108 protein-coding genes, 1 tRNA gene and 1 other annotated feature (1 of these 110 running past the window's edge) are annotated in these 115,343 nt (G+C 37.1%); of the genes, 47 read left to right on the top strand and 62 right to left on the bottom strand.

Features of this window, described 5'->3' with window-relative positions:
• Together hypD and hypE are read left to right on the top strand one after the other, a co-directional pair.
• Positions 1–728 carry the 3' portion of a hydrogenase formation protein HypD gene (gene hypD, locus I6751_RS01780; RefSeq protein WP_231037761.1) on the top strand. 370 nt of this gene lie to the left of the window's left edge, so the window shows 728 of its 1,098 coding nt (coding positions 371–1,098); the start codon falls outside the window, past its left edge; it ends in the stop codon at positions 726–728.
• Positions 718–1,725 (top strand): hydrogenase expression/formation protein HypE, encoded by a 1,008-nt coding sequence (hypE, locus tag I6751_RS01775; RefSeq protein WP_196590141.1) that lies wholly within the window; start codon positions 718–720, stop codon positions 1,723–1,725. Before hypD ends, hypE begins: the two co-directional genes overlap by 11 nt.
• Positions 1,726–1,796: 71 nt before the next feature.
• Here the strand turns inward: hypE and I6751_RS01770 are convergent, their stop codons facing one another.
• The 4 genes from I6751_RS01770 to alsS all read right to left on the bottom strand — a co-directional run bounded on the left by I6751_RS01770 (position 1,797) and on the right by alsS (position 7,519).
• Positions 1,797–3,683 carry a type I glutamate--ammonia ligase gene (locus I6751_RS01770; RefSeq protein ID WP_196590142.1) on the bottom strand — a complete coding sequence of 629 codons (1,887 nt, stop codon included), beginning with the start codon at positions 3,681–3,683 and terminating at the stop codon, positions 1,797–1,799.
• A gap of 456 nt (positions 3,684–4,139) precedes the next feature.
• Complete coding sequence (locus I6751_RS01765; RefSeq protein ID WP_196598971.1) at positions 4,140–4,910, bottom strand: SDR family NAD(P)-dependent oxidoreductase; 771 nt, start codon at positions 4,908–4,910, stop codon at positions 4,140–4,142.
• A 139-nt stretch (positions 4,911–5,049) separates the two neighbouring features.
• Positions 5,050–5,775 (bottom strand): acetolactate decarboxylase, encoded by a 726-nt coding sequence (budA, locus tag I6751_RS01760; protein WP_182187872.1) that lies wholly within the window; start codon positions 5,773–5,775, stop codon positions 5,050–5,052.
• 31 nt (positions 5,776–5,806) lie between these two features.
• Positions 5,807–7,519: an acetolactate synthase AlsS gene (gene alsS / locus I6751_RS01755; protein ID WP_231037762.1), complete on the bottom strand. Its 1,713-nt coding sequence runs from the start codon at positions 7,517–7,519 to the stop codon at positions 5,807–5,809.
• A gap of 222 nt (positions 7,520–7,741) precedes the next feature.
• Between alsS and I6751_RS01750 the strand changes: the two genes are divergently transcribed.
• The 5 genes from I6751_RS01750 (at position 7,742) to I6751_RS13975 (ending at position 14,648) form a co-directional block, all read left to right on the top strand.
• Positions 7,742–8,623 (top strand): LysR family transcriptional regulator, encoded by an 882-nt coding sequence (locus tag I6751_RS01750; protein ID WP_196590144.1) that lies wholly within the window; start codon positions 7,742–7,744, stop codon positions 8,621–8,623.
• A 131-nt stretch (positions 8,624–8,754) separates the two neighbouring features.
• Entirely contained in the window at positions 8,755–10,131 is a 1,377-nt protein-coding gene (locus I6751_RS01745; protein ID WP_196590145.1) for an amino acid permease, read from the top strand.
• A 518-nt stretch (positions 10,132–10,649) separates the two neighbouring features.
• A complete protein-coding gene (locus I6751_RS01740; protein ID WP_196590146.1) occupies positions 10,650–13,502 on the top strand; it encodes an FAD-binding and (Fe-S)-binding domain-containing protein in 2,853 nt (950 codons plus the stop codon).
• 265 nt (positions 13,503–13,767) lie between these two features.
• Positions 13,768–14,469 carry a type 1 glutamine amidotransferase gene (locus I6751_RS01735; protein WP_196590147.1) on the top strand — a complete coding sequence of 234 codons (702 nt, stop codon included), beginning with the start codon at positions 13,768–13,770 and terminating at the stop codon, positions 14,467–14,469.
• Between the two features lie 47 nt (positions 14,470–14,516).
• Complete coding sequence (locus I6751_RS13975; protein ID WP_269140826.1) at positions 14,517–14,648, top strand: hypothetical protein; 132 nt, start codon at positions 14,517–14,519, stop codon at positions 14,646–14,648.
• Between the two features lie 92 nt (positions 14,649–14,740).
• Here I6751_RS13975 and I6751_RS01730 read toward each other — a convergent pair whose 3' ends face one another.
• A complete protein-coding gene (locus tag I6751_RS01730) occupies positions 14,741–15,634 on the bottom strand; it encodes a LysR family transcriptional regulator (RefSeq protein ID WP_196590148.1) in 894 nt (297 codons plus the stop codon).
• Positions 15,635–15,764: 130 nt separating this feature from the next.
• Here I6751_RS01730 and I6751_RS01725 point away from each other — a divergent pair, with 130 nt between their 5' ends.
• Positions 15,765–15,953, top strand: coding sequence for a hypothetical protein (locus I6751_RS01725; RefSeq protein WP_196590149.1), 189 nt, complete (start codon positions 15,765–15,767; stop codon positions 15,951–15,953).
• Positions 15,954–15,967: 14 nt separating this feature from the next.
• Positions 15,968–16,429, top strand: a complete 462-nt coding sequence (locus I6751_RS01720; RefSeq protein ID WP_231037763.1) for a DUF441 domain-containing protein — start codon at positions 15,968–15,970, stop codon at positions 16,427–16,429.
• A gap of 106 nt (positions 16,430–16,535) precedes the next feature.
• Here I6751_RS01720 and I6751_RS01715 read toward each other — a convergent pair whose 3' ends face one another.
• Positions 16,536–17,132 (bottom strand): TetR/AcrR family transcriptional regulator, encoded by a 597-nt coding sequence (locus tag I6751_RS01715; protein WP_196590150.1) that lies wholly within the window; start codon positions 17,130–17,132, stop codon positions 16,536–16,538.
• 106 nt (positions 17,133–17,238) lie between these two features.
• Between I6751_RS01715 and I6751_RS01710 the strand changes: the two genes are divergently transcribed.
• Positions 17,239–17,823: a cysteine hydrolase family protein gene (locus tag I6751_RS01710; RefSeq protein ID WP_196590151.1), complete on the top strand. Its 585-nt coding sequence runs from the start codon at positions 17,239–17,241 to the stop codon at positions 17,821–17,823.
• On the top strand, positions 17,823–19,199 hold the full coding sequence (locus tag I6751_RS01705) for an MFS transporter (RefSeq protein WP_196590152.1): 1,377 nt from the start codon (positions 17,823–17,825) through the stop codon (positions 19,197–19,199). The genes I6751_RS01710 and I6751_RS01705 overlap by 1 nt, the downstream gene beginning before the upstream one ends.
• 34 nt (positions 19,200–19,233) lie before the next feature.
• On the opposite strand, the gene I6751_RS01700 is transcribed toward I6751_RS01705, so the two are convergent.
• The 10 genes from I6751_RS01700 to I6751_RS01655 form a co-directional block, all read right to left on the bottom strand.
• Positions 19,234–19,833, bottom strand: coding sequence for a hypothetical protein (locus I6751_RS01700; protein ID WP_196590153.1), 600 nt, complete (start codon positions 19,831–19,833; stop codon positions 19,234–19,236).
• Between the two features lie 268 nt (positions 19,834–20,101).
• Complete coding sequence (gene folP, locus I6751_RS01695; RefSeq protein WP_414153167.1) at positions 20,102–20,893, bottom strand: dihydropteroate synthase; 792 nt, start codon at positions 20,891–20,893, stop codon at positions 20,102–20,104.
• A 298-nt stretch (positions 20,894–21,191) separates the two neighbouring features.
• Positions 21,192–22,910: a polysaccharide deacetylase family protein gene (locus tag I6751_RS01690; RefSeq protein ID WP_196590155.1), complete on the bottom strand. Its 1,719-nt coding sequence runs from the start codon at positions 22,908–22,910 to the stop codon at positions 21,192–21,194.
• 23 nt (positions 22,911–22,933) lie between these two features.
• On the bottom strand, positions 22,934–24,301 hold the full coding sequence (locus I6751_RS01685; RefSeq protein ID WP_196590156.1) for a hypothetical protein: 1,368 nt from the start codon (positions 24,299–24,301) through the stop codon (positions 22,934–22,936).
• Positions 24,302–24,321: 20 nt separating this feature from the next.
• The gene (locus tag I6751_RS01680) at positions 24,322–25,329 is read right to left on the bottom strand and encodes a glycosyl hydrolase family 18 protein (protein ID WP_196590157.1); all 1,008 of its coding nucleotides are present in this window, start codon (positions 25,327–25,329) and stop codon (positions 24,322–24,324) included.
• 42 nt (positions 25,330–25,371) lie between these two features.
• Entirely contained in the window at positions 25,372–27,234 is a 1,863-nt protein-coding gene (locus I6751_RS01675) for a polysaccharide deacetylase family protein (RefSeq protein WP_196590257.1), read from the bottom strand.
• Complete coding sequence (locus I6751_RS01670) at positions 27,209–29,059, bottom strand: glycosyltransferase family 2 protein (RefSeq protein ID WP_330998611.1); 1,851 nt, start codon at positions 29,057–29,059, stop codon at positions 27,209–27,211. The genes I6751_RS01675 and I6751_RS01670 overlap by 26 nt, the downstream gene beginning before the upstream one ends.
• 99 nt (positions 29,060–29,158) lie before the next feature.
• Positions 29,159–30,916 carry a polysaccharide deacetylase family protein gene (locus I6751_RS01665; protein ID WP_196590159.1) on the bottom strand — a complete coding sequence of 586 codons (1,758 nt, stop codon included), beginning with the start codon at positions 30,914–30,916 and terminating at the stop codon, positions 29,159–29,161.
• A gap of 26 nt (positions 30,917–30,942) precedes the next feature.
• Positions 30,943–31,410 (bottom strand): hypothetical protein, encoded by a 468-nt coding sequence (locus I6751_RS01660; protein ID WP_196590160.1) that lies wholly within the window; start codon positions 31,408–31,410, stop codon positions 30,943–30,945.
• Between the two features lie 141 nt (positions 31,411–31,551).
• On the bottom strand, positions 31,552–32,868 hold the full coding sequence (locus tag I6751_RS01655) for a nucleotide sugar dehydrogenase (protein WP_231037764.1): 1,317 nt from the start codon (positions 32,866–32,868) through the stop codon (positions 31,552–31,554).
• A 790-nt stretch (positions 32,869–33,658) separates the two neighbouring features.
• On the opposite strand from I6751_RS01655, the gene I6751_RS01650 reads away from it, so the two are divergent.
• A complete protein-coding gene (locus tag I6751_RS01650; RefSeq protein WP_196590161.1) occupies positions 33,659–33,844 on the top strand; it encodes a hypothetical protein in 186 nt (61 codons plus the stop codon).
• A gap of 141 nt (positions 33,845–33,985) precedes the next feature.
• Here the strand turns inward: I6751_RS01650 and I6751_RS01645 are convergent.
• Together I6751_RS01645 and I6751_RS01640 are read right to left on the bottom strand one after the other, a co-directional pair.
• Positions 33,986–34,060 (bottom strand) — tRNA-Arg (locus tag I6751_RS01645).
• 347 nt (positions 34,061–34,407) lie between these two features.
• Entirely contained in the window at positions 34,408–35,685 is a 1,278-nt protein-coding gene (locus I6751_RS01640; protein ID WP_182187888.1) for a dicarboxylate/amino acid:cation symporter, read from the bottom strand.
• A 721-nt stretch (positions 35,686–36,406) separates the two neighbouring features.
• Between I6751_RS01640 and I6751_RS01635 the strand changes: the two genes are divergently transcribed.
• From I6751_RS01635 to I6751_RS01610, 6 genes are all read left to right on the top strand, one after another.
• Positions 36,407–38,107, top strand: a complete 1,701-nt coding sequence (locus I6751_RS01635; RefSeq protein ID WP_182187889.1) for a solute:sodium symporter family transporter — start codon at positions 36,407–36,409, stop codon at positions 38,105–38,107.
• Between the two features lie 52 nt (positions 38,108–38,159).
• Positions 38,160–38,774 (top strand): cytidylate kinase-like family protein, encoded by a 615-nt coding sequence (locus I6751_RS01630; RefSeq protein WP_182187890.1) that lies wholly within the window; start codon positions 38,160–38,162, stop codon positions 38,772–38,774.
• A gap of 82 nt (positions 38,775–38,856) precedes the next feature.
• A complete protein-coding gene (locus tag I6751_RS01625; RefSeq protein WP_196590162.1) occupies positions 38,857–40,026 on the top strand; it encodes a galactokinase in 1,170 nt (389 codons plus the stop codon).
• 156 nt (positions 40,027–40,182) lie between these two features.
• Positions 40,183–41,172 carry a UDP-glucose 4-epimerase GalE gene (gene galE / locus I6751_RS01620; RefSeq protein WP_196590259.1) on the top strand — a complete coding sequence of 330 codons (990 nt, stop codon included), beginning with the start codon at positions 40,183–40,185 and terminating at the stop codon, positions 41,170–41,172.
• Positions 41,173–41,191: 19 nt separating this feature from the next.
• Positions 41,192–42,691 carry a UDP-glucose--hexose-1-phosphate uridylyltransferase gene (locus tag I6751_RS01615; RefSeq protein ID WP_196590163.1) on the top strand — a complete coding sequence of 500 codons (1,500 nt, stop codon included), beginning with the start codon at positions 41,192–41,194 and terminating at the stop codon, positions 42,689–42,691.
• Positions 42,692–42,714: 23 nt separating this feature from the next.
• Positions 42,715–43,734, top strand: coding sequence for a LacI family DNA-binding transcriptional regulator (locus tag I6751_RS01610; protein WP_182187893.1), 1,020 nt, complete (start codon positions 42,715–42,717; stop codon positions 43,732–43,734).
• A gap of 138 nt (positions 43,735–43,872) precedes the next feature.
• On the opposite strand, the gene scpB is transcribed toward I6751_RS01610, so the two are convergent.
• The 21 genes from scpB to I6751_RS01505 all read right to left on the bottom strand — a co-directional run bounded on the left by scpB (position 43,873) and on the right by I6751_RS01505 (position 62,006).
• Positions 43,873–44,379, bottom strand: a complete 507-nt coding sequence (gene scpB, locus I6751_RS01605) for an SMC-Scp complex subunit ScpB (RefSeq protein ID WP_182187894.1) — start codon at positions 44,377–44,379, stop codon at positions 43,873–43,875.
• Positions 44,369–45,106: a segregation and condensation protein A gene (locus I6751_RS01600; RefSeq protein ID WP_196590164.1), complete on the bottom strand. Its 738-nt coding sequence runs from the start codon at positions 45,104–45,106 to the stop codon at positions 44,369–44,371. Before I6751_RS01600 ends, scpB begins: the two co-directional genes overlap by 11 nt.
• 56 nt (positions 45,107–45,162) lie before the next feature.
• Positions 45,163–45,798 (bottom strand): site-2 protease family protein, encoded by a 636-nt coding sequence (locus I6751_RS01595; protein WP_182187896.1) that lies wholly within the window; start codon positions 45,796–45,798, stop codon positions 45,163–45,165.
• Between the two features lie 23 nt (positions 45,799–45,821).
• On the bottom strand, positions 45,822–46,373 hold the full coding sequence (locus I6751_RS01590; protein ID WP_196590165.1) for an NUDIX domain-containing protein: 552 nt from the start codon (positions 46,371–46,373) through the stop codon (positions 45,822–45,824).
• A gap of 36 nt (positions 46,374–46,409) precedes the next feature.
• Positions 46,410–48,104, bottom strand: a complete 1,695-nt coding sequence (gene recN / locus I6751_RS01585; protein ID WP_196590166.1) for a DNA repair protein RecN — start codon at positions 48,102–48,104, stop codon at positions 46,410–46,412.
• Between the two features lie 59 nt (positions 48,105–48,163).
• Positions 48,164–48,616: an arginine repressor gene (argR, locus tag I6751_RS01580; protein ID WP_196590167.1), complete on the bottom strand. Its 453-nt coding sequence runs from the start codon at positions 48,614–48,616 to the stop codon at positions 48,164–48,166.
• A gap of 4 nt (positions 48,617–48,620) precedes the next feature.
• Positions 48,621–49,178 (bottom strand): tRNA 5-(aminomethyl)-2-thiouridylate-methyltransferase MnmM, encoded by a 558-nt coding sequence (gene mnmM / locus I6751_RS01575; protein ID WP_196590168.1) that lies wholly within the window; start codon positions 49,176–49,178, stop codon positions 48,621–48,623.
• Complete coding sequence (locus I6751_RS01570; RefSeq protein ID WP_196590170.1) at positions 49,162–50,028, bottom strand: NAD(+)/NADH kinase; 867 nt, start codon at positions 50,026–50,028, stop codon at positions 49,162–49,164. Before I6751_RS01570 ends, mnmM begins: the two co-directional genes overlap by 17 nt.
• Positions 50,029–50,066: 38 nt before the next feature.
• Positions 50,067–50,888, bottom strand: a complete 822-nt coding sequence (locus tag I6751_RS01565) for a TlyA family RNA methyltransferase (RefSeq protein WP_196590172.1) — start codon at positions 50,886–50,888, stop codon at positions 50,067–50,069.
• Between the two features lie 29 nt (positions 50,889–50,917).
• Positions 50,918–52,792: a 1-deoxy-D-xylulose-5-phosphate synthase gene (dxs, locus tag I6751_RS01560; protein ID WP_196590174.1), complete on the bottom strand. Its 1,875-nt coding sequence runs from the start codon at positions 52,790–52,792 to the stop codon at positions 50,918–50,920.
• A gap of 13 nt (positions 52,793–52,805) precedes the next feature.
• Positions 52,806–53,681, bottom strand: a complete 876-nt coding sequence (locus I6751_RS01555; RefSeq protein ID WP_182187904.1) for a polyprenyl synthetase family protein — start codon at positions 53,679–53,681, stop codon at positions 52,806–52,808.
• Positions 53,674–53,925: an exodeoxyribonuclease VII small subunit gene (gene xseB, locus I6751_RS01550; protein ID WP_182187905.1), complete on the bottom strand. Its 252-nt coding sequence runs from the start codon at positions 53,923–53,925 to the stop codon at positions 53,674–53,676. Before xseB ends, I6751_RS01555 begins: the two co-directional genes overlap by 8 nt.
• On the bottom strand, positions 53,900–55,132 hold the full coding sequence (xseA, locus tag I6751_RS01545) for an exodeoxyribonuclease VII large subunit (protein ID WP_196590176.1): 1,233 nt from the start codon (positions 55,130–55,132) through the stop codon (positions 53,900–53,902). The genes xseB and xseA overlap by 26 nt, the downstream gene beginning before the upstream one ends.
• A 48-nt stretch (positions 55,133–55,180) precedes the next feature.
• Positions 55,181–55,585: a transcription antitermination factor NusB gene (nusB, locus tag I6751_RS01540; RefSeq protein ID WP_182187907.1), complete on the bottom strand. Its 405-nt coding sequence runs from the start codon at positions 55,583–55,585 to the stop codon at positions 55,181–55,183.
• A gap of 19 nt (positions 55,586–55,604) precedes the next feature.
• Entirely contained in the window at positions 55,605–55,865 is a 261-nt protein-coding gene (locus I6751_RS01535; protein WP_196590178.1) for a DUF2273 domain-containing protein, read from the bottom strand.
• 25 nt (positions 55,866–55,890) lie between these two features.
• Positions 55,891–56,463: an alkaline shock response membrane anchor protein AmaP gene (amaP, locus tag I6751_RS01530; protein ID WP_196590179.1), complete on the bottom strand. Its 573-nt coding sequence runs from the start codon at positions 56,461–56,463 to the stop codon at positions 55,891–55,893.
• A 15-nt stretch (positions 56,464–56,478) separates the two neighbouring features.
• Positions 56,479–56,880 (bottom strand): Asp23/Gls24 family envelope stress response protein, encoded by a 402-nt coding sequence (locus I6751_RS01525; RefSeq protein WP_182187910.1) that lies wholly within the window; start codon positions 56,878–56,880, stop codon positions 56,479–56,481.
• Positions 56,881–57,158: 278 nt separating this feature from the next.
• A complete protein-coding gene (thrS, locus tag I6751_RS01520) occupies positions 57,159–59,069 on the bottom strand; it encodes a threonine--tRNA ligase (RefSeq protein ID WP_196590181.1) in 1,911 nt (636 codons plus the stop codon).
• Between the two features lie 61 nt (positions 59,070–59,130).
• Positions 59,131–59,349, bottom strand: a binding site (T-box leader).
• 43 nt (positions 59,350–59,392) lie between these two features.
• Positions 59,393–60,424 carry an aspartate-semialdehyde dehydrogenase gene (locus tag I6751_RS01515; protein ID WP_196590182.1) on the bottom strand — a complete coding sequence of 344 codons (1,032 nt, stop codon included), beginning with the start codon at positions 60,422–60,424 and terminating at the stop codon, positions 59,393–59,395.
• Positions 60,425–60,437: 13 nt separating this feature from the next.
• Positions 60,438–61,226 carry a 4-hydroxy-tetrahydrodipicolinate reductase gene (gene dapB / locus I6751_RS01510; protein WP_182187913.1) on the bottom strand — a complete coding sequence of 263 codons (789 nt, stop codon included), beginning with the start codon at positions 61,224–61,226 and terminating at the stop codon, positions 60,438–60,440.
• A gap of 93 nt (positions 61,227–61,319) precedes the next feature.
• Positions 61,320–62,006 carry a TVP38/TMEM64 family protein gene (locus I6751_RS01505; RefSeq protein WP_182187914.1) on the bottom strand — a complete coding sequence of 229 codons (687 nt, stop codon included), beginning with the start codon at positions 62,004–62,006 and terminating at the stop codon, positions 61,320–61,322.
• Positions 62,007–62,491: 485 nt separating this feature from the next.
• Here I6751_RS01505 and I6751_RS01500 point away from each other — a divergent pair, with 485 nt between their 5' ends.
• Entirely contained in the window at positions 62,492–63,382 is an 891-nt protein-coding gene (locus tag I6751_RS01500) for a Rossmann-like and DUF2520 domain-containing protein (protein WP_196590184.1), read from the top strand.
• Positions 63,375–64,211, top strand: a complete 837-nt coding sequence (gene panB / locus I6751_RS01495; RefSeq protein WP_196590260.1) for a 3-methyl-2-oxobutanoate hydroxymethyltransferase — start codon at positions 63,375–63,377, stop codon at positions 64,209–64,211. The genes I6751_RS01500 and panB overlap by 8 nt, the downstream gene beginning before the upstream one ends.
• Here the strand turns inward: panB and I6751_RS01490 are convergent.
• Positions 64,203–65,999 carry a sensor domain-containing diguanylate cyclase gene (locus tag I6751_RS01490; RefSeq protein WP_196590185.1) on the bottom strand — a complete coding sequence of 599 codons (1,797 nt, stop codon included), beginning with the start codon at positions 65,997–65,999 and terminating at the stop codon, positions 64,203–64,205. The two genes, panB and I6751_RS01490, sit on opposite strands and share 9 nt — an antisense overlap.
• A 453-nt stretch (positions 66,000–66,452) precedes the next feature.
• On the opposite strand from I6751_RS01490, the gene alr reads away from it, so the two are divergent.
• Positions 66,453–67,631 carry an alanine racemase gene (gene alr / locus I6751_RS01485; protein ID WP_268233956.1) on the top strand — a complete coding sequence of 393 codons (1,179 nt, stop codon included), beginning with the start codon at positions 66,453–66,455 and terminating at the stop codon, positions 67,629–67,631.
• A 419-nt stretch (positions 67,632–68,050) separates the two neighbouring features.
• Here alr and I6751_RS01480 read toward each other — a convergent pair whose 3' ends face one another.
• Positions 68,051–69,217, bottom strand: a complete 1,167-nt coding sequence (locus I6751_RS01480; protein ID WP_196598970.1) for an MFS transporter — start codon at positions 69,215–69,217, stop codon at positions 68,051–68,053.
• Positions 69,218–69,431: 214 nt separating this feature from the next.
• Between I6751_RS01480 and I6751_RS01475 the strand changes: the two genes are divergently transcribed.
• Complete coding sequence (locus I6751_RS01475; RefSeq protein ID WP_196590188.1) at positions 69,432–69,839, top strand: Lrp/AsnC family transcriptional regulator; 408 nt, start codon at positions 69,432–69,434, stop codon at positions 69,837–69,839.
• A gap of 142 nt (positions 69,840–69,981) precedes the next feature.
• On the opposite strand, the gene I6751_RS01470 is transcribed toward I6751_RS01475, so the two are convergent.
• Positions 69,982–71,073 carry an MGDG synthase family glycosyltransferase gene (locus I6751_RS01470; RefSeq protein WP_196590190.1) on the bottom strand — a complete coding sequence of 364 codons (1,092 nt, stop codon included), beginning with the start codon at positions 71,071–71,073 and terminating at the stop codon, positions 69,982–69,984.
• Positions 71,074–71,421: 348 nt separating this feature from the next.
• On the opposite strand from I6751_RS01470, the gene I6751_RS01465 reads away from it, so the two are divergent.
• Positions 71,422–72,102 carry a hypothetical protein gene (locus tag I6751_RS01465; protein WP_196590191.1) on the top strand — a complete coding sequence of 227 codons (681 nt, stop codon included), beginning with the start codon at positions 71,422–71,424 and terminating at the stop codon, positions 72,100–72,102.
• Between the two features lie 220 nt (positions 72,103–72,322).
• On the opposite strand, the gene I6751_RS01460 is transcribed toward I6751_RS01465, so the two are convergent.
• From I6751_RS01460 to thiM, 4 genes are all read right to left on the bottom strand, one after another.
• Positions 72,323–73,531 carry a multidrug effflux MFS transporter gene (locus I6751_RS01460; protein ID WP_196590193.1) on the bottom strand — a complete coding sequence of 403 codons (1,209 nt, stop codon included), beginning with the start codon at positions 73,529–73,531 and terminating at the stop codon, positions 72,323–72,325.
• Positions 73,532–73,758: 227 nt separating this feature from the next.
• Positions 73,759–74,463, bottom strand: a complete 705-nt coding sequence (locus tag I6751_RS01455) for a thiamine phosphate synthase (RefSeq protein WP_196590194.1) — start codon at positions 74,461–74,463, stop codon at positions 73,759–73,761.
• Complete coding sequence (locus I6751_RS01450) at positions 74,460–74,765, bottom strand: thiamine-binding protein (protein ID WP_182187923.1); 306 nt, start codon at positions 74,763–74,765, stop codon at positions 74,460–74,462. The genes I6751_RS01455 and I6751_RS01450 overlap by 4 nt, the downstream gene beginning before the upstream one ends.
• A gap of 3 nt (positions 74,766–74,768) precedes the next feature.
• Entirely contained in the window at positions 74,769–75,605 is an 837-nt protein-coding gene (gene thiM, locus I6751_RS01445; RefSeq protein WP_231037766.1) for a hydroxyethylthiazole kinase, read from the bottom strand.
• A gap of 525 nt (positions 75,606–76,130) precedes the next feature.
• On the opposite strand from thiM, the gene I6751_RS01440 reads away from it, so the two are divergent.
• From I6751_RS01440 to fosX, 3 genes are all read left to right on the top strand, one after another.
• A complete protein-coding gene (locus tag I6751_RS01440) occupies positions 76,131–77,459 on the top strand; it encodes an NCS2 family permease (protein WP_196590196.1) in 1,329 nt (442 codons plus the stop codon).
• A gap of 15 nt (positions 77,460–77,474) precedes the next feature.
• Positions 77,475–79,184, top strand: a complete 1,710-nt coding sequence (locus I6751_RS01435) for an adenine deaminase C-terminal domain-containing protein (protein ID WP_196590198.1) — start codon at positions 77,475–77,477, stop codon at positions 79,182–79,184.
• Between the two features lie 182 nt (positions 79,185–79,366).
• Positions 79,367–79,771: a FosX/FosE/FosI family fosfomycin resistance hydrolase gene (fosX, locus tag I6751_RS01430; protein ID WP_330998185.1), complete on the top strand. Its 405-nt coding sequence runs from the start codon at positions 79,367–79,369 to the stop codon at positions 79,769–79,771.
• Positions 79,772–80,178: 407 nt separating this feature from the next.
• Here the strand turns inward: fosX and I6751_RS01425 are convergent, their stop codons facing one another.
• From I6751_RS01425 to I6751_RS01415, 3 genes are read right to left on the bottom strand one after another with little or no spacing between them, the layout of a single operon-like run.
• Positions 80,179–80,916, bottom strand: coding sequence for an amino acid ABC transporter ATP-binding protein (locus tag I6751_RS01425; RefSeq protein ID WP_231037770.1), 738 nt, complete (start codon positions 80,914–80,916; stop codon positions 80,179–80,181).
• Position 80,917: 1 nt separating this feature from the next.
• On the bottom strand, positions 80,918–81,580 hold the full coding sequence (locus I6751_RS01420) for an amino acid ABC transporter permease (protein ID WP_196590199.1): 663 nt from the start codon (positions 81,578–81,580) through the stop codon (positions 80,918–80,920).
• An 11-nt stretch (positions 81,581–81,591) separates the two neighbouring features.
• A complete protein-coding gene (locus I6751_RS01415; RefSeq protein WP_196590201.1) occupies positions 81,592–82,419 on the bottom strand; it encodes an amino acid ABC transporter substrate-binding protein in 828 nt (275 codons plus the stop codon).
• A 563-nt stretch (positions 82,420–82,982) separates the two neighbouring features.
• Here I6751_RS01415 and I6751_RS14020 point away from each other — a divergent pair.
• From I6751_RS14020 to I6751_RS01360, 11 genes are all read left to right on the top strand, one after another.
• Positions 82,983–83,807, top strand: a complete 825-nt coding sequence (locus I6751_RS14020) for a methyl-accepting chemotaxis protein (RefSeq protein ID WP_196590203.1) — start codon at positions 82,983–82,985, stop codon at positions 83,805–83,807.
• A gap of 365 nt (positions 83,808–84,172) precedes the next feature.
• Positions 84,173–85,216, top strand: coding sequence for a mechanosensitive ion channel family protein (locus tag I6751_RS01405; protein ID WP_196590204.1), 1,044 nt, complete (start codon positions 84,173–84,175; stop codon positions 85,214–85,216).
• Between the two features lie 102 nt (positions 85,217–85,318).
• Positions 85,319–85,696, top strand: a complete 378-nt coding sequence (locus I6751_RS01400; RefSeq protein WP_196590206.1) for a hypothetical protein — start codon at positions 85,319–85,321, stop codon at positions 85,694–85,696.
• 145 nt (positions 85,697–85,841) lie between these two features.
• Positions 85,842–86,516: a F0F1 ATP synthase subunit A gene (atpB, locus tag I6751_RS01395; protein ID WP_196590208.1), complete on the top strand. Its 675-nt coding sequence runs from the start codon at positions 85,842–85,844 to the stop codon at positions 86,514–86,516.
• Positions 86,517–86,584: 68 nt separating this feature from the next.
• Positions 86,585–86,833, top strand: coding sequence for a F0F1 ATP synthase subunit C (gene atpE / locus I6751_RS01390; protein WP_196590210.1), 249 nt, complete (start codon positions 86,585–86,587; stop codon positions 86,831–86,833).
• A gap of 44 nt (positions 86,834–86,877) precedes the next feature.
• On the top strand, positions 86,878–87,381 hold the full coding sequence (atpF, locus tag I6751_RS01385; RefSeq protein WP_196590212.1) for a F0F1 ATP synthase subunit B: 504 nt from the start codon (positions 86,878–86,880) through the stop codon (positions 87,379–87,381).
• On the top strand, positions 87,375–87,917 hold the full coding sequence (gene atpH / locus I6751_RS01380) for an ATP synthase F1 subunit delta (RefSeq protein WP_196590214.1): 543 nt from the start codon (positions 87,375–87,377) through the stop codon (positions 87,915–87,917). The genes atpF and atpH overlap by 7 nt, the downstream gene beginning before the upstream one ends.
• Positions 87,918–87,936: 19 nt before the next feature.
• Positions 87,937–89,445 (top strand): F0F1 ATP synthase subunit alpha, encoded by a 1,509-nt coding sequence (gene atpA / locus I6751_RS01375; RefSeq protein ID WP_196590216.1) that lies wholly within the window; start codon positions 87,937–87,939, stop codon positions 89,443–89,445.
• 59 nt (positions 89,446–89,504) lie between these two features.
• A complete protein-coding gene (atpG, locus tag I6751_RS01370) occupies positions 89,505–90,476 on the top strand; it encodes an ATP synthase F1 subunit gamma (protein ID WP_196590218.1) in 972 nt (323 codons plus the stop codon).
• A 15-nt stretch (positions 90,477–90,491) separates the two neighbouring features.
• On the top strand, positions 90,492–91,904 hold the full coding sequence (atpD, locus tag I6751_RS01365; protein WP_196590220.1) for a F0F1 ATP synthase subunit beta: 1,413 nt from the start codon (positions 90,492–90,494) through the stop codon (positions 91,902–91,904).
• A 3-nt stretch (positions 91,905–91,907) separates the two neighbouring features.
• Positions 91,908–92,336 carry a F0F1 ATP synthase subunit epsilon gene (locus tag I6751_RS01360; protein ID WP_196590222.1) on the top strand — a complete coding sequence of 143 codons (429 nt, stop codon included), beginning with the start codon at positions 91,908–91,910 and terminating at the stop codon, positions 92,334–92,336.
• Positions 92,337–92,567: 231 nt separating this feature from the next.
• Here the strand turns inward: I6751_RS01360 and I6751_RS01355 are convergent, their stop codons facing one another.
• From I6751_RS01355 to I6751_RS01340, 4 genes are all read right to left on the bottom strand, one after another.
• On the bottom strand, positions 92,568–93,719 hold the full coding sequence (locus tag I6751_RS01355) for an ABC transporter permease (RefSeq protein ID WP_196590224.1): 1,152 nt from the start codon (positions 93,717–93,719) through the stop codon (positions 92,568–92,570).
• 1 nt (position 93,720) lies between these two features.
• Complete coding sequence (locus I6751_RS01350; protein WP_196590226.1) at positions 93,721–94,872, bottom strand: ABC transporter permease; 1,152 nt, start codon at positions 94,870–94,872, stop codon at positions 93,721–93,723.
• Positions 94,873–95,050: 178 nt separating this feature from the next.
• Positions 95,051–95,722 carry a TetR/AcrR family transcriptional regulator gene (locus I6751_RS01345; protein WP_196590228.1) on the bottom strand — a complete coding sequence of 224 codons (672 nt, stop codon included), beginning with the start codon at positions 95,720–95,722 and terminating at the stop codon, positions 95,051–95,053.
• 218 nt (positions 95,723–95,940) lie between these two features.
• A complete protein-coding gene (locus tag I6751_RS01340; RefSeq protein WP_196590230.1) occupies positions 95,941–96,525 on the bottom strand; it encodes a helix-turn-helix domain-containing protein in 585 nt (194 codons plus the stop codon).
• A 212-nt stretch (positions 96,526–96,737) separates the two neighbouring features.
• Between I6751_RS01340 and I6751_RS01335 the strand changes: the two genes are divergently transcribed.
• The gene (locus I6751_RS01335) at positions 96,738–97,016 is read left to right on the top strand and encodes a glutaredoxin family protein (RefSeq protein ID WP_196590232.1); all 279 of its coding nucleotides are present in this window, start codon (positions 96,738–96,740) and stop codon (positions 97,014–97,016) included.
• Positions 97,017–97,201: 185 nt separating this feature from the next.
• Here I6751_RS01335 and I6751_RS01330 read toward each other — a convergent pair whose 3' ends face one another.
• The 5 genes from I6751_RS01330 to I6751_RS01310 all read right to left on the bottom strand — a co-directional run bounded on the left by I6751_RS01330 (position 97,202) and on the right by I6751_RS01310 (position 100,956).
• Positions 97,202–97,558, bottom strand: coding sequence for a molecular chaperone Hsp90 (locus I6751_RS01330; protein ID WP_196590234.1), 357 nt, complete (start codon positions 97,556–97,558; stop codon positions 97,202–97,204).
• 210 nt (positions 97,559–97,768) lie between these two features.
• Positions 97,769–98,575 carry a TrmH family RNA methyltransferase gene (locus I6751_RS01325; RefSeq protein WP_196590235.1) on the bottom strand — a complete coding sequence of 269 codons (807 nt, stop codon included), beginning with the start codon at positions 98,573–98,575 and terminating at the stop codon, positions 97,769–97,771.
• Positions 98,576–98,621: 46 nt separating this feature from the next.
• Positions 98,622–98,813, bottom strand: a complete 192-nt coding sequence (locus I6751_RS01320) for a YwbE family protein (protein ID WP_196590236.1) — start codon at positions 98,811–98,813, stop codon at positions 98,622–98,624.
• An 80-nt stretch (positions 98,814–98,893) separates the two neighbouring features.
• Complete coding sequence (locus I6751_RS01315) at positions 98,894–99,664, bottom strand: HAD-IIB family hydrolase (protein ID WP_196590237.1); 771 nt, start codon at positions 99,662–99,664, stop codon at positions 98,894–98,896.
• Positions 99,665–99,726: 62 nt separating this feature from the next.
• Entirely contained in the window at positions 99,727–100,956 is a 1,230-nt protein-coding gene (locus tag I6751_RS01310; RefSeq protein ID WP_196590238.1) for a M20 family metallo-hydrolase, read from the bottom strand.
• A 616-nt stretch (positions 100,957–101,572) separates the two neighbouring features.
• Here I6751_RS01310 and I6751_RS01305 point away from each other — a divergent pair.
• Entirely contained in the window at positions 101,573–103,294 is a 1,722-nt protein-coding gene (locus I6751_RS01305) for a methyl-accepting chemotaxis protein (protein WP_196590239.1), read from the top strand.
• A 199-nt stretch (positions 103,295–103,493) separates the two neighbouring features.
• Here the strand turns inward: I6751_RS01305 and I6751_RS01300 are convergent, their stop codons facing one another.
• Positions 103,494–104,903, bottom strand: a complete 1,410-nt coding sequence (locus tag I6751_RS01300) for an MFS transporter (RefSeq protein WP_196598969.1) — start codon at positions 104,901–104,903, stop codon at positions 103,494–103,496.
• A gap of 137 nt (positions 104,904–105,040) precedes the next feature.
• On the opposite strand from I6751_RS01300, the gene I6751_RS01295 reads away from it, so the two are divergent.
• Entirely contained in the window at positions 105,041–105,922 is an 882-nt protein-coding gene (locus I6751_RS01295; RefSeq protein ID WP_196590241.1) for a LysR family transcriptional regulator, read from the top strand.
• A gap of 86 nt (positions 105,923–106,008) precedes the next feature.
• Here the strand turns inward: I6751_RS01295 and I6751_RS01290 are convergent, their stop codons facing one another.
• From I6751_RS01290 to I6751_RS01280, 3 genes are all read right to left on the bottom strand, one after another.
• Positions 106,009–106,749, bottom strand: a complete 741-nt coding sequence (locus I6751_RS01290) for an HAD-IIB family hydrolase (protein WP_196590242.1) — start codon at positions 106,747–106,749, stop codon at positions 106,009–106,011.
• 144 nt (positions 106,750–106,893) lie between these two features.
• Entirely contained in the window at positions 106,894–107,478 is a 585-nt protein-coding gene (locus I6751_RS01285) for a dienelactone hydrolase family protein (protein ID WP_196590243.1), read from the bottom strand.
• A 68-nt stretch (positions 107,479–107,546) separates the two neighbouring features.
• Positions 107,547–108,374, bottom strand: a complete 828-nt coding sequence (locus tag I6751_RS01280; protein ID WP_196590244.1) for an MBL fold metallo-hydrolase — start codon at positions 108,372–108,374, stop codon at positions 107,547–107,549.
• Between the two features lie 166 nt (positions 108,375–108,540).
• Here I6751_RS01280 and I6751_RS01275 point away from each other — a divergent pair, with 166 nt between their 5' ends.
• From I6751_RS01275 to I6751_RS01245, 7 genes are all read left to right on the top strand, one after another.
• Complete coding sequence (locus tag I6751_RS01275) at positions 108,541–108,735, top strand: helix-turn-helix transcriptional regulator (protein ID WP_196590245.1); 195 nt, start codon at positions 108,541–108,543, stop codon at positions 108,733–108,735.
• Between the two features lie 115 nt (positions 108,736–108,850).
• The gene (locus tag I6751_RS01270) at positions 108,851–109,849 is read left to right on the top strand and encodes an ROK family protein (protein WP_196590246.1); all 999 of its coding nucleotides are present in this window, start codon (positions 108,851–108,853) and stop codon (positions 109,847–109,849) included.
• A gap of 16 nt (positions 109,850–109,865) precedes the next feature.
• Positions 109,866–110,777: a PHP domain-containing protein gene (locus I6751_RS01265; protein WP_196590247.1), complete on the top strand. Its 912-nt coding sequence runs from the start codon at positions 109,866–109,868 to the stop codon at positions 110,775–110,777.
• 197 nt (positions 110,778–110,974) lie between these two features.
• Complete coding sequence (locus tag I6751_RS01260) at positions 110,975–111,424, top strand: hypothetical protein (RefSeq protein WP_196590248.1); 450 nt, start codon at positions 110,975–110,977, stop codon at positions 111,422–111,424.
• Positions 111,421–112,776: a 4Fe-4S binding protein gene (locus I6751_RS01255; RefSeq protein WP_196590249.1), complete on the top strand. Its 1,356-nt coding sequence runs from the start codon at positions 111,421–111,423 to the stop codon at positions 112,774–112,776. The genes I6751_RS01260 and I6751_RS01255 overlap by 4 nt, the downstream gene beginning before the upstream one ends.
• Before the next feature lie 231 nt (positions 112,777–113,007).
• Positions 113,008–113,694 (top strand): response regulator transcription factor, encoded by a 687-nt coding sequence (locus I6751_RS01250; RefSeq protein ID WP_196590250.1) that lies wholly within the window; start codon positions 113,008–113,010, stop codon positions 113,692–113,694.
• A 2-nt stretch (positions 113,695–113,696) separates the two neighbouring features.
• A complete protein-coding gene (locus tag I6751_RS01245; RefSeq protein ID WP_196590251.1) occupies positions 113,697–114,833 on the top strand; it encodes a sensor histidine kinase in 1,137 nt (378 codons plus the stop codon).
• Positions 114,834–115,343: the final 510 nt, after the last annotated feature.

The raw sequence follows: 115,343 nt of genomic DNA, 5'->3' as shown, positions 1-115,343 counted from the left end.
AGGAAAATCCACAAAAACAAATCATATTTCTTGCAGTGGGATTTGAAACAACGGCACCACTTACGGCGGTGACAGTACAAACAGCCATGGCACAGCATATCAATAATTTTTTTATTCTATCATCACATAAATGGACGAATGCTCCTATTGATGCACTGCTTAGTGACCCGCGGATAAAAGTCGATGGATTTTTATTACCCGGACATGTATGTGTAATAACCGGAGAAAAACCATTTGATTTTGTTGCTGATAAATATAGGAAACCGGCTGTTGTGACAGGTTTTGAAGCGTTGGATATTTTACAGGCTGTGTATATGCTGGCAAGGCAGGTCAATACTGGACAGATACAAATAGAAAATGCGTATAAACAGGTGGTTAAACCAGAAGGAAATCGCGTGGCCCAGTCAGTTATCAAAGAAGTTTTTGATAGTGTACCGGCAAAGTGGCGCGGTTTTGGTACAATAGAAGCATCAGGAATGATACTTAAGGATAAGTATGCTCAATATGATGCCTTGCAGCAAATACCGGTAGAAAAAGAAATATCACGAGAAAATCCGGTTTGTCGCTGTGGTGAAATATTAAAAGGGTTGATAAAACCGACACAGTGTCCGCTGTTTAAAAAAACCTGCACTCCGGATAAACCGGCCGGTGCATGTATGGTTTCTGTTGAAGGAACTTGTCATGCATGGTATAAATATGGACAAGGAAGGTATCATTATGGACGATAGTTTTATTACAATGGCACATGGTGCAGGCGGTTTGAAGAGCCGTGAACTGGTAGAAAAAATGATGCTGCCGGCATTTGATAATAAATATTTGCGCCAGATGCATGATGGGGCAAAGCTTTTGTTAAAAAATAATATTGCTTTTACAACCGATTCGTATGTCGTAAAACCACTATTTTTTCGTGGCGGAAATATTGGTAAGTTAGCTATTTGCGGGACGGTCAATGATTTATCAATGACCGGAGCAATACCTCGTTATTTGTCGGTCGGTATGATAATTGAAGAGGGTTTTCCTCTGTCTGATTTGCAGACTATTGTTAATACAATGCGAGAAGCGGCTCAGGAAGCGGGAATATATATTGTGACTGGTGATACTAAGGTAGTTGATAAGAACAGTGGTGATGGCATTTTTATTAATACAGCCGGTGTTGGTGAATTAATTGAAGGCAGTGATATTGCCCCGCAGAATGTACGTCCGAATATGGATATAATAGTCAGCGGCTATCTAGGAGATCATGCTGCGTCAGTAATGGCAGTAAGGCATGGTTTGGAACTGCCGGAAAATATTAAGAGTGATTGTGCCCCGCTTAATGGATTAGTGAAAGAAGTACTTCAAGCAGCCCCACAAGTCGCCGTGATGCGTGATGCTACTCGTGGCGGAGCAGCAGCAGTGCTTAATGAAATAGCCGAACAGGCGCGGGTGGGGATTATAATTGATGAAGAAAAAATCCCGGTCAGGAAAGAAGTTAAGGGCTTTTGTGATATATTGGGATTTGATCCATTGTATTTAGCTAATGAAGGGAAAATGATTGTTTTTGTCAACCCCAAAGATACTGCTGCAGTGTTGCAGGTTATGCATGAAAATAGATATGGTAAAAATGCCTGTATGATAGGAACGACCAATGATAAAAGTTGTGGAGAAGTCGGTCTGCGGACAATTATCGGTGGAATAAGAATTGTTGACATGCCGGCTGGCGAACAAATACCAAGAATATGCTGAGATTGAATTCAATAAAAAAGACAAAAGTAACAGGTTTTATCCTGTTGCTTTTGTCTTTTTTATTTATAAAATTAAATCATGTTCATTTTGTAAGCGGCATAAAGTGCTTTTAATTCTTCCATTTTATCATACATTTCAATTTGCAGACCGGAAGCCGTAGCAAAATCATTTTCATTTAATGCTTTGATCAAAAGGGTAAACAATGATTTTTCATCAATGCTGTCCTTGGCAAGATAACAACGGATGTCATTGATTTTATTCCAGTTATAAGCATCTTGGTCAGTTACATAATTGGAGGCAATTTCCTTACAGGTACTCACAATTGCCCGGTTTTCCGGAATTATACGACTGATGAGTTCAGTTTTCCAGCGAACGAGTTCACCGGCAACGAAAGCATCAACAATCTGGTCACATAATGCATTGGCTGAAGTGACAACAGAGCGTTTTTCAGGATAATTTTTAAGAGCCTGCATATTTTCCCAGACAGTAGCAGGGGGAACAGAGAATAAATGATCACGTTCTTCTTGACTGTAGTCTTCAAATACATCTTCTTCACTGCGATAAGCACGATCTTTTTCTAAATAACCGGCAGCTTCACCTGCTTCTTTGGACAATTCGGTGAGCAATGCATCAGTGGTTTTATTTACAGCGTATTTTACGCCGTCTAAGATGGCTGAGTAAATAGCAGCCAAAGCAATATAAGTGTTAGTATAAGGATTGCAGGCACGCAATTCAAAACGTGTAGCCATCGGACTGTTGATGTCACGTACAAGGCCTGCTAAAATTGTGCGGTTACGTGAAGGAATAGCCGGATTGTGCCCCAGTGAGGTGACTATGCAGACCGGTGCTTCAAAACCGGGTTTTAAACGATTTAAAGAATCATTGGTGGATGATACAAATGGATTTATTACTTCATAGTTTTTCAAAAGGCCCATGATGGCACCATAGCCGATAGAACTCATAAAGTCTTTTGTCATTTCTTTAGGGGAGAAAAGATTGATAACTTTACCGCTTTTTAATTTTGCAGCCATACCGATATGAGTGTGTTCACCATTACCGGCAAGTCCAATCATTGGTTTTGCTTTGAAATTTACTTCCAGACCATTGGCGCGGAATACTTCTTTAGCTAATGTACGGACTAATAATTCATTGTCGGCTGCTTGTACGGCATTTGCAAATTTCCAGTCAATTTCAATCTGTTCGCAAACATGGCTAAGGTTGCCGTTGGAGTCCATCTGGCCTTTCATGCCGCCGACTTCCTTATGTCCCATTTCTGGTTCCAGACCATAGTATTGCATAGCGAGGATTGTCTGTTCCAAAGCTGAACGAACTGCACCGCGTGTACGTTGCCAGTATTGTTCCTGCATGACCTGAGAAGCGCTCATTTCAGGGATGTCTGCTTCCTCAAGCGGTGTCTTGACCCAAAATTCAAGTTCAGTTGCAGAAGTGAAGATAATATCTTCAACATCGCTGCCTTTGATATGTTCAAGGCCGGATATAGTATCATGAGCAGCAAATAGTGCCATAATTTCTTTTTTTGCAAATGCTAAAGTATCAGTTAGTACAGCGCGTGAATCTACACGTTTGCCTTCATGAATGAGAAAAGCCGGAATGCGCAATGTACCGATTGGTTTTTCTGCTTCTTCATCAAAGTTTTCCATGTTATAGTCGATAAACCAGTTTACAGATGGATCAATGGGCATATCAACTTTAGCATTGTTCAAAGTTGCGATATTAGTCAATACCACCGAAGAACCATCAGTCTGGACTGCTGAACCTTCATAGAATTTATCTATGTCGTCCAGGAAAATTTGTACAGGAATTTTTTCATCGGTATCATTACCTGCCAAATCAATCCCAACTAATGAAACAAATTTGATTTCTGGGTGTTCTTTTAATTTGCTGAGAATGTCCTCTTTTTTAGAATTAGCGGGGATAACAAAAAGTAAATCATCCATAAGAAAACCACCTTTAAATTTTAAAAATTTAAGCAATAAAAAAACCACATGAATAAACCAATCCCTCATGATACATGTAGAAATTAGGTAATCATATGGCTCCATTGCCTTGTTAACATCTTTACGTTCATATATTAGCATATCTGCATACTTTTGTCTAGGGGGTTATCATATATTTTAAACGTAATTGCTAAAAAGTCATAATAATATAAGAAAAAATATAAAATATACTAATTATATTAAAAAAATAAATTGCTGTACCGATAAACATTATAAAATTGACACTTTTAATGATATAAACCATGTTAATTATTTATTGAATCTGTGGTTGAGTATTTTAATAAAAAATCTATCATATAATGGTATACAGTCTGGAATCTAAAATTTTTTTAAAGTAGAACTAAACGTTTTTGTATTGTATTATATGGAAGGTATTATAAATTTGCTTTGTAATGATTATAACTTCCTGACAATGTTCCAACCATGCATCATTATACTAAAAGGAATGAATTTGGCGATAAAATGATGTATTGTACAAATAATACCTGGTGTGGAAACGCTGTGATCTCTTTTAGCGTCATGCAAAGCTTTAATCGCAATTTTTTGACAGCGTGAAGCAAAGATAAATCGTTTTATATAAGTATTGTCGGCAGTTTTTTGGGCAGTGTCAATAAAATTAGTATCTTTTATCCAGTAAGGACATACGGCTGTGACCGATATGTGACGTGTAGTAAGTTCAATTTGTAACGCCCGGCTGTAATAATAAAGAAAAACTTTACTTGCAGCATAAATATTGAAATAAGGAAGTGGCTGGAAAGCTGCGGTTGAACAAATTTGAAGTATATGGCTGTGAGGATGCATAAAGGGCAATGCAGCTTGAGTGAGCAGCATTGCTGCCCGACAGTTTAAATCAACGATAGTTGAACAATCTGATAGGGAAATGTCATTATAGCTGCCAATTTTACCAATACCGGCAGCGTTGATCAAACATTTGATATTGGGTTTTTCTTTATTTAAGGCAGTTTGTATTGAATCAATAGAATTTTTGTCGGTAAGGTCGAGAAAAAACAACTGCAACGGCATGGTCAGTGATTTTTTCATAGCAAGCAATTTTGGTTGAGAGCGGGCTATGCACCAAATGGCGTCAAGAGAACCTTCTTGCGAAAGCAATTTGACAAATTCACATCCTAAACCGCTGGATGCACCACTTATTAAAGCAATATTCATAATATTCACCCCTGAATAATTGATATTAATCTTCATATTTTAAGCATAGGCTTATTGTTGTCCGCTGTCAAACAAAAAGACTGTCACACGCGGTATATTCATATGTTGCGTGTGACAGTCTTTTTTATTTATTACAGCGTTATCCTTCAGCAATTTTTATTTCATTCATTAAATCATTGCGTGATAGTTTTGCATTGAGAAAGGATTTTATATCAGGTGTATATAGATTCATATGAGTTTTTTGATCAATGGAAATTTTCACGTCATCTACTGTATAGTCAAATACATGACCGCCTTTTTGTAAAGCATCATCAATAAAATGAAAATGGTAGCCAGAAACGGCAATTCCCTGGGCATAGAAGGGTGTCCAGAATCCGACAATTTTTCCTTTTACATTTTTGAAATTGATTGTCTGTTGTGAATTTACTGCTTCAGTCATCGGAATATATTTTTCCTGATAGCTGACAGTACGGGTATTTACTTCCTTAAAGATACCATCGATACATACAGCATAAAATAGATTTTCGCTTGGTACAAGTTTCTTCAATAATTTTTCGAAGGTAATTTTATTCATTGGTTTATCAACTGTATAGGTAATTTGCGGATTAAAATAAGTCACGGTACAAAATGGCGTACGGTCCTGTGATACCATTGGAACTGCACAACCACCGCGCAACCGATAAAAGTTGCCATCGAAACCAATTAACTCACCATCCAGGTGAGAAAAAGTACCAATACCAAAATTACCATGTTGTTTTATCTGATCGTAATTGAGAACACCATCATAGACACCGTCTAATAGTGCCGTCATGGTCGATACCTGATATATTTCACCAGGTTTGTATAAACGAGATTTTACGTCCATTTATAACACCTCTTTCAAAATGAACAATTGATTAATTAAGTTGATTTGGCAATATTTGCATGCCAAGTTTAATATTATCGCGATAATCTATCGGGACATCGACAACTACAGGACAATCGTTATAAGACAATGCTTTATTTAAAACGGTATTCAGTTCATCAGGTGAATTGACACGTAATCCCTTAGCGCCAAATGCAGCAGCATACTTTACCACGTCAACAGAACCAAAATTTATACCCGAGGTCCTATTGTACTTCATCATTTGTTGAAAAGCAACCATATTGTAAGTTCCATCCCTCCAAACGAAATGGACAATCGGCAGTTTCAAACGGACGGCTGTTTCCAATTCCATGGCAGAAAATAAGAAGCCACCGTCACCGGAAATAGCAATAGTTTTAGCTTTGTTGTTGACAAGGCTGGCAGCTATTGCCCAAGGCAGGGCAACGCCAAGTGTCTGCATACCATTGCTGAACAACAGTGTTTTTGGTTCATAAGTCCGAAAATGACGGGCCATCCAGATATAATGCGAACCAACATCGCAGGTTACTGTCGTGCTGTCACTGATTGCACTGCGTAGTTCATGGATGAATTGCAGAGGATGAACTAAGTTGGTAGAATTATTTCTTGGAGGGATATCATTGGCAGATAATTCATCACGCATGATATCTAAAAAGTGCAGATTTTCCGGGGCAATACTTACTTTATCCAAGCGTTTGGTAATTTCGTTGACAGTTGCTTCAATGTTGCCGATAAGTTCTATATTGGGTTGGTAGCAGTTGTCGATAGCAGGAGAGTTCTCATCTAAATGAATGATGATACGGTCTGTATTATCATTCCAATATTTGGGATCATATTCTACAGGGTCGTAGCCTATAGTAAGTAATACATCGGCTTTTTCAAGAACATGGTCACCGGGCTGATTGCGGAATAATCCGACTCGGCCAAGAAAATTTTCTTCTAAATTCCGAGAGATAAGACCGGATGCCTGAAATGTTTCGATCACGGGGATACTGCATTTTTTTAATAAAGTTCGTACCGCTCTCACCACAGAAAAACGATTTGCCCGTATACCTGCCAATATTACAGGCATTTTAGCATATTTTAAAGCGGCTATCGCTCTTTCGACAGCATTTTCCGGAGCACTGCCAAGTTCTGATCTGGTAAAATTATTTAGCGGTCTTGCCGATGTAGTTTCACCCAGCACATCCTGTGGAAAACTTACTACAGCAGCACCTTGTTTAGAAGATTCGGCTGCACGGAAAGCATTCATCATAACTTCAGGAACAGTACTGGGATGAATTACTTCCGCACTATATTTGGTGATAGGCTTGAATACTGCAATATTATCAAGTGCCTGGTGGGTTTGTTTTAGTTTGTCATCACGGCTGACATTGCCGACTAATGCGACTACCGGATCATTTTCTGCGTTTGCAGTAGCAAGTCCTGTAACCAGATTAGTGGCACCTGGTCCCGACGTGGCAAGACATACACCGGGTTTACAGGTTAGGCGTCCAACTGCTGCTGCCATAAAAGCGGCATTTTGTTCGTGACGGCAGACGATGAGTTTTGGACCGTGGTCCTGCAGAACATCAAATACCTTATCAATTTTGGCGCCAGGGATACCGAAAATGTATTTTACGTCTTGTTTTTCCAGACTTTTTATTACTAATTCTGCACCGGTAAGCTGTTTCGGAGCAGAATCTGTTTTTACGTCAACAGTTTTTTTCATTTCTAATTGTTGCATGACTATACCTTCTTTAATAAAGCATATATTTTTATAGGCTGTCTTTCATTAACAAATTTTTCCGGCCGAAAAAATACAAGAAATGAAAAAGCAAAAATTACTATAAATGATATTAATTGATTTAGTGCCTTTCCATAAACACAATATAACACAAAGAAAATGATTGTTCAATTAATATTTTTCGATTATTATAATAGGTATAAACTATAATGGAGGTTAAAAATGGAAATAAGACATTTACAATATTTTATGGCAGTGTGTAAATATCGTCATTTTACAAAAGCGGCAGAAAGCCTTAATATAGCACAACCCACATTGAGCCAGCAAATACAAGTACTTGAACAGGAAATAGGGGCTAAGTTATTTGACAGAGTCGGTAAAACGGTTTTGATTACGCCTGCAGGGGAAATATTATTTAAACACAGCATGAGGATTTTTGATACAATTGAACAGGCCAGGACAGAGATAAGCCAGCTTAACGGATTGGCATTGGGGAGAATAAAGGTAGCATGCCTGGGGACTTATTTGATGATGGAAACAATAATTGAGTTCCATAAAGAATATCCTAAAATCCATATTGAACTGCAGCAATTGTCAACAGAGCAGATATGTCATAGACTGGTACAAAATGAATTAGATTTTGGTGTGGTATTTTTACCAATTGTCAACAAGGAGTTGACTAGTGTTCCGCTATACCAAGAAGAAATGGTTGTGATGACGGCCCAAAATCATCCATTTGCAGGGAAAAAACAAGTAAAGTTCAAAGAGCTTGGCGATGTTCCGCTTATATTGATGTCGGAAAATTTTATAATAAGACGAATTTTTGATGAAGCTTGCAAAATAAAGGGTTGTCCGTTTTCACCAATACTGGAACTTAGTCAAATGGATGATTTACGTGAAATGGTAGAGCAAAACATTGGGGTGAGTGTACTACCGCATCTTTATGTACGCAGTATGTGTAATCGGCGCAGTATTAAAGCAATACCGTTTGCAGATACGGCAATAAAAAGGACTATTGGTATAGTTTATCGTAAGGGCCGCCATATGTCGGCGGCATCGCTTAAGCTCATTGAAAGTCTGCAGCAGTTTTTTAAAAAAATTTAAATTTCGCAATAAATTTGCGGAGAAAATTAAAAAAACTAATATTAATCTATATGCTATGCAGAAAAATTAAAGTATAATTGTAAAGATGCAGAAAACTAAAGTCATAATATACTAGGAGAATGTGATGCGCTATGAATTTTTTTCGGACAAAAGATATTGAACAAATGAAGCAGATGGCCTTGGCATCGGGGATGGTCAAAAATCTGGGAGTTATAGACCTTATTTTATTGGGAATAGGGGGCGTGATAGGAACAGGAATATTCGTCCTGACCGGTGTGGCAGCGGCTAAATATGCAGGTCCTGCAGTCATGTTGTCATTTATTATTTCCGGTTTTGCCTGCGGGATGGCAGGACTGGCTTATGCCGAATTTTCTTCAATTGTACCGATTTCAGGGAGCGCTTATACATACTCGTATGCTTCATTGGGTGAAATTGTAGCTTTTATTGTCGGGTGGAATCTGGTGCTGGAGTATACTGTTACATCAAGTGCTGTTGCCGCTGGCTGGTCCGGGTACGTTACCGGGCTTTTTCAGTCGGCGGGTGTGCAGCTTCCATTTGCTTTCACGCATGTTCCGGCAGATGGGGGATTAATAAATATACCGGCAATTTTAATAACACTATTATTATCATTTTTTCTTGTACGTGGTACCAAAGAAAGTACAAAATTGAATCGTATTTTGGTAGGAGTTAAGCTGCTTGCTATTTTTATATTTTTGTTTTTGGCAGGACCTAAAGTTGATACAATGAACTGGCATCCATTTATGCCATTTGGTTTTTCGGGAGTAGCCGGTGGAGCCGCTATTGTGTTTTTTGCATATATTGGATTTGATGCTGTAGCCACTACTGCTGAGGAATGTAAGAATCCGGCCCGTGATTTACCGCGGGGAATGATCGGTTCATTAATAATTTGCACATTGCTTTATGTCGCAGTAGCAGGTGTTCTCACTGGAGTAGTACCATATACTTCACTCAATAATCCGGAACCGGTTGCCTATGCTCTGCGTTATATTGGTTATAATATCGGATCGGCATTAGTAGGAGTGGGGGCAATCTGCGGTATTACCACAGTGCTTTTGGTTTTATTATATGGACAAGCGCGTATTTTCTTTGCTATGAGTCGCGACGGTATGATTCCAGCCCAAATCTGCAAAATACATTCGAAATATAGGACTCCGTATATAGTTACCACAGTCGGCTGCATCGTAGTATCGGTTATTGCCGGATTTGCACCCATTGGAGTTATCGCTGAGATGGCCAATATCGGTACTTTGTCGGCATTTTTTGTTGCAGCGGTGGGAGTAATGGTATTGCGGCTGAGAAAACCCGATTTACCAAGAAAATTTCGCTGCCCGGCAGTATGGGCAGTGGGACCGCTGGCCGTATTTTCCTGTGGTTATTTAATGTATAATTTACCGATTGAAACATGGATACGATTTATAGTTTGGTGTACTATAGGATTATTTATATACTTTGGCTATAGTTGTAAACACAGTCTGCTAAATAAATAATATAAAGTGATACGAATAAAGAAGCATGATTGCCTGCAGTTGATTATATGATTTTTATTGCAGACAATCATGCTTTTTTATTCATAAAATCGGCCATGTTTTTATATTAAGCGGGAGTAAATACTTAATAATAGCCGTAATTCAAAAAGAATCAATAAAAATATGAATATATTATAAATATAATTGCAGATAGCTTATATATAAGGCTTTTGGAAATATTGGAAAAGTTGAAAAATAATTGCTGGGTATTCAAGAAAATGTCAAATAAGGAAAACTGTAAAGCATATACTTATAAAAACAAATTTATTGATTATTCAAGGCAATTTGCATAGGTGTTGACGTGTTTTGATAATAAGTTATCATATAAATTGTATAAGATTGCTGACGGCACGGTAAAAATGTTTAAGCTTAGATTGCAGATGTTTAGGACAGAGTTTTATGGTGGGGCGGTTTGCTGCAATAAATTAATTATACATTTTATGGATGCCGGAAGGTCAAATAAGGAGGGTGATCATCTTATGGCACTAAAATATAGAAATAACGATAATGATTTGCCTGTACCATACCAAGAGTTTTATCACAATATTCGGCGATATATACCGCAGAATCGTATTTTTACAGATATTGTCAGAAGATATGCTTATGGTGTAGATGCCAGTCTGTATCGGATAACGCCTAAAATTGTGGTACAAGTGAGAGATATTACAGAAGTTTCTTCTTTGATCAAGGAAGCGGCTATACAGAAAATACCGCTTACGTTTAGGGCAGCCGGAACAAGTTTATGTGGACAGGCTTTGACTGATTCGGTGCTGGTAGTTATATCTGAAGGCTGGCAAAGTTATTCAATAGATGATGATGGCAGTCGAATTACTCTTCAACCGGGAATAATCGGTTCAGCGGCTAATTTATATCTGAAACCATATTCGCGCAAAATTGGTCCGGATCCTGCTTCTATTGATCATGCAATGATTGGTGGAATGGCAGCTAATAACGCCAGCGGTATGTGCTGCGGAACCTCAGATAACAGCTACAAAACAGTGGAGGATATGAAAGTAGTCTTTGCTGATGGATCAGTATTGGATACAGCCAATGCACAGTCGCGAAAATCATGGGAAAGTGAACATAGTAAATTAGTTGAAGAATTGCAGACTATGCGAGATGAAGTTCAGTCAGATGATAAGCTTAGGGAATTAATAAAGCATAAGTTTAAGATAAAAAATACCACAGGTTATAGTTTGAACGCATTTGTTGATTATCATGATCCGATCGACATTTTAAAACATCTGTTGATAGGATCAGAAGGAACACTGGCGCTTATCGCCGAGATAACGTATAGAACTGTATTAGACAATAAATATAAGGCATCTTCGTTAATGATTTTTCCTGATATGAATACTGCTTGTCTGGCAGTCATGAAACTATACAGACCACTGGTGTCGGCAGCAGAACTCTTGGACAGGGTATCATTGCGCTCCGTTGAAGATGAACCCGGAGTGCCGTCTTATATAAAAACATTACCAGAGCAGGCTGCTGCTTTGTTAGTGGAGATACGGGCTGAAGATAATGAGACGCTTTATGAACAAATAGGGCAGGTAAAAGAAAAATTATCGGATATTAAAGTGCTCGAACCAATTGAATTTACTGATGTAAGAAAAGAATATGAACAACTTTGGAAAATTAGGGCGGGAATATTTCCGGCTGTCGGCGGAATACGGGAAATCGGCACAACAGTTATAATTGAAGACATTGCTTTTCCAAAAGAAAAATTGGCAGATGGAGTAATGACATTACGTAAATGTATGGATGAACATGGCTATGGTGATGGAATCATTTATGGTCATGCTCTGGATGGAAATGTCCATTTTGTATTCACACAGTCATTTAGTTCAAAAGAGGATAAACAAAGATATAAAGTGTTCATCGAAGATATCTGTTCATTCGTTGTAGGAACATATAATGGTTCGTTAAAAGCTGAACATGGTACGGGCCGCAATATGGCACCATTTGTCGAAATGGAATGGGGTAAAAAGGCCTATAAACTAATGAAACAATTAAAAACTGCCTTTGATGCGGACGATATATTGAATCCAGATGTAATTATTACGGAAAATGGTAATTTATTTGTTGAAAATATTAAAGCAATGCTGCCAACAGATGGGATAATTGATAAATGTATAGAGTGTGGTTACTGTGAAGTCAACTGCCCATCGCATAATCTGACTTTTTCACCGCGGCAGCGAATTGCTACACAAAGGGAAATTACCCGCCTGACCGTCACAGGGAAAAGTCCGAATTTGCTGAACCAATTTAAAAAAGCTTATGAATATCTCGGTGAAGCAACCTGTGCAGCAGATGGATTATGTCAGCTGTCTTGTCCTGTTTCAATCAATACGGGTGATTTTACTAAACATGAACGTTCATTGGCGGCTACTGACAGTGCTAAAAATACGGCAGATTTTATAACTAATCATTTTGCTGGTGTAAGTAGTTTTATGAAATTTGGATTAACTGGAGCCAATGCAGCTCATTCGGTATTGGGAACGACTGCTATGGAATATATTGCAAAAAAAGTCAGAGATGCCAGCGGTGGGAAAATTCCCCGCTGGACAAAATGGATGCCGAAAAAAGGTGCTACACCACAACAAACGATATCGGAAAACGATACGCAGAAACCAAAAGTGGTTTATTATCCTAGTTGTGTAACACGAATGATGGGGCCTTCTAAATTGGATGATGATAAACGCCAGGTTAGTGATGTAATGCTATCTTTGCTGAAAAAAGCAGGCTACGCAGTAATACTGCCGGATAATATGGATAAATATTGCTGCGGTATGCCGTTTGAAAGTGAAGGCTTTTTTGAAGCGGCAGATCGTATGAGTGCTGAACTGGAGAAACTGTTACTTGGCTGTAGTAACAATGGAGAATATCCTATTTTATGTGATACCAGTCCCTGTGTTTATCGTATGAAAAAAGTCATGGGGAAAAATCTTCAGATTTATGATACAGTGGATTTTATTCATGATTTTCTTTTACCTAAGTTGAATATAAAAAAATCGTCAGAAACTATTATGCTCCATGTTACATGCAGTTCCAGAAAGATGGGGATGTTTGAAAAATTTAAGGATGTTGCTGAAGCGTGCGCCGACAAAGTAATCATTCCGGAAAAAGTTCATTGCTGTGGCTTTGCCGGTGATAAGGGATTTAAAATTCCTGAACTGAATGAATCGGCTTTAGAACATTTGAATGAAGCAATTCCGGCTGGCTGTAAACATGGCTATTCAAATAGTCGAACCTGTGAAGTGGGACTTGCAGCGAAAAGTGGCATTTGTTACCAATCCATTGCCTATTTGGTTGACGAGTGCGCAAAATAATAAATGATTAACAAAAGTGCCTGTTGCTCTGCTTTTAAATAGTAAGTGACAGGTGCTCTTATTATTTTTCGATGAATAGTCGGTTTAATGAATGATGGGGAAATGTGTTTTTATTGTTCGTTAAATTTAGCTATGCTATAATTTCATTATGATAAAATATGTTGGCATATGTTTTATCAGGTAAGGCAGTCGGCATTTTATCAGCGATTATGGTAAAATAATTTAAACTTTGCCGTCTGAAAAAAAGATGAGAGGTAGGGAAAATATGAGAATACACTATTTGCAGCATGTACCATTTGAAAATCCCGGCAGTATTCTTACGTGGGCAGAAGAAAACAATTGCTTTGTGAGCAGTACACAATTATATCAAAGTGACTCTTTGCCAAGGCAAAAAGATTTTGACTGGCTCGTGATCATGGGTGGTCCGATGAATATTTATGACGAAAAAAATTATCCTTGGCTTGCTAAGGAAAAAGTATTTATCAAGGAAAGTATTGCAGCAGGTAAGATTGTCATAGGACTTTGCCTTGGCGGCCAGTTACTGGCTGACGCGATTGGTGGTAAGGTGACTGCTAATCCTTGTAAGGAAATTGGTTGGTTTCCGATACGGTTGAGCGAAAGGGCAAGACAGTCTCCTTTGTTTTCTTTTTTCCCGGAAAATCCAATTGTTTTTCAATGGCATGGCGATACCTTTAGTGAACTTCCTCAAAAAGCAGAGTGCATAGCATCAAGTGCTGCTTGTGAACACCAGGCTTTCGTTTACAAAAAACGGGTGTTTGGTTTTCAATATCATTTGGAAAATACGGCTGAAATCGTCAATGGACTTATTAAGAATTGTGCCGGCGAAATGATACCTGGAACTTATGTTCAGACGCCGGAAGAGGTAGCAGCACATCCTGAGTATATAAAGCAGGATAATAAATGGATGAATATGTTTCTTACCCAATTGAAAAAAATGTATGAATAATAATGGGTCTCCGATAAGTAAAATATGGTATGAAATAATTTGTACGAGTGAGTTTATATCTGCATAACAAATTTGGCATAGCTGCCGGATTGAAGCTGATGCCAATGAATCGTTTTGAAAGAGAGCTGTCACATAATACCATTGATCCCATAAAGATGCAAATCGCTGCCGTTTTTTAAAAACGGACAAGAAATGGAATATGCATATTTATGAATGAAATGTTTACATGCGGCAGCTCTTTTTTTGATAAGTCAATTCATTGTAATTAATATTAATTATTGTCATGAATTGCAGCATTATCAAAAAGTTTTTTAATAAAATTAATGATTAAACGTTCATCTGCGTAGATTTGCCTGTTACGTTTAGTGACTATGGCAGTCTCAAGATATAGTGGTTTTGCCAATGACAGAGGAATCAGATTATCCCCTGGGGAGACGGCATGACGCATCAGAAAGGTAGAAGCTATCTTGTGCTGTACAAGGCTTTTAATAGTAAATAGATGAGGAGAGTAATGGATTATTTTCATTTGAAGATTTTCTTTGGCGAATTCACGGTAAATAAGATGTGTTATATTAAAACTGGTATCAAGCATCACCAAAGGTTCATTTTTCAATGCGTTAATGGAAATGGAAATCTGCTCTGCCAGAGGATGCCCGGCGTAAGTGCAAAAACAGCATTCTGAAGTAGCCAGATGATGATAGAGAAAATCATCACTGCTATGCGTATAATTGATTATAGCCATATCAATGGTTTCATTTTTGAGTAACTGCAGCGAATCAGCAGTACTTATCTCGATGATTTCCAGTATGATTTCTGAATGGGCTCGACGAAGATCTCCCAGCAAAAAAGGAATGACGTAGCTGCCGACCTGTGGGGGTAATGCAATCCTAATATGATTGCGTCGGTGGGACATGTCATTGATTGTGTGCTGCAGTTGATCCAATTCTTCGAGCAGCGGACGTATTTTTGTCAGCAGCATATTGCCATCTTTAGAAACAAAAAGTTTTTTACCGTTGCGTCGGAAAAGATTCAGACCAGTCTCAGCCTCTAAAGTCTGCATTGCGACACTTACAGTGGGTTGTGACACATGCAGATATTCTGCAGCTTTAGTAATGTTTTGCCAGCGACATACTTCATAAAAATATTTCATTTGAATAATAGTCATAATGCAGATACTCCTTAATATCAACATTTATATATAGTAAAAAACTATATATAAATACTATAAAAGTATTTCCATTTAAAAGCAATTATTGCCATAATGAATGTGAGATGAATAATTGGAGATGATTATTATGCAGAGATGTTGGTCGATTAATATGAAAGAAGTACTATTGAGACAGTTGAATGATTATCGCAATAAAAAAATGCAGCGTGCCAGAAGATGCTGTAAAAATTATGAATACTGTCATAAATATCCGCTTAAATTGGAGCATACTGATATTGTTTCATATAATGCAAAATTTTTTGATTATCTTGAATAAAAATCTATGGGGGAATGATGATGGATTCCGGTTATATAGTGCTGCTGGTTATTTTTATCAGTAGTCTCGTGGGGCATAATCTTACTGTGGTATACGCTGCAGGTATTGTTATCGTGTTGAAATTGCTGGGTGTAACAGAATTTATGCATATTTTTGCTGTACATGGTTTGAAATGGGGAATAATATTAATGACGGCAGCACTTCTTATGCCAATTGCCACTGGCGATATCACTTTTAAAACCATAATGGATTCTTTTAAAACTCCTTTGGGACTTGCAGCAATAGCGGCAGGAATTTTTACGGCAGCGACAGCCGGGTATGGAGGCGGACTACTCCACGGATCACCCGAAGTAGTTGCAGCAATTGTCATCGGTACGATGCTGGGCGTATTTTTCCTTCATGGCCTGGCTGTTGGGCCGCTCATCGCGGCAGGTTTGACTTATTTTATCATGCAGTTTTTCACAATAGGGAATTAGTAAACATGACCATAAATAACTTTAAAAAATTTTCTGCCAGTACAATGTCATTTAAATAAAAAATTATATAAAAAAGCGGTGTTTGAGTTGTTCTATAACTCTTTAGTTATCTTTTGCTGAACATTAGGCAGAGCTGTTCTAAAATTTTACTGGGAGAGTATCCCCGCACATTTCTTTGAAAGCGATAGAAATCTTTGCTTAAGGCGGCTAACAACATATCCGCAGCAAAGATACTATCAGTTGTGTGCTGATTATTCATTTCTTCAAATAAAGTGACAAATAATTTATGTAATTCGTTATATATAGGACTTTTTTGTGTGTGGTTGTTCGATGCTGCTGGAGTGCTTTCCACGCCTGCAAGCAATTGAGCCTTAGTTTCTCTGAAATGTATAAATAGTTTTAATAATCCACGCAACCGCTGTGCAGGAGATGTTTCCCTATTATCAGATAAATATCTGTCGATATCATTAAAAAGTAAGTCGATATTGTCTTTTATTAAATCCATACACAGTTCACTTTTATTGTGATAGCGGCGATAGAGTGTACCTGGTCCTATTTGGGCAGCTATTGCTATTTGGTTCATGCTGACCTGTTCGACACCGTTTTTTTTAAATAATTTAATAGCGACATCTAAAATGCGTTGGCGATTTTGTGCTGCATCGCGACGTTCTGGTCTGTTTTGGTTAATAAATTTTTTATTCATAGATTATCCTTAAATTTTTATTGACAAATGGAGACATCTCCACTTATTATATTAATAAGGAGATATCTCCATTTAATAATAAACTATCAAAAGGAAGTATTCAAGAATGAAAAAACAATATATTAAGGCGGCATTGCTCGTCATGGATATGGAAAATGGCATAGTGGCACAGTTTATTAAAGATAAAAATAAATTATTGCCGGTTAAAAAAGCTATCACGGCAGCGCGGCAAAATAATATTCAAGTTATTTTTATCAGAGTGGGGTTTAGTGTAGGATATCCCGAAATAAGTCCAAATAATAAAGCCTTTTCAAAAATAAATCAGACAGGAAAAATGCTGCTTGGCAACTTGGAAACAGATATTTGTGAAAGCTGTAAACCTAATTGTGGAGAACTAATAATAACAAAATATAGAATCAGTGCATTTACTGGCAGTACCTTGGAAATAATATTGCGTTCACAGCAGATCAATACTCTTATATGTTGTGGAATATCCACCAGTGGGGTGGTTTTGTCAACTGTGCGTGAAGCTTTTGATAAAGATTTTAATTTGAAGGTGATTGAAGATGCATGTTTTGATGCAGACGCAGAAGTACAGCAGGTACTTATGAAAAAAATATTTCCCCGACAGGCTGATGTTTTAACGGTAGATGATTGGATTAAAAATCTGCACATTGAAAGTGAACAATAATGGCTGACAATCAATTGTATAAAGCTGATCCCTTTCCATGGAAATTTGTGACGCCATTATATATGGGGTCGACACTAAATCCGATAAACAGTTCAATAATAGCTACAGCATTGGTGCCAATAGCCTTGAGTTTGCATATTTCTGCATCAAAAGCAACATTACTTATAACAGTCCTTTATTTGACCAGTTCGATTGCTCAACCGACTGCAGGTAGGCTTTCCACGCAATTTGGTCCACGGCGCATATTTTTATGTGGGATTGTCATGGTATTAATTGGTGGGGTATTGGGTGGAGCCGGTTATAATTTTACCATGTTGATAATAGCACGTATTTTTATCGGTATTGGAACTTCAACTGCATATCCGTCAGCGATGCTGATAATTCATGATCGCACTAAAAAAGCTGCACTGCAGGCTCCTCCGGGGAGAGTATTGGGATGGCTGCAAGTCACCGGTGTAGCAACAGCAGCAATAGGACTGCCGATAGGAGGACTTTTGCTTGATACATGGGGATGGCGTATGACTTTTTTAGTCAATATTCCTGTTGCTATGACAGCATTGATTATGGTAGCAGTGTGGATACCGCGGGATGGCAATCTATGTAAGATCAAGAATATAAAAGAAATTATCTATGACATAGATATAATAGGAATTGTATATTTCACCTTGATAATTATTTCGTTGCTGATGTTTTTGTATTCCCTGCCTGAAATATCAATAAAAATATTAGCAATATCAGGCTGTCTGATTATTGCCGCCATAAAATGGGAAACAAGAATTAAACGGCCATTTATTGACGTAAAAATGTTTCTTTCAAATTTAGCATTGACTCGCACTTACCTGCGTTTTATGTTAATGACGTTGTGCATGTATACGGTATTGTATGGAATTACAACGTGGCTGGAATCAACACGTGCTGTTTCACCAGCATATATAGGTTTATTGATGCTGCCAATGAGCGTTGCATCTGCTCTGGTCGTGGAACCCGTTTCCAAACGTAATTTGGTGAAAAAACCATTGATTATATCGTCAATATTAACAGTTTTTGCTTCGTTGGCAATATTAATGGCAAACATTCAGACTGCATTATATAATATAACGTTTATTACGTTTTTGTTTGGTATTGCTATGGGGCTTATGCTTAGTGCCAATCAAACAGCATTATACATGCAAAGTTCAGAAAATAATATCGGAGTTACAGCCGGACTTTTTCGTACTTTTGGATACATTGGTTCAATAGGATCTTCAGCATTAATTGGTACAGTATTTACTCCGGCAGTAACAGACGCCGGAATGCGGACAATAGCATTATTGATAATTATGACAAGTCTTGTCAGTTTGATTTTAACGGTTATGGATAAAAAAATAAGCAGATAGGATAAAAAAATAGAGAAATTAAGGCTTGAATAATTTAGTCCAGATTAAATAAAATTATGCCACCCTTTTGCTTATAGCCGCTGTCCCAGAGTTTGTTCAATGACAACCAGCGGAAGGTTCCATAAGTGATGACTTTTACCATCATGATATCATTAAATTCTTCGTAACCGGCTAACCAAAACCAATGCCAGACATAATCATTGAAAGCATGATTTTTATGTTTTAAATTTAAATAAGGCACAGGAAGTTTTTTTTCAATTTGCCTACGTACGGCAGCTTTGAATTCTGATAATGAACAGCTGCTGTATAACCCTTTCATTTGTATGGATTGTTCACCGTGGTTGAAAAGATATTTTTGCAGTCCGTCAATGAATATTTCCAATGTATTAATGCCGTGGATACGGGGTGAAAGATAATCTTTCATGACTTGGGAAAATTTTATATAGTCACTTTTAGTCATATTTTTTAAATTGAATGGGTATAAATCGGTTTTATTGAAAAACATAGCAAAATAGATACAAATATCACAAGCTGTGACAGCACCGCAGCCCCCCAGTTTCATCCAGTAATCGGTAAACCATTCTTGATCACCGCCAGTAAAATTTCCTATTTTAAAAAGTGATAATTCATTCATTGTATGCACCTTCCTGCTGAGGTTAAAAGTATTGACCGATAATAAACAATGTATATATTATAAATCAAATAATAATATTTTTGTAGTATGATTTTTGTTTTAATGCAAAAAATTATAAGGACTATCGCACGTAAACATTTTCATTCATAAATATGCGAGCTGCCTTTGTTTATCATTGAAAAAGCAGTGGAGAATCGCATTTTTATGAGGTCAATACCATTTGTGTGACAGTCCTTATAAAAATTATTTTGTAAGTTTAAGATAGCAGTCAGATTAGGCAGTTGGTTACCTTAATAGCATTTACTAAAGCTTCGGCATCATGAGTCCTGATGTAATTCGTGCCGACTTTAGCTAAATAAAGCTCTGCTGCGAGTGTGGCAGGTCCCGTTTCATTTGTTTGGGTACCGGTAATGCGGCTCAAAAAAGATTTTCGTGAAAGACCAACCAATATGGGTAATTTGAAATAGTCTTTCAGTTTTGTTAAGTTTTTTAGTACATAAATAGATACGGTCGGATCAGCACCAAGGAAAAAGCCCATGCCAGGGTCAAGAATAATGCGCTTAGATGATATACCGGCTTTTTCTAAGGCGGCAATACGCTGTGTGAAAAAGTCAAGTATACCCGTGTACACTTCTTCAGGACTGGTTTCCATCACAGTCGCCGGGCCAAGACGCTGTACGGAGTGCATGACGATTAATTTGGCATTTGATTGGGCAAGCTGCGGATAAATTTCCGGATGGGGGAATCCTTGTATATCATTAATATAATCGACACCGGCTTCTAAGGCATATAATTGAACTTCTGGCTTGAAAGTATCTACTGAGATAGGAATGCTTTGTTTTTTTAGATATGTGATTACGGGTTTTAAGCGGTGTACTTCCTCTGTGGGATTGACTGCGGTGGTATTGATATTGCTGGATGCTGCGCCCAGATCAATTATATCGGCACCAGCTTGATAAAGCTGCCGGGCTTTCTTGATAGCTTTGGCAGGATCAAGATACAGGCCGCCGTCGGAAAAACTGTCTTCAGTAATGTTAACGATACCTAGTATATGAGGGATTTTGTATGGCAAAATGGTCACTCCTTGATAAGAATTTTAGCGTAATTTGCTTAAAGTTAAATTATACCCTAATATACCACAATGTACATTTTTGAAATATGTCAAAAATGATTGTTTATATATATTTTTTATTGTGCAGCGTTTATTTCTGCGACAACACGGTATGAAAAATGCTTATTCATTACATCAAAGTGAGTATCGATATGACCGAGCGCGGCAAGACAAAGAGACGATTTGCCATTGGTAGAATTCAGCATGGTATTTAAAATAGTTCCGTAAGATTACAGAACTATTTTCTTCATTTTATTTTGAAATTGGATTGATCATAATTATCAGTTAGGTAATCTGATAATTTAGAAGTTATAAATTTTGCAGGATCATTATCTTTTCGTAAATCATTTTCTGTCAATATCATATCCAGAGCTGTGGCAGTATATGCTGCATAATCACTCATATGCATAACTAGAACAGCACCTTTTATTACTTTACCATCAGCGTATATAGCTGCTTTTATGGCACTTATCATGCTTTCTAAGGATGGTTGCCTGAAATCGTCTGTGCTATATGAGCCAGATACGATGTATTCATATCCATCAGCATAAAGAGATTTAAATCCCATTTTACTAATATAAAGTGTTGGCGGTCTAAAATATCTTGTCAATACAGGATGACCATTAAATACAACATTACCTGTTATCATTTCTAGTTTTGTATATGCAGTTTTTAAATCATTAATATATTGATTATAAGATTGAGGAGATGGCATCAATCTATTAGTAGTTTTATCTCGTTGAGTCATAGGAATATGCTTGTCAGAATGAGATGCTATATCATGTCCATCTGCAGCAATTGCTCTTAGAAGATTTGGATTGTTAGTAACATTGTTTGTTAGTATGCAAAAAGTTGCCTTCACATTATGTTTGCGAAGTACATATAATAGTTTATTTATGGAAACATCAGAACCCCAGTCATCAAATGTTAAAAAAATAACAGGTTTATTTGTATGTATTCTTCCGCTGGTATCTAAGTTGCGTAATTCGGCTAAACTAAAACCTAAGGCATCACCTTTTGGACCGACTTCATTATTACCTATATAGCGCTTTTTTATATAGTCATTAAATGATATTTTTTGTTCAATCATCGGATTATAGTCGTCTTGTAATTGTATAGGAATTTGAGATTTTTGGGAAAATTCATAGCGATAATGGGTGTTATTTAAAACTTCGATGACACCATTTATACTATATGCAGAATCATTTTTAATGTTACTTTTGGGATCGTCATTAGTAGACACATATTGCACAACATCTATTTTTCGTCGTTTAAGCAATTCCATCACTTTTCCACATAATGAGTCATCATCATAATAATTTAATCGGAAAAAAATTACCCATCCACGTCCCATAGAATACATATATTTACCAAATATTTCATTTATGACATCTTCTGGATTAGTGTATTTTTTTTGTTTTGAATTAATTATATTGATATAAGGGCCTATAAGCTGGCATCCCATTGCTGAAACAGCTTCACGAGTCTCAGGTGTAACTGTACCCCAAGGTTGCATGACTACATTGGTTTTTGCTCCCATTGCTGCTAGATGAGATTGGATATAGTTGATTTCTGAACACATAGCGTCAAAATTAGTATTTTTTAGCGAGGGTAATCCAATGCCAACTTCATTACCACTGTTGATTATATACTGTATAAGTTGAGGATTTTTATCTATGTCACTTTTCATTATAAAGAAAGTACCTTTAGCATTCATTCCTTTTAAACGTGTAAGTATATCATATACTACATTAGGTTTTGTCAATCCGGCGAAAGTAAAACAGACAGAAGGTTCTGTTGTATGGATCATTTTAATTTCTTCAGCTTCTGTACCTCCATTTTTTTGTCGTAAAGTTGCATAATTAATTTGTTGAGCATATGCAGTGTCATTTGCGGTGAAAAAAATAGCATAAATATTAATTAAACATATAAAAGTAAATATTCTGCGCAATGAAAAATTATTCATGAGGAATTCTCCTGTATAAATTATTAAAACTCGTAAGTGATTTCGTTCCAAAGTGTTCGTATATTATCATTTGTAAGCTTATCCTTAAGATCATAGTATTCAATCCCAAGTTTGACATGGGGGAATATGGTATAGTAGAAATTTATTCCGTAACCATTAAATCCATTCATATACCCGCACAGACCTGACATAGTATGATTTATATATGTGTATTGTGCCATATCATAATATTTAAAAGTAAGTTCATGTGTTCCTAAAATAGACGATTTATTTTTGCCTAAACGAATAGTAAATACATAACCTGTACCATTATTATTTGCATCTTTTTCACTAGCATTTAAAAACATGAACCCTAAATTTGTGTTTTTTATGTAATAGTTTACACTGGCAGAATAAATATTATCTTTTTTTCCATAATTGTCCCAACTGTAAAAGTTGCTATTTAAGACAATATTTGTTGATGCATTATAAAAAAGTTCGCCATAAAATAAGTTATTATCATCATTATTTATTTTCCCATATCCCATGGAATATAGCCAAGTATTATCATCATAATTATTCCCATTAGTGGAAAGTTTTATACCGTGAAAGCTACTATCCAATACATTGCCTTCTGATAAATAAGCACTAGTCCAACCTAATTCTGTGTTCACAGGAATGTGTGCTTTTCCAATATAGGGAGTGCCCTTTAGATAAACTCTCTTTAATTTGACATGTCCATCATAACTTTTATTGTAAAAATTATGCGAAGAAAGGCTTTTATCGGTTTCGGCCATTGTACGTAGCATCCAGATATCATCTAGTGGTTTATCACCGTAGATGCGTGCTCGTATTCTTTGATCATTCCAATTATATCTATCATTGTTACTGCTGTTTAACATTTGGCTATAGCGGATTTCTCCATATACATCCCATTTTCCTTTAGGAATATTCCATATATTGACAGTTGAAGTTTTAGTTGATTTTACTTCATTTTGAGCTGACTGACTGTCTCCAAGTGCATCTAATTCCAGATGAAATTCCTTCAATAGAGGTTGTAGTATTGCTAATATAACGTTATTGGATATATTCGTATTTAAAATTGAATAATTATTATGAGCTCTCATTGTTAATATGGCCGCTTCTTGTCTATCTAAATGGGTTAAATCGTTATAGGGTATTCCAGATAAATAACCTGCCTCATTTAATTTTTTAAAATTATCATAAACCCATGATGGGGCAGGTCTTTTATATAATTCGAGTAGTTCTGTTCCTGTGGCTCCATCACTGTATTTTTTAGATATTGAAGGACTTCTGTCCATTGATGCGGAATTTTCTTGCGCTAATACAGGTGCTAGTGGTGTAAAAATAAAAAACGTACATGCAAATAGTGATGTTAAAAAAACTTTCATAATAAACTCCTGATGTTTTGCTAATTATTTCCTAATCGCCATATGTTAATAGAATGTAATCCTAATTGGTTAGCTTTCTGAATCCATTCTTTGAGTGTTTCTTGATCGGCATACCAAACAGTGTAATTTACATTATCCTTTGTAAATGAAAAATAAATATCATTACTTTTAGCATCACGTTTTTGTGATGCGTGATTTTCCTGCGCCAGAGATTTAGCCTCCTGGGCAGAAATAAATCTTTTTTGTCCATTGTCTCCCCAGATGCATCCACCCGCTGAAAAAGCTACACCTATCGGAGCCGGCAGCGATTTCATTCGTTCAGCTGTATTTTCAATAAAAGAAAAGTCGGCTTTGGGACCGGGACCGCTGTGCAATCCATACAAATTGTATAACATGACAATATATTGAGGACCTTTAGGAAAATCATAGTCAGAAAATTTGACTGATGGTTCTAAAATGACACGTAATTTTATGTTTTGGGCAGAAGCCTTGTCGTAAAGTATTTTTATGAATTTAATATAATCGTCAGCAGCTGTTTGGTCTTTAAAAATTTGTTCATAATCGAGATCGATGCCATTACAATGGTTAGCCTGTGCTAATTCAATAATCTCTCTGGCGTGGATTATTCTTTTTGCATCACCATCAAGTACTCTTTTTACCACATCGATATCCTTGAATGAGTTTTTATTTTTACCGGCTATATCATTGACTATTGTCAGATATTCATATTGAGGCTGAAATTTGGTCCGGTTCAGTGTTTGTTCCTCTTTAAATCCATCGGGAATAAATAGAGTATCCTTGTCATTAAAATAAGCGGCAAAATATGAAATGCCGGTATATTTATTATCAGTGGTGCTTAGCTCTTCTGTTCCGCTTTGTGCATCCCAGTAAACAAGCCACGCTGTTTTTTCTGGTGGACTGTATGGCATGGGTCTGGTGGCACACCACGCCGTGTAGCCAAAAAATATGAGGCTTGCACAGCAAATTGAACCTATAAAATATTTAAATTTGGTTTTGGAAAAACTCATCTTATTTCACCACCACTTAATAAAACCGATATGATAATAAACTTATAAATATTTCACAAACCAGCCTATAAGGACATTGATATAATTTTTAATGTTATATTCTATCTTATCGATTCCTGTGTATTTTGATGTAAATAAAATATTTTCATTAGGTAGATTTGTTATGTTTAAACCACTAAATACAGCATCATATACGTCATCGGTCAAATTTCTTTGATCAAAACCATGACCCGACCAGGCTGAAATTAAGAATATGCTGCCTTCATTTGTTAAGGAAACCGCAGTTGAAATAACCTGCCTGCCATTTACCGATACACTTATATTGTTTCCTTGCAAAGTTAAAGAAATTTTTTCATCGCCTTTTTCATTGGCGCTTATCGTTGGAATATATTCCTTGGCTCCGTCGGCAACTGACGGGACAGTTTCTTCACTTTTTTCTTTGAGACGTTTGGTGTATACCTTACCCTGCCCTGTGGACAACGAATACCGAGAAAATGCCTCTAATACCTTTTCCTCTGAATTGTGCTTATCCTGTGGAATAGAAATTATTGGTAAATCATTTATTTTATCAAGATTTTCTTTAGCCAGTTCTTTTTTTTCACCATTTAAATTTTCCTGGATAATCAAATCACGGCCGCTTACTATGAGAGCTACGTAATTAGCCATATTGTCATCACTGCGCAATAATATTTCCTGTGTACCTTGTTTATTTCCCAATAGATCAACATTCAAATTTATATTTTTATAATTGTTGCTTTTTTTTAATTGTATAATGCCTTGGGCTTCAGGTAAAGAAGTTAAATATATTTTTTCATCGGTAAATTCACAGGCACCTTTTAATATGTTCCATTTGTCTGCCCGTTTTGTATCTCCAGTTTCAAAATTTACATCTTGTTTTGTGTCATATTTTATGCGCATTAGCAGGTGATTGACCGGCCACCATGCCTGTGGCTGCATTCTGGTCAAATCGTATATGCTGCTGTTTTTTACATTCAGACTATATCCTTCACGGTTGAAATTCATTTTGAATAATTTTTTTAACCAATAGGCATTTACTGAACTTACCTGTGGATTATTACCAAAGCTGCCGGTGTTCGCGTGCATTAGTACACTGACCGGCGGGACATAGCCAATTTCATTTATATAAGTATTTTCCAGTTTTTCATAATCATAGCTTATGCGATCTTTCATCCGTTGGTAGCTTTCCTTGGGAACGCCATATTTATCACGGATATAATCCATTAAATAATGATTGTATCGTCTGCCCAAATATTGATGTACCATGCCGAACATCAATGGATTCATTTCACCCAGGTAATTATCATATCGATCAAAAACATTAATATAATATAATCTGTAACCATTGGTACCAAGTTCCCAATAAGAACTTTTGGTTAAATCTTTTAAATCGTCTGGAGTTAAAAATTTATTGTCTTTTTTTGAAAAATTTTCCGGATAAGTAAAAATAGTGGCTTTATAATTAAGATCTTGTAAGATATCTTTGGAAAAAATAGCTGTATCGCGTCGTCCGTCCTCAAACATTAAAAATACGGCTTTGGGTGGTAGTTTACCACCGTTTTCATAATAATTGTATATATCTTCTTTAGTTATTGTTTCGTAACCTTGTTTTTTTAAAGCTTCAAGCTGCTCGCGCAGCCTGTCCTGTGAAATAAGCAATTGACTGCCGGCGGTTTTTTGTACGCCAAAATAAGACAGCGCAATAAATCCGTCTTGAGATTGTGTTTTATCGGTATAAGGCTGGTAGGTTTTTGTATAAAAGAGATTGTATATGACAAAAATGCATAACACGAGTAATATTAATAATTGTAAAATGGTTCTTGTGATTTTTCTTCTGTTGCGTGTTTTAGAAAATTCATGTTCATATACTTGTTCCTTTTTTGTCATCAACCATACCCTCCTTCTTTTTTTCTTTGATGATTTCTTTTATATCAGCATTAGTCATACGGGTGCCCCATGTGGACTTCCAAAAAGTCACCCAGGCAACTGGCATCTGCCAGAGTAATACTGTTTCATAATAAAGACAAAACCATACCCCATAGATCCATGTGGTGCTGCGGCGCAGAAATAGCTGTGCTACACTCATCAGTAATGCCATCATCAATATACCAACCATAAAAGTCAATGGGAAAACACGATGTGTGAGCGGGATATAAATGAGATTATATACTACAATTACAGGAGCCAGCATGGGAACCAGTAATCCCATATAGAAGGATAATGCCATGAATGGTTCTTTTTTCCACATAAATGTTGCGGCAATGAGCGATTCTCTGAGCCATGAACGTTTCCACCGCATTTGCTGGCGCAAAAAAATTTTATATGTGTTGGGGACTATTGTGGAACATACGGCAGTATCCTGATAGTCAGTCCGATGGGAGCGTAATATAAAATTCGTCATTGATCTGTCATCACCAAAAGTTGCCTTTTGCCCTAAGAATTTTTGAGTCAGCCATGCATTACTGTATTTCAATACTAAATCTTTCCGATAACAGGATAATGGACCAGACAGACATGTAACAGCATCAAATAGTCCCTCAGCGGCTTTTAAAATTCTAAAGGCAATATAATAGCGCACAGATTGCATCTTAGTCAATGTATTAGTGAACGTATTTGCTACATCTGTGCGCCCGGACACACCGCCCATTTTTTTATCCTGGAAAGGTTGTACTATATTTCTGACAGCGAAAGGATCGAGGAAACTATCTGAATCCACGAATACCAGCAAGTCATTTTTTGCCAGTTTGGCACCTACTGCCAATGCTTCTCGTTTTCCCATATTTGCTGGTTGTACGTGATAACGAATTCTGTCTTGGAGATCATACCCTTTTTCATTATGCAGAATATTTATTATAGCTTCTATTTGTTCGACCGAATTATCATTGGAACAATCATCGACAACAATTACTTCTAGTTTGTCGATTGGATAATCTTGGTTAATGCAGCTCAAAATAGTTTTTTTTATCCATTTTTCTTCATTGAAGCAGGGAATTATAATTGTCACACCTGGTGTAAAGTTTGGATTTATTGGTGTGGATTTGTAAAATGCACCAAATAAGTAGCGTGTCAGGAGAAATGTTGCAGCTAAAATGCTGTATAAGTAAAGCACTTTATTGAAACTGAAATATAAAATGCTTGATGATCTCATTAATACTATAAAAGCGCAAATAAAGAACATAAATGCTGATGCAATGGACAGCATATAGATCTGCCGGTTTTTATAGGCATATTGTGCCAATAATTGGTCAAAGTGAAAAGCACAGCAAAAGTCTTTATTTTCATCAACATAAGAGCGTACCCATTTAGCTCTTATGTTTTTTATTTTCATTTCATAACCTTCCGGCATGGTTCCAGCTTCAATTTTGAAACTTAGTTTAATACCCGTTGAGTTTTCTATATGATTTTTGTATTTTATTGGTATTTTACAGGATATACCTGAACCCGACAAATCAACAGCCTTACCGGTAATTGTAGTTTTTACGCCATTTTGATCAATGATTTGTATTTTTACGGCGTAATCCACCAAATAACGTCGCCCTGTTTCAACTTTTTCTTTGCTGACGGCATAATTTTCCTGATATTCATTATTGCTTATACCGCGTCGATCGACATTCGTTCTTTTGCTGTCTTTATCCGGTACATTTGGTAATATCCGTCTGTCGCTTGTAGAATGAAGTAAGACATCTTCTTCAGGAACTACGGCATTCTTTATAGCACTTGCGATAGTTTCATCGTTTTGTGTATCTGGTGGTAAATTATTTTGTTGTCTGTTAAAAGATTTTTTATTTTTATCATTCACTTTATTCATCACCTACTGTTCGGACACTTTGTTTTCTGTAGTAAATTTATAACGATAAGTTTTGTTGAAAAGTATTGAGCTGACCGATTTTATAGAATAAGCCGAATCGTTGTGGGGATTGATCCGTGGATCGTCATAAAAAGAATTGCAGGCTATATTATTGATTTTATCACGTTTAATTAAGTACATGACTTTACCGGCAAGAGGGTCATCTGTGTAATAATCAAGCCGGAAATATACGATCCAACCACGTCCCATAGAATAGACGTATTTACCGAATAATTCCTGCATCACTTGCTGCGGTGAAGTATAGTCTTTCATATTTGATTTTACAACGGATACATAAGATCCGATCATAGTCAGTCCCATAGCAGACACTGCTTCACGAGTGTCATCAGTAATATCGCCCCATGGCTGCATGGCAAGTTGTGGTGCTGCTCCCATTGATTTTAGTCTGTTTTGGACATAATCAATTTCTGAACATGTTGAATAAAAATCAGCATTTTTTAAAGAGCGTATACCAACACCAACTTCATTGCCGCTATTTATAATGGTTTGTATTAATTGAGGATTTTTATCTATATCATTCTTCATAACAAAAAATGTTCCGGCTGCATTCATCTGTTTTAACTGTGCCAGAATACTGTAGACTACCGATGGTTTACTGAGCCCGGCGAAAGTGAAGCAAACTGCTGGTTCTGTGGTTAAAATTAAAGTTATGGGAGCAGCTTTTATACTGTTGTTGTTTTGACGAATAACTTGGTAATCCTGGGCAGCTGCAAATGTTTTTTTAAAAAATAATTTGTCGGTTAAAAAAACCATTTTTTGTGTGAATGTTTTTACTGCATCAAATGAAGCAGTATCATTTAGTGAATATTTATTATTTAATTGGTTTACCAGACGAAAATCTGTTATATATTCTGTGGGCATAGAACGTTTTTGTAATGCTTTTAGTAAACGTTCTGTCACATCAACAATGTTTTGATGTTTATTATCATCGCTCATGTTAACGTTAAGACCCGGTTGTTTATCAAAGGCAGGTTTTTCGTCTGTTTTGCCCGGTTCATATTTTACACGATTTACAGGAGTGGCTATCGGTACTGAAACTATGCTTCCCGGAATTATCTGATTAACAAATGATTCCGCAGCCGCGTCAGTTGTTAAAGTATCTGGATTAACATATACATTAGTTTTTACTGCGGCGTTGAGACCGGCAGCTGCAGCTGTTTTTAGTAATTTATCAGTATAAATAGTTCGTGGAGCCTTGAAAATATCCGGAGCTGTACCGGTGGTTACCTTTATTATTTTTTGTGTTTTTAAAAGCTGTGTCAAGACTTCTTCGGTAGGAATTTTGTCGAGTTCTGCTAATCCGACATAAGTATAATTTCCTATAGGATATTTTCGTTGATATATTTTTTTTAATGAATCATTATCTTTGGCAGCCGTACTTCCGTCGACAAAAAAAGTTGCCTTGATTTGATATTTGTCTAAAAGATCAAGCAATCGATCTGTTGTTGTCGGATCTGGTAGTCCGTCAAAAGTTAAAGCTATTGCATTTTTATCAAAAGAATCCACATATATTTGAGATGGTTTTATGTCACTGTTAAGTTTTTGTTGAGCATCAGTTAATTCATTATCAATATTATACTCATTATTTAAATCAGTAATATCTGCATATGTTGACTCGTTTGTTCCGTAAAAATATAAATAACCACAAATTGCTGCTATTATTAAAATAGTTATAGCTATAAGTAGTTTTTTCTTTGACATAAACTTTGTTCCTTTCTTTAAATGTTTTAAAAACTATAGGAAACTTGTCCCCACCATGTTTTTACGTTGTCCAAACTAGTTTTATCTTTTAAGTCATAATATTCTATGCCTAATAAAATATTTTGGTTAATGTATAAGTACCATCCGGCACTATATCCCTTAAATCCATTCATATAACTGCCAAGACCTGACATTGTATGATTGATATAAGTCGTACCGGCCATATCATAGTAATAAGTGTCTATTTCATAGGTACCAGGTATCCATGAACGATTATAACCATATTTTGCTGTTAATACGTAGCCATCTGATGAATTGCTTTTGTCTTGTTCGCTGGCCTTCAGGTACATGGCACCAAGTGTGTAGTTGCCGATATGTGCCCAAGGTATAGATATTGGCTGGTGCCCCCTAGCTATTCCAATGATAAAAGCCGGCCAGATAATCGATGTCGTTATAACAGGTAAATTGAATAAATAAGTTTTACTTGTTATCATTGGGTGTAACAGTAGAGTATATTTCGGGATTTGCAGCTGATTTTACAGCATTGTCTTCGGTAGAAATATTACCGGAGGTGTTTTTCGAGTTTTTTGAAGAAACTATGGTATTGTTATTTTTTATTACAAGATTTTTTTCTATTACAGACCCCAATAAGCAAAACCCGCATTTTCTAAATGTTCTTTGTTAAAAATATTTTTCACGTCGATGATGACTGTTTTATTGCCGGAAAAAGAATCTTTAGACATTGCCTTTAAAGTATCAATTGAAAACTCCCTGAATTCCCTGTGGGCGACTGCAAAAATAAGACAGTCGGCGTCGGTTATAGCGGCAGAGTCAATAATATCAAAATCGTAGTTATTCTTAATTTCGGTTTTATTAACATGCGGATCCACTGCCCGAATAGTTATGCCGTATTCTCTAAGACGGTTTATTATATCAATGACCTTTGAGTTCCGCATATCCGGACAATTTTCTTTAAAGGTCAATCCTAAAATATAGATATTGTCATTTTTTACAGCATGTTTTTCTTGAATTAATTTTCGGATAATATTCTCACCAATAAAAGGTCCCATATTGTTATTTATTTTGCGTGCCAAACTTACTAATTCCGTATCAATATTATTCATTTCTGATTCATAGACAAGATAATATGGATCTATGCCTATGCAGTGGCCACCTACAAGACCTGGGCGAAATCCTAACGCGTTCCATTTGGTATTCATTGCATCTATTACGGCTTTTGTGGATATGTTTAATTTATTAAAAACTGTTGCCACTTCATTGATGAAAGCTATATTTATATCTCGTTGTGTATTTTCAATTAGTTTTGCGGCTTCGGCTACTTTTATATTCTCTGCTTCATAAAGTTTGTTTATTACGAGAGCGTATACTTGTTTTATTTTTTCACGTGTTTCGTTATTCATGCCAGAAATTATTTTTACGATATTGTTTAAACGATGTACTTTGTCACCGGGGTTTATTCTTTCGGGAGAATAGCCTATATAAAAATCTTCACCACATTTAAGATGGGAATATTTTTCTATTTGAGGTACACATATTTCTTCAGTTACACCCGGATAAACAGTAGATTCAAAAACTACTATAGCCCCCTTAGAAATATTTTGGCCGACAATTTTACTTGCTGAAGTAACTGGAGTCAAATCAGGTGTATGGTCATTTTTTATAGGAGTTGGAACTGCAACTATTATAAAATCAGCACGTTTAATTTCCTCAGCGTCATTGGTATAAAGAATGTCGCATTGTTGTAAAGCAGTATCACCGACCTCTTGTGTTGGATCAATGCCATTTTTCAGTGTGTTTATTTTATTTTTACTTATGTCGTAGCCAATTACGTTTACTTTTTTCGAAAATGCAGCTGCCAATGGTAATCCTACATAGCCTAATCCGACTATGGCAATTGTATAGCTTTTGTTTAATATTTTAGATAAACTCAAAATGATTCTCCTTTATAAGTTGTTTTAAAACAATAAGAAGTATTACTATTTAATAATCGGTTTTATTATACAAAAACTTAAATAAATTATTTTTTTTTAAAGAAAAAAATGCAGATTAAATTGTTTTTTATATAAAATTTATTTACTTTTATATTATCAAAAGATTCCTCGTCTGATACCTACCTTTAGTATAGTTGTGAAAAAATAAAAGTATAGTCAATACTATGCTTTTAGGAAATCGTAAGATAAAATATGATTAGTGAAAGAGTATTAATGGATTGTTGCATGTAATTGTTTTTTACGCAATATGGCGCGTCCTTTGTCTGTCCTTAAAAAGGTAAAGAATTTGAGCAGTGGTTGTCTTTATGAGGTCGATGCTGTTCATATGGCAGCTTCATTTTTATGCGATAAGCCTATAAAAAAAGCAATATATATAATAAATTTGCATGAAATGCAAATTTATTATATATATTGCTTTCCCATCCACCCACCATAATGCCTTGATGCATTACTTATTCAGTATATCATAATGTTGTGAAAAGTAAAAACAAATTTTTGTTAAGTTTTATGATTATTTAATAATAATTATAAATAACATATCTTTTAAAATAAAAAGTAATAACTTTTACAAATAAAGACACACTTTACCATGACTAAAATTTTAATTTCAATCATGGTAAAGTGTGTCTTTAATAAAGCATTATTATAAATGTGGAACGTTAAAAAAAATTACAATAATCAGTCTTTATTCTAAAAAAATTATATTAAGGACTCTATGATCCTTTGAAATATGGATTTTTTTAATAGGATGGGTACGCGTGATATTTCATTATTGGGTATTGCATTATATTATGTAATGCTGGAACGTATGGGTAAATTTACGATTCGGCAAATGAATCGTGACAGCACAGCAAAAATGCTCATTGCCGGACATCGTCAGCGCACTCTTTTGGTCAAAAGTGATAAAGAAATGTGAAAATAGTTATCATTTAATAAAAGGGTATTGCGTGAAAAAGTATAGATATTTATGTAATAAAATAAGCCGGCATAAATATCTGCCGACTGACAGCGCTTTTTATTTTAAGTGTTGGTATAAAATACAAACGTAATAAATTAATGGTGCGCCCGGTGAGAATCGAACTCACGCCTTCGGCTCCGGAGGCCAACGCTCTATCCACTGGGCTACGGGCGCATAAATAACCAACAATCATAAAGAACAGCTAATATTATATCATAGATTTCCAGATATTTCTATATAGACCTCTAAATATTGATGAATTAAGCATTATATTTTTATTTATGCTCTAGTTTAGAGGCAGATATTTGTCAGAATATGAAAATAATAAGGTAATATGTTTATAAAACCAATGTTATCTATTTAACAGAACCTTATATTTAATCGATAAAATAATTGATCAAGTGCTCTGTGAGAGTAATATTATTGGGATAAGGTACCGAAACGAATGAATTATTACGGCACCTTATTCTAATAATATTTTATGGACATTATAAAATTAATTACATATTATTTAACGATGTTTAATGAATTTTGGGAATGGGATTTAATTGGAAATTTTCGGTATAGGATTTATCGAAAGTTTCTTTTGTGAGTTCTTTCTCCCAAAATGCTACGATGACAGTAGCAACACAGTTGCCACAGACGTTACAGGTTGTACGGATCATATCAAGAATACGATCTATACCTAAAATAATTGCGACACCGTCTGCCGGTAAATTAAAGGCCGTTGCTGTAGCGGCAACAACAATAAAACCTGCCCCGGGAACACCGGCAATGCCTTTAGTGGAGAGCATTAAGGTCAGCATGATTAAGATTTGTTGTCCAATGGTAAGAGGAATGCCGTATATTTGGGCTATAAATAAGATTGCAGCTGAACTGTAAAGTGTAGACCCATCCAAATTAAAAGAGTAACCGGTTGGCATAATAAATGTGACTATGTTTTTAGGAACGCCTAGTTGTTCAAGGCGTTGCATGGCAATAGGCAAGGCGGCTTCACTGCTGGCGGTTGAGAATGAAAGAAGCAATGCTTCTTGTACAGCTTTAAGTACATGAAAGAAATTCATATGGGTTATAAGACTGGCTACAAGCATCAGAATAAAAATAAAAAGCAGTGTTGCAAAAAGTACTGACAAAATCAGTTTACCAAGTGGAATAAGCATTGCGATACCAAAACTGGAAACAGTATAGGCAATCATGGCGAAAACGCCAATAGGTGCAAGGCTCATGACATAGCCGGTAACTTTGAACATAGTTTCGGCCACACTGCGGCAGAGTGAAACAATTTTTTCGCCTTCTTTACCTATATGGGCAACGCCCACACCAAAGAAACATGCAAAGAAAATTATTTGCAGCATATCATTGCGGGCAAAAGCATCGACAATATTTGTCGGTATAATGTGTAAAACATAATCGACCATATTGATCGTTTTGTGGGCAGCTTCTGCTGCCTTTGCTCCCGCATCTGCGGTTACCGGAATGTTCACACCGACACCAGGGTGAGCCAAATTTATAACGATGAGTCCGATGGCCAGTGCAACTGTTGTAGCAAGTTCAAACCAGATAATTGCCTTGCCGCCCAAACGACCTAGTTTTTTAAAATCACCTGTGCCGGCTATGCCCATAATTAAAGTACTGAAAATCAAAGGAACAATAATCATCTTTATCATACGAATAAAACCATCACCGACAGGTTTTAGGTTTTTACCTATTTCTGGAAAGAAATAACCAAATGCAGCGCCTAAAATGAGTCCTATTAAGATTTGTGTACTCAACCCAGGTAATTTTTTTCTTAATTTCATAACAAACTTCCCTTCATAAAATGTATTTAATTGCTGTAAATAAAATGCAAATGTATACTGTCTATAATAATTGGTCAAACTGCAAACAATAATTTATGTAAATTTGTAGTTTTTATTAATAAATACAGTTCATATTACATTTTGACCTTTATAATAACATGAAACGTGATAAAATAATTTATAATACACAAATAAATATTCTATTACGTTTTTTTAAAATATGCAAGAAAAAATAGTTTGTATTATGTATACATTAGAAATAAATTTTTTATAGTAAAATCAGAGATTACTGCACAGTATAAATCCGGCTTGTTCTTGTTATGCGAATACTCGCCTTTTTAAAATGGATAATGAGAATAGAATATCAGATATTTATAAATAAAAATGATCATACATGACACCACATTGATCTTTGCATAAGTGAGGAAAATTTAGAAATTATTAAATTATCTTTACTTTTATTTTAATAAAAGATATAATAGGTTATAAAGTAAACGTTTACAAAAAAGTAAAACTCAAAAATTAGATTTAAAGGGATTATCGCCCATGAAAATCGTGCATTATGAATTTATTCATAGCTGGCAGATTTAGATTTTCGTATGGCTGGTTTTGTTAATTGATATGGGGTGATTATTATAAGAAATATTAGTATTCAGCAATAAATAAAAAATTCTATAATATGGTATTAGTTTAGATAGGTCTTTTTGAAGGAGGATTAATTATGCAATATTTAACAATAATTACTTTTGTCCTTGCGATAGCAATAGTAGGTGTATATACTTATCGCAAGATGAAAAAAGGACAAAGTGCTTCTGGATCAGAGGATAATTATTTTTTGGGAGGCCGCAGTCTTACTTGGGGCGTAGTAGGTATGTCGCTTTTACTTACAAATATGAATCCAACGCAATTTGTCGGTATGAGCGGGCAGGCTTTTAGCCAGAATATGAGCAATATGGCATATGAAGTGACTTCAGGATTCGTTTTGGCTTTGGTGGCACTTCTTTTAGTACCGCGCTATCTTAAACAAGGTCTTACGACTATACCGCAGTTTTTGGAATATCGTTATGATAAGCAGACTAAATCGATAGTTTCCATATTATTCATGATATTATTTATCATTAATATTATTCCTACTACTTTATATGCCGGCGCTATTGCGTTAAGTCAGATATTTAATGTTCAGGAGCTTTTTGGCATAACTTTTGCCCAGGGAATATGGCTTACCGTCTGGATCGTTGGAATAATAGGATTTTTTTATGCAATTCTGGGCGGCTTGAAAGCTGTGGCAATTTCTGATACATTTAATGGTATTGTGCTTGCCATTGGCGGGGCACTGGTTCCTATATTTGCCTTGATCCAAATGGGGCATGGACAATTTTTAACAGGGTTGTCACAATTTTTGTCTACTTCCCCAGAAAAATTTAATGCTATTGGTGGAATAGGTGATGCCGTTCCTTTTAATGGTGCAATAATAGGGTTATTACTGGTTAATTTCTATTATTGGGGGACAGATCAATCTATTATACAACGGGCTTTGGCGGCAAAGAGTCTGGAACATAGTCAAAAAGGTGTTATGTTATGCGGTTTATTGAAAACGTTTACTCCGTTATTGGTCATTATTCCGGGGATTATGGCATTTCAGATGATTGGGAATGACGGGTCGCCGGCGGACACTATGTATGCAAAATTAGTTTTACGGGTATTACCTACCTGGCTCATCGGTTTGTTTAGTGCAGCGATGTTTGGTTCAATATTAAGTGTCTACAACGGTGTTTTGAATAGTGCCGCGACTTTATTTGCCATTAATGTTTATAAACCACGCTGGGGGCAGGGAAAGACGGATAAACAAATAGTAATTGTCGGGAAAAAGTTTGGTATTTTGATAGCTATTATTTCAATGATCATTTCACCGATGATAATGTATGCACCAGCAGGTTTATTTCAGTTCACGCAGACTTTATCGGGATTTTTTAATGTGCCGATATTCACAATTATTTTTATGGGATATGTTACGAAAAGAGTACCAGCCATTGCTGCTAAGGTAGGCTTGTTTTTCTTTATTTTAGTTTATGGTATATTGCAGCTTATCATCCAGCCGGAAATGTCATTTCTATATCAGTTATTGATTTTGTTTATTATAACTTGTTTTATAATGATGATTATCGGAAAAATAAATCCCCGCAGGGAAGATTTTGTTTTGGAAACATATAATGTTGTCGATTTGAAACAATGGAAACATCGCTATGAAGCAGCCTGGTTTATAACTTTCTTAGTCATATTCTGGTATGTAATATTCTCACCGCTGGGACTGGCAAGTGCACAGGGACTAGGTACGCATACATTAGGCTGGCTAGGTGTGGGTGCTGTGGCATGTATTCTGGGGTGTGTTATTACTAAGAAGAAATTTGCTGTGGAAGAATAAAACAATGGTTAATGGGAATAATATAACTAAGTAATAAAAAGGGGATATTTTTATGAGTGAAAAACCGCTCATCATCACAATAAGCAGACAATATGGTTCAGGAGGACGAGAAGTATCACAAAAACTTGCAACTAAACTTCAAATTCCACTTTTGGATAGAAAGATAATAGATACGGCTATAGAAAAATTAGGTGTACAAGAATTGCCGCCGCATTATTTGGAATCTCTGGAGCACAATGTCGGCGCAGGTTATGAATTTGTACCTTTTGTTCCATTCGGGGTAAGTGGTATGCCCAGCAGTACGGATATGTTTTTTGCTGAAGTAAAAGTTATATATGAACTGGTCAAACAAGGTCCATGTGTGATATTGGGTCGATGCGCTGATGTAGTATTAAAAGATTATCCCAATAAATTTTCTTTTTTCATTTGTGCCGATGCAAAATTTCGTGAACAGCGCGGTAAAACTGTTTATGGTGGTAAGACGCTGAAAGAATTAGATCAGGAAGATAGTAAACGCGCCGAATATTATTATCGTTTTACCGGACACAAATGGGGGCGTGGCGACAATTATGATTTATCTATCAATACATCTAGATTGGGTATTGATGGAGCTGTTGATTTAATTACTAAATATATTAAAACCGTAGAAAAGCAGCCAGAAGCGTGATGAAAATTGTTGTTTTGTGAAAGTATGCCATTAGATTATGTTAAGACAATAATTTAGTCATTGATTATAGGAGTGTAGATAAATGGATATTGTAGAAAAAGTAAAAAGTGAGTATAAAAAACACTATGAGTCTGATGCAGAAAAATTATTCTTTTCACCGGGTAGAGTAAACTTAATAGGTGAGCATACTGATTATAATGGGGGACATGTATTTCCCTGTGCAATTTCATTAGGTACCTATGCGGCGGCGGCTCCGCGAACAGATAGTAAAATTTCTTGTTATTCGCTCAATATGGCGGAAAAGGGTATAATTACTGCTGATATAAATTCTATTACCAATAAGAAAGAACAAGATTGGGCTAATTATTTGTTAGGTGTCATAAAGATATTCCAAGAGCACGGTTTTGTATTCGGACATGGTTTTAATGTGGTTATATATGGTAATTTACCTGGCGGGGCAGGGCTTTCTTCATCAGCATCATTGGAAGTTTTGACAGCAATGATATTAAAAGAGTTTTATGGACTGGCTATTGATAGGTTGGAAATGGCTAAGCTGTGCCAAAAGGCAGAAAATCAGTTTGTCGGAATGAATTGCGGTATTTTGGATCAATTCGCAGTGGCGATGGGGAAAAAGGATTATGCCATGTTTTTGGACTGTAATACTTTGAAATATCGTTATGTAAAATTGGAGTTAGCAGATTGTTGTATAGTAATAACCAATACAAACAGCAAGCATAGTTTGGTTGATTCAGCTTATAATGAAAGACGCAGTCAATGCGAACAGGCACTGGCTGATATTAAGCAATTGAAAAAGGTAGATAGTCTGGGAGAACTTAATGAAGCAGAATTCAACCAGGTAAAGCAGGCAATCAAAGATCCGATATGTGTGAAACGGGCACGCCATGCTGTATTGGAAAACCAAAGAACAATAAAAGCCGTGGCGGCACTGGAAAACAGTGATATAGCATTGTTCGGTAAGTTGATGAATGAATCACATGTGTCGCTGCGTGATGATTATGAAGTTACTGGCAGGGAACTAGACACCTTGGCAGAACTTGCATGGCAGCAAAATGGTGTAATTGGGTCGAGAATGACTGGCGGTGGATTTGGTGGTTGTACTGTCAGTATTGTAAAAAATGACTGTGTGGAATCATTTAAGCACAATATAAGTGAAAAATATACGCAGATAATAGGTCATAAACCGGATTTTTATGTGGCAGACATAGACGATGGTACAAAGATCATAAAATGATGGAGTTTAAGTGTTTTGATAATTGTAAGACAAAGCCGGTAGAATCATAGGCAGTTTATATGTAATTATTATCTGTCCTGCGAAATGCCGATATGTTTTAGGGTGTTTTGTCAGGGCAGATGATTTTATATGGAAAATAAAAATGAGGGTGAAAAAATGGCAGTATTGGTATGCGGCGGGGCAGGTTATATTGGCTCACATATGGTAGATAGATTGCTGCAAGAAGGAGAAACACCGATTGTCGTTGATAATTTGCGTACAGGACACAGACAAGCTGTACCGCAAAATGTGAAATTTTATCAAGGGGATATCCGCGATGCACTTATTTTGGATAAAGTATTTACTGAAAATAAAATAGAGGCAGTGATTCATTTTGCTGCATGTTCATTGGTAGGAGAAAGCGTAGAAAAACCATTGCTGTATTTTAATAATAATGTATATGGAATGCAGGTACTGCTTGAGGGCATGGTTAAATATAAAATAGATAAAATAGTTTTTTCTTCTTCGGCAGCAACTTATGGTGAACCTCGACGGGTGCCGATAGAAGAAAGCGATCCGACTGAACCAACTAATCCATACGGAGAGTCAAAGCGCATCATGGAAAAGATAATAAAATGGGTAAGTCGGGCACATGATATCCATTATGTTTCATTGCGTTATTTTAATGTGGCAGGGGCGGCAGAAGATGGACATATTGGTGAAGCACACAATCCAGAAAGTCATCTTGTGCCGATAATATTGCAAGTACCGTTGAAACAACGCTCGGTGATAACTGTTTATGGTGATGATTATCCGACTAGGGATGGCACATGTATAAGAGATTATGTCCATGTGGTTGATTTGGCAGATGCACATATGCGGGCCTTGAATTATCTGCGGAAGAAAAATCCCAGTGATATTTTTAATCTTGGCAGCGGCAACGGATTTTCTGTAAAGGAAATGATTGAAGCGGCAAGAAAAGTTACAGGTGATCCGATAAGAATTTTGATTGGCAAGAGACGTGCCGGTGACCCGGCACAACTTGTGGCATCCAGTGAAAAGGCAGGTAAAATATTGGACTGGCGACCGCATTATACAAATATGGAGGATATAATACGAACTGCATGGAATTGGCATAAAAATCATCCGAATGGTTTTGATAAATAGTTGTATATGAGGGGTTTGTATGGACATAAATCATGAAATAAACAGATTACTTAATTTTGCACTGCAGAAAAAGCTCATAAAAAATTTTGATGTAGTATATTCGGTTAATCTTCTGCTTGACGTGCTTGAAATAGAAGAATACCTACCGGAAAATATAACTGAGCAGCTGGCAGAAGTATCCCCCATATTGGGGGAAATGCTTAATTATGCAGTAGACCGTCATATTATTGAAGATACGGCAGCACAGCGGGATTTGTTTGATACGCGGATAATGAATTGTGTGATGATGCGTCCGGCAGAAGTTATTGCGCAGTTTAATGAATATTATACTCAGTCACCGCAAGCAGCAACCAAGTTTTTTTATAATATGAGTGTAGCATCAAACTATATAAGAAAAGCCAGAGTGGATAAAAATATCATTTGGAAAACCCATACAGATTATGGTGATTTGGATATTACAATAAATTTGTCAAAGCCGGAAAAAGATCCCCGGGATATAATGCGGGCAAGAGCGGTTAATTCAACGGCTTATCCCAAATGCTTATTATGCCGTGAGAATGAAGGATTTGCCGGTTATGTAGGGCATCCGGCAAGGCAGACACTTCGCCTTATACCGCTTAATCTGAATAATCATGAATGGTTTTTGCAGTATTCGCCATATACTTATTACAATGAGCATTGTATAGTATTGAATAAAGATCATATCCCAATGAAAATATCAAAAAAAACTTTTGAAAATTTGTTGGCTTTCATTGATTTATTTCCACATTATTTTATCGGTTCTAATGCAGATTTGCCGATAGTAGGCGGATCAATATTATCACATGATCATTACCAAGGCGGGAATTATACTTTTGCTATGGCCAAAGCACCAATAGAACGGATATATCATATAAAAGGATTTGAGGATATAGCAGTGGGGCGGGTAAAGTGGCCGATGTCAACTATCAGAATAAGCAGTAGTGACAAAAAACGTTTGACGGAAATGGCGGTACGTATACTGGAAAAGTGGCGTAATTACTCGGATGAAACAGTTGATATTCTGTCCCAAACGGAAGGGATAGAACATAATACAATTACACCTATTGCACGCATGCAGGAAGATAAATATGAAATAGATTTAGTGCTGCGTAATAATCGTACGACTAAAAAGTATCCTTTAGGAATATTTCATCCGCATAGTGAAGTACATCATATAAAAAAGGAAAATATTGGTTTGATAGAAGTAATGGGGCTGGCTGTTCTGCCGGCACGTTTGCAGATTGAACTTGTCAAATTGGAGCAGGCGCTTATCCGGAAAACGGTGGATGTGAGCAATGATGAAATACTAGCTAAACATGCCGATTGGTATAAAATTTTATACAAAAAATATGCAGGTAATATTGACAAAAATAATATTACTGATATTGTTAAAAGTGAGGTGGGAAAAATATTTTTGCAAGTGCTTACTCATGCCGGTGTCTTCAAACGAGACGAAAAAGGTGTTGGGGCATTTGAGAAATTCATAGCCACTTTATAATATTGCTTAAGGATGATTAGTTGATGAAATCTACAACGATAATAGATGTGGCGAAGCAGGCAGGTGTGTCAGTGGCAACGGTTTCCCGGGTTGTGAATGGCAATTATCCGGTGAAGGAGGAAACAAAGAAAAAGGTAATGGATGCAGTTAAGGAATTGAATTATGTGCAGAATATTCAGGCACGTGAGCTTAATACGCGTCAATCTACTACCATAGGTGTAGTGGTTCCAAGCTTGTTCAACATGTTCTTTGCTGAAGTGTTTGATGGTATAGAAGAATATGTTAAGCATTATAATTATTCAATGCTGATTACCTGTGCAAAGGATAGTGCTATTAAGGAAAAACAGTGCATGCAGGAATTGTTGTCACGTAATGTTTGTGGAATTATTAATATATCACCGAATACTTATGCTGTTGAAATATCTTTTTATGATCAGATTGCCAAGAGAGTGCCGATGGTTTTTATAAATAGTTATATTAAACGTCCGGAGATATCATATGTTTCTAATAATGAAGCTGCCGGGGCAGAGATGGCAATGGAGCATCTTTTAAAATTGGGGCATCGCCAGATACTTTTTATTCGTGGTGTAAGCAGCGATTCTTACGAGATAAAAGAAGAAATTTATCGCAAAATGATGACCGGACACGGACTTAAGCCAAGTGTATTGAATATTGGTGAAGGTAATATTGAAAAAACTGTTGATAATACACTGTCAAAGGTCATGATGGCGATAAAGAGCGGAGTAAAAATAACGGCTATATTTGCCTGCAACGATTTGATGGCAGTGGGGGCGATAAATGGTTGTCATCGCCTGGGGTTGAAAGTACCTGCCGATATATCTGTAATAGGGTTTGATAATATAGCATTAAGCAGGTTTATTGAGCCTAAATTAACTACAATAGATCAAAATATGGCTTTACTGGGGCAGTCGGCGACGGCGCTGCTGATAGAAAAAATCGAATCCCATAATACTACAAGTGATGAGATAATATTAGAAAATACTTTAATAGAGCGTAATACAACGGCATCGGTAAAGCATTGATATGTGTATATGGATGTGAGGGTTTTAATAATATTGAAATAATGGCGGGCTGCCTGTTTCAATATTATTTTTTTATAAAAAAAACAGCATAAGTGATAATCCTGTGAATGTAAATGGACTGATTATTACTTATGCATATTAAGTTGGTAATGCTGGCAGCTGATCGATGTCACTTAAACCGAAACATTTTAAAAAAGTATTGGTGGTTCCATATAAAATTGGTCTGCCAACTACTTTTTTTCGACCGATTTCCTGAATGAGTTCTCGTTCCAAAAGTCTGTTAATGACATTATCAGCACGTACTCCGCGGATAGCTTCAACTTCCTGTTTGGTTATCGGTTGTTTAAAAGCAATAATAGACAGTGTTTCCAGAGCCGGTGCTGATAATTTTTTATCGGTCATTTCCGTTAATTTTTCCAGATATGGTGACATTTCGGGCTTAGTGCACATCTGATATGAATCAGCAATTTTTTTTATTGTCAAGCCGCGTCCGGTACCGTTCATGTCATTTTGCAGTTCTGCAATCAATGCATCAATGCTTTCTTGATCAATTCCTAAAATGGAAGATATTTGATTGCAAGAAAGAGGATCACCGCAGATAAAAAGCATTGCCTCTAATGGAGCCTTCAATTTTTCATAAAACATTATTATCATTCCTTAAATAGATATAAATAGGAGAAAAGGAAAGAGCTTGTTTTATATTTATTCTTTTTAATTTTGCCAGTTCCAATACAGCTAAAAAAGAGACAATCATTTCACCTTTTGTACTGTCAATGGCAAAAGCTGCCGTAAACAGGATGGCTTTTTTTGCTGTTTTCTGTAATAAAGTAAGGATGAACAGCATTTTATCTTGTACACTGAATTTATCACGGGCAACTTTTTGTATGTTGTTTTGCGATAATTGTCCTTCAATTACATTTTGAAAGGCCTGCCAGAGTAGATTTACATCGAGATTTTCCGGAGGCAGATGTTGAATTGGTGGCAGATCAGTGGCACGGTAAAAGATATGGCCTTGTGTTATGGACATTTTATCCAAGACGCTGCTTACTTCTTTGAAACGACGATATTCTAACAGGCGTTGGACTAATTCCTGACGGGGATCTTCATCTATTTCATCTTCATCAGCAATATTGGGTTGTTCCGGCAGTAAAATGCGCGATTTTATTTGCAGCAGTGTAGCGGCCATCAACAGAAATTCACTGGCAACATCAATATTAAATTCATGGAATTGATCAAGGTAAGTGAGATATTGATCAGTAAGTACGGCAATTGGAATATCATAGATATCTATTTTATTTTTTTCAATTAAGTGCAGTAAAAGGTCCAATGGCCCTTCAAATGCATTTAGATGCACCGTATATTCTTCAACCATAGTGCGAACAAAACCTCCTGTAAACGTGACCAAGGGGAATTGACATGCTGCAATACTCAAATTGAAACTAGTATTGCGATAAGCAGCCTTATGAAATCGATAATAGGGATAATAAAAATATTGAGAAAACTTCCCAATATAGGGGTATTGGCGGCCATAATAAATATGAGAAAGATAAAAAGGCTGTAACGTTCGATTTGAGCATATTGGCGTGCCATGTTATATGGTAAAATATTCATTACTATTCTTGAACCATCAAGCGGTGGAATCGGCAGCATATTGAACACGGCAAAATTTACATTATAGATTATTATCATCCATAAAACTTGATTTACCCAATGCTGCATATAACCTAATTTGTAAATAAACACCCATAATATGGCTGCTAATACGGCAGAAATAATATTGGATGCCGGACCAGCCAAAGAAACTAATATGTCGTCTCGGCGGGGTTTTTTAAAGTTGCGGGGATTTATCATGACGGGTCTTGCCCAGCCAAATCTGAAAAAAAACAGGGTGATAAGTCCCCATGGGTCAATATGTGCTATGGGATTAAGTGTAAGACGTCCTTGCAGACGTGGTGTAAAATCACCACAGTATACAGCTGCTCTGGCATGAGCATATTCGTGCACTGTCAAAGCAATTATAAGACCCGGAATCCCAAAAATCATCTCGGGGCCAAAACCAAACATAGAAACCTCCTGGTGCTGAAAAATCAGCGTGTATTATTTTTTATTCTATCAAGTAGAAGTATTGCTGCAATAGATTTTGCATCAATTATCTCATTATTATAAATCATTTTTATGGCTTTGGCTAATGGAATACACAATAAATGAAGAAATTCATCATCGTCAGGGTGCATTTTTCCGGCCACAAGCTTTTCAGCCAGATAAATATGAATATATTCATTAGAAAATCCTACAGTAGTGGCAATAGTAGTGAGTTTGGTGTATTTATTGGCACTGTAGCCGGTTTCTTCGCTTAGTTCACGCTTGGCACACTCAAAAGGATCCTCTTGTGGTGAATCAAGTTTGCCAGCGGGAATTTCCAATGTGACCTTATCAACAGGATAGCGATATTGACGTACCATGATAATATCACCGCTGTCAGTATAAGGAATGACAGCAGAGGCGCCAGGATGTTTTATCCATTCACGTGAAGCTGTGTGTCCATTTGGCAGTGTGACAACATCTTTTTTTACATGTAGTAAGTTGCCGTCAAATACATTTTCTGATGAAAGTTTTTTTTCAATTAGATCTTCATACATATTGTTCATCTCCAGATAAATTTCAAATGAATTATGTTAATTTTTTTTAAGCTGATTTTTTTTTAAACGGGCATTGTTAATCATTTCCATGGCATTATCCAGAGAAGCCGGTGTTACATCTATACCTGAGGCCATCCGGGCTATTTCGTTGAGTTGTTCACCAGCAGACAGTTGTTTTATGCGGGTTATAGTGTGGTTTTTTTGGATATATTTATCAATATAAAAATGAGCATCAGCCATACAAGCTATCTGTGGTAGATGAGTTACGCAAAGTACCTGTTTAAAAATTGCTATTTTGGCAATGCGTTCAGCTACCATTTGTGCTGTTTTACCACCAATACCGCTGTCTATTTCATCAAATACCATTATACCAAGGTCATCATTGGCAGCGGTAACAGTTTTTATAGCCAGGGCGATACGTGATAATTCCCCGCCGGAGACAACTTTCTGCAGTGGTTTTGTTACTTCACCGAGGTTGGCGCAGAACATTATTTGCGCTGTTTCGGTTCCGTTAGGTGTGTAGTCTTTTAAATCGTTTATTTGAATATTGAACTGTGCATTAGGCATGCCCAAATCCAATAATTGTGCCTTTATAGCTTGGGATAGTTTGGCTGCCGTTGTCTGGCGCAATTGCTTTAATTGCACAGCGGCAGCCTGTAATTTCTTTGTTGCTGCAGTTAATTGCTGACGCAGTTCGGTTATTATTATATCGTGATTTTCAATTTCATTCAGTTCAGCTTTAATTTTTTCCTGGTAGTTCAAGACATCGGTTATTGTCGGACCATACTTACGGCAGAGACGTTCGATGTCATCACTGCGGTGCAGCAGTTGATTAAGCATATCGGGATCATATTCAATATTGTCGGCATAGTCGCGGACATCATATGATATTTCTTGCAATTGTATGTAAATATCATCTATTGTTGTTTTAGAATCGGCAAAGTGTTTATCGAATTTTTCTAATGATGCAAGATTTTTTTGTATAGAAGATAATAATGTGAGCAGGGAGATGTCAGTATCATTGGATAGTGTGGTGCAAACGGATTTTACCAGATCGGCAATTTTTTCGCTGTTGGAAAGTTTTTTAATTTTTTCTTCTAAATGGATATTTTCATCAGGGTTAACAGCCAGTGTATTTATTTCATTATATTGCCAACGGAGCATGTCCAGACGGTTGGTATAGTTTTGTGAATCAGTTAATTTTTGTTCTAGATTTTTTTGGGCTGCAATATATTGCCGATATTTTGCCGTATAATCGGCAATACAAGAGGCAAAGTTGGGTGAAGCACAGTCGATGATTGCTAATTGTGCTTCTGGACGCAGTAGTGATTGATTTTCATTTTGACCGTGAATATCAATAGTCAATTCACCCAGAGCTTTGAGTATGGTTAAGGTTACCTGACAACCGTTTATCTGGATGATGTTTTTCCCATTTTTGTTTACTTGGCGTACCACAATAAGTTCATTTGATTCGTCAATAATAGCGTTGTCGGACAAGAAAGCATGTACTTTGTCACTATTTATATCATAAACAGCTTCAACACGTAAATAATTACCACCGTTTCTAATGGAATCAGTGTTGGAACGCTGTCCCATCAGAAGTCCCAAAGCACCAAGCAATAGTGATTTACCAGCGCCTGTTTCTCCGGTAAATATATTGAGTCCTTCATCAAAATGAACTTGTATATGCTCAATCAGAGCAAGGTTCCATACAGTCAATGTTTTTAGCATATAGAAATATCCTTCTTTAATATAAACATTGGTTGGTTAAAATAGATAAAATTTATTCATCAGGTCATAAATTTTTCTAATTTTTTTAATACTTTCTCCACTGCGGATAACGGTTTAATGATGATTAATATATTATCATCACCGGCCACTGTACCAATTATTTCCGGCCATTTGGCATAATCCAAGGTCGAGGCAACGGCATTGGCTGCACCGGGCAGGGTCTTTATGACTATGATATTTTCACTAAAATCAATATGTATTACACTGTCATGAAAAAGTCGTTCCATGCGATTTTTAGAAAAAAAGAATTTTTTGTCGGATGGGCAGGCATAGCGATATCTGCCGTCATCGGTGGGAATTTTTATTAGCATCATTTCCTTGATATCACGGGAAACAGTAGCCTGGGTAACGTCTATATGGTGATTACGCAGCGCTTCAGCTAATTCTTCCTGGGTTTCAATAATGGAATTTTCAATGATGCTTTTAATTTTTTCATGTCTCAATGATTTCATGTAGTCACCCCTGTTTTTCTATCCAGCATAGTGCTGGTGCATCGATATGATTGTGTAATTGATACCAACCGACGGTATAAGTATGTTTATCCATGGCTTTAGTATAGTTGAGTAAGGCGTTATATTCCCGTTTCCCTTCTGCATGTCCCGGGTAGGCCGTAATGGAAATTATGCCGTTGGTTTTTAGAAGTTGTCTCATTATGTCAAGCGTTTCCAAGGTCGTTTTAGTATGTGTCATTATCAGATGTGGTGCACCGGGCAGGTAGCCAAGATTAAAAACAGCTACATCAATTGGTATCTGTTTAATGTACTTTTTTACATTACTGTGTGAATCGCAGATATAAGTGATTTTGTTTTTATAAGGCAGTGTCTGTTGTTTGGTATTTTCAACAGCTGCTGGCTGTATATCAAAGGCATAAATTTTTGCTACGGGAGAATTTTCAGCAAGAAAAAGTGTATCTGAGCCATTGCCGCAGGTAGCATCAATTACCAATTTGGCATTTTGCAGTACTGTTTTCAGCAGACAATGATTTATTTGGATAGCATTACTGATTGTCTGCATTAGTATCGCTCCGAATCAATTTATTTAATAAAATTTTATAATAATTTTTATCATCAAATTTTATTATTTTAGCCATAAAAGGAGCTTTACAGATCATCACTTGTTCATCTGGTCCGATTGGGCAGATATCCTGCCCGTCAAAAGTCAAACTAACCTGCTGACTGGTGTTTTTAACTGTGATATTGATCTGCTCAGTTTCATTTATTATCATTGGACGCACATAAAAAGTGTGCGGACAAATTGGTGTTACCAAAAGAACTTTTACTTTAGGATTGATTATTGGTCCGCCGGCGGATAAAGAATAGGCAGTTGAACCGGTGGCTGTTGAAACGATAAGGCCGTCGGCCCGATAGTCAGCTACTTTATAAGAGTCAAGTTCCAATTCAAGTCCTATCATGCGGGCAACACCGGTGCTGGTGAGTACAATATCATTTACAGCATAACCAGCCAGTTTCAATGCATTATCTTTCTTTAGATAACCGGCCAGCATCAGACGTTGTTCAATTTTATAATTACCGGTTAATATTTTTTGCAATTTATTGGTAAGTTCACTGACTTCGATGTCGGCTAAAAATCCAAGATTGCCGATGTTTACACCGCAGACAGGAATATTATGTGGTGCCAGCAGACGGCATACTCCCAGTAATGTACCGTCACCGCCGATACTAAGCCCGACATCGATGTTGGTTTTTAAGATATTGTCGGTGGCGAAGATCTCATAACCAAAAAGTTTAGCCATATTTAAAGGGATAAATATGTCAGAATGACGTTCAGTGAGAAAAGCTATGACTTTATCTAAAATTTTTTTGCTGTCTTTTTTTTTGCAATTAGGGAAAATACCTATTCTCATATTTTGGCCTCAATATTATAGAAATTACATAAACAAATTTAATGTTGGTTTTTATCTAATTCAGTGTGAGCTATATGAACAATTTCATGAATGACTTCATCAGTAATATTAATACTGTCGGTTGAATTGTCACAACCAAGGTGGATGAGATATTCAATATTGCCTTCGGGTCCCTTTATCGGTGAGTAAGTTATGTTTTTGATGATAAACCCGATTTGTACCGATAAATCGACTATTTTTCTTATCACAGCCGTGTGGATAAGTGGATCTCGTACGACCCCCTTTTTACCGACATGTTCCCGGCCAGCCTCAAATTGTGGTTTTATTAATGCCGCTATTTCACCGGTGGGTTTTAATAAAGTTTTTGCAACCGGCAATACTTTTTCAAGTGAAATGAAAGCTACGTCGATAGAAGCAAAATCAGCATATTCACCAAGAGTTTCAGGTTTTACAAAACGGATATTGGTGCGTTCCATATTTATCACGCGTTTATCAGTTCTGAGTGACCAGGCAAGCTGTCCGTATCCAACATCGATGGCAAAAACTTTTTTCGCACCGTTTTTTAGGGCGCAATCAGTGAAACCACCGGTAGATGCACCTATATCAATACAAATTTTATCTTTTAAATCGAGAGAAAAAGTTTTCATCGCTTTTTCCAGCTTGAGACCGCCCCGACTCACATATTTGATGCTGTCGCCTAATAGACGTATGGGCAGATCTGGGTCGACCGGTGCTCCGGCCTTATCTATTTTTTGTTCGTTGACCAGAACCAGCCCTTCCATGATCGAAGCTTTAGCCCGTTCTCTGCTTGAGAACAGTCCTTTTTCAACTAAAACTATATCTAATCGTTGTTTTTTCATCCAACTGCTCCATATCGTAATCAATTATGCTAATGATTGACCAGATTTTTTATTGTTTTTGCTATTTCTCCGGCAGTAAGACCGTAATCGCGGAGAAGTTCATCACGTGGACCTTGAGGAATAAATTTATCAGGTAATCCCAGACAGGTTATTTTGCCTGGAGAAATATTGTTTTGGGATAACACTTCCAGTACAGCTGAACCAAATCCGCCGGCCAGCACGTTTTCTTCAACAGTAATAAGATATTTTTTGGTTTGTGCCAGAGTAATGAGCAACGCTTTGTCAAGTGGTTTTATGAAGCGCGCATTGATTACACTACACAAAATATTGTCGCTGCGCAGTATCTCAGCGGCTTTTAATGCCGGACAGACCATCGAACCAATTGCAATGATAGCATATTCTCCGCTGTCACTGAGTATTTTACCGAACCCTATAGGAAGATGATGCAGACTGACGTCCATTGGTATTCCACAAGCTTGGCCGCGAGGGTAGCGGAGCACGATCGGACCATTATGTTCTATGGCTGTGTAGAGCATGTGCTGAAGTTCATTTTCGTCTTGTGGTGCCATTAGTGTGATACCGGGAATATTGCGCAGAAAAGAATAATCAAATACACCATGATGTGTGGGACCATCCTCACCGACAAGACCGGCTCTGTCTAAACAGATCGTTACAGGCAGATTTTGAAGACAAATATCATGTAAAATCTGATCATAGCCACGCTGGGCAAATGTTGAATAAAGAGCTACAACTGGTTTTTTCCCAGCAGAAGCTAATCCGGCAGCCATAGTTAAAGCATGTTCTTCCGCAATACCAACATCAAAAAATCGTTCGGGATATTGACGAGCAAAAGCACTGAGACCCGTGCCGCCGGGCATAGCAGCTGTTATTGCTACAATATCTTTGTCATCAGAAGCTATTTTTAATAACGTATTACTGAATATTTGCGTGTAAGTGGGGATGGATGAAGGTTTGCTGACAGATTGACCGGTTTCAATATCAAAGCGGCCTATGCCGTGGAATTTATCTGGATGCTTTTCAGCGGGTGGATATCCTTTTCCCTTTTTAGTGAGTATATGCAGCATGACAGGGCCGTGTATATTTTTTATACGTTGCAGTATTGTTATCAGATTAGGCAGGTTATTGCCGTCAACCGGGCCAATATATGATATTCCCATTTCTTCGAATAAGCCGCCGGCAATAAAAGCATTTTTTACACTGTCCTTTAGTATTTCAGCCGTTTTATAAAAAGTCTGTCCTACTTTAGGCAGACGGGCAATAAGGCTGCCTATGTCTTTTTTTACCCGGGTATATTCCGGATTAGTGCGAATCTGGGAAAAATATGATGATAGCGCACCAACATTTTTAGAAATAGACATTTCGTTATCGTTTAGTATGATGAGCATGTCTTTTTTCAATGCGCCGACATTGTTTAATGCTTCGAAAGCTTCTCCGCCGCTCATGGCGCCATCACCAATTACAGCGATTACCTTAAAGCGTCCGCCATCAATGTCTCTGGCCGCTGCCATGCCTAAGGCTGCCGAAATAGAAGTGCTGGCATGGCCGACTCCAAAGGCATCATAAGGGCTTTCACTTCTCTTGGGAAAACCGGTCAGGCCGCCTTTTTGACGTAAAGTAGAAAATTGATCACGTCGTCCGGAAAGAATTTTGTGGGTATAAGCTTGATGCCCGACATCCCAGACGAGTTTATCAGTGGGAAAGTCAAAAATTTTGTATAAAGCTATTGTTAATTCCACCGTACCGAGGCTTGGAGCCAGATGGCCGCCGTTTTTTGATACTGTATCAATAATTAAACTGCGTATTTCTTCGGCAAGCTGTAGTAGTTGTTTAGGCAGTAATAATTTTAAATCATCGGGAGTATTAAGCTGTTCTAATATATTCAAAAAATCACTTCCCTTAACTTTGTCTATCCAGAAGGTTTTTTACTAAGGTTTTTAAAAATTGTGCGTTGTCACCAAATATGGTTAGGGCAGTGACAGCATTTTCTATTGAAGTTTGAGCTAAGTGTTTGGCTTCAGATAATGATAATAAAGACACATAAGTTGATTTGTGGTTTTTAATATCACTACCGGTTGGTTTGCCAGTTTTTTTGTCATCTCCAATGATATCAAGTATATCATCAGTGATTTGAAAGGCAAGACCAAATTCTTCTGCATATTTAGTAAGAGCGGCTAATTGAACAGCAGAAGCCTGCGCTAAAATAGCTCCGGAACGAACCGCAGCGCGAAATAATGCTCCGGTTTTTGCTGAGTGTAATTGGCGCAGCTCGGTTAAACTTATATTCTTGTTTTCAGACAATAAATCTATTGCCTGACCGCCGACCATTCCTTGCGGACCTGCGGCATAGCTGATTTCTTGAACTACTTTTAACAGGTGCTCCGATTTGATATCGGGATTTGAAGCTATGACATCAAAGGCCATGGTCAAAAGAGCATCACCAGCCAGGACTGCCATGCCATCACCATATACTTTGTGATTGGTGAGCTTGCCGCGGCGATAGTCATCATTATCCATGGCGGGTAAATCGTCATGGATAAGTGAATAGGTGTGAATAAGCTCTAAAGCGCAGGCAATGCGGTTGTATTTTTCACCGTTATCTCCTATCGCATCGGCAGCTGCCATCAGCATCAGCGGACGTAATCTTTTACCGCCGGCAGTCAGACTGTAGTTCATTGACTGTGCTAATATTTTGTTTAAGGCAGCATCAGCTGGATACAAATCAGACAATGTATTATTGATAAGTTCGATTCTGTGGGCAATATATTTATTCATTGGAGATATTCTCCTTTGTCTCAAGGTTTAAAGATGTTGTGGTACCATCAGCGTTAATTTCCAGCAGTTTACAGATAGTCTTATCGGCACTGTCCAGTTCTTGACGGCAAAATTGAATGAGAGCAGTACTTTCCTTATATTTTTTTACTAAATCATTAAGAGTAAGTTTATTTGTTTCCATATCATGAACTAATATTTCCAGCTTGTTTATCGAATCCTCAAATGTTTGTTTCTTTTTTGGCATAATGCTCACCTTTCTTTTTTAAAGCATTGACAGTGGCGGATACTTGTCCGTCAGAAAGTACAATTTGCAGCAAGTCATTTTTAGCTAATTGGTCAGTGGAAGTTATAACAGTATTGCCACGGTAAACCATTGAATAACCTCTTTGCAAAGCAGTCTCCGGATTGAGCAGAGCCAATTTTTCAGATAATACAGTAATTATGTGTTGCTTATCAGTAAATTGATGATTTACAGCATTATTGAGCTGGCTGATAAGTAAGTCAAGTTGTTGCCAACTATCACCTAAAGGAGAGTACGTATCATTGAAAAGTTTGTTATTACGACAGTTGTTAAGGCGGGTATGACAGCTGGCAAGATAATTTTCAATAACATTGGATAAATTAGTTTGTAATAAATATATTTTTTTTAGAAGTTCTTCACGGGAGGGAACGCATAACTGTGCTGCGTGTGATGGTGTAGAAGCACGTACATCACTGGCAAAATCGGTAAGAGTATAGTCTGTTTCATGACCGACAGCAGAAACTATAGGTAATTTTGCAGCATAAACTGCCCTGACAACTCGTTCATCGTTAAAAGACCATAAATCTTCCATAGAGCCACCGCCGCGGCCAATGATAAGAACGTCACAAAGATCATAATGGCAGTCAAAGTATTGCAGTGCCTTGACAATTTGCTCGGCAGAACCATCACCCTGCACCATTACAGGATAAAGCAGCAACTTTACCGCAGGATTGCGCTGAGACGCTACATTGTATATGTCATGCAGTACAGCGCCTGTTTTGGAAGTAATGATGCCAATGGTTTTGGGGTAAATAGGTAATGATCTTTTATGTTCGGGATTAAACAATCCCTCTAAAGTAAGTTTATTTTTCAGTTGTTCATAATAAAGATTTAAATCACCGATACCATCCGGTACCAGCTGTTCTATGTATAATTGATAAGTCCCGTCACGGTCATAGACGCTGATGCTGCCGCAGGCAATGACTTTCATGCCATTTTCTGGTCTGAAGCGTAATTTTTGCGCAAAACGACGAAAAATAACTGCCCGCAATGCAGCATGCTCGTCTTTAAGCGTAAGGTAGCAATGACCGGAAGAGTGGAATTTAAAATTGGATATTTCACCACGGATCATCACTTTGCGTAAATTGTTATCTGTGCTGAAAAGTTCTTTTATATAAGTATTTATCTCACTGACATTATAAATAGTCATCAAATTAATTCCTTTTAAGAAAAAAGCCGGGCTTTTGCCCGGCTTTGATTACTTTTTGACAATTGACCCTAAGACACCGTTAATAAAACGGCTTGAATCGTCTGTTCCAAATTGCTTGGCCAGTTCGACAGCTTCATTTATGACTATCTTAGGAGTCAAATCCTTATCGCCAAACTTAAGTTCATAAACGGCAATACGCAAGATATTTCTGTCCACGGCTGGCATCCTATCCAAATGCCAGTCCCCTGAAACAGAACTGATTGCTTCGTCAATATATAATTGATTATCAATTACTCCGCTGACAATTTCCTGCATATAAGCGGAGTCGGAGTCTTTTAAAGCCTTTATTGTGGTTAAGACAGCATTGACAGCAGATTCTTTATCGAGGCCGGTATTTAAATCAAGCTGGAATAAAGTTTGCAAAGCTGCGCAGCGTGATTGCCTGCGACTCATAAATGAAAAATTCTCCTTTTTAACGACGAAATATCGGCGGAATAAATTTTTGAATGTGATCAAGAATATCTTCCGCAGTTTCAAATAAATCATCTTTTTTATCTATTTTGTTACCGATAAACAGTCCTGCCCCAACAAAAAACAAAACAAATATAGTTTTAAAAAAACCAAAAATCAAGATGGATAAACTGAATACAAAACCCAGGATAACCCCGGAAATTTTTCCGGGATTGTTATTCCATAGGTCTTTTATATACTTTTTCCAAGAAAAGTTTTCCATAATTTACTCCATATTAATTACTGTTTTAAACTACGCGCCTTTTTTTTGCGCTGTTGCTATCAGATACACTGTCGACAATGATATCAATTGCAACATCATTCAAAGACATATACGAAGACAGTTGATCTTTGATATTTTTTTGCAATTCGTCAGACATTCTGATGGCATCATATTCTTGGCCTATTATCAGTCTTATTTTTAATTGTGTGCTCATTTCAATGTGATTGGCTTTTTTAAAAAATTTTACTTTTATTTTTGTATCGTAAACACCGGGCATATTGTGACATAATCTGTTAGTGACGTCGAGAACTGCATTTTTAGTGATATGCACATCACCGTTATTGCCATGTACGATAATACCTTCATTGCCTAAATCACTGCCTTTTTTGCCGGAAAAACAATTACCCATTAGTTCAATACTAAGCAAAAATACGACAACGGCTGCACCAATAGTTTCAAAACGGCCGAGCATATATAATACATTATTCCACAAATCATCTATCGGGATGATACCTGTGCATAAAACAATTAAGCCTAAAGAAAGTAAGGCGAAAAATAATGTATAAAAAAACAATAAAAATCTATTGATAATCCCCATTAGAAAACCTCTTCCTTAGCGGACCCGGACGACTTCTTCCTTTTGTTCTTCAGGTGGAAACCCTACACCCTGAACATGAATATTGACTTCAACAACATGCAGTCCTGTCATCGTTTCAATGGCTTTTTTCACATTTTCCTGCACATTCAGGGCAATATCGGGTATACGGACACCGTATTTTACGATCAGATATAAATCTACGGCAGCCTCCTGTTCGCCTACTTCGACTTTGACACCCTTAGAAAAATTTTTTCTACCGAGCATTTCGGCGATGCCGCCAACTAATCCACCGCTCATACCGGCAATACCTTCGATTTCTGTCGCGGCGAGACCGGCGATGATGCTCACTACTTCATCGGCTATACGAATAGAACCGAGAGCGGTTGATTTAGTTTTTTTATCTGTAGCAGTATCCATTATTATCTCTCCTTTAGCTCATGAATGATTTTCTATCATTATATCAAACATTGTATTATTATACAAATTATTTATAAATGAAAAAAAGCTGCCGCACATAAACATTTTGTTCGTAAATATGCAATATTGAGCCTCTTTTATTCGTCTTTTTAAGGACGGATAAAGGAATTGTAACGGGTTGCATCCTTATGAGGTAATGTTGTTTATGCGGCAGCCTATTATGCCGGCAGACAGCATAATTTTTTATAAGTAATATTATGAGAATTTAAACAGGAGCGTCAAGCCTTATCAGCAATTTGCTTTTGCAGCAGGCTGATGAATTGATTAGCAGGCATGGCGTTGGTGGCTTGTTCACCGTGTTTCCTGACTGATACGGTATTTTCAGCTAATTCTTTGTCACCGACTACCAATATATATGGAACCTTTTTGACTTGGCATTCACGCATTTTATAACCGACTTTTTCATTGCGATCATCCACTTCGACACGTAAACCCAAGTCAAACATTTTCTTTTTCAAGGCAAAGGCATAATCGGCATGTTTGTCAGTAACCGGCAGAATTTTCGCCTGTATTGGTGCAAGCCATACAGGAAAAACTCCGGCGTAGTGTTCAATCAATATGCCGATAAAACGTTCGATACTGCCATATACAACACGGTGCATCATGACAGGACGATGTTTTTGTCCATCTTCACCGGTATAGGTAAGGTCAAATTTTTCCGGCATCAACATATCAAGCTGTATTGTGCCGCATTGCCAAGTACGGCCCAGTGAGTCCATTAGATGAAAATCTATTTTTGGACCGTAAAAAGCGCCATCACCTTCATTGACAACATATTTTAACCCACGGTTTTCAAGTGCATTGCGCAAAGCAGCAGTCGATTTTTCCCATACGTCATCAGAACCCATGGAGTTTTCCGGACGAGTGCTGAGTTCGGCATGATATGATAGGCCAAATGTACTGTATATTTCATCGAATAAGTCGATTATACTTTGAATTTCACCTTCGATCTGTGAGGGAAGAGCAAAGATATGGGCATCATCTTGCGTGAAGTTGCGCACACGCATAAGTCCATGCAGAGCTCCGGATAATTCATGACGATGGACAAGTCCCAATTCAGCCATTCTAAGCGGCAGCTCCCGGTAACTATGGGGTTGGGTTTTGTAAACGAGCATGCCGCCTGGGCAGTTCATTGGTTTTATTGCATAGTCTTCACCATCTATCTTAGTGAAATACATATTTTCTTTGTAATGATCCCAATGCCCAGACTGTTCCCAAAGCTGACGATTCAATATCATCGGTGTTTTTATTTCTTGATAACCATAGCGGCGATGAACAGAACGCCAGTAATTAATTAGCTCATTTCTTATAATCATACCATTGGGATGAAAGAATGGGAAACCAGGACCTTCTTCATGCAGACTGAACAAATCGAGTTCTTTGCCTAATTTTCTGTGATCTCGTTTAGCAGCTTCTTCGAGCATATTAAGATAAGCATCGAGGTCCGTTTTCTTTTCAAAGGCTGTTCCGTAAATGCGCTGCAGCATTTTATTTTTTGCATTGCCGCGCCAATAAGCACCGGTAACATTTTGCAATTTAAGAGCTTTGATTTTGCCGGTCGAAACAAGATGGGGGCCGGCACAAAGATCTGTGAATTCTCCTTGTGTATAAAGTGTGATAAGAACATCTTCCGGTAGATCTTTTATTAGTTGAACTTTATATTTTTCACCCTTGGCTTCAAATAATTTTATGGCATCTTCACGCTTTACTTCTCTGCGTTCAATAGGCAGGTTTTCTTTGACGATTTTTTCCATTTCTTTTTGAATCTTATCTAAATCAGATTGACTAAGCTGTTTTTGCATGTCAATGTCATAATAAAAACCATTATCAATGGCCGGACCAATAGCCAATTGGACATTTTTTTCACCATAAATACGCTTGATCGCCTGAGCCAGGACATGTGAAGCACTGTGACGCAGTGCCCAGCGTCCGGCCGCATCTTCAAAAGTCATGAAATCGATAGAACAGTCATTATTTAATGGTGTCATTAAATCAGAATTAACGCCATTGATTTTAACTGAAAGTGCTTTTTTAGCCAGACTATTACTTAAGGATTTTAAGAAAGTCAATGCTGTAGTGCCCTTTTCTATTTCGCATACTTTACCATCTTTTAACTTGATTTTTATCATTATAAATGCCCTCCTATTGTTAGTAAAAAAACAAAACCCCGTCCCTGCATGGAAAAATCCATACAGGGACGAGGTTATATTCGTGGTTCCACCCTGATTACCGCTATAAGAGCGATTCCTTAATTAAGTCTGTAACGGTGACGGCCGATATAGCATACTAAAATTCTGCTATACAGTTTGAAAGTGGTAATTGCTAAGATTATCTTAAAACGCTCACAGCAAATGCGTCTCTCTCTGAATGATAATATCCTGACAATCATGTCTTTCGCATTACTTTTGATAAAATTCATTATAGCATTAAAAATAGCGGTGTCAAGTGGTCCTTAATTTATATCATTATCAATCATATATTCGGCTATTTGTAAAGCATTAAGTGCTGCACCTTTTCTTATTTGGTCACCAACCACCCAAATATTGAGGGCATTTTTAATGGAATAATCTTTTCTTATTCGACCGACATATACATTGTTTTTGCCAGAAGTCATAAGCGGCATTGGATAATCCATTTCGGACGGGTTATCCTGGACAGTCACACCAGGAAAAGCAGACAGTAATTCTTTTGCCTCAACAACACTTATTTCGTCGGTAAATTCGATGTTGATCGATTCAGCATGACTTCTAAAGACCGGTACACGTATGGTCGTTGCAGTAATGCCGATAGAATCATCATTTAGAATTTTATGGGTTTCATTGATCATCTTCATTTCTTCTTTGGTGTACAAATTTTCCTTAAATACATCAATTTGCGGAATGAGATTGAAAGCAATCTGGTAATGTTTTGGAAATGCTGCTCCCGGCAAAATCTCTGCTTTAACCGGATTGCCGGCGACAATGTCTTTTGTTTGCTGCTGCAGTTCGGCCATTGCCTCTTTACCGCCGCCAGAAACAGCCTGATAGGTAGAGACTACTATACGCTTGATTTTTGAGCGGTCGTACAGCGGTTTAAGTGCCATTACCATGATTATTGTTGAGCAGTTAGGATTGGCTATTATACCTTTATGTTCTTTGATAAATTCAGGATTGACTTCCGGGACGATAAGCGGTACATCGGGATCCATGCGAAATGCACTGGAGTTATCAATGACGACTGCGCCTGCTTTTACAGCAGCCGGGGCAAAAGTTTTACTGGCGGCACCACCGGCAAACAAGGCAATCTGAATATTTTCAAAGGAATTATCGGTTGCTTCTTCAACAGTGTATTCCTTACCCATAAAAGTTATTTTTTTGCCGGCAGAACGTTTGGAAGCCAGTAATCTAAGTTTAGCAAAAGGGAAATGCCGTTCTTCTATGAGTTTTAAAAATTCCTGCCCTACAGCACCGGTTGCTCCTAAAATAGCAACGTTGTATTTTTTCATGTATATTCCTCCGTTACATTATTTTGTCGAGGTTGCGGACTAAGCCTTTTAAATGAATTACTTTTTTACATGCCAGCAAAACCCCCGGCATAAAGGAAGTACGGTCAATAGAATCATGGCGTATAGTGAGTGTCTGACCGAGACCGCCGAAGATTACTTCCTGATGAGCTACGTAACCGGGCAGACGTACACTATGAATTGGAATGCCGTTTAATTGTGCACCGCGCGCGCCTTTTAATTTTTCTGTTTCATTGGGATTGCCTTGTTTCATTGGTTTGCGTACTTCACTGATCATTTCAGCGGTGGTGATTGCCGTCCCGGAGGGAGCATCAAGCTTTTGGTCATGATGTAATTCGATTATTTCGACATTAGGGAGATACTTGGCGGCTTTCTTGGCCATTATCATCATGAGCACGGCACCAATAGCAAAATTTGCCGCAATAAAAGCCGGAGTATTATATTTTAAAGCTATTTCATTAAGCTTATCCTTAGCTTCATCTGATAGTCCGGTTGTACCAATGACAGGACAAACATGATTTTCAAGTGCCTGGCAGGCATTATTAAAAACTGCATCGGGACGTGTAAAATCAACCATTACATCAGGGTTCACAGTAGTGATTACCCGTTGCAAATCACTGTCGACAATGATACCGGTTTTTGCTGCTCCGATGAGATCACCGATATCCATTCCACCAGTGACATCAACGGCACCGACTAACTCTAAGTCCTTGTCGGCAGTTACAGCAGTCAGAACGGCACGGCCCATTTTGCCGCGGGCACCGTTAACTATAACTTTGATCAAAAGATTACCTCCTAATAGATTGTAACATTGTATAATGTCTTGCTTTATTATACTAAAAATATAAATAAAATCAATAGAATAACCATGAAAGTATTATTTTTTATTACGAATGTGTTTTTTATTGAAATACCAAATGCCGCCATAAACTATTATAGCTAATATAATTACTATGAACAAACGTTCTAAGTTCTGGTTGTAGGTGAAGATATCATGGCCGATCATAACTTCGAGAGCAGTTGCCGGCAATTTGCCGATAAAACTGGAAAGAGCATAATCTTTGGTTGATATTTTACTTATGGCACCAAAGGCTGTGAGTACACCGGAGGGAAAATAAGGCAGTGACCGTAACACCAGCATGAGCTTGAACCCGCTTTCACCGCTGAAATCATCGATTTTGCTTAGTTTAGAACTTTTATGAATAAGTTTTTCAGCTGTGGGACGGAGAATAGTACGCATTAACCAGAAACCTATCACTACGCCGATGCTTTCAGCAATCCAGGAAATCATTATGCCGATAGCAGGACCAAACAATAAACCATTGGCCGTGATTATAAATATAGATGGCAGGCCGACAATATTAACGAGCAATACCAGCATAAATCCAAGGAAAATAGCCAGTGTGCCGAATGAATCAATGTAGGCGGCTATTTCCTCCATATTGCCATTGACGGCCAGATAGAAAATATTGTTATAAAAATCCGGTGCCAGGACATACACACTGCCAATTAAAATAATGAGCAGCCCATAACCTAAAAACTTTACTTTTGTTTCTGCTTTCAATTAGTAGTACTCCTCAGATTAATTTGTTTACGGCCTTATTTTATCATAAATTGATTTTCATTACAGTAATATATTATAGCAGATTTACAAAATGAAAATTTTCGACAGTAGAATTGGTTGGCTTTATCGGATTATATTGCAAATGAGCCGGTTATGTTTTATACTCAGTGTATTGGTAGTATCTCTGTGGGGAACTGCACAATGATTATAGTATTATAGAAGTGTCACACGTAATATAGTCAATTTATGAATATGCAATATGCTTATCATTGCGGAAACTGTATTTTACGAAACTGATACCATTCGTGCGACAGATTAAAAACACCTGTTATGTCCATTATTTTATATTATGCTTTGATCCTTGCGGGACAAAGACTGACACATATTGCATTAGGAATAATAATGTCTTTTTCATTTAAAAATGCATCAGCCTTTGTTGCGACGATGTATTCGGGTGAAAAAGGCATTTTTTATTTTTTAAGGAGTTGATATTTATAAATATAGGATTTATCGGAGCTGGAAAGGTTGGTAAATCATTGGGGATATATTTAAAAAAGCATTGTCTGACTGTTGCCGGATATTACAGCAGATCATTTGAATCTGCCAACAATGCTGCAAACTTGACACAAAGTACAGCTTATATATCACCTGATGAACTGACTGCCGGCTGTGATATTATTTTTATAACTGTGAATGATGATGCATTACCGGATGTTGATGCTCAGATCGCTGCGCTGTTACGGCGGAAAACGTGGCGCTGCAAAGTATGGCTGCATACGAGCGGAGCTCATAGCAGCGAATGTCTGAAAAATATTAAAATTGCCGGAGGGGCAGTAGGCAGTATTCATCCATTACAAAGTTTTAGTGATCCACAAATCAGTGCAAAATTTCTTGAAAAAACATTTTTTACTATTGAGGGAACAGCACAAGCACTGTTGGTAATACAGGAGATTTTGAATGCTGCTGATGCCGATTATGGACAAATAACTGTACGGCAAAAAGCCCTATACCATACCGGAGCTACAGTAATATCCAATTATCTGGTTACATTACTTGATTTTGGCATGCAATGTATAGAAACAGCAGGTATTGATAAGAAAGCTGTGTTTTCAGCAGTTGCTCCACTTATAGAGGGAACACTGGACAACATAAAACGATATGGCACAGTTAAAGCGTTGACGGGACCAATAGTCCGCAATGATGCGGGGACAGTAGCAGCGCAATATGACAGTATTAAAAAATATTTGCCGGAAAAAACTGAGTTATATCGTATTTTGACTATAGCAACAATAAAAATGGCAGAAAATAAAAGAATTACACTGTCTGATGCCCAAGAATTAAAATGCTTATTAAAAAAGGAGAACTATGATGAATAAAGATAAATTTACGACGCAATCGTTTTTTGATGCCAAACAGACCGGTAAAAAAATAACTATGCTGACTGCATATGACTATTCAATGGCACAAATTGTCGATGGCAGCGGCATAGACAGTATTCTTGTTGGTGACTCACTCGGTATGGTCATGCAGGGTAATAAATCAACACTAAAAGTGACAATGGAAGATATGGTTTATCATTCCCGTTGTGTTTCCCGTGGGGTACATAGAGCTTTGATAGTTGCCGATTTACCGTTTTTGTCTTATCAGGTCAATAGTGAAGATGCCATACGCAATGCCGGCAGGTTGATCCAAGAGGGCAGTGCAGATGCAGTGAAATTGGAAGGCGGACAGCGTATGGTGCAGACAGTACAGGCTGTTGTCAATGCACAGATACCAGTTATGGGGCATATTGGCTTGACACCTCAGTCGATAAATATCATGGGTGGGTTTAAAGTACAGGGAAAAGAAACAGCTGCTGCACAGAAGCTTATAGATGATGCTATGGCTTTGGAACAAGCAGGCGTTTTTAGCATTGTATTAGAAGCGGTACCGGAAAAGCTTGCACAAATAATAACTGAACGGGTCAAAGTACCTACTATCGGAATAGGTGCCGGACGATATTGTGATGGACAGATTCTTGTTGTAAATGATGTATTAGGAATGTACAGTGATTTTACACCCAAATTTGTAAAGAAATATGCTGATTTAAAGACAAGCATCACAAAGGCACTTAATAACTATGCCGCAGAAGTGCAAAACGGACAATTCCCTGAAAAGAAGCACACTTTTAAAATTGATGAAACAGTTTTGGAAAAGTTATATTGATAATAATGATTGCCGTTGTTTATGAATCTCATCAGCAAATTTATATTTATTATGACCTTGTTTTTTCGCTTCGTACATTGCCGAATCGGCCAGGTTAATCAATTGTTCAACGTTTTTACCGTCAGACGGATATAAAGTAATGCCGATACTGGCACTGAGTTTTAGGTAATGGCCATCTGTTATAAATGGTTCTGAAATGGTTTTCAATATTTTTTCGGCAATTTTTGCGGCAGAATTTCGTGTTTGCAGATTAACCGCAACTACCAGAAATTCATCACCGCCAATACGGGCTGCTGTATCCGTTTCACATATGGAACTGCGCAGGACTGCAGCAAAATGTTTAAGAGCAGCATTGCCGGCTGAATGACCATAATTGTCATTTATCTTTTTAAAAAGATTTAAATCCATGAACATTACGGCGACAAGTCTATTATAACGTTTGGACATACTTAAAGCGGTGGAAAGCCGTTCACTGCTCAGCCTGGCATTGGGCAGATCAGTAAGTATATCATGTGTTGCCAAGTGAATAAGTTGATTTTCAAATTTTCGGCGCATGCTTATATCACGTGTTACACCGACAAGTTCGATAAATTTCCCATTGCTGTCATAAACTGAATTCATAGTAAGCTCGCCCCAGAATAAACTGTTGCCTTTACGTTTTATCTGTACTTCCTGGCGATAAACATGAGCTGATTTATTGGCATTTATATTAGAATATATCTCAGTTAAAATTTTTTGTATGATTTCCCACGAGCTTTCAGCAAACATATTTTTGATAGATGATTTAAGACACTCGTCCACAGTATAGCCGGTTATATTTCTGACGGTTGGACTGACATAAGTTAAATTACTATTTTTATTTAATGTCCAGATTACATCCAACGAGTTGTCATATAAAAGTTCATTGTTAGTTTCACTTATCGAAAAATCATTCTGCAGATAAGTGATTCTGGATAAGTCGATAAGTGAAGTCAATAATATCTTATCAAGAACCACTGCGATAATTAATGTGCGGCGGAGTGAAAAATCAGGAGAAACCAAGTTCATTTCACAAGGATTAGTTGGAGTACCCGGATTGCTTACTGCCTCATGCACAACCTTTTTCCATATATAATAATTGGTTTGTTCTGCGTCATCAGAATTATTTTTACTGAACCAATCAGATAATGACATTATGTCACTTGTAAATTCACCAAAAGTTTGTTTAAAATGTTGGTTGACATATAATATCCTGTATTTGGGTGAAAGCAGACTTAGACATATTGATGTGGGAATATTGTCAATTACCTTATGCATTAGTGAATTATCTGCCAGATGTTTCATATTTATAAACTTATTTTCTATTATTAGATTTTTTTCCAGCAGATCGCGCATTTTTTCCATTAATTTGATAATATTGGGGGGGAAATGGTTTTCTTTGTTATCGAGAATACAGATTGTGCCAAATGGAGTGCCATCAGAATCCCGTATAGGAAAACCTAAATAGGCAATCATATTATATTGCAGATCAGGATTGTGATTCCATTTATCCGATTTTAATGCATTATCGACGAGTAGCATTTCCTGTTTTTTTATGACTGTTTCGCAATAAAGACCGGAGTCTTTCAAATGATTTTTTTCGCCTATGAGATAGGGACTGGTTTTGTTGGTATTTTTTGTGAGTACCTCCAGGTAATCTCCATTTATATGCATGATTAGACCTGCTTTGACTCCGCTGATGCTGACAATTAAATTTAAAATTTCCTGCCATTCTGTTATTATTTTGTCTGAAATTATAAAATTTTTCATTTGATTTTCACTTCTTTATATACAAAATTAATACATAATGATTATTAATTTATATGCATATTCTATAACATAAATTATATAGAGAGAAAGTCTGTTAGTAAAGTATAATTTAATCAATAAATAGCATGAGGTAAATGTAATTTTAAGGTATGCAATATATTGACTATCACTATTATAAAACATTTACTGTGTGTATGTTTATCAAAATATTCATAAAATAGGAAAAGCTAAAATAGTATTCAATTAATATCAGTCAGCACGACACAAAACAATCATTCATAGATTTTATAGAATACATAAAAAAATTGAGCATTTAAGACAAAATAAATAGATAAATTTGACTGGCAGGCTTTTGTTTTATTGATATGTCTGCTACAATTTAAAGCGTAATGTCTGAATGTAATAATTATTTTATGGCGTTGCCAAATAAAATTTTATAAAGAGGGAATACTTGTGGATATAACAAAAATTCGGCCGGCCTGGGTGGAAGTCGATTTAGATGTATTGGCGCAAAACATGCGCGAAATTCGCCGCCTTACTGCTGAAAAGGCTCAGGTGACTGCGGTTATAAAGGCAAATGCCTATGGGCATGGTTCCTGTGAAACGGCCAAAGTAGTATTGCAAAATGGTGCTGACCGGCTGGCCGTGGCAGAACTTGATGAAGCGATAGAATTGCGTCAGCACAATATAACGGCACCTATTTTGATCCTCGGCACAGTGTTCCCCGAGCAGGCTGACTTGGTCGTTTTATATGGCATAGATATTCCAATATTTGATTATGATATGGCTAAAGCTTTTTCTGATGAGGCGGTACGACAGCATCGCAATGTACGGCTGCATATAAAGATTGACAGCGGCATGGGACGTATCGGTTATCAGCCTAATGAAACCAGTATACAGGAGATAAGACGTATCAGTAAGTTACCGGGTATCGTCATGGAAGGCATTTTTACACATTTTGCCACAGCTGACAGCAAGGATAAAAGTTTTACCAATGAACAATATAAACGTTTCAAATATGTCTGTACCCGTCTTGAAGAAGAAGGGGTAAAAATAAATGTACATCATTGCGCCAATAGTGCGGCTATTCTTGACTTACCCCATTATCATTGGGATATGGTTCGTGCCGGTATAATTATTTATGGACTGGCACCGTCAAGTGAAGTAGATATAAGTAGAACAGCTTTGAAACCGGTAATGTCATTTAAATGCCGTATTACCCATATAAAAAAGCTGCCTAAGGGCAGCAGTGTCAGTTATGGCCGAAAATTTATTGCTGACAAGGAGTGTATGATAGCTACTTTACCAATCGGTTATGCCGATGGTTATACTCGTATGCTTTCGGGAAAGGCAGATGTTTTGATTCATGGACAAAAAGCACCTGTTGTAGGAAATATTTGCATGGATCAATGTATGGTGGATATAAGCGGGATAAAAAATGTTCATAGCGGTGATGAAGCAGTATTGTTCGGTTCCCAGGGCAGGGCTGTGATAACTGCTGACGAAATAGCTGAAAAACTCGGTACGATAAACTATGAAATAGTCTGTATGATGGCACGGCGATTACCACGGGTGTATTTATGCGATGGCAGGCCAAAGTTTTATCGAAACTATCTTTTGCCGATAGAGTAATTTTTATAAAATTACCCGGCTGAGGCGCAATATCATTTGATCCTATGCTTAAGGGGCCGCTGCACGCAGCCCCATTTTTATTATCACAAAAAAAATACAGTATCTTTTGAGAGAAAATAAAGCACTATTTTTAAGACTGATGTTTTTTGAAGTATTGCTTTGAAGTATAAACGGCCTATATTATTAATACAATATTAACAATAATAATTTAACGATATAATATATATGAAATAAAATAAAGCACATGTATATGGGAATTAAATTTACTTAAAAAAGAGATGTATTATTATGCCAGTAGATCTCCTAAACCAATATCTTCCCACAGTCTCTACTGGTTTATCCATATTAATAATGCTTATAATATTTTTTCATATCATGGCAGAATTGGAAGAAAAATTTTATTAAAACATTAAATATGATTAATGGTTAAATTTACCTGATAATATACTATAAGATATCATTCCAATTACTCCTACAACCATAGCCGAAAAATATAAGCTGCGAATTCCATACATGAAAACAGTATTTCCCAATATAATAGGACCAATACCATACCCTAGTTCAAGTAATGCATAAAAAGTAGCTGTCGAAGTACCTATTTCATTTGGTGAAACTTTATTTATAGCAATAGTATGTCCTCCTGCTGTGATACCTGCATTTGCTGTTCCTATTAAAAAAGCACTTAATAATAACACACTTTCAGTATGAGCAATACCAGTCAGAAACATAGATATAATTATTAAAATCAAAGCCGGATACATTATGATATTACTGCCACATCTATCAAACAATTTACCAATAATAGGACGGCTTATAAATGAAGCTATCCCATAAACAATAAAATATATTCCCGCAGCATCAGCTAATCCAATCATTTTGGCATATATTCCTATATAACTCAGTACTGAAGAAAAACAAATTCCGGATAAAAAACCAATAAATCCAATTGGCAAAGTTTGTTTAGAAATAAAATGGCTAATAGATTTGCTTAATTGTGAATCATTACACTTTAGTGTAGAATGATTTTCTGGAATTTTCACGAAAATAGTAAGGGCAATAATTATTATAGACATTAAAGCAGCAATATATAGTCCAACAGAAAAAATTTCTTTATTGATAAGCGTTAAAATGATAAACGGTCCAAAAGCTGATGCCAAGGTCATGCTTAAAGTAAAGTATCCAATACCTTCCCCTTTTTTTGATCTTGGAATGATCACAGCTGCTAATACACTAGAGGCAATAGTAATGATTCCAAACCCAACGCCATGAAAAAATCTTACTATGATAAACATATTGTAACTAATTGCCGCAAAATATAGTATTATTCCTATTGAATAGATTATGGCACCTATTAAGATTGTCTTTTTACGCCCGATAATATTTATATAAAATCCAGAAATAAAACGGGAAATCAAACTTCCTATTATGAATATTCCTGATGCCATACCAGCTTCACTCACTGTAGTATTAAAATATTTCATAGAATAAATAGTTGAATATTGCATCATTTGGTATGAAATTGTATACACTAAAAAATTTATGACAATATTTTGTATATAAGTTTTTGTCCAAAAAGACTTTTTCAAGAAAACCACCTGATTTTATTAAAATAATATTTTGGGGAAGTTTTAAAATTTTTATACGCAGGATTTGAATTTATAATATAATTATAGTGTAATAAAAACTTTAGATGGACAAATTTTACTGCGTGATACATTCGTTTATGAAATAATAATAGTTGCAGAATTTGATATATAAAAGTGGTATAATATTTTTATAAATAATGGAGAGGTGTGTAGCTTGGATGACTTGGACTTAAAAATCATAGAATTATTAAGGGAAAACTCCAGAGCTTCTATGAAAAGCATAAGTGAAAAAGTTCACTTAACTGCTCCTGCTGTAAAAAACAGATTAAATAAGCTGGTCGCAGATAAAGTAATAAAACAATTTACTATAATAACCGGTGATGATTTTTTAAAGAAGACAAAATCATTTGTAACATTATTTATGAAAACAACATCACATCAGCAATTAAAAAGATTTTTGAGAAATAATGATAAAGTTCTTAGTGCTTACCAGATAAGTGGTGAAGGTGGATATTTGATTAATTTAGTATATAATAATCAAGTTGAGCTGTTAGATTTTTTGAATAAATTATCAATATATGGTACATATCAGGTTAGTATTTCGATTGAAAAAATTAAATAAATATAATTTATTCAGCCCGGTAATGTAAAAAAGGACGCCTGATCGATATACCGTAAGATAATCAATCAGACGTTCCCTTTTATGAAAAATATATAATATTTTTAAATAATTGCCGGTTTTTCTGGAAGGTTCAAAATATACATTAGGCGACTTTGTCTTTTTTTAAAAGTCTGCCGAGTAATTCTTGCTGTATCTTCTCAGCGGCCCCCGAGATTTTTAGATTAAGCATTTTTTGGCGGATAAGACGGCGTTTATCGGGATTATGCAGCAGGTCCTTAATTAATGCTGGAAGCTGTGCAGTTTCATGAGCCCAAAATCCCAAACCATTTGTTTCAATGAAACGTGCATTGGCCTCTTCTATACCGGGGATAGGTGATGAAATTATGAGCGGTATGCCGACAGCCAGCGCTTCCGACAATGTGGCACCACCGGGTTTAGTGATAAGAAGGTCACATTTTTTCATATAAAAAGCCACATGTTTTGTAAATCCGATTACAGTAAAATTTTTGTGGTATGTGGACAGTTCTTTTAGCTGGGAATAGTATTGTTTATTATTGCCGGTTATAAAAGTTACTGAAATTGTCGATGGGAGCCGCACGGCTGTATTTATTAAACAGGATATATTCTGTTGTGTTTGATTGCTGGTCATAATCAGGATATTATTTGATATGGCGGGAGGATAGACAGGGGTAAATTCTGTACCTACGGGAATTCCTGTGGGAATAATCTGGCAGGCTGGATTGAAATCAACGGGAAATTGCCCGACAAGAGACGGATGTGCTAAAAAATATGTGTCGACGGAGTCTATTTGCCAGACAGGGTGTACTGTATAATCCGTTACGATGCCGACCAATTTGAAAGGTAAATGATATTTTTCTTTGCAGGAGGCAGCCGCTGCCAGCGGAAAAAAATGTGTGCAGACAATACAATCAGGATGATATTTTTTTGCGAGTCGGTGGATTATATGCCGGTTCATTTTTCCAATAAGATATTTTATATTGTTGAGCCGATTATTTTCACTGACATGGCATATTGAACGAAAAAAATCAGGTTTATATTGTAATATCCTCTGATATACATTACAAAATAAATTATTTAAATCATAGGAAGATGCTTGGAGAAAATCAACAGTATTTACATTACAATTGGCAGCAGTAAGTTTATGCTGCAGATTTAAAGCAACCTGATTGTGACCGTTTCCTACGGATGCAGTTAATATCAAAACATTCGTCATAATAATCACCTCATATCATTAAATGAATTCTAAATATGCTATGTTTTTATCATACTATATTTTTTACTTGCAGTATATGGCTGCGAGAATAACTAATGTTAAGATTTTGCTAAAATTGTATTATATATGTTAATTGTGACTGATTTTTTGATAATTGATTGCAAAAGATATGCCTATGGTGTGGATAGCAGCGAGTGGTTATTTTGTTATTTTATTATTTTTAATGATAATTATTGTAAATTCAGTAATTCCGTGAAATTTTATCCTTTTCACCTAATGGGAAAAAATGTATAATACAGTGAAGATGCCGTCAGGCGGCAGAATTGATTTTAATAGAGGTGCTTGTGGGTGAGATTTAATAGAATTTTTTTAGTATGTTCCTTATTGTCGCTTTTGTTTACACAGTCAGTATTTGCCTTTGGCTTTATTGACGATAATTCAGAAAAAATTATCAAGGATACTTGGGATTCACAAACCTTTAGTCAATTGGAAAGTGGAATTGTAGCGGTACCGCAATCGATGGTTGATAGCTATGTCCAGTCGGCTGTGACCAATTATCCGGATATAAGCAGCCTGGAAGTTTTGATTCATCCGGACAATCTAATTGAGGTAAATATTGACAGCAAGGCATCAGGTAAAGTAAAGCTGGAAGGGACAATAACGCAGTTTGTCCAAAATAGGGATATATCTTCAATGACAGTTCATATCCAGAAAAAAGAACTTGTGGGTCGTCCATTGACTTCATGGATATTTTCCCGAGTAAGTGCGGGACTTTTGGTAAAATTGTTCGGTAATCCGCTTAATGGCAATGAATATGGAATTACTACTGATGTTGATGGTAATAATTTAATAATTAATTTTAAACCATTTATCGATCAGTCATCATTAAAAGATGTTACAATAATGGACAGTAGTCTTGTGGATGCAATAAACATAGACAGTGTGAGCACACAAGAAGGTACATTGTTCTTGCATACTTCTCTTAACGGCGGCAGTGTGGCTTTTAATGCTGTCAAAAGTTTCTTGTAATAAATGGCGGCAGATATCCTTGGACTGATGTACTGATCATTGGTCAAAGATATAACAGGCTGTCGCACTAATGGCATTAGCTTCATAAAGTGTAATTCGCTGCCGTCATGTGGTTATCTGTCTTTTGTGGGCAGATGGGAACGAAATAACACATTTGTGAATGAAAATGTTTAGGTGCGACAGCTTTGTTTATTTCCAGACATAAAATTAGGTATAAGTCTTACACTGATTTTTTGTGAAAAGGATAAATTATAAGATAAAATGAGATTAGAGCACCAAATTCTCCTAATACGATAATAACGGCCATGGGAATTGCCGTGTTGCTGCCGGCTATTCCCACAAGAGGCGCCATTACGGCACCGGATATCATAGAAAAAAAGCCAATGAGCGCTGAGGCTCCACCGGCAGTTTTTCGCTGAGCCTGCATGGCCAGTGAAAAGCTGGTGGAACTCATGACAGATACTGTAAAAATGACCAGAAATAAAATAATAATAATCAATGAAAGCGGAGCTTTGGTAAGAAAACAAATAAGCAGAAGGAAGCTGCCGCAAAAAGCTTGCAAAAGCGATATTAGCAAGAGTTTCCATTCAGCAATATGGCCGGCCAGCCTGTTGACAAGAACTCCTCCTATCATAAGGCCGATGCCATTAGCACCAAAAATGTAGCTGAACTCCTGCGGTGAAACATTATAAATATTTTGAAATACAAAAGAAGAACCTGAAATATAAGCAAAAAATGCAGCAAAAGCAAAACATTGCATTATGCAATGTCCCATGAAATAACGTTCTTTGAATAACAGAGTAAAGCTATGCAGACTTGCCGAAAAATTGCTGGAAAGACGTTTTTCTACCGGAAGTGTTTCGTTCATAGTGAAAGCGCCTATACTGAGCAATATACCGATTAGAAAGAGGAAGATAAATATACCGCGCCATGAAGAAAAACGTAAGATTTGGGCACCTATAACCGGTGACAATATCGGTGCCAGACCATTAACAAGCATCAGCATGGAAAAAAATTTAGTTAGAGCCGGGCCGGAGCATACATCGCGGGCAATGGCTCTGGCAATGACGATTCCCGCTCCACCGGTAAATCCCTGGATAAGACGAAATACCAGAAAAATATCGATCGATTTTGACAAGGCGCAGATGACAGTCGATATAGCAAACAGGACCATACCCAGAAATAGGGGGATTTTTCGTCCTTTACTGTCACTGAGCGGACCGGTAAAAATTTGGCCGATAGCCATCCCTGCCATAGATGCTGTTAATGTCATCTGAATAATTGACGGTGACACGGAAAAACTGTTCATCACTTCCGGTAAAGATGGCAAGTACATATCTGTTGAAAGTGGTGCTATAGCTGCCAGCGTACCTAAGAAAATAGTAAGCATGGTTGTATTGATTTGTTTATTATGGTTTAATACTGTCATAAAATGATTTATCTCCTTCACTGGCGTGGCTGGACAGAAATAAGGCTGTGAAAAAATTGTGCGTAGTATTTTAAACTTCTTGATAACAGCATGGGCAAAGTTTTTTCTTTTTTTATTTATGTTCATGATGTTTTAACAGAGCAGATTAATAGGGAACATATAGAAAAAGCGGCTATTATACACGCCAAAGTACAATAATAGCCGCTTACTAGTATGCCATACAAGTGTCATTGTATATTATTTTTATGCCATGTTTTGACTAGTTCGGAAGCGGCGTACTGTGGGTCAGCAGCTTGTGCTACTGCGGAGACAACAAAAAATCCGGCGGCTTTTGTATGGGCTAGCTGCGGGATATCATTTATTTTGACACCACCGCCAACGACGACAGGAATGGGACTTATTTCTGCCAGTTTTGTAATATCAGCAAAGCTCCGCGTGATGATATTGCCTTGCTTATCTTTGCCACAATCCGGTTTTGTGGCAGTTTCATGCAGTGGACCTGCCCCAAAATAGTCGATTTGACTTACATCGACTGTTTTTACATAGGAAAATAATTCATCTGTTTTTGCCGATAAGCCTATTATGGAATTTTCTCCTAAATATTTTCTGCAGATATTTACGGGGATATCCGTTTGTCCGACGTGAATGCCATCCACCTTTATACTTGCTTGTCTTGCAGCTAAAACAACATCGAGACGGTCATCAACGAGAAGAGCAACTGTATCTGTTTTACCGGCTGCGGCAATGACAGCCGCAGCCTGCTTGGTAAGCTCTATGAGTTCACGTGCCGATGCTGTTTTGGAACGTATTTGTATACAAGTGAATCCGGCATTGACGGCGGCTTTTATAATGTCTTTTACAGGGCGGTTATTTGTATTTTCAGGACCGACCACTAAGTAGGCAGAAATATTTAGGCCTTTTCGCATATTCATTTTGAATCCCCCAGAATATGGTTTATTTTTGCGGTTTTTTCCTGCATCATGTTTTTGAATCCGGGACGTATATCTGCTTTCAAAACAACTTCAGTGCGGATTCCTTTTTCTGCTAATATAAAGGCGGCTTCTTTAACCACTTTCATTACGTCATCCCATTCGCCTTCAATCTCGGTAAACATGGAATTGGTTCTATTAGGCAGACCTGAACTGCGGATAACTTGAACAGCTTTGGCTACATCTGGGGACAATTCATCTCCCACACCGCAGGGAGCGATGGCAACAGCGATTAATGTATTCATTTTTTATATCTCCTCTATGGTAAATAAGTTGGCAGCCACATCTTCAGCAGTTGCCTTATAAAGTTCATCCAGAAATTGTACCTGAAAATGGCCGGGACCATGTATAGATCTTTCGGCACGTTTCCCAGCTAAGTTATAAATGGAAACAGCGGTTAGCGCTGCGATAAGCGGAGATGAAACTGTTGCATAAATAGCAATTACTCCACCCAGAGAACAACCTGACCCCGTAATTATTTTGAAAAAAGGTGAACCGCCATATGAAAAGATAATATGGCTGCCGTCCGTGATCAGGTCTATTTCACCCGATACGGTCACGGTGCCGCCGGTCCATTTTGACAAAGAAATTGCTGCTTGTTTGGCAGAAATTACCTCATCCGTAGAATCAACGCCACGGATGCCTGAACGTGCCACACCACTGGGTAATCCCCATAAGTTGGCTAATGCAATTATTTCTGAAGCATTACCGCGTATTACATCAGGTTTATAATTTTTTAACAAATTAAGTAATTTTTTTCTTAAACTGCCCGCACCTATACCCACAGGGTCTATGATCAGTGGCTTTTTTTGATCATGCAGGGTTTTTACTGCCAGGGGAATGGATTCTTCATAGACAGGCAGTAATGTCCCAAAGTTAATATACATGGCATTACCGGCTTTAGCCAGAGCTTCGGCTTCATCGGGCAGATAGATCATTGCGGCTGAACCGCCAACAGCAAGCTGGGCATTGGCTACAAAATTTATTGTAACGGTGTTTGTAATAGAAGCTGCCATAGGGTTTTTCTTTTTTACATTGGTTATTGCCTCAATAATTTGTTTTTGGATACATTCTTTGGAAATCAATTTAATTACCCCATTTCTTTTTTTGATAAAAATCAGTTGCTAAGTTGATTGTATATGTTAAATTGAATAGAAGAATAGATAAGATCATGATGATTTTTTATGGTAATGGAACGCTATTATTATGAGGTGTTAATATAATAATATATATTAATCCTAACAGGATAATATAGAAATGCAAGACCAGATGTTTATGATGATATATTATTTTAGTAAACATTTATCAATATGACCTGGAATAAACAGTCTGGAATGACAAACCGAAAATTGGTGATATAATAAATGGCATGTTTGATTTTATTACTAATTTGTCTTCTGCAACAGATTAGCTCAGTCTTTTCCGGATAAAATGAAATGATATTTTTAATAATCGTTAAGAATATCATTTTGTAGGTATAGGTATTATTATACTTATCAGTGAAATATACTTATATCATAATATACCAGAAATCTCTGTATTCAATCGGTATTTTTATATTGCCTGAATAATCAAAGAAAAATATATTCTAGGAGGAAAAGTATTTATTTATGAATTCATTCATTGGACAATTATGTGAAAAACAGTTCCATCTCAGTAAATATAGTACTTCTGTCGGCACGGAAATTATTGCCGGTTTGACAACTTTTGCCACTATGGCATATGTTCTTGCTGTTGTCCCTAAGATGCTGGGGGAAACGGGCTTGCCTGTGGGTGAAATCCTCACAGCCATGGTGATAATGATTTTTTTGACGACAGCAGCGATGGGATTATATACGAATCGGCCATTTGTGCTGGCTCCCGGAATGGGTAGTGTTGCGATTTTTTCGATCACATTAGTGCAGCTCCAGCATGTTTCTATAGGGATAGCAAGTGCTATTGTTTTTCTCAGCGGCATTTTATTTTTAGCCGTTACTATATTGGGAATACGGGAAGCTATAGTTCTGGTAATCCCCAAAGGAATAAAAATATCCATTAGTGCCGGGGTGGGCATGTTTTTGGCAGTCATTGGCCTGCGTAATGCCCATGTGCTTGCTGCCAATGCTGAAAAGGTTGCACTATCATTCGGCAATATATCACAGCCTGTTGTTATATTGGCTGCCTTGGGTTTTATTTTGTTGTTGGCATTAGAAGCGCGCAAAGTTCGCGGTGCAGCATTGATTAGCATTATTATAGTGACGATTATTGGCATTCCCATGGGGATTACCAAAATACCAGGTATGCTGTTTACCATACCATCCGGAATAAGCAAAGTTTTCTTTAATTTTGATTTGATCAGTGCGTTGAACATCAAATATCTGCCTTATTTATTTGTTTTTTTCCTGCCTGATTTCTTTTCCAGTTTTGGTACTGCTATCGGTATTGGCGGTAAAGCTGGTTTCCTCGATAAAAATGGTGACTTACCAGATATTGATAAAGTTTTTAAGGTAGATTCTATTGCCGCAACGATTGGTTCATTTTTTACTATTCCGGTATTAATTACATATCTTGAATCCGGTTCCGGTGTGGAAGCCGGAGGACGCACAGGACTGGCATCTATCACGACTGCGATAATGTTCCTTCTCATGCTGGCGGTGACACCTGCAGCCCTTATGATTCCGGCGGCAGCCACAGCACCGATACTTGTTTATGTCGGAGTGAGCATGATGTCGGGAATGCGTAATCTGGATTATTCGGATATGGCTGAGTATATCCCGGCATTCCTTTGTGTTGCTTTTACCGCTTTTACTTTTAATATCGCAAATGGTATTGCAATTGCTTTTATCGCTTATGTAGTCATTAAATTAGCCGCAGGCCGCTATAAAGAATTAACGATTGGTCATTATTTGCTGGTATTGTTATTAATGTACTATTTCTATGCAATAGCCGGTGTAGAATAAAAGGAAAATATCAAAATGAATATTAATTTATATCTTAAAAATGCGCATGTTTTTAATGTATATTTGAAAAAATTTATATATGCTAATATTGCAATTTCCGGAAACCAGTTTTTATATATAGGTGCGGAAAAGACTCCGACTGTACCGGATAAAATAATTGATTTGCAAGGGAAATATGTTGTTCCGGGCATGATTGACTGCCACATGCATATTGAAAGTTCTATGGCGGCACCGCGCACTTTTATGAAAGGTTCTGTCAAAAACGGTGTGACCACCCTGATTGCTGAGCCTCATGAAATCGCAAATGTTTTTGGCCTTGAGGGGATCAGGGCTATGGCAGAAACACTGAAAGCTGGTCCGGCAGATGTTTATATTGCTATTCCCAGCTGTGTTCCATCTACCAATGAAATGCTGGAAACAACAGGTGCTGTCATTGATTCTGCAACAGTAAAAGAAATGATGCGTATGGATCATGTTATCTGCCTCGGTGAAGTTATGAATGGGCATGATTTGCTTAAAGGACCAGACACACGTACAAGCCGGCTGGTTAAACAAGTGAGAGCAGAACGTCCTGATTTCCCATTGGAAGGACATTTACCACGTTTTTTAGGCTGGGATTTGGCACAGATCCTTTTTAGCGGTGTCGGCTCCGACCATACAGATCAATCACTCGACACGGTAAAGGAAAGGATTGCTAATGGCTGTTTTATTCAACTTCAGGAAAAAACACTGCGCAGTGATATTATCCGATACCTCATCGACAATAATCTTTTTGAACATTTTGCAATTGTCACGGATGATACTATGCCGGATGCCTTTATAGAACGCGGGACCCTTAATTTTTTAGTTAAAAAAGCTATGAAATTAGGAATGACACCTGAACAAGCCATTTATGCCGTGACATATACACCGGCCTGTCATATGGGATTGCGTGATAAAGGCAGCATAGCCCCCGGAAAAATCGCAGATTTCGCTATAATTGATGATCCTTGTAATTTTAATATACTCCGTACATATTGCGCCGGGAAAGAAGTTTATAATCACGACACTGTTGAAAGGGAAAAAACTGATACGTCTTTCCCCAAACATTTTTACCATAGTGTGCATGTTCCTTTGCTGCAGGAGGATAGCTTTTGCCTTTCTTACAATGTTGCGGGCAATACCAAGGTTCGCTGCCGGCTTCTTGTTGTCAGCAGGGACACAACTTTTGTAAAGGAAAGCACTGTGGAATTACCTGTACGAAATCATCAAATTGACTGGGAAAATAGTCCTTATAATTTGGCTGTTGTTATTGAACGCCATGGAAAAAACGGTGGGCGCGGATATGCACTTGTAGGCGGCAGCTGCTTAAAACGTGGTGCGGCAGCGACAACTTACGCCCATGACCATCATAATTTGCTGGTAATCGGTCAAAATAAAAAAGATATGACGATCGCCGCTAACACCATTATAAAAAATCAAGGTGGTTATGTCGCTGTATTGAATGATAAGATAGAAGCTTTTGCACCGCTTCCTATTGCCGGGATCCTTTCTGATCAACCGCTGCCGGTATTGGGCGGGCAGATAAAACAAGTCCGCCAATCGCTGGAACAACTTGGGTATGAACATAATAACGTTATTATGTCGCTGAGTACTTTGTCCCTTCCCGTAAGTCCTTTTTTTAAATTGACAGATAGGGGAATTATTGATGTGCAAAGACAAAAAATTGTTCCTTTAATGGTATGAGTGTCATTCTTATTTATAGGAATATGATTTTAAGTTTATTTTGAAGATTGTTGCGCGGGCAGTGATAAGAATGTCAGGTTTATTTACAAAGTGCCCGATGTGATGATTCAATTTACAGAATATGAATATATTTCTTTCGCTTTAAAAAGTTTAAATAATGTGATTTAATGGGAGATGGTCATGTGATAGAGGGTATCAGTCATATAACTTTTATTGTCAAAGACCTTATACTTGCAACCAAATTTTTTAACCAAATATTTAATGCAGAAGAAGTTTATTCCAGTGGGGATAATACATTTTCGATATCAAAAGAGAAATTTTTCGTAATCGGCGGGCAATGGATCGCGATTATGGAAGGGAAATCACTTTTAACACGAACTTATAACCATATTGCATTTAAAATACCGGAGACTGAATTTGAAATATATGAATCACGGATTCGACAATTGGGAGTGGAATTTAAACCATCACGTCCACGCATATACGGTGAAGGGAAATCATTATACTTTTACGATTTTGATAATCATTTGTTTGAAATACATACCGGAACACTTTCACAACGATTAAAAAGATATAAAATGAAATAATAAGGTTATCAGCATTTCATTTAAATATCAAGTTGATGCTGTACTTTGGATTATAAAGAAAATTACCATAATGGATGGTGGCTTTTGCAGCAGCAGACAGCAGTTTTAACAACTCATTACCAGAAATATTAACAGGAACTGTCCGGTTATTTTCTTTAGTGCTTATAGAAAAATCCCCTTTATATTCTTTGATGGCTGTTTCGTTGGGAATAGTACACTTCTTTGATAATAGTACATAGCCTGATTTCCCTTGCTAATACTCGTTGACAACTTTCATCTTGAATTCAAAACTATATTTTGCTATAAAAAGCTGACCCCCATAAGCTAGATTCCTCGGTCTAACTTATGGGTGTCAGTACACTATTTCGCAAAGGTTGGTGTTTTTATTTGATTACAAATTAAAATGATTATCTCCTGATTCGTTGCAAAAATTGCTGTGTCCGCTTTTCTTTTGGATTGTAGAAAATATCTTGCGGAGTTCCCGTTTCCAAAACTACACCATTTTCTATAAAATAAACTTTATTTGAAACTAATTCAGCAAAATTAATTTCATGTGTCACAATCACCATCGTAGTGCCTTCTATCGCCAGTTTTTTTATGACATTCAGCACTTCACCAATCAGCTCCGGATCAAGTGCTGATGTAGGTTCGTCAAGAAAAATAACTTCCGGTTCAGTAGCCATGGCTCTGGCAATGCCAACACGCTGTTGTTGCCCTCCTGATAGTTGACTTGGATAAAAATCATAACGACTTGCCAGCCCAACCTTCTCCAAAACAGTTTTACCAATAATTTCGGCCTCTTTAACAGGAATATTACGGGCAGTTATCAGTCCCTCAATTACATTTTCTAAGGCTGTTTTATTAGAAAACAAATTATAGTTTTGAAAAACAAACCCCGTGCGCATTCTAACAGAGCGCATTTGTTTTTTACTGACCTGCCCCAACTGCAAATGCAAATCATCAAATTGCAGCGTCCCCTGATCGGCCTTTTCTAAAAAATTAGCAATACGCAATAGTGTTGTTTTACCGGAACCGCTGGGGCCTAAAATAGTGACTACATCACCTTTATTGACCTCTAACCCAACTCCTTTTAAAATTTCTGTATTGCCAAATTTTTTATGCACATTTTCCAGTTTTAATATCATATTACCACTCATTGTTTAATTTTCTTTCACCGTAAATTTGCACTTTAGTCAAGACTGTGCAGAATAATAAATAAATAGCGCCAACCTCACAATATAAAGCAAATGGTTCATATGTCCTAGCCGCTATCCTTTGTGTAGCCATAAACATTTCCAGTACTGTTATGTTAGCGGCCAAAGATGTATCTTTTACTAAACTGATAAACGAATTAAATAATGGCGGAAAGGCAACCTTAAAAGCTTGCGGCAAAATTATTCTGTGCATTGTTTGTATAAAAGTAAGCCCCGCACAGTAACCTGCCTCTAATTGACCCTTTGGCACAGAAAGTATTGCTGCTCTGAGTGTTTCAGAGGTATAGGCTCCGACATTCAATGAAAATGCAATAATTGCTGATGGAATAGCGGCTAATTGTACTCCCAGTGACGGAAGACCATAAAATATAATATACAGTTGTACAAGAAGCGGTGTCCCTCGGAATATCCATATATAAAATCTAGCTATATGTTTTGCCACCGAAATATCAGCGATTTGAATCAAGGCCACAAAAATGGCTATAATTATTCCAAGGAAAAAAGAAATAAGCGTCAATGGTATTGTAATTTCAAGCCCCGGCACCAATATTTGCCAGAAAGAATTAATTAATAAACTTATAATTGAAGTATTCATAAAACACCTGATTATTCCTTAGATATGTCTTTACCAAAGTATTTGATAGATAATTGTGCCAAACTGCCATCGGCCTTTAATTCTTCTATAGCTTGGTTAATAACCTTAATCAGGTCTTCATTGCCTTTTTTTACAGGAATAGAATTTGCCAATGAATCTTTAGTAGTTGCTACAATCTTCAAATCAGCATCAGGTTTTTTCTTAATATAGTCCAAATAAGCAATCTCACCATTTATAGTAGCATCAGCACGTCCTGACTGAATCAATTCTACCGCCTGTTCAAATCCATCTACGCCTACCAAAACTGCTCCATATTTTTCTGCGTCTGCCCCCCAGTTACTGGTTAGACTTTGCGCCGCATTTTTACCTTTTATATCTTCAAATTTTTTAATATCCTGGTTTGCTTTGCTTGTGAGAAGCACACCATGCTCATAAATATATGGTTCAGAAAAATCGTATTTTTGTTTGCGTTCGTCAGTAGCTCCGACTTCGTTTACAATAATATCAAATCTATCTGCATCAAGACCAGCAATCATGGAATCCCACTTAGTTTCCACAAAAACTGGTTTTACTCCCAATTTTTGCGCAATCAGCTTGGCAACTTCAACATCATATCCGACTAATTCTCCTGATTCATCATGATATGTATATGGTGCATATGTTCCTTCTGTCCCTATTTTTATTTCTCCTGAAGCTTTTATTTTACTATAAACACTGTTGGTTTGAGCTGTTTCTGTTTTATTCGCACTGCTTGAATTGGTATTATCTTTGCCACAGCCTGTCAGCAATCCTACCCCTATTATAAAAATCACTAAAAGCTTCAAAATGTTTTTCTGCATGATAATCCTTCTTTACTATTTTATTTTTATATTAAGTAACCATAAGCTATAATGGCTGCATTATGTCATTTAGAAAAAAATAAAAGGCCAGGAAATTCATTATAAGAATTTCCTAGCCTTCAGTTTTCTGATTAGCCTTAAATATATTATTCCAATTATAATTTCTAAAAACTATAATGTCAATGATCTTATAGCAAAAAGTGTAACCTACAACCATTATGCAGTTCTTCGCTTTTCTAAAGGAAGGCAAAGAAAACGGTATATTGCGTATTGATATCCAGCCCTATTTGTTCCTTTCTGATAAATTTAGTACGATGCGGATATATTTGTGCATTCTAAAACAGTGACACCGTCTGCAGCATTGGAGCAGTTTATTATGTATATCCACAGACATGAAGGCAGATGAACAGTAAGATTATTGAGAAATAAATGTGTTTTTACTGAATTTTTCATATATATTCGACGATATTATATATAGTATTGTTGTAAATATTCACTATGTAGTATAATATTCCCATATACAATTAAACCTGTATTATAGAATTGTTGAGGAGGGGAATGTTATGGAAATATCTGATTATGAAGCACTCATTAAGTCAGCAGAATTTATAAGCAAACTTATTCCGCTGGATTGTTGTGTTATGATTTGTGATTCAAATGGTATTATAACTAAATTTGTATCAGCTAAATCTTTTGACATGAAGGTTAATGAGGGAACAGGCGTTGCCGAGGGTGGCTCTTTAGGTGAATGCGTTGCAAAAGGGAAACATGTAATGAAAACATTGCCAAAAGATGCTTACGGCGTACCTATAAGGGCAATAGCATTCCCTGTATTCGATACTGAGGGTAAACTAGTCGGTGGTGTTGCTACAGGGATAAGTTTGGAAAATCAGCAAAAATTAATGGATATATCGGAAACTATCGCGGCAACTTCGGAGGAAATAACCGGCACGGCGCAAGAATTGGCATCGACTGCTGAAAATTTGTCCAGTGGTTTGAAATTAATAAATTCAATAGGAATAATGATAGACCAAGAAATAGAAAAGACGGATAAAATTCTTGATTTTGTTGACAATGTAGCAGCAAATTCAAATTTATTGGGATTGAATGCGGCAATAGAAGCTGCCAGAGCTGGTGAGCATGGTCGGGGTTTTTCAGTAGTAGCTGAAGAAATCCGCAAAATGGCGAGTGACAGCAAGGATTCTGTGCAGGAAATAGATAAAATTTTAAATACAATTCGAAGCGATATGAAAAAATTGGATGATGCAGTTAAATCCAACAGGCTTCTATCGGAAAACCAGGCTGCAGCGACCAGTGAAATTTCTAGAACTATGGAAGAACTTTCTAAATCGATTGTAGACATAGAAAGTATTGCTAAAATTATATAATACTTGTAGTTTATGCCATAGCTGAGGACACTCTTTTGAGTGTCCTTTTTTGAAGCTTATTAAAATTAATAGGTAATATCGATGGCAAAAATATAGAAAAATAAATTATTATTACTTTAAATATTAGGCAGGAGAAAATAATTAATTTTATGCTGATACTAATTTAAAGGCTTAAGGCAGATTCAAAGCTTATATTATGCTGGACCTACGAAAGAATCAACATTAGTCGAGCTTGAATATGGTGGGGCTGAATCGAAATGATTGGTAAGTAGAATAGATGAAATAGGGATTGAAATAAAATTTGATAAAACCAATATTAGTACTGTATACTTATAACTATAATTAATTGTTGAGAGAGGCGGCCTATGGATATAGCAGTAGCTTTTAGTGACTGGCATTACTGGATAGAATTACTTATTGTTCCTTTTTTTATATTGATAGCAGCTTTTGTTATTGGCAAGCTAATAAATAAATTTATAAATAAAAAATTACATGAACATATCGAAAAACATACCTGGCCATATGTTTTCGCCAATGCTGTACGAGGGTTACCAGTGGCATGGTGTATGGGAGTGGGACTTTATTGGACAATTCACTCGATAAAAGGAATTGATCCGACGCTCAGTATGCTGTTTTCCACATTTTTATATGCTGTCATTGTATTTTCTGTAACGCGAGTTATTTCACGGACCGTATCAGGAATGATCGATCTGCATATTCAACGTTCTGAGGAAAATGTGCAGGCAGCATCACTCCTCAGTAATATAATTGCCTTCATAATATATGCAACTGGATTAATGATAATTTTGCAGTATTTGGGGATATCAGTAACTCCCTTTTTGACGGCATTAGGTGTTGGCGGTATGGCAGTGGCTTTAGGACTGCAGGATACTTTGGCAAATATTTTTGCAGGTATTCACATAATTTTATCACGGCAGCTGCAAATATATGATTTTGTTAAATTGAGCAATGGCAGTGAGGGACAGGTAGTCGATATCACATGGCGGTTCACTAAAATACAGTCAACATCTAATAACATTATTATTGTCCCAAATAAAGAAATCGCTTCTTCTACAATAATTAATTATAATATGCCAGCAAAAGAAATTTCTATTGGGCTTACTATAGGAGTAAGCTATGACAGTGATCTGGATTTTGTGGAAAAAGTAACTTTGGAGGCTGCCCGGTCTGTTTTAATAAAGATAGAAGGAAAAGTTGAATTTGAACCGGTGGTGCGATTTTTTGAATTTGCCGATTCGAGTATTAAATTTAATATATATGTAAAATCTACTAATTTTTTGAATCAGTACGTGATAAAACATGAACTGATCAAGGCGATTAGCAGCCGTTATCATCAGGAAAATATCAATATTCCGTTTCCTGTTCGTGAAATTATTTCTCATAAGTAAAGGCTATATTTCTTTGTATACAATGTTCTTGTGATAATGCTTAGAATATGCTATATTTAGATTAGTTCGTTTTTATGTACATTTATGAAAGGCAGACATAGTATGCAGGATTTTATGGCTGCACGTGGCCGGACAATTATAAGGACGATTGCTGTCATAACATTGATACTGGGCCTGGGATTGCATGTGAAATCGCAGCTTTATTTGCTTTTGGCGGTAATTGGCGGATATCTGACAGCGGTGTACTATATTTTTATGCTGGCGGTACGGTTGCAAAAAACGATCCTTTATCTGCCAAATAAAGCGAAACAGAAGGCATGGCTGGGAACGATAATGCGGTTCGTAATGCTTCTGTTAGTTTTTTTGTTGGCAGTAAAGCTGTCAATAAAGATCTTTTTGGCTGTTGTTATGGGCTTTTTTATCATGGATATCATAGTGTTTATTAATATAATAATATTTTCTTATAACAAGAAAGTCTAAATAGATTTATATCATTTTATATTTATAAAGTGATTATAAATATAATTAAATCATTATCCAAATTGACATGATGTTTATTTAGTCGGATAGACATCATTGCAGCATAAATGGCTGTTGGATAAAATCCATTGTAGGGAGTGGTTTTATGGTTGAAAGCGCGGCTCATGAATTTATGTTGTTTGGGTTATCCTTTAATGCGGAAACTTTGGAAATGACATGGATGGTCATGGCTGTAGTTCTTATTTTTTCTATAGTTGCTACCCGCAACATGAAATTGGTTCCAACCGGACTGCAGAATATTTTTGAGATGGTTATAACTGGTTTAAACGATCAGATTGATGCCAGTATTGGTAAGCGTGGCAGTTTATTTGCCCCGTTTTTAATCTCATTGTTTTTGTTTTTGCTGATTTCCAACTGGTGGGGATTGATTCCGGGGATGGCATCACCAACAAATACACTTAATACTAATCTGGGGTTAGCGTTATTGGTAGTTGTGATGCTGCATGTATTAGGTTTTTATTATAAAGGACCCAGATATTTAAAACATTTTTTTGAACCATTTGCCTTTTTTGTAGTAATAAAGCTTATAGAAGAAGTAGCCAAACCGATAACACTTGCCTTTCGTTTATTTGGTAATATTTTTGCGGGTGAGCTGCTCATCCATATCTTACCACACCTGCTTCCAAATATAATAGCTGAGGTTATACCCGGTGTATTATGGCTGGGATTCAGTGTGTTTGTCGGCGGGGTTCAGGCATTTGTATTCACGATGCTGTCTACTTCTTATCTTGCCGAAAGTATTAGAGATGAGGATGAATAAGGCCTCTGAAAATCTTGCACGGCATAAATACAATATAAATTTTTTACATTTTTAAGGAGGATTTTTTAATGGAAAGTTCAATCGCAATAGCAGCAGCATTAGTGGGAGTCGGTGTCATGCTGGGATTAGCTGCTTTAGGTGCTGCTTTAGGTGATGGGTTAGTAACTGGTAAAATGGTTGAAGGGATTTCCCGCCAGCCGGAAGCTAAGAGTACATTGTTTATGAATACATTGATTTCCGTCGGACTTATTGAATCAATGCCTATTATTTCACTGGTTGTTGCGCTTATTATATTGTTCGCGATAAAAGTTCTCTAAATTTTAAACATTGATTGAGTTTATGAAAAAGGGGGACAGGTGAATTGATTAATATTGATGGAACGCTTTTGGCGCAACTCGTCAATTTTATTGTACTGGTCATCCTGCTTAAGAAATTTGCTTATAAACCGATCATGAAAATGCTTCATGATCGTCAGGCTAAAATCGCCAATTCAATAGAATCAGCAGAAAATGACGAAAAGAAAGCCCAGCAGGTTTTAGGAGAATATCAAAAACAGCTCGCTGATGCACGTGTTTCGGCTCAGAGTATAGTTGATAAAGCTATGAAACGCGCTCAAGAAGAGCATGATGCTTCTATAGCACAGACAAAGCAGGAAATTGAACAAATGCGCAAAAATGCTAAAGAAGATATTGCACGTGATCGTGAACGTGCTGCCATGCAGCTCAAAGGTGAAGTGGTTTCTTTGTCCATGGCGGCGGCAAGTAAGATAATTGCTGTGAACATCGATGAATCTACCAATAAAAAATTGGTGGGAGATTTCATTGAGAAGCTCGATAAGGATAAGCTGGGTGGCTTATCATGTTAAATATTTTATTGGCAAAGAAATATGCTGCGGCTATGTTTGAACTGGCACAGGAAGAAAATAAACTGTCTCAAAGTGATGAACAATTGACTCAAATTGGAAGCTTGTTCAACGAATGTGTGGGATTGAAAGCGTTTATGGACAATCCGCAGGTTGCTATACAAGCTAAAAAAGAACTTATGAAGAAAATCCTGCCTGATGATTTTGATCAGTCAGTGGTCAACTTTATGCTGCTGTTGGTCGATAAACATCGCATAGCATTGCTGACAGAGATTATCACAAGTTTTCACGCTCTTTCCAATGAAGCACAAGGTATTCAGCTTGCCTATGTAAGAACGGCTGTAGCTTTGACAAATGACCAAAAGGCTGCCCTCGCAAAAAAATTGGAAAATGTAACAGAAAAGCACATACAGTTAAAAGAACGTATTGATCCGTCGCTTATCGGCGGTATCGTTATAAAAATAGGTGATAGACTTATTGACGGCAGCGTTGTAGGCCAAATCAAATCTATAAAGAAACAACTGATGGCAAATTGTTGATTGGGGTGACTAACTTTTTATGAAAATGAATCCTGAGGAAATAACAGCCATTATCAAGGATCAGATCAAAAACTATGATGTTGATTTGAATGTTGATGATGTCGGTACTGTCATGGAAATTGGTGACGGCATAGCTCACATTCATGGTCTGGATAAGGCAATGTCAGGCGAACTTCTTGATTTTGGCAATGATATTTACGGCCTTGTTTTGAATTTGGACCAGGATAGTGTCGGTGCAGTTTTACTTGGCGGCGAATATAAAATTAAAGAAGGCATGACTGTAAAACGTACGGGCAGAATTATGCAGGTACCTGTTGGTGAAGCTATGATCGGCCGTGTCGTTGATGCTCTTGGCCGGCCTATTGATGGTAAGGGACCTATTAACAGTAATGAAAATCGACCGGTAGAATACCCGGCTCCGGGGATTGCTGACAGGAAATCTGTACATGAACCACTTCAGACAGGTATAAAGGCAATTGATGCATTGGTTCCTATTGGCCGCGGCCAGCGGGAACTTATAATCGGTGATCGTGGTACTGGCAAAACAGCTATAGCTGTGGATACTATTTTGAACCAAAAAGGTGAAAATTGTATTTGCGTATATGTAGCCATAGGACAAAAAGCGTCTACAGTTGCCCGTGTAGTGAAAACTCTGGAAGATCATGGTGCCATGCAATATAGTATTGTCGTTGCAGCGACCGCAGCTGACAGTGCGCCTTTGCAGTATATCGCACCTTATGCTGGGGTATCAATGGCCGAGTATTTTATGTATAAGGGCAAACATGCTTTATGTGTATACGATGATTTGTCTAAGCACGCGGCGGCTTATCGGGCGATGAGCTTGTTGCTGCGCAGACCACCAGGGCGTGAAGCTTATCCTGGGGATGTATTTTATTTACATTCAAGGTTGTTGGAACGTGCTGCAAAATTATCCGATGAGCTGGGTGGCGGCTCAATAACGGCATTGCCAATAATCGAAACACTGGCGGGTGATTTATCCGGTTATATCCCGACTAATGTCATCTCCATTACTGATGGACAGATAATGCTGCAGACAGAAATGTTTTACTCAGGGGTGAGACCTGCTATAGACGTTGGCCTTTCAGTTTCCCGTGTTGGTGGCAGTGCGCAGATAAAGGCAATGAAACAAGTAGCTGGACGTATGCGTCTTGATCTTGCGCAGTATCGTGAATTGGCGGCATTTGCTCAATTTGGTTCTGATCTTGATAAAGATACAAAGGATCAGCTGGACCGTGGCGCCCGCATGGTGGAAACGTTGAAGCAGGCGCAGTATTCACCATTGAATGTAGCTGAACAAATATTGGTTATTTTTACAGCTGTACGTGGATTTTTAACTGATGTCCCAGTAGAAAAAGTAACGGTATTTCAACGTGATTATCTTAAGTTCATTAATTCATCGCATACTGAGTTGATTGAGCAGATCAACAAACAGCAAAAACTTGATGATAACTTAGAGGAAAACATCAAAAAGTCTATAGAAGAGTTTAAAGCATCATATACCGTTTGATATATTAGAAATGTTTTTGATAAATAATTGAATCGATATAAAGGCGAGGTGATTAACCTTTGGCCAGCTTACAGGATATCCGCCATCGTGTGAAAAGTGTAAAAAGTATTGAACAAATAACTAAGGCTATGAAGATGGTGGCATCGGCGCGATTGCGAAGAGCTCAGATGGCAGCTGTAGCCAATAGGCCTTATACTGAAAAAATGTATCAGGTTATTGGTGATATAGCTGCTAGTAATAATGGGCTCACACATCCGCTGCTGGAAGTGCATGATATGGGAAGAACACTGTTTGTCATACTTTCTTCCGATAAAGGACTGGCTGGCGCTTATGCCAGTAATGTTTTTAAAGAAGCGAAAATTCATGTTACAGGGACAGCTGAGGCAGAAAATTTTACGCTGGAACAAGAAAAAGCGGATAAAGCCAATGTTAGTAGTACATTTGTTTCAGGACAAAGCTCTGATGTAAACAAAAAATTTGTGACAGTAGATCCGGCCAGCCTTGATATAATAAGTGTTGGGCGTAAGGCAACAGAGCATTTTAAGAATCATGGCTACAATATTGTAAAAAGTTATACGGATTTTAGTGAACGGCCTAGATACGATGATGCGCGTAAGATTGCATCAGAAGTAATGGAGCAGTTTACAGAGGGTAAATACAAAGATGTATATATGATCTATACGCGGTTTGTCTCGGCGATTTCGGCTGTGCCGGAAACTGTGAAATTATTGCCATTGGAAAATATCGGTAAGGAAGAAATGCAAAAACCGTCGGCTGAATATATTTATGAACCATCGGCGGAAGAGGTGTTAGGTTTTTTATTGCCACAATATTTTGTGACAATGGTATATGCCGCATTATTGCAGGCAGCAGCCAGTGAGTTATCAAGCAGAATGACTGCGATGAGCAATGCGACAGATAATGCTCAGGATTTGATGGCACGACTGGATCTATATTATAATAAGGTTCGTCAGGCCAATATTACCCGCGAAATCACCGAAATTGTGGGCGGTGCAGAAGCACTGAAGTGAGGAGGTTTTTAATCGTTGGCTAAGGGTAAAATTGTACAGGTTATAGGGCCTGTAGTAGATATTGAGTTTTCTGCCGAAGAGTTGCCGTCAATTTTAAATGCTATTACCATAAAGGGTAAGTCCGGCGATATTGATATAAATCTGACTGTAGAAGTAATGCAGCACTTGGGTGATGGAATAACCCGGTGTATAGCAATGAGTTCTACTGATGGATTGACACGTGGTATGGAAGCTATTGACACTGGTTCGCCAATTAAAGTACCAGTGGGTGAGGAAACATTGGGACGTGTTTTTAATGTATTGGGGCAGACAGTGGATCACAATCCGGCACCTGTCGGTAATAAGGAGTTTTGGCCCATACATAGGCCTGCTCCGAAATTTGATGAACAAGAAACATCAACACAGATTTTGGAAACAGGTATAAAAGTTGTTGACCTTATTGCACCATATTCCCGCGGTGGGAAGATAGGTTTGTTCGGTGGTGCAGGTGTTGGCAAGACCGTTCTCATCATGGAACTTATTCACAATATTGCAACACAGCATGGTGGATATTCTGTATTCTCTGGTGTAGGTGAACGTACTCGTGAAGGTAATGATCTTTGGTCCGAAATGACGGAATCAGGCGTAATTAATAAGACAGCTCTGGTATATGGACAGATGAATGAACCACCAGGGGCTCGTATGCGAGTGGCTTTGACTGGTCTTACAATGGCTGAATATTTTCGTGATGTACAGCATCAGGATGTATTGCTGTTTATTGATAACATATTCCGCTTTATACAGGCTGGTTCTGAAGTTTCAGCATTGCTGGGCCGCATGCCGTCGGCTGTTGGTTATCAGCCTACTCTTACTACAGATGTAGGGGCACTGCAGGAACGTATTACTTCAACAAAGAAAGGGTCTATAACTTCTGTCCAGGCAGTATATGTCCCGGCGGATGACTTGACCGATCCGGCGCCTGCAGCTACATTTACTCATCTTGATGCAACAACGGTATTATCACGTCAGATCGCTGAACTGGGGATATATCCGGCAGTTGATCCGCTTGACTCCACTTCACGCATTCTGGATCCGCATGTAATTGGGGAAGACCATTATGAAGTTGCCCGCGGAGTTCAGGCTGTATTGCAGAAGTACAAGGAATTACAGGATATAATAGCCATTCTGGGTATGGAAGAATTGTCTGATGCAGATAAACTTACAGTTGCCAGGGCTCGTAAAATCCAGAGATTTTTGAGCCAGCCATTTTTCGTGGCCGAACAATTTACCGGAAGTCCCGGCAAATATGTTCCGCTTAAAGAAACTATTCGCGGTTTTAAGGAAATATTGGAAGGTAAATACGATGATCTGCCGGAAAGTGCATTTTATATGGTCGGCAGTATAGATGAAGCCGTAGAAGCAGCAAAAAAATCAAAACAGGAGGCATAATCCATGGCGACAGTTAATTTGGAAATTGTTACTCCTAATAAAAAAGTTTATTCTGAGAATATTGGAATGGCCATTGTTCGTTCCACAGGCGGTGAGCTAGGTATTTTACCCAAACACGCTCCGTTAGTGACAGGTATTTTGCCACACGCTATGCGTGTGAAAAAAGAAGACAGCAGTGAAGAACTCATTGCTGTCTGTGGTGGATTTATGGAAGTGAAGCCTGATAAAATCACAGTCCTGGCATCTGCAGCTGAACTGCCAATAAATATCGATGTCAATCGTGCCAAAAAAGCATATGATAGGGCAAAGGAACGGCTTGATACGCTGCAAAAATCTCAGGAAGAATATAAAAACATTGATTCAATGCGTGCGCAAGCTGCTTTGGAACGTGCAAAAGCACGGTTAAAGGCTACAAAAAATCCTATAGATTAGCTTTGTAACGGAGTAAACAGCAATGTATTACTCCGTTATTTTATAGTAAAAAAGAAAAATGCCATATGAATAGTATTAATCTCATAAGATTGCAAGTCATCAACATTATGTGATTCTCACCCTTCTGAGACGGACAAAAGGGTGAAATACTGCATATTTATGGATGAAAATGATTACGTGCAACAACTATTTTATTATGAAATACATATTTTGCATTCATAAATAATAAATTTATTTGACAGATGTTCTCGTTTCTTTCAAGCCGTTATCATAAGTAATATAAGCCAGTATGCTGCAAACAATGCCTAGTATTATTAAGGCCAGAACACTTTGGCTCAGATGTGGTGAGCCGCCGGAAAGGAACAATTCTCGGGCAGTATTGGATAACCATGATAATGGAAATGCAGCTGCGAGAGTCTGCATGACTGGCGGCATTGATACAGCAGGCCAAGTATAGCCGGAAAAAATAAACGCTGGGACAGGATACATAATAATACCACGCACAAACTGCATTTCTTTGCGGAATAAAGAAGCAAAAAATGTACAAAAGGCTATAGCAGAAAAGCAAAAAGCTGCTCCTAGTATAGATATTTGCCATAATGGAGCCTTTATAGGAATATTCCATAATACGTGGCATAGAAAGACCACCAGATAATAGGAAAACATGGATAAAATCCAGTAAAATATATATTTTATCAACATTAATTGCTCGGTTTTGAATTTACTGCGCAGTTCCGGGTGCTCGTATTCATAAGTCGTTGAGGCACCTACACTGAAGAATATACCCTGCTGGAATGCCACAAGAGCCAATCCTATAAGAAAGAATAGAGTATAACCTTGCGTAGAGTTATCGAGAATTCGAAAGTTATATTGTATGGGAGCAATGCGCTGCAGTGCGGCCTGTTGATCCAAAGAATAGCGCAATGCTGCCTGCTGGCTCGCTAAGTGATCAGAAAAATGCGTTGTAATGTTTTGCGCTGCCGAACTGGTAATATTAGTTAGAATAATATTGGAACCATTAACCATAAAAAGCAACGTAGATGAGTCACCAATTTTTATTTTCTGCGAAAAGTTTTTAGGAATTTCTATAGCGGCATAAGCTCGTTTTTCCTGTAGAGCCGATAGCATTTCTTCTTCTGAGGTGGCATAGCTTATTACGCGAAAACTGTCACTGTCTTCAAATTTTCGAGTAAGCTGACGGCTTAGAACAGATTGGTCGTTATCATAAATAATACAGGGAACATGTGTTATGATGTTGGGAACATACAAAAGACCAAATATAACGAGATAAGCTACTGCGGCACCAAAAAGAAATATGAAACGTCTGATATCATGAATGCACTGTTGCCATTCCCGCTGGAAAAGACTTATAATGAGCTGCATATTATTTATTCCCCCTTTTCCATTCATAGTGTCTGCGGATAGCAACAACCAAAGTTGCTAATGATGCTGCAATGCATCCATCAACAAACATTATCATACAATCATGCCACAGGCGGGGAGCATATCCTGCTAATAAGATGTCACGCAGATTATCTCCAGCCCAGGACATGGGAAGAAACAGGGAAATAGTTCCCGCAACAGCATTCATATCAAATGACGGCCAAGACAGGCCGCTGTATAAAAGACCTGGCATAATGTACACCATCGGAACCTGAAGAGATAAAATTCGAGATGGGCAGCAAGCTGAAAATAGCATAAGTACACAAAGCACAAAGAATGAAAATCCTCCGGCCAGACAGAGTGCTTCGCTCCAGTTACCATGCATTGGTATATCAAAATAATATACGATGACGGAAAGGGATAAAGCAAAAGATATAAGGCTGGCAAGCCAGTATGGTATGAATTTTCCTATAGCAATTGCTAGGGAAGAATATTCTCTACCGTAACGGCGACGGAGTATTTCTGTAACAACGGATGGGGCAAAAGCAAGCATAAGCCCAATTTGAAATCCATTGAGCATAAGACCCGACAGCATAAAAGGACCATAACCATTAATTGGGTTGTTGAGAATACGTACTCCAAGATGTATTGGGTAAACTGCATTTATGGCATTTTGCGGAAGAAGCCCGCCAGCCTCGAGTATTTGTGAACCAACTGCCAGCGAAAAAGTCCTGTTTATTTCTTGGGCGGAACTTATGGCTGCATTGCCGAACATATTATTTGTCGAATTGACGATAAACAATATATTAGCTTTTTGTCCCAATTTTACTTGTTTTGAAAAATTATTGGGGATACCAAGGGCAATGAGAACTTTACCCTCTAAAATTTGATTTTCTAAATCTTCCTGTGATTGTACATAAGTAATAATATTGTATCGTTCTGAATCATTGTATGCCTGGATGAGTGCCCGGCTTAATTTACTTTGATCCTGATCATATACAGCCATAGGGATATTATTGACAACGTTTTTTTCATATATGACACCGAAAAGTATAGTGAACAATAATGGTACAAAGAAAATTATAAGAACAATAGGAAAACGGCCGCTAAAAATATATTTTGTTTCATCACGTAAAACAGTAAGAAAATTCATGGAATATCACCTGTAGCCTTAATTGTATTTGTAATAGAGCCGGATATTATACTGACTCAAAGTTTATTTGCAGCAATACAGTATAAGTTATTAATTTGGCTGGATTGAAGTTATTTTAATAATTCATTGAACGTGTTCAAAAAAATGAATAAAAAAATATTGATATATGCAGATTAATTCATTTTTCAACTGGATAATCCCGCAAGTGATTACCAATCCGTGACCATTCATCAGTTAAATTTTCAATTCTGCTAATTACATGAGTGATCTCAGACTGTTCAAAACCGAGAATATAAAGAGCCAAAGCAATACACTGATGACAACTTATCTGGTGATTTATTGGCTGTGTAAAATAAAACTCAGCAACGCAGCTTCGCATAACGCCCTTGATAAGCAATGTCTTATGAAAGTAATCCTCTCTGGAACAGGCATGTTTTGTACCTGTAAATAGTGCCATTGCTAAATCTGTGAATTGTATTACCAATTGTTCAAATATCATGCGGGAAGAATATCCGGCAAAGTAACATTCCCGGACAATGGCATCGTTTTCTACAGTTTTTAGTTCCACAGCGCACACAGCTGCATAGCGAAATTCAGGTGACTCCTCGGCATAGACATCATCTATTTTTTTGATACAATTTTTGGTCAAAGATAAAATTAAAGCCTGAAAAATATCTTCTTTATTTTTATAAAGATAGTAGATACTTCCGGTCAATATGCCGGATTTTTCCACAATTTGCCGAATAGTAGTCTTTTTGTATCCTTGATGAGTGAAAAGATCCTTAGCACTGTTTAAGATTTTGTGCCGGACTTCTGTTAAATGGTCTTCCGAACGCCGCCGTTTTCTCATATTTTTCCTCCTGTTGTTGAATATGTTCTAATAAATGATAGGATGAAGTTATATTTTTGTCAAGAGTTTAATTATACAATGCTGAATTTTAGGTATCTATGTGAATTGTAACAGCAATTATAAGTAAGAAATTATATATAAAATATTTGAAGAGAAAATTTGTTTGTAAAAACTCACAGTTTAAATCGGGGAAATAAATAAGTTGTGGGTTTATTTTGTTAGATCAATTGATAAAATAAGCCATGTATAGTGCAATACCATATCAGCATTCCATGACCTCTTTTGGGAATTCGTACATCTAAGTCCCATTCGGGATATTGCTTGAGTAAATTGATTTGGCCCCCTGCAGTAAATGCTACAAAGGAAATATAATGTGTTTTTAACATAGGATGATTACTGGTAATATGCCAGTCGTCCTCTATGAACTGTACTGATAATTTTTCATTTTCCGGAGCCTTTTTAACAGTTTGTTCTCTTAATTGTTTGCCGCAGCATGAAACCGTTGCCCTACCAGTACAAAGTGAAATATTGTTGCATGACGGACAGATATAATATTTTGTATTTTTCATATTACCAGCTACAATATCATTTGGAGTTATATCACCAAGCAATAATTTCTGTGTGTCCACATTAAGAATATTCGAAAGTTGAGCTATAAGTGAAATATCTGGCCATCCCAGATTGCGTTCCCATTTGGAAACGGTCTTATCACTAATATTCATTTTATCTGCAAGTTGTTTTTGTGTCATATTTGCTTTTTGCCGCAATATGCGAATTACATTTCCTATTTTATTATTTTCCATTGAACAGTACCTCCATATTGAATTGTATAAAACTTTCGATTGTTTTTCAATAAACTTTCCGTAGAGTAAGACAAAAAGTATTCAACGGCAGGAGAGTTATTGAAAGATTAGGCGATATGCTCAATGGAAAAGTATTTTGCAGTATGAACATAATTGACAATACCTGAGAATTAAAGTACGCTTAACATATTAACATAAAAGGGGGATTACACATGAAAACAATTACGGCATTTTACTTGACAGATTGTCCTTATTGTCATAAAGCCAAGAAGGCTATTAAAGAATTGATAATGGAAAATGAAGATTATTCAGCTGTTCCTATTCAATGGCATGAGGAAAATGAAGAACCTGACGCCATAAAAGGTTATGAATATTATTATGTGCCTTCTTTATTCATTGGCAGGGAAAAATTATATGAAGCTCAACCGGGACAAAGCTATGAAGAAATAAAAAAATATGTAAAAACAGCACTTGATAAAGCATTAAGTTAAGAGAATACAGCTCAAATAATAAAAGCGGGGCTGTCACACCGACGACATCGATCTCATAAAAAATGTAGCTTACCCTCATAGGGTTTTTTGTTTTCCTGGAATAGACAAGGAAAATGGGACAGCATTATTTATGAATTAAAATGCTTATGTGTGACAATCCCGCTTTTGCGGTTCTGCGGTTCGTTTTAAAGAAGTGAGTTTGTCTTACTGAGAATGGCAGCGGCGGCTGTGCAGGCTGGACAGTCACAATACTTTGCCCCGGTAGATTGAATTTGTCTGGCATGTGCCGCAATATTTTTAGCCGTATCTGCACCAAAAAGCCGTGCACCTTCATCCGATTCGGCAAAAGCAATCAACATATTGATTGGTGTGATATCGGCTTTTAATTCAGCAATATACTTCTGGGTTTCAACGGTCTGTTGTTTTGTGCCGACGGCAGTAAGCCAGTGTTGAGCTGCTGTTTTTGCTTCATTGCAGCAAGATGGAGCGTTTATTAAGTCATGCGTCTTGTCCGTTACATAGTCCAATAATTTTTTGTCCATAGCTGACATCTCCATTTTTTATCGTTTGCTCGTATTTTAGCACAACCAGTCTGTTTATACAAATTGGCCGTTGAAAAATTGTTTTATTAAAACGTATTATTGACTCCTATATAGAAGTGTCAAGGGTAATCACTGCTTTTTTAGCGTGAAAAAGTTCCCGTCAAGTTTTTTCAAATGTAATGCCTCTTTTTGATATAAATCATTATTATATTATGTTCTTATTCTTAGCTGCCAAAATGCAACAGCACTTGCAGCGGCAACATTAAGCGAATCCACTTGATGTGCCATGGGAATTTTTACTGTATAATCGCAAGCAGCGATAGTAGTTGCTGGGAGACCATAGCCTTCGCTGCCAAAAATCAAGGCCAGCCGTTTTTCACCAGCCAATGATTCATCTTCAATACTGACGGAATTATTATTTAATGCCAGAGCAGCTGTTTTAAATCCCCATTTCTTTAGCACGGATATATCATTTCCCATATGGGACCAAGGTAGTTGAAAAACGGTTCCCATGCTGACACGAACTGATCTCCGGCACAATGGATCACAGCAAGATGGCGTTATGAGTACAGCATCTATATTTAAAGCTGCCGCAGAACGGAATATCGCACCAACATTAGTAGAGTCTGTGATGCCGTCAAGTATGGCTATACGCTGGGCTGAAGGTATTAGACTTTCGGCTGCGGGCAGTTTGGGGCGGGTCATAGCGCATAAAATACCCCGTGTAAGTTTATAACCGGTTAATTTTGCTAATAATTCACGATCACCTGTATATACGGGAATATTTTCATAGTTTTCAATGATGTCATGTGCCTGACCGGCTATACGCTTTCGTTCCATTAAAAAAGCCAGTGGTTTGCAGCCTGATTTTAGAGCCAGCTCAATTACCTTGAAACTTTCTGCAATAAATATACCCTTTCCGGGATCTGAACGATTGCGTAGCTGTACTTCCGTTAAACGATCAAACAGTGCTAATTCCGGAGCAGTAAAATCAACTATTTCTATAATATTAGCCAAAATATATCAGCTTCCTTATATAATAGCAATTGCTAATGGTGCAATGCTATAAGATTTCCTGAACTCTGCCGATGATTCCATTTTCAAGACGTACTTTTATACCTCTGTGATGTACGGCACTGTTTGTCAGAATATCTTTTACAATACCTTCAGTTAATTGTCCGGTTTTTTGATGCTGTTTTTGTACGATTTTTACTTTTATTCCAGGTCGGATATTTTTTCGTTCTGTCCCGTTCATTATATACCTCATTTCTATTTTCATTAATGGATGTTCTTTTGAACTATATTGTATGCAATAAGCTGCAATGAAATGGCCGCTTATGATGTCAAATGGTCCAGTAGTAAATCACCCACTGAAGGATAGACTTTGACGGCAGTTTTTTTGATTAAATCTGCTGCACTTTCTATCGTATAACCTTGAAATCTCTCAATCATTGGTAAATCGTTTTTGTCATCTCCGATAGTCAAGAGCGGCATATGATTCCAATGCTGCTCTTTTAAAAGTTCTTGCAGTCCGGTTGCTTTATCAACGCCACATGCAGTGATGTCAACAAAACATTGATTGGAACTTATATACAAACTGCCTGAGTAATGATTTTGCAATGCTGCCTGGGCGGCTGCTGTTTCTTCCGCATCAGGATAAAATAAAGTTATTTGTATAAGTCCGGATAGTCTGAAAGCTTCTTGCAACGTAATTTTGGGAATGTTCAAATTGGCCGAATCTATACAAATTTCATTATAAATGGGGTATAAATAAGCTTTTTTTGTAGTGAAAAATATAACATACTGGCAATGTTCAACCATCTTTTGTGATAACAAATCCTGTTGGATTTGTGCTGGTAAGACGTGACTGGCTAAAATATTAAGCTTGTCATCAAAAACCGTTGCACCGTTTGTGCAGATAAGGAAATCAAATGGGATATTATATTCACGAATTCTTTGTAAGATCAGGATTAGACCACGGCCTGTAGCAATACCAAATAGATTACCAGCTGTTCGCCATTGGGCAATGGCGGTAAGATCGTCCGTTGTTACTTTTTGATTTTTTCGATATAAAGTCCCATCAAAATCACTGGCTGCAATTTTCAATGTATCACATTCCTTAATTATTCTTTTATCATTATATTATAATAATGATAAAAATTTTTAGGTTATTTATTTGATGATAAGCAGCAGAGTGTTTTGTATAATACATCTACACCTTGTTCAATATCATCCATGTCAGCCCATTCAGCAGGATTGTGACTAATGCCGGCACGGCAAGGAATAAAAATCATTCCGGCAGGTGCAAATTGTGCTAAATGCATGGTGTCATGTCCGGCACCACTTGGCATTTTGTGATAAGCAATTTTTTTATTCTCACATATAGTTGCAATAGTATCTATTACCAATGGATTCAATTTCACCGGTTCCTCATTAGAGAGCATTTCAATTTTATAATCAATATTTCTGTTTTTTGTTATAGATTCCATACGTTTTTTTACATCAGCGGTTACATCAGTTTTTGCCTGAGAATAAATGCTGCGAATATCTATGCCCAATTCAACTTTACCGGGAATTACATTCATGACATTAGGGGCTGCTTTTACGATACCGACGGTTCCCACAGCTGGCCGGACTGAGTTTGCTGCGGCATTTTCTACAGCAATAATGATTTCAGCTGCCGCACATAAAGCGTCATTACGCATCCCCATGGGGGTGGCACCAGAATGGTCGGCTTTGCCGGTAAGTATTAATTTCATTCTGGTAGGTGCGGCAATACCGGTTACAACACCGATGGTTTTATGCAATGTTTCTAAAACTTTTCCCTGTTCGATATGCATTTCAATGCAGGCTTTTAAATCACCTGGTTGAATTTCTTTTTGTACATTGTCGGGGTGAAGATTTCTTGCCAATAATACATCATACAAAGAATTGTTTGATGCATCTTTTAATCGTTTCATTTCGTTTACAGTCAATTCACCGCACATAGCTTTACTGCCTAATGTAGCGACACCGAACCGGCTTGATTCTTCGCACATAAAAACTGCGATTTTTAATGGATTATAATTTATAAAACCATTTTTGTTCATTCGGTTAATTGCCTCAATAGCTCCTAAAACCCCTAAAACACCGTCAAAATTACCGCCATGTGGTACGCTGTCTATATGAGAGCCACACATAACCGTGGGGGCGTGAGGGTTTTGTCCTTCTTTGCGTCCAAATATATTGCCAAAGTTATCGATTTTTATGGAAAGGCCAGCTTGTTGCAGTAATCCTATGATAAAATCTCTGGCTTTCCAGTCCTCATCGGAAAAAGCGAGCCGCGTTATCCCGTCGCCAGGTAATGAAAAATTTTGCATCGTGGCAAAATTTTTCGCTAAAGTCGTTGTCGCAGTCATATTATTTCCCCATTCCTGATCATGTTGTTAGTTAGAATCTATAACGATATTATCATTATAAAATGATAATTTATTCAATATTTATATTACCATATATTTGTTATAAAAATTGTTTTGTTGCTTAATTATTTAAAATACAAATGAATTTTATTACATCTTTTAATGGTGAACATTTAAATAAAGATATATAAAATTTCATTTATTTTTGCGTAATAAGATAATGTTATTTTTTACAAAAATTGATACTATTACTGAATACAGATGAATTAAATTAAGTATACATAATGTGATATTTTATAGTTGACAAAATAATAAGATTGTATTAAACTTACTGTCAACAATAGAATATATAATGGTAAACATTATGGAGGGTGGCAGGGATGCATTAAGGCTATAGCAATATAGCTCGTGCATCCTTTTGCCTATAAACGCGTAACGCTTATTAGTGCCTGGTGAAAGAACAAATCTTTGCCGGGCATTTTGTTTTGCAGATATAGTTTCGAATTCATGATACGAATAATGGCATGTCGAACAAAACTTCAATATAAATGAACATTTTACTGAATAATGGGCATTTTATTTGAAAATATATTAAATTAATTATGGGGGAAATATTTTGAGCTGGTTACATAATCTAAAAGTCAGAGAAAAATTTATTTTATTGATTTCAGTATTGGTTATAGCATTGATTTGTGTTGGTTTTACAGGATACTATTTTTTGACTAAATCTAACGATAATTTGAATAAAATGTATCATGTGAATCTGTTAGCTGTTGAATGGGCCAATGATTGCCGAATACATCCAAGAAAAATGGAAGCAGACACATATGCCATAATGCTTACAACTGATCAAAATGAACGGCAGAAATTATTTGATGATATAGCACAAAGAGATAAGCAATTTGACACTAGTTTTGAAAGCTTGGGACAGCTTTCTTTAAATGAAGATTTCAAGAATAAAATAGCAAAAATAAAAGATGATTTTGTAAAATATCGCAATGTAAGACAACAGGCATTGGATCTGGCAAAACAGGGTAAAAATGCGGAAGCATTTTCCTATTATAATGAAAACGGGGCATCGATAAACAATAATTTTAATGATGAATTAATTGCGTTGGCGAAAGATCTTGACAAGGCCGCTGATGAGGTAAATGCGCAAAATCAAAAAAGTTTTGCACTTGCCAATATGTTATTCATAGGGATTATTATTGCAGCAATAATAATAGGTGTTTTGCTTGGTTGGATTATCACAAAGCAGATAGGTTACCGTTTAACTGGAATCGTTAACTTTTTGAAGATACTTGATAAGGGCGATTTTTCTCAGCAGGTATCACAAAATCATTTAGATGATAAAAGTGATTTTGGTGATGTTTCCAGAGCGGTCAATGGAACCGTAACGACAATAAGAAAACTTATTAAAAATCTAATGGGTGAATCAGAGCAGCTGGCAGCGTCTTCTGAAGAACTTACCGCCAGTGCTACACAATCGGCGCAGGCTTCAAACCAGGTAGCTGATTCAGCAACAACCGTCGCTCACGGGGCCGAGGAACAGCTGCAACTGACTAACGAGGCCAATACGGTAATGCAGCAGGTTTTCGAGGCAGTAAGTCAATTGGCAGGTAATGCCCAGACAGTGGCAAGTTATGCTGAACGGACATCCAGTACTGCTAATGATGGCGGGGCAAATATAGAAAAAGCAGTAACACAGATGAAAACTATTGAAGAAAAAACGAACAGCACCGCCGGTGTTATTGATGCGCTAGAAAATAAATCGGAACAAATTGGCCAGATCGTTGAAGTAATAGCTAGTATCGCTGGACAGACTAATTTACTGGCATTAAATGCTGCAATAGAAGCTGCCCGGGCAGGTGAAGCGGGAAAGGGATTTGCTGTGGTCGCTGAAGAAGTAAGAAAACTTGCAGAACAGTCTCAGGATGCTTCCAAGCAGATAACAGACCTTATCGCGGATGTTCAAAATGAAACTAATAATGCTGTGGTTTATATGAATGACAGTAAAACTCAGGTAAATGACGGCGCTGTGGTCGTTGCGGAAGCTGGTAAGAGTTTTAAGACAATATTAAGCATGATCAAAGAAATGACAGAACAAGTTCGTACCATTTCAGCAGCAATAGAAGAAGTAACAGGCAATACGCATCATGTAGTTGATATAGTACAAAATATTGATAAGGAAAGTAAAAAGACTTCTGATGAAAGCCAGAATATCTCAGCGGCTACTGAAGAACAATCGGCTTCTACAGAAGAGATTGCATCAGCCAGCCAGCATCTGGCAAAAATGGCCGAAGATTTGCAGACCGCCGTCCGTAAATTTAAAATATAGATATTATAAAAAGGGTTGTCGCACGTAACCATTTTCATTTATAAACATGCAATATTTTTATTCCTGTCCACATTAGGAGAATGGGAAACCGCATAGCGGTGGTGGGTTGCATCTTTATGAGGTCGATGCTGTTCATGCGGTGGCCCCTTTTTATATAATGTTTTTTGCAATATTTATTTTATCTGTTTGTTATGATGAGTTAAGTAGGATTATGCTGTCGGTATTGTGATCTTTTATCCATATGCGATATACATATTATTCCCAATATTCCCAAAAATACTGCGGCAAGCATAACAAGAGAAAAAGCAGATAGAAATGCCCTCGATGAAGTATTCCCGGCATCTAATATATATTTATATATTAGATCGAAAAATGTGCCGCCAAGTGTAGTGCCTAAAATCATTCCTATATTGCGGAATGTAGCTATAGTACCGGAAGCCATGCCTTGGTGTGTCTGTGGAACGGCAGACATGATTGCCGAATTGTTAGGAGCGGCGAAGATGCCGATTCCTAAACCTGTGCATATCAACCCACCAATGACTAAAATAAATGTGACAGGTTTAATTATAATGCCAACACTGGCAAATATTGTGAGGCTTATTACACTGAAACACATCCCTGTTATCGAAAATATACGTGCGCCGAAACGGTCGGATAAAGTACCGGCAATTGGGGAAACTATGGTCATTATGAGAGCAGGGATAGTCAAAAAGAACCCAATTTGTACAGGTGGGCTTTTTAGGATATTGTTTAAATAATAAGGAATGATAAATAAAACCAAGTAGAAACAAAGATAATTTGAAGCGGCACCAACTAAGCCAAATTTGAAATTTTGTATATGGAACAGCGAGAAATCAATCATTGGTAAAGCAGCTTTACGCTCGATATGTAAAAACTGTAAAAGAGAAACTGGAAGAGACAGCAATAACAGCCAGACTACAATATGAAAATTGCTTATAATCGTTGAGTTAAGCAGCAATGTTGCTGAAGTCATAAAAACAAGAAATACAACAATTCCTCTGACATCAATTGTTGTATTGACTGTTGATCTTTGTGGGACAGATGTAAAGCAAAAAATAAAACCAATTATTCCCAAAGGTATACTTATTAAAAAAGCAGACTGCCAACCAAAAAATTGAGTGATACTGCCACCGATCAAAGGGCCGAAGGATAAGCCAAGATAGGTTATCAATGCTTGTATACCGAGTACCTTTCCCCTTTGGTCGCTTGGAAATGTCGTGGTGAGAATTGCCGGGCCGACTGATAAAATCATAGCTGACCCCAATCCTAAGAGAGCTCTTCCTATTAAAATTGACAGAAAATTATAAGAATAACCGCAAACAGCTGCAGCACACACAAATACTATATAGCCAGTTAATAAAAGTGGCCTTTGTCCCCAAATATCTGACAATCGTCCGAGCGGAATTAAAGAGACAGTCATGACAAGCAGGAAAATCAAAACCAGCCAGTCTGCCTGTCCCGTAGAAATTTTCAGAGATTGTCTGATATTTGGCAATATGGTAGTGATTAGACTCGAATTTAGCAAGGCAATGAAAGTACCAATTCCCACACAGGTAAATATAAAATGATTTGATTTTCTCGATTGCATATAAAGCTTCCCTTGAAGTGAATTTGATGTCTGTTGGATGTTACATGACAAAATTATTATATCATTGATAAAAGAATACTAAAAATACTAAAATATGGTATTATTAATATAAAAAATGATATTAATAAGGTGAAAACATGGATCAAAAACAACTTCAATATTTTATAACAATTGCGGAAGAGGGAAATATTACTAAAGCGGCAAAGCGCCTTTTTCTCCCGGAACCTTATATGAGCAATCAGCTGAAAAGAATAGAACGAGAACTTGGAGTACAATTAGCCGTCAGAAGCACCAGAAGACTGCAATTGACGGATGCTGGAAAACATTTTAAACAACGTGCGGAGCAGATTCTTGAGATTATTGATGCAACTGGTGCAGAGCTAGAAAATTTTGATTCGGGAAAACAGGGAACATTGGCAATTGGAGCTGTTTCAACGCTGGCAGTAATTTTATTGTCTGATACAATACAGCAGTTTCATCAAAGGTATCCGCAGATTAAATTTAAAATACGAAATATGAGCACACAAAGCATACGAGAAGCTTTAAAAATGGATATGATTGAAGTCGGAATTGTCCGTACGCCTTTTGATACAAAATTATTTAATGTATTTTCTTTACCGGAACAACCGATGGTTGCTGCAAAATCTACAAAATATGAAAATGATGAAAGGATAATAAAGATAACCGGACTTGCTGAATATCCCTTGATTGTAAACTATCGGTTTACATCTATTATTAGAAATGCCTGCCATATGGCAGGCATTGTACCAAACATTATATGCGAAGTAGATGATACACGTTCTGTCTTGACATGGGCAGCCGCCGGTATGGGAGTGGCTGTGATACCAAAAGATTGGATACATATTGTGCCTGGTATCAATCTTTATTATAAGGAAATCGATGCTCCGGTTTTGTATACGAGTTCAAATTTAGTTTGGCTCAGAAAACATGCACTGTCTTCTGTTGCAAAAAATTTTATCACGCTTTTTGAAGAACAGATAAACAGGACACTAAAATGAGATTGATGGTTTTTATTATTAAGATTTCGATTGCAACACGTTTAATGGTATTTACCTATTATTATTTACGTGAATATGCAGTAGCTTCATAAATAACGGAATGTATCTGCCAAATCGTTCACAAGAATATCGGCATGATCTTGTACCTGCTGGACAGAATTGTGGAATGTGAAGGCTACATCGGCTTCATCAAGCAAAGGGATATCGTTGAAGGAATCACCAATACCGCCGGCAATTTCAATTCCAAAAGATTGCTTGATTACCTTCAGACCGTTTCCCTTGCTGCAGTCTTTAGGAACGATGTCAATGCAATTTACATTTTGAAAAAAATCATAGCTGTTATTTATTGTTTTCATGCTATGATATGCCCGCTGAGCTTGATCCGCATTGGTGAAGACAAGTGAACAGCAGCATATTTCCATGGATGCAGCATTTTCAATATGGTCAAGAAAATGGACTTTCACGCGGAAGTTTGTTTTTTGCCGTTGCGTGGCATATAGGGAATGCGTACTTTGCAGATATATGACACAATGGTCATGATATTGTTCATGAATAGTATGAATTGTCTCATAATCCAGCAGACGTTTATAAAGCGGCTGTTGTTTTTTATTCAGAACCAATGCTCCATTGCTCAAAATATAGAAATCTAGCTGAATCCGCTTCCCAATATCATCAAGGATTGGTTCAATTGGACGGCCTGTACAAACACCTACCCAATTTCCCCTTGACTGGAAATCATGTATCGCGTTCAAATCTTTGCTTTTAAAACAAGGGGTTAGTGATGAAAAGAATAAAGTCCCATCGAAATCTGTCGCTAATGCCTTCAATATATAAATACCTCCAGTATAGATTATTATAGATATATCTTTTATTTTAATTGTAACATCATAATCGATGTGTGACAAATACAGGTTAGAAAAAAATGATAGTTTATCTATAACACTAAATGCATTAGTATGAAATTAATTGTGTTATTTTTCACAAATATATTGTATAAATTTATCAATACAATTCCAGCCTGCTTTTGCCTGGAATGCATCACCGGTTTTACAATGCAAATCAAAAAAACCATGCTGCGCCGGAAATATTTTAGTCTGTACATTCTTTTTTTGTCTTAATACTTTGGTGATGGCCGTTACGTCAAAAGAATCGTATTTGGCAAAAAGCAACAGGGTGCTGCATCGTGGCTCAATGTCCAAATAATCTCGGATTCGCGATCCGTAACAGGCAATTATACCGTCCGTATGACCTAGTGCACTGCAACGCCAAGCCAGGGTGGCTCCTACACTGAAACCAAGTACTATGACCCGGTCATAAGATGCCTGTAATTCTTCCAACAGATAGTCGATATCCTTGTAGATTCTAAAACCTAAGTGTTGACGAAAATAATCATAAGCCTGTTGTTGCTTTTCATAAGGAAAAGGAGCCCGCAGCCATAGATTAGGACAAAATACAGTGACACCGCACTGTTGATATATAGTTTTAATGTCATTCATAAATGTGTTGCAGCCATATATTTCCGGTAGAAGCACCAATGCCAAATTTTTATCTGTCATATTAAATTCTCCGTTTTATGTAAAATAATGATGGGGTTATTATGATTTTTGTTGAGATGTATGAATACTTATACCGCATCCCATTCCAAGGATAAAGCAACTCCTGTTTCATGTATTGGCAATGTTTCTGCCAGTTTCATTTTAGCGGTAAGATCTATGCAATGACAGGCATAAATTGCCTTGGGGGATTGTTTGTGTAGGTGATTTATTGTTTGCTGCAATTGATATTTTCCTGTTTTTAATAGATGGAATCCACCAATAACTGCGGCAATCCTTGACTCACCACACACTTGTCTGGCCATTTCGGTAATATTACATATTCCCGCATGAGAACATCCTGTCATGATGACCAATCCATGGTTTGAGCAATAAATCAGCGCAGAATCATCAATTACATAATCTTCAATCCAATCTCCTGCGGGATTTTTAATTTTTCCTATAAAATTTTTTCCTTCAAAACCATTGTATCGTTTAATTTCTCCGAGATATATAAGGCGCGGACTCAGCCATACAGGTTTTGTCGATTGTTTTACTTGAAAACTTTGTTGCAGTTCTGTCATTGAAACAGGTATGCCAATATCCAAATTACCTTCCCTGCGCTGCCAAAATGCCTGTGGATGTGCTAGTAACTGTGGTTTTTTAATCATGTCGGCATAAAGTATTTTTAAGTAACGCAATCCTCCGGTATGATCGTTATGACCATGAGATAGAATGATTGTATCTAGTTGTTTTAAATCAATTCTCATAGCCGCGGCATTTTTAAGCAGGACATCTGAATATCCTGTATCCAGTAAATAGTTTTTTCCTGCTTCTTCTATGTAAAATGACAGACCTGGTTCTCCTAAATAATATTCGTCAATAAATGTATAATTATCAACTAAGATTCTGAGTTTCAATTTTTTATTCCCCCGTTAAAAATTTAAATATAAAAAATCATTCTTTAGTATAATATCATAAATTGTGTGATATAGTATCTGTTGGTGATAATAATAAAAAAGTTGCAGGTATTAATAAATAAATTGACAAATTTACCGGGGAAATAACAGGAAAATATTGGGTCGGATGAATAGTTTACAAAAGGCAATAGCATATATAGAAAGCAACTTATATGAAGAAATCAGGGCGGAAAATGTTGCAAAAGTCATTCAGATGCCGCTTTATTATTTTCAGCAGGGTTTTCGAGTAATTACTGGTTATTCTGTATTTGAATATGTTTGCTGCCCTGGCTGTTTTGGACAAGCACAGGAAAGTTATTGATATAGCTTATTTTAGTTATTATACAAAGAACTCATGCAAAAAATATTATTTGACAAATATGCCAAAAATTAATAAAATAACTTTATAAAGTTATTTTATTAATGAGGTAATTGCTTTGGATAAAAAAGATTTACGCAATAAGAATTTAGAACTTTTGCGTTCATGTCTTAAGCAAGTGAGACAGGCAACTAAACCGCAATTGTCGAAGTATACGGGATTAAGTGTCGTTACAGTCAACTCGTTGCTGCATGAACTTTTGTTGAGCGGAGAAGCGTTTGCCACAGACGAGGCCGAGTCTTCCGGAGGAAGAAGAGCACGAACCTATAGTTTTAATGCAAGGCGTTCTTTGGCATTAATTGTTTATATGCATGAAAGGGCCGGACATGATACTGTATTTATTTCGGTAGATGATTTATTGGGAAATACAATAGACTTTTCCGAATTACAGCCGGAGCAAATAAATTTTGATTATTTTTGTAAGGTGCTTTCCCCTTATTTTAAACGATATCCACAAATTTTAGTTGTCGCAATTGGTCTACCCGGAGTGGTAGTAAAAGACAAATTGATTGTTATTGATTATCCTCAATTAAAAAATACGGCTTTTTGCAGAAATTTGTCGGCACGATTGAATTGTCCGGTGATTTTTGAAAATGACATTAACGCTGCAGTAGCCGGATATGCCTGCTCATTGGGGGTGAAATGTCAGAGTGAGACTATAGTCGGTATTTATTTCCCGCAAAATTATCTCCCGGGGGCAGGTATTTTTTTGCGGGGTAGCCTTTATAAAGGGCGCGACGGCATAGCCGGAGAGATAGGGCGCTATTTTCGCGCCGCTAAATTAAAAAAGAAAATGGGTACTGCCGTACATGAACATAAATTTATGCAAAAAGTGGCGCAGGTTGTATTGCTTTTTACCTTAACATGGAATCCGGACAGTGTAGTTATATATAATGAAAAACTGCGGCCTATGCATGCCAAAATGATTAAGGAGCTTTGCACACAGGAGCTTGCAGAAGAATTTTTACCGAAAATAACGATTAAGGCAGATATATATGAAGATTATGGCAGAGGGATACGTTCTTTAGCAACGGCTTATTTGGACAACAAAAACTGAAATGAGGAGATATTTTATGGGAAAATGGTTGGATTTGCATATGCATTCCGTTTACAGCAGTGACGGTGAATTTTTACCGGAAACTCTGATGCAAATGTGTAGTTCGGCTGGATTGAAGGCAGTGGCATTGGCAGATCACAATTCCACAAAAGGGATTTGTGAGGCACAAAAAGCGGCAATGAAGCTTGGGTTATTATATTTTCCGGCGATAGAAATCGATTGCACACATGAAAAGCACGATTTTCATTTATTAGGTTATGGCATATGCTATGGTGAAAAAATATTTAAAGAAATTGAGCAAAATGTTTATAAACAGGAGTTGGAGCGTTCAGGGAAGATGCTTAATATTATCAGTGAATTAGGATTTCATTTTGATAAAAAACTGGTAGCAAAATCTCCTAATGGTGTCATTACTGCTGAAACGATTGCTGAAGAAGTATTGAAGGACTCGCGTAACAAAGATAATGAACTACTTTTGCCATTCAGGCAAGGTGGGGCACGCAGTGATAATCCGCTGGTCAATTTTTATTGGGATTTTTGCGCACAGGGTAAACCGGCATATGTTCCGATGCATTATATTTCACTTGGTGCGGCAGTTAATGAAATTCAAAAGAACGGCGGTGCAGCTGTGCTTGCTCATCCTGGAGCTAATATGGGTAAAAATTATGAAATTACAAAATCAATCATAAAAACAAATATTGATGGAATTGAAGTGTATAACAATTACCATGATGCGGAAACCACTGAGTTTTATGAAAAAATTTGTCATGAATATAAGCTTATTGCAACGGCTGGAAGTGATTTTCACGGTAAAACAAAACCAGCTGTTAAGCTGGGCGGGGTGGAGCATCCTGCTGTATATGCTGCATGTGAACAACTTATGGGTAAGATAAGGAAACGCGGCGGGAAGATAATAGGAAGTCTTTGAAAACGGTAATACGCTGTCGTGTGTGATATGTCGATTTGACAGATAAAGGGAAACAAATAAGAACATTTGGAGATGGGTAAATACTATAAGTATAGTAAACCATCTCTTTTTTATTCATATAATCTTCATATTTTGCACATAGTGACTTTATATTTTTGTTATAAGATATATGGGAAACAAATATGGAGAGGATGTTTATGGCATTGAAAAAATTCTTATTTATGTGTGCCGCTGCTTTAATTACTGTGAATGCAGTGGCAGCTATTGGCAGTGCAAATAAAATGCTACCGGCTTGGGAGCAGCAAAAGGAATCTTTAAAATTAGCTGACGCTATGCAAATGAGTGATGAAAACAACTCTGATGGATCAAAGTCTATGCATGCAAATCACGAAGAAATGCAGGAAGATGATACAAAAGCTATGCATCATCAGATGGAGACGCAATCTTCACATGATTATCAAGCACATAATCATGTTCGAAGTGGCGAGGCAACTGAAGTACATGAACATCAGCATGATGAGAGAACAATGGGAAAACCAGGCGAAGGACCAAATTGGCCATTCATAGAAGGTGTTGTAATATTTAATGCATTAGTCATTGTTTTTGCCGGAATTATGAAATGGAGCAAAAAGGAGAAACTTCAATGACAGAAAAAATAAATTATTTTATTAAAGGTATACTGAAAAGTCGCTGGTATCCAGGAGTTTTGCGGTGGCCAACGGCGATTGTGTTTGCTATTATAGTTTTTGATTTGTTATTTGGTGATTCTTCTCCACATTATAATTTTGGAACGGCAATGACATGGATTTTTTGGTGGTCGATTATTCCACTGACTTTTCTGTTGGTTGGGCGTGTTTGGTGTGCAATATGTCCATTTGCAACATTGAGTGACATGGTGCAAAAATTTGTAGGCAATCATCGTCCTGTACCGAGATTTTTAAAAAAATATGGTATTTGGATTATTGATTTTATTTATATACTGATTACATGGAGTGACCATGTTTTTGGAATGGTAGAATATCCAAGAGGTTCCGGTGTAATAATGCTTTTACTGATTACCGGAGTGGTTGTTTCAGGAGCGTTTTTTGAACGGCGTACGTGGTGCAGGTATCTTTGCTTTTTAGGTGGGTTATCAGGAAATTATTCGAGAAGTGCATCATTAGAACTTAGAGGCACCCCAGAAAAATGTCAAAAATGTACTGTGGCTGCTTGCTACAAAGGCGGAGAAAAAGCACCAGGATGCCCGATGTTTGAATATCCGAAAACTATGGACAGTAATGCACGCTGTAATTTTTGTGGGTATTGTGTCAAAAATTGTCCTAATGATTCTATAAAGCTTTCTATTCGTATGCCTGCAAAAGAATTGTGGTTTATACGTCGGCCAAAGCTTGAGGAATCATTTTTAGCGGTAATCATAATGGGAATTGTGTTTGTCCAAAACATTACGATGCTGGATATCTGGACGACTGCGCAGCACCAATTGGAAATGTTTCTGGGCACAAATAATTATGCAATTACATTTACAGTGATTTTTGCTATTGCTATGGCGATTCCGGCATTATTACTGTATATTGCGAGTTGGGCAGGGTCACGTATAAATAAAGAATTAATAAAATCAAATTTTGCTAAGTTTGGTTATGCGTTGATTCCGCTCGATTTTGCCGGACATATGGCACATAATTTATTTCATTTACTGGCCGAAGGAAAGGCAGTTTTTTATACGGCAATGTCAATGATTGGAATGAAAGAATACCACGCATCATCGACAGCATTACTGTCTGGTAGTACAATAGAAATAATGCAGTTTGTGTTGTTGCTATTAGGAGCACTTGGATCAATGTATACGGCATATCGTATAGCAAAATTCAATTATGGCAAAGAAAAAAGTCGTAATGAAGCAGATAAAAAACATTCATATTTACCGTATGTTATATTGATTTCACTTTTAACAATTTTGAATATATATATATTCCTGCTGCCAATGTCGCATCGTGCGTAGTTATGAAATGCACGGATTTATTTACGAACAGTGAACACAAATAAAATTAACTAAAGTACAGGCAGTAATGATTGAAATTCGGACTATCGGATAGTAATAAGTCACCATAAAAATACAGCAGGTTGGGCAAGAAATATTGTTCCGACTTGCTGTTTTTATTAATATTTAAATATTATATGCAAATGATTGATTACAAATGTAAAATATTTATAAATTGAAGGGAGAATATATATGATCAAACATTCTGTACTATTAGTAGATGATGATGAAAAATTGGTACAATTATTGAAAACATATTTTGAAAAAGATGGGTTTCTGACATATGCAGCTTATGATGGTCTGCAAGCGATACAATTGGTAAAGGGGAAAAAGCCGAGTATTGTAGTTTTAGATATCATGCTCCCTGAAATTGATGGTTGGGAGGTGTGCAGACAAATACGCAAGGATAATGAAGTCCCGATAATTATGCTGACTGCAAGAGATGAAGAGAGTGATAGGCTGATAGGTCTGGAAATAGGAGCAGATGATTATGTGACAAAACCATTTAGTCCTAAAGAAGTAGTAGCAAGAGCTAAAGTCGTTCTGAGACGCATGAATATGACATTGCTGCAAAAAATTCCTCTGCAAATTGGTAATATTTCTATAGATTTTGAACGACATCAAGTATCAAAAGATGGTGAAATAATAGAGCTGACTGCTACTGAATTTAAAATATTGGCGTTACTTGTGACTAACGCCGGCAGGGTTTTCACTCGATTGCAGATTGTTGAACAAATGCAAGGGAATAGTTTTGAAGGATACGATCGTACTATTGATGTTCATATAAAAAATTTGCGGAGAAAAATTGAAGATAACCCCAGAGAGCCACGATATATATTGACTGTTTACGGTGTTGGATATAAGTTTGCGGAGGATTAAATATGGGAAAATTAAGTAGTATTACTTATCGGATCACTGGGTTGATGTTTTTAGCGATAGCGTTGACCGTAGTAATTTTAATTTATATGGCAAATGCCCAAATGACAGACTTATTTCAAAAATATTTGATTATGCAGCACATGGAATTTAATCAAATGCAGCATAGTGGAATGATGATGGGACCGCATGAAAATAATTTTTTGGTCTCTGTGCATACTTCGTTGATTTGGGTAGGCCTTGGAATATTGGTTATCGGGTTAGGAGCCAGTTATATTTTGGCACGCAGTATAACGGTGCCTTTACGGGATTTAAGCAATGCAGCAGAAGAAATAGAACGAGGCAGCTTCGGGCATAAAGTACCTATCGAAACGAATGACGAAGTCGGGCATTTAGCGACTATATTCAATAGAATGTCGGAGACGTTAGCTATAAACACAAAGCTGCGTAAACAACTATTGGCCAACATTGCCCACGAGTTAAAAACACCGTTGGCAATTATTCAGGGAAATTTGGAAGGAATGCTGGACGGTGTTATTGAACCAGGCAAAGAGGAGCTGCGGTCTTTATTTGAAGAAGCTGTGAGATTGAATCGTTTGATTAAAGATTTGCGTGAATTGTCATTGGCTGAAGTGCGGCAATTAAGACTTGAAAAACATCAGGCAGATATCAATCAGCTATTAAATCGAGCTGTTTTAATGATAAAACCATTAGCAGATGAAAAAAAAATAGATATTTCTTGTCATCTTGCTCCGTCGCTGCCGGAAATTTGTATAGACCATGATAGAATCAGTCAGGTTTTTAATAACTTATTGATTAATGCTATTCGCTATTCTCCAGAAAACAGCAAGGTAATAGTATCCTCTGAGACAGAAAGACAAAAAGACGAAAGATGGCTGATAATACATGTTATTGATAATGGATTTGGTATAGCAGCTGATGATATTGAGCATATTTTTGAGTCCTTTTATCGCAGCGAAAAGTCGCGCGATAGAAAAAGAGGCGGTTCAGGACTGGGACTGGCAATTGTCAAGCAATTGGTTGAAATTCATGATGGGAAAGTGCAGGTAAAAAGTATACAAGGTAAAGGCAGTGAATTTATTGTTTCCTTACCCATTAAAGACATCTGCTGTTATATATAATGCAATATCCCTGCTACCTTTGTCTGTCCTTAGAAGGGCGGGGTGCATCCTTATGAGGTCAATGCTGTTTATGCGACAGTCCCATTTTTACAAAATTAGACTACACATAAATTTTTATATCAGGATCAGCATTCCAGAAAGACTGGGCGCCGGGCTTGGCAGGCAATTGGATAAATCCACAATCAACACATTTTTTGCAATAAAATACATTATATATTATTCAATAGTAGGGTATTTTGTCATTTTGTGTTATACTATATAAAAAGACATAATATGATAATTAATAGACATAACAATAATATCTAAATCAATGATTATATTATAATTATTGATTATTTATTAATAAAATCTGGTTTGATTAAAGTGTTGTTGTGTTAAGTGTATACGATGAGTCCGGCAATATTTCTGAATTTAATGATATTATTTAAATATTCTTTGGATTATATAAATTATATGATGAATTGTTTTTAACAAAGGAGTGTTTTAAATGTCGATGGTAAATCGCAGTCA

The sequence above is a fragment of the Pectinatus frisingensis genome (assembly GCF_015732285.1).
Classification (GTDB): domain Bacteria; phylum Bacillota; class Negativicutes; order Selenomonadales; family Selenomonadaceae; genus Pectinatus; species Pectinatus frisingensis.
Note: the sequence above shows the minus strand (reverse complement) of the source record. Positions and strands in the feature narration are given on the sequence as shown.

Excerpts from the sequence above, each read along its gene's own strand:
- hypE (WP_196590141.1), top strand. The coding sequence starts at position 718 with ATGGACGATAGTTTTATTACAATGGCACATGGTGCAGGCGGTTTGAAG.
- I6751_RS01770 (WP_196590142.1), bottom strand. The coding sequence starts at position 3,683 with ATGGATGATTTACTTTTTGTTATCCCCGCTAATTCTAAAAAAGAGGAC.
- I6751_RS01765 (WP_196598971.1), bottom strand. The coding sequence starts at position 4,910 with ATGAATATTGCTTTAATAAGTGGTGCATCCAGCGGTTTAGGATGTGAA.
- budA (WP_182187872.1), bottom strand. The coding sequence starts at position 5,775 with ATGGACGTAAAATCTCGTTTATACAAACCTGGTGAAATATATCAGGTA.
- alsS (WP_231037762.1), bottom strand. The coding sequence starts at position 7,519 with ATGCAACAATTAGAAATGAAAAAAACTGTTGACGTAAAAACAGATTCT.
- I6751_RS01750 (WP_196590144.1), top strand. The coding sequence starts at position 7,742 with ATGGAAATAAGACATTTACAATATTTTATGGCAGTGTGTAAATATCGT.
- I6751_RS01745 (WP_196590145.1), top strand. The coding sequence starts at position 8,755 with ATGAATTTTTTTCGGACAAAAGATATTGAACAAATGAAGCAGATGGCC.
- I6751_RS01740 (WP_196590146.1), top strand. The coding sequence starts at position 10,650 with ATGGCACTAAAATATAGAAATAACGATAATGATTTGCCTGTACCATAC.
- I6751_RS01735 (WP_196590147.1), top strand. The coding sequence starts at position 13,768 with ATGAGAATACACTATTTGCAGCATGTACCATTTGAAAATCCCGGCAGT.
- I6751_RS01730 (WP_196590148.1), bottom strand. The coding sequence starts at position 15,634 with ATGACTATTATTCAAATGAAATATTTTTATGAAGTATGTCGCTGGCAA.
- I6751_RS01725 (WP_196590149.1), top strand. The coding sequence starts at position 15,765 with ATGCAGAGATGTTGGTCGATTAATATGAAAGAAGTACTATTGAGACAG.
- I6751_RS01720 (WP_231037763.1), top strand. The coding sequence starts at position 15,968 with ATGATGATGGATTCCGGTTATATAGTGCTGCTGGTTATTTTTATCAGT.
- I6751_RS01715 (WP_196590150.1), bottom strand. The coding sequence starts at position 17,132 with ATGAATAAAAAATTTATTAACCAAAACAGACCAGAACGTCGCGATGCA.
- I6751_RS01710 (WP_196590151.1), top strand. The coding sequence starts at position 17,239 with ATGAAAAAACAATATATTAAGGCGGCATTGCTCGTCATGGATATGGAA.
- I6751_RS01705 (WP_196590152.1), top strand. The coding sequence starts at position 17,823 with ATGGCTGACAATCAATTGTATAAAGCTGATCCCTTTCCATGGAAATTT.
- I6751_RS01700 (WP_196590153.1), bottom strand. The coding sequence starts at position 19,833 with ATGAATGAATTATCACTTTTTAAAATAGGAAATTTTACTGGCGGTGAT.
- I6751_RS01690 (WP_196590155.1), bottom strand. The coding sequence starts at position 22,910 with ATGAATAATTTTTCATTGCGCAGAATATTTACTTTTATATGTTTAATT.
- I6751_RS01685 (WP_196590156.1), bottom strand. The coding sequence starts at position 24,301 with ATGAAAGTTTTTTTAACATCACTATTTGCATGTACGTTTTTTATTTTT.
- I6751_RS01680 (WP_196590157.1), bottom strand. The coding sequence starts at position 25,329 with ATGAGTTTTTCCAAAACCAAATTTAAATATTTTATAGGTTCAATTTGC.
- I6751_RS01675 (WP_196590257.1), bottom strand. The coding sequence starts at position 27,234 with ATGACAAAAAAGGAACAAGTATATGAACATGAATTTTCTAAAACACGC.
- I6751_RS01665 (WP_196590159.1), bottom strand. The coding sequence starts at position 30,916 with ATGTCAAAGAAAAAACTACTTATAGCTATAACTATTTTAATAATAGCA.
- I6751_RS01660 (WP_196590160.1), bottom strand. The coding sequence starts at position 31,410 with ATGATAACAAGTAAAACTTATTTATTCAATTTACCTGTTATAACGACA.
- I6751_RS01650 (WP_196590161.1), top strand. The coding sequence starts at position 33,659 with ATGGATTTTTTTAATAGGATGGGTACGCGTGATATTTCATTATTGGGT.
- I6751_RS01640 (WP_182187888.1), bottom strand. The coding sequence starts at position 35,685 with ATGAAATTAAGAAAAAAATTACCTGGGTTGAGTACACAAATCTTAATA.
- I6751_RS01635 (WP_182187889.1), top strand. The coding sequence starts at position 36,407 with ATGCAATATTTAACAATAATTACTTTTGTCCTTGCGATAGCAATAGTA.
- I6751_RS01630 (WP_182187890.1), top strand. The coding sequence starts at position 38,160 with ATGAGTGAAAAACCGCTCATCATCACAATAAGCAGACAATATGGTTCA.
- I6751_RS01625 (WP_196590162.1), top strand. The coding sequence starts at position 38,857 with ATGGATATTGTAGAAAAAGTAAAAAGTGAGTATAAAAAACACTATGAG.
- galE (WP_196590259.1), top strand. The coding sequence starts at position 40,183 with ATGGCAGTATTGGTATGCGGCGGGGCAGGTTATATTGGCTCACATATG.
- I6751_RS01615 (WP_196590163.1), top strand. The coding sequence starts at position 41,192 with ATGGACATAAATCATGAAATAAACAGATTACTTAATTTTGCACTGCAG.
- I6751_RS01610 (WP_182187893.1), top strand. The coding sequence starts at position 42,715 with ATGAAATCTACAACGATAATAGATGTGGCGAAGCAGGCAGGTGTGTCA.
- scpB (WP_182187894.1), bottom strand. The coding sequence starts at position 44,379 with ATGTTTTATGAAAAATTGAAGGCTCCATTAGAGGCAATGCTTTTTATC.
- I6751_RS01600 (WP_196590164.1), bottom strand. The coding sequence starts at position 45,106 with ATGGTTGAAGAATATACGGTGCATCTAAATGCATTTGAAGGGCCATTG.
- I6751_RS01595 (WP_182187896.1), bottom strand. The coding sequence starts at position 45,798 with ATGTTTGGTTTTGGCCCCGAGATGATTTTTGGGATTCCGGGTCTTATA.
- I6751_RS01590 (WP_196590165.1), bottom strand. The coding sequence starts at position 46,373 with ATGTATGAAGATCTAATTGAAAAAAAACTTTCATCAGAAAATGTATTT.
- recN (WP_196590166.1), bottom strand. The coding sequence starts at position 48,104 with ATGCTAAAAACATTGACTGTATGGAACCTTGCTCTGATTGAGCATATA.
- argR (WP_196590167.1), bottom strand. The coding sequence starts at position 48,616 with ATGAAATCATTGAGACATGAAAAAATTAAAAGCATCATTGAAAATTCC.
- mnmM (WP_196590168.1), bottom strand. The coding sequence starts at position 49,178 with ATGCAGACAATCAGTAATGCTATCCAAATAAATCATTGTCTGCTGAAA.
- I6751_RS01570 (WP_196590170.1), bottom strand. The coding sequence starts at position 50,028 with ATGAGAATAGGTATTTTCCCTAATTGCAAAAAAAAAGACAGCAAAAAA.
- I6751_RS01565 (WP_196590172.1), bottom strand. The coding sequence starts at position 50,888 with ATGAAAAAACAACGATTAGATATAGTTTTAGTTGAAAAAGGACTGTTC.
- I6751_RS01555 (WP_182187904.1), bottom strand. The coding sequence starts at position 53,681 with ATGAATAAATATATTGCCCACAGAATCGAACTTATCAATAATACATTG.
- xseB (WP_182187905.1), bottom strand. The coding sequence starts at position 53,925 with ATGCCAAAAAAGAAACAAACATTTGAGGATTCGATAAACAAGCTGGAA.
- xseA (WP_196590176.1), bottom strand. The coding sequence starts at position 55,132 with ATGACTATTTATAATGTCAGTGAGATAAATACTTATATAAAAGAACTT.
- nusB (WP_182187907.1), bottom strand. The coding sequence starts at position 55,585 with ATGAGTCGCAGGCAATCACGCTGCGCAGCTTTGCAAACTTTATTCCAG.
- I6751_RS01535 (WP_196590178.1), bottom strand. The coding sequence starts at position 55,865 with ATGGAAAACTTTTCTTGGAAAAAGTATATAAAAGACCTATGGAATAAC.
- amaP (WP_196590179.1), bottom strand. The coding sequence starts at position 56,463 with ATGGGGATTATCAATAGATTTTTATTGTTTTTTTATACATTATTTTTC.
- I6751_RS01525 (WP_182187910.1), bottom strand. The coding sequence starts at position 56,880 with ATGGATACTGCTACAGATAAAAAAACTAAATCAACCGCTCTCGGTTCT.
- thrS (WP_196590181.1), bottom strand. The coding sequence starts at position 59,069 with ATGATAAAAATCAAGTTAAAAGATGGTAAAGTATGCGAAATAGAAAAG.
- I6751_RS01515 (WP_196590182.1), bottom strand. The coding sequence starts at position 60,424 with ATGAAAAAATACAACGTTGCTATTTTAGGAGCAACCGGTGCTGTAGGG.
- panB (WP_196590260.1), top strand. The coding sequence starts at position 63,375 with ATGAATAAAGATAAATTTACGACGCAATCGTTTTTTGATGCCAAACAG.
- I6751_RS01490 (WP_196590185.1), bottom strand. The coding sequence starts at position 65,999 with ATGAAAAATTTTATAATTTCAGACAAAATAATAACAGAATGGCAGGAA.
- I6751_RS01470 (WP_196590190.1), bottom strand. The coding sequence starts at position 71,073 with ATGACGAATGTTTTGATATTAACTGCATCCGTAGGAAACGGTCACAAT.
- I6751_RS01460 (WP_196590193.1), bottom strand. The coding sequence starts at position 73,531 with ATGACAGTATTAAACCATAATAAACAAATCAATACAACCATGCTTACT.
- I6751_RS01455 (WP_196590194.1), bottom strand. The coding sequence starts at position 74,463 with ATGAATATGCGAAAAGGCCTAAATATTTCTGCCTACTTAGTGGTCGGT.
- I6751_RS01450 (WP_182187923.1), bottom strand. The coding sequence starts at position 74,765 with ATGAATACATTAATCGCTGTTGCCATCGCTCCCTGCGGTGTGGGAGAT.
- I6751_RS01440 (WP_196590196.1), top strand. The coding sequence starts at position 76,131 with ATGAATTCATTCATTGGACAATTATGTGAAAAACAGTTCCATCTCAGT.
- I6751_RS01435 (WP_196590198.1), top strand. The coding sequence starts at position 77,475 with ATGAATATTAATTTATATCTTAAAAATGCGCATGTTTTTAATGTATAT.
- I6751_RS01425 (WP_231037770.1), bottom strand. The coding sequence starts at position 80,916 with ATGATATTAAAACTGGAAAATGTGCATAAAAAATTTGGCAATACAGAA.
- I6751_RS01420 (WP_196590199.1), bottom strand. The coding sequence starts at position 81,580 with ATGAATACTTCAATTATAAGTTTATTAATTAATTCTTTCTGGCAAATA.
- I6751_RS01415 (WP_196590201.1), bottom strand. The coding sequence starts at position 82,419 with ATGCAGAAAAACATTTTGAAGCTTTTAGTGATTTTTATAATAGGGGTA.
- I6751_RS14020 (WP_196590203.1), top strand. The coding sequence starts at position 82,983 with ATGGAAATATCTGATTATGAAGCACTCATTAAGTCAGCAGAATTTATA.
- I6751_RS01405 (WP_196590204.1), top strand. The coding sequence starts at position 84,173 with ATGGATATAGCAGTAGCTTTTAGTGACTGGCATTACTGGATAGAATTA.
- I6751_RS01400 (WP_196590206.1), top strand. The coding sequence starts at position 85,319 with ATGCAGGATTTTATGGCTGCACGTGGCCGGACAATTATAAGGACGATT.
- atpB (WP_196590208.1), top strand. The coding sequence starts at position 85,842 with ATGGTTGAAAGCGCGGCTCATGAATTTATGTTGTTTGGGTTATCCTTT.
- atpE (WP_196590210.1), top strand. The coding sequence starts at position 86,585 with ATGGAAAGTTCAATCGCAATAGCAGCAGCATTAGTGGGAGTCGGTGTC.
- atpH (WP_196590214.1), top strand. The coding sequence starts at position 87,375 with ATGTTAAATATTTTATTGGCAAAGAAATATGCTGCGGCTATGTTTGAA.
- atpA (WP_196590216.1), top strand. The coding sequence starts at position 87,937 with ATGAAAATGAATCCTGAGGAAATAACAGCCATTATCAAGGATCAGATC.
- I6751_RS01360 (WP_196590222.1), top strand. The coding sequence starts at position 91,908 with ATGGCGACAGTTAATTTGGAAATTGTTACTCCTAATAAAAAAGTTTAT.
- I6751_RS01355 (WP_196590224.1), bottom strand. The coding sequence starts at position 93,719 with ATGCAGCTCATTATAAGTCTTTTCCAGCGGGAATGGCAACAGTGCATT.
- I6751_RS01350 (WP_196590226.1), bottom strand. The coding sequence starts at position 94,872 with ATGAATTTTCTTACTGTTTTACGTGATGAAACAAAATATATTTTTAGC.
- I6751_RS01345 (WP_196590228.1), bottom strand. The coding sequence starts at position 95,722 with ATGAGAAAACGGCGGCGTTCGGAAGACCATTTAACAGAAGTCCGGCAC.
- I6751_RS01340 (WP_196590230.1), bottom strand. The coding sequence starts at position 96,525 with ATGGAAAATAATAAAATAGGAAATGTAATTCGCATATTGCGGCAAAAA.
- I6751_RS01335 (WP_196590232.1), top strand. The coding sequence starts at position 96,738 with ATGAAAACAATTACGGCATTTTACTTGACAGATTGTCCTTATTGTCAT.
- I6751_RS01330 (WP_196590234.1), bottom strand. The coding sequence starts at position 97,558 with ATGGACAAAAAATTATTGGACTATGTAACGGACAAGACGCATGACTTA.
- I6751_RS01320 (WP_196590236.1), bottom strand. The coding sequence starts at position 98,813 with ATGAACGGGACAGAACGAAAAAATATCCGACCTGGAATAAAAGTAAAA.
- I6751_RS01310 (WP_196590238.1), bottom strand. The coding sequence starts at position 100,956 with ATGACTGCGACAACGACTTTAGCGAAAAATTTTGCCACGATGCAAAAT.
- I6751_RS01300 (WP_196598969.1), bottom strand. The coding sequence starts at position 104,903 with ATGCAATCGAGAAAATCAAATCATTTTATATTTACCTGTGTGGGAATT.
- I6751_RS01295 (WP_196590241.1), top strand. The coding sequence starts at position 105,041 with ATGGATCAAAAACAACTTCAATATTTTATAACAATTGCGGAAGAGGGA.
- I6751_RS01285 (WP_196590243.1), bottom strand. The coding sequence starts at position 107,478 with ATGACAGATAAAAATTTGGCATTGGTGCTTCTACCGGAAATATATGGC.
- I6751_RS01275 (WP_196590245.1), top strand. The coding sequence starts at position 108,541 with ATGAATAGTTTACAAAAGGCAATAGCATATATAGAAAGCAACTTATAT.
- I6751_RS01265 (WP_196590247.1), top strand. The coding sequence starts at position 109,866 with ATGGGAAAATGGTTGGATTTGCATATGCATTCCGTTTACAGCAGTGAC.
- I6751_RS01260 (WP_196590248.1), top strand. The coding sequence starts at position 110,975 with ATGGCATTGAAAAAATTCTTATTTATGTGTGCCGCTGCTTTAATTACT.
- I6751_RS01255 (WP_196590249.1), top strand. The coding sequence starts at position 111,421 with ATGACAGAAAAAATAAATTATTTTATTAAAGGTATACTGAAAAGTCGC.
- I6751_RS01250 (WP_196590250.1), top strand. The coding sequence starts at position 113,008 with ATGATCAAACATTCTGTACTATTAGTAGATGATGATGAAAAATTGGTA.
- I6751_RS01245 (WP_196590251.1), top strand. The coding sequence starts at position 113,697 with ATGGGAAAATTAAGTAGTATTACTTATCGGATCACTGGGTTGATGTTT.